Here is a 107,146-nt window from a genome sequence, read left to right as displayed (position 1 = left end):
GAAATTCGTCCGTCCGTTTCAGTCCCATAGTTCGTCTCCTTTGCTGCAATAAATGCTATCAAAGGAGCGGCAGCAAACCGCGACACGTCCAGTTTGCCCTACCTGATCCGGTGGAACAATTCTCTGTTCCCGCGAGGAAGTTCCCTGTTCCACTTTTTAGGGAATTTGCAACATAAACCTCTGAAAAACATACAGTTCCGACAGGTGAAATAACGGAACTCAGACCTGTTTCGCGAAAATTCCCTGTAAATTGCAGGTTATCAGGGAAATCCAGCCCAAAGCGACCCCGCCAAAATGCGGCACTGAGACTGCGGCCGGAATTGCGCTCTGAATGTACAGTCCGCTCCGTCTCTGATTGAAAGCGCACGCGCCAACTCGCGGAAATTGCGACACAATTTCGGGTCAGAAAACACAACTGAAGTGAGACAGGTATGAGTGGCGGGGAGACAGGGATTCGAACCCTGGGGACGCTCTCACGCCCAACGGTTTTCAAGACCGCCGCATTCGACCACTCTGCCACCTCCCCGTCGAAGGCAGGGTCTAAGCGCAAGTTCGGTCAGAGGCAAGTCGAAATCGGGATTTCTTGCCGAAGCCCGCGCAGCGGTCTTTCCATGACTCTTCAGCCGCGTTATGATCCCCGAAATAGACCGAAACAGGCTGGCAAGCAGAACCAGCAGACCGGCAGCGGGGTTCCGAGAACGAGACCCCTTCAGGCAAGGGATAAGCAGATGAAGCGAGCGATCATGACACGCCCGGGACCGAAACGGTTGGCGTATCTGGCGTTGACTTTGACAGTTTTGAGCGGGTGTGAAGACATTCTTCAAGAGGCTGAAAAACCTGAAGAAAACTCAAACAAAACCGAACTCCTTCCCGAGGTAGCCTCGGGCTCGCAGCGTGACGTCGAAGCCCCCGAGGTTTTTCAGGTCACCGAAGCGGGGCTTTGGGATGGCAGGCCCTCGCTGGGCGGGATCTGGGTTGCCTATCCGGAAGTATCCCAGCCCGAGCGTGTCGTAATTACGAACACCGCAAACAACAAGTCTGTAACAGGGGCCCTGTTCCGACGTGAACGCAACCTGCCCGGCCCGGCGCTACAGGTCTCATCTGCGGCTGCGGAACAGCTCGGAATGCTGGCGGGCGCGCCGACAAAGGTCAGTGTGGTCGCTTTGCGCCGTGAAGCTGTAAAGGAATCACCACCCGAGGACGCGCCCAAACCGGAAGACGAGGCGGCAGATACGGCTGCGGTATCGGACACCGCGGCCACCGACGATCCATCCGCGGCAGATACCGAAAAACCGGCCAAGCCGAAATGGTGGCAAAAGAAGGCGCCAGCGGCAGCAGCCGGTTCGGCAGTGGTTGCGGCGGATGCGGCAAGTTCTGCCAACGCAGCGACCGAAGGTACGGACACGACCACAGCTGCGGCATCAGCCACTGAGGACCCAACAGAGCCCGCTGAAGAAAAACCCGCCAAGCGGAAGTGGTGGCAGAAAAAAGAGCCAGCAGCAGCAGCGGCTGCGGGAGCCACCGTGGCTGCGGCGGACGTCGCGACAGACAGTGTTGATGTGGCCGCAGATGTAGCGGTAGCCGCAGCTGCACCGGAGTTGTCGGACGCGCCGGTCGAAGCCCCCGCTGAAAAGCCTGCAAAACGGAAGTGGTGGCAAAAGAAAGACCCCACTGAGATCACCGAAACGCCACTGGATCCCATCGAAGGCGCTGCATCCGCGATTGACGCGACCGAAGCGGTTCCGGCCGCAGCGGCGGCAACAGGCGCTGCGTCTCCGCTGAGCAAACCATTTGTGCAGATCGGCACGTTCAGCGTCGAAGCAAATGCGAATGCCGCCGCCGAGAAAGTGCGCCGGAATGGCATGTCGACTGTTGTGCGGGAACTGAAAACCGAAAACAAAACAGTATGGCGGGTCCTGGTTGGCCCTGCCGCAACCCGGGCCGAACGCAAGGCCATTCAAAAAGATGTAAAGGACCTTGGTTTCAAAGATGCGTTCACCGTGTCCGACTGATACAAGGAGGCATAACATGCTATCCTCATTGCGAACTTCTGTTCTGGCCATTGGGCTTGCCGTTCTGGCAATCCCGGCTCAGGCTTTTGATACATCTGCCCGCGCGGCTTATGTGATCGATCAGACCACCGGTACGGTGCTTTTGGCGAAAGACGCCGATCAGCCCTTGCCTCCTGCATCCATGTCCAAGCTCATGACGCTGTATGTTGCTTTCGAAGCGCTGCGTGACGGAAGACTGACGCTGGACGAAACCCTGCCCGTGTCCGAACACGCGATGAGCTATGGCGGCTCGACCATGTTTCTGAACACGCAGGACCGGGTTCGGGTCGAGGACCTGCTGCGCGGCATCATCGTTCTGTCAGGCAACGACGCCTGCGTGGTCCTGGCCGAGGCGCTAAGCCCTGACGGGACAGAGGCCGGGTTTGCCCGCTATATGACCCAGCGCGCAAAGCAGATCGGTATGAACAACTCGAATTTCGCGAACTCGAACGGTTGGCCTGCCGCCGGACATATGATGTCGGTTCATGATCTTGCGGTTCTGGCCGACAGGCTGATTACCGACTTTCCCGAATACTACCCCCTGTTTTCAGAAGAGGTATTCGAATTCGATGGCCGTGCGCCATCGAATGCCCGTAACCGCAATCCATTGCTGAAACTGAGCATTGGCGCGGATGGCCTGAAAACCGGCCACACGCAGGAGGCCGGATACGGCCTGGTCGGGTCTGCCAAACAAGGCGATCGCCGTGTCATCTTTGTCCTCAGCGGGCTGGACAGCACCGGTCAACGGGCAGAGGAGGCTGAGGCCGTGGTTAACTGGTCGTTTCGAAATTTTGTCGAGAGGACAGTTGCCAACGCGGAAACGCCGATAGCCGAAGCCAAGCTGTGGATGGGCGAGAAAAAGACTGTTGGTCTTGTACCTGACGGCGATCTGACGGTTCTGTTTCCGGTTCTGGGCACACAAAACGTCAAGGCCGAAGTTGTGTATCAGGGTCCCGTCAATGCACCGGTCAAGAAAGGCCAGCAACTGGCCGAACTTGTCATCAAGCCTGAAGGATTGCCGGAAATTCGACGTCCACTGGTGGCAGCGGAAGACGTTGCAATTGGTGGATTTGTCGTCCGTATGCTGACCGTTGGCGGCATAGTTCTGAAAGACGTGATCAATAACCCACTGGAGTCGATGTGACCAAGGCGGGGTTATTTCTGACTTTCGAAGGCATTGACGGATCAGGCAAGTCAACTCAGGCGCGGATGCTGGCGGATCAACTGCGGGCGCAGGGTCATGAGGTCGTTTTGACGCGTGAACCGGGCGGCTCACCCGGCGCGGAGGAAATCCGCAGCCTGGTATTGGAAGGTGATCCCGACCGCTGGTCGGCCGAAACGGAAATCCTGCTTTTCACGGCCGCCCGCCGCGACCATCTGGAACGTACGATCGAACCCGCACTTGCCGCAGGGCAAGTGGTGATCTGCGACCGCTTTGCCGACAGCACACGTATGTATCAGGGCCTGTCGCGGGGCGATCTGCGCGGCCTTGTTGATCAGCTGCACAGCCTGATGATCAAGCGCGAGCCGGACTTGACGCTGCTGATCGACATGGACCCCGATACCGGTCTGTCCCGCGCCAAAGGGCGGCAAGGCGCGGAAGAGCGGTTCGAAGATTTCGGCCCGGACCTACAAAGGAAAATGCGGGCGGGCTTTCTGGCACTGGCCCATGAGTTTTCCGACCGTTTCCGCGTGGTGGACGGTAACCGGGACATGGACAGCGTTGCGCAGGATGTGACAGAAATCGTCCAGGCTGCTTTGCGATAGACGATGAATGACGAAATCCCCTCTCCGGATCAGGTGCCCGGTGCGCCGCATCCCCGCGAGACTGTCCGGCTTTTTGGTCAGGATGCGGCGGAACAGGCGTTTCTGACCGCCTACAACTCGGACCGGCTGCACCACGGCTGGTTGCTGACCGGGCCGCGTGGCGTCGGCAAGGCAACGTTGGCCTGGCGGATTGCGCGGTTCTTGCTGGCTACACCTTTGGCAAACGACGGTGGGCTGTTTGGCGCGCCGCCACCGCCAGAGACGCTCGACATTGATCGCGACCACCCGGTGTCACGTCGCATTCTGGCCGGGGCCGAGCCGGGATTGGCCGCGATAGCCCGGTCGCTGAATGATCAGGGGCGGCTGCGCAACGAAATCGTTGTGGACGACATCCGAAAGCTGGGAAAGTTCTTTGGCCTGTCCTCTGCCGATGGTGGGCGCCGGGTCGTAATCGTGGATTCGGCGGATGAGATGAATGTCAGCGCCGCCAATGCTTTGCTGAAGATGCTGGAAGAGCCTCCGGCGCGTACAACTCTTTTGCTGGTATCGCACCAACCCTCGCGCTTGTTGCCGACCATCCGCTCTCGGTGCCGGACCTTGCGTCTTGGGCCCCTGAGTGCCGGGGATATGCAGGACGCGCTGTCGCAAACCGGGACGTCCTTACCGACGCATCCCGAATATCTCGCCGCATTGGCCGCTGGCTCGGTCGGGGACGCCGTTCGCCTGATCAATCTGGGCGGGCTTGAAATCTATGCCGAACTGATTGCCATTCTGGGCACCCTGCCCCGCCTGGACCGGCAGCGCGCGCTGGCCCTGGCCGAGGCTGCGGCACAACGTGGCGCGGCCGAGCGCTTTGATCTGCTGCTGACACTGATCGATATCGCCTTGTCTCGGCTGGCCCTGACTGGGGCAACCGGAGCACCGCCGACCTCTGAGGCCGCCCCGAACGAAGCTGAAACGCTGGCCAGACTGTCAGATTCTTCGGATCAGGCCCGTCGCTGGGCCGAAGTCGCAGCGACAATCACAGCCCGCACGCGACATGGTCAGGCGGTGAACCTTGACCCTGCCGCTCTGGTCCTAGATACGGTGTTCAAGATACAGGAAACCGCCGGCCAGGTCAGATGAGCGACACCCCCCAGATCACCGACAGTCACTGCCATCTGGACTTCCCGGATTTTGACGGTCAGTTGGACGACATCATCTCGCGCGCGGCCGAGGCTGGCGTGACCCGGATGGTGACGATTTGCACCAAACTGCGCAATGAACCCGCAGTCCGTGCAATTGCCGAAGCCCATGCACCGGTATTCTACGCCGCAGGCACCCACCCGATGAGCGCCGCTGACGAGCCTATGGTCTCGGTCGATGAATTGGTTGCGCTGGCACAACATCCCAAATTTGTGGGCATCGGCGAATCCGGTCTGGATTACCACTATACCGCCGACAGCGCTGAGCTTCAGAAGCAATCTCTGCGCTTTCATATCGAAGCCGCCCAGCGCACAGGGTTGCCTTTGATCATTCATGCCCGCGCGGCAGACGACGATATGGCCCAAATTCTGGCCGAAGAGTATCGCAACGCGCCCTATTCCTGCGTGATGCACTGTTTCTCGTCCTCGGCCGAGTTGGCCAAAGCCGCGCTGGATCTTGGGTTTTATCTGTCCATGTCCGGCATTGCGGCCTTTCCCAAAAGCCAGGAGTTGCGCGACATTTTCGCAAGCGCACCGCTGGATCGCATTCTGGTGGAAACCGATGCGCCCTATCTTGCGCCGCCCCCTTATCGTGGCAAGCGAAACGAACCGGCCTATACCGCACATACAGCCCGAAAAGGGGCTGAAGTGTTCGGTCTGGAGTATCCGGCTTTTGCCGCCCAAACTCAGGCAAACTTTGACCGGCTGTTCAGCAAGGCGGCAAAGAACAGGGCCGCTGCATGACCGAATTGCGATTTACCATTCTGGGCTGCGGATCGTCAGGCGGCGTACCCCGGTTGGGTGGCCACTGGGGTGCTTGCGATCCTGCTAACCCCAAGAACATTCGCCGGCGCTGTTCCCTGCTTGTCGAGCGTAACGGCCCCGGCGGCACAACCTCAGTGTTGATTGATACGACCCCGGACATGCGCAGCCAGTTGCTGGACACGGGCACCGGGCGGCTTGATGGTGTAGTCTATACACACTCTCACGCGGATCATGTCCATGGAATCGACGACCTGCGCATGATCGTGTTCAACATGAAAACCCGTGTACCGGTCTGGGCTGATGGTGATACCCAGAACGCCCTGCTGGGGCGGTTTGGATACGCCTTCATTCAACCCGAAGGGTCACCTTATCCTCCGATCCTCGACCTCAAGTCCATCGACGGACCGTTCGAAATTGATGGACCCGGCGGGCCCATTCCGTTTCGTCCATTCAAGGTCAATCACGGCTCGATAGATTCTCTAGGTTTTCGCATGGGACGGCTCGCCTATTTGCCGGATGTTGCCGAAATATACGACGACGCATGGCCTGAAATGGAAGGGTTGGAATATCTTATAATCGACGCCCTGCGCCGAAGCCCTCATCCCACACATGCACATCTGGAAAAAACGCTTGAGTGGATTGAGAAGCTGCAACCAAAACAGGCGATTCTAACCAACATGCATATCGATCTGGATTATATGACCCTCGATGCAGAAACTCCGGACAATATCACCCCCGCCTATGACGGGATGGTGATACATCACGCGTTTCAGGCCCCTGTTCCTTTTGCATAAGATATCGCAACCTGGCCGTTGCACGGGGGCCAAATGCTGCAAAGTCTGATTGACGTCATTCTTCCTGTCTTTCTTGTGATCGGTGCCGGCTACACGGCAACACGAACAGGATATTTCAAAGAAGACCATGTCGACGGGCTGATGAGATTTACGCAAGGGTTCGCGATCCCATGCCTGTTGTTTCTTGCCATCGCGCATCTGGACCTCAGCGCCAGTTTCGATCCCCGGCTTTTGGCCAGTTTCTATTCCGCCGCCGCCTTGTGTTTCATCGCTGGTCTTTTTGGTGCGCGCATCATTTTCGGCCGCGAATGGGAAGACTGCGTGGCAATCGGGTTTTGTTGCCTGTTCTCTAACTCGGTTCTGCTGGGATTGCCGATTACCGAACGCGCTTATGGTCCCGAGAACCTGACAGGCAACTATGCGATTATCGCCTTCCATTCCCCGTTTTGTTACGGCGTAGGGATCACGGTGATGGAGGTTGTCCGCAATCGCGGAAACGGTGGCGTACGCATGGCGCGTTCTGTTCTGTCGGCAATGTTCAAGAACGCGCTGATCCTTGGTATTGCACTGGGATTCGTGGTTAATCTATCCGGTTTGGACATCCCGGCTGTGGTGGACGAAGCCCTTGGTCTGATCACGCGGGCCGCCCTGCCTGGCGCCCTGTTTGCACTGGGCGGGGTACTGGTCAAATACAAACCCGAAGGCGATCTGCGCACCATCGCTTTTGTTTGCTGTATCTCGTTGATGCTGCATCCCAGCCTTGTGTGGATATTCGGCAAATCCACAGGGCTGCCTCAGGACCTGTTCCGCTCGGGCGTGTTGAACGCAGCCATGGCGCCGGGGTTCAACGCCTATATCTTTGCTAACATGTATGGCCGCGCCAAGCGGGTGGCAGCTTCGGCTGTTCTCATTGGGACAGCCACATCTATCCTGACTGTCTGGCTTTGGCTAACGGTTCTGGGCTAACAGTAGTGTTGACTTCGGTTCGCACAGAGGCACCTAACGCATTTCGTGTCAGGAGATCCAAATGCCACATGCCATCATCGTCGCACATGGTCAGCCGTCCGATCCAGAACCGGCCGAGGCTGCTTTGGCTGCGTTCGCGGCTACGGTCGACGCCCTGACCGAGCATGTAACGGTGCATGCCGCAACTCTGGCCGCGCCCGGCGCGTTCGAGGCTAAGCTGAGCAGCCTGCCGGAAAACACGGTCATTTATCCGCTTTTCATGGCAAATGGATGGTTTGTCACCAGCGCTTTGCCCAAACGATTAGGGGATCACAAAGCGCGCATTCTAGACCCGTTGGGTGTTGACCCAGAGCTACCGGAATTGACCGCACGCGCCCTGCAATCCGAATTGTCCGAAAGGAATTGGGCAGCTGCGTCGACCGACCTAGTCATTGCAGCACATGGGTCAGGGCGTAGCCGAAACCCCTCGGTCGTGGCTCTGAACTTCGCATCGCAACTTCAAGAAATGCTGGCTTTCAAATCTGTCCGCGTTGGGTTTGTTGAAGAACCGCCATACATTTCCGAAGCCGCAACCGGCACGGGGGCTCAGGCGCTGTGCCTTCCGTTCTTTGCCTGCACCGGGGGGCACGCAGTGGACGACGTGCCCGCCGGATTGAGCCAAGCAGGGTTCAAAGGCGTTCTGCTGCCAGTGGTAGGGGAACTGCCACCCATCCGGCACCAGATTGCCAAGCAGTTAACAAAGGCCGTTCAGCTCGCTTGAAAATTCGCCTGAAATCTCCGACCCGGAAACAGGAAAAACTCAGGTTTGCGCTTTGATCAGCGTGGAATACAGGCGGTGACAGGACCGGCCGTCTCGCTTGGCCTGATAAAGGGCGACGTCGGCGGCGTGAAGGATGTCGGCGGCTTTGGGAACCTTGAACTGGGTGGACAAGGCCGTTCCGATACTTGCAGAGATACAGCACGGTTGGTCCTGAAACATCATGGGTTCATTCAACCTTGCGATCAGACGGCCGGCGATGGACTCCAGAGTTTCTTCCCGCGTCAGGCCCTTGAAAATTATGACAAACTCATCCCCTCCAACCCGCGCAACCGTATCGTCTCCACGCGTCTCTTCAAGCATGATGCGGGCCGCCTGTTGCAGAACGTAATCCCCAGCGGCATGGCCCAGCCGATCATTCACGGATTTAAAGAAGTCTAAATCCAGATGCATAAGGGCAAATGTAGAATTTGCCAGGATCAGATGCCCCAACAAATGATCCATCGCGCGGCGGTTCTTCAATCCTGTCAATGTATCGGTATATGCCTGCTCTTCCGCGGCTAGCATTGCCCCCTGAAGCCTGAGATTAAGTGAACGAGACGCTTCCATCGCGGCGGATTTGGCTTCGACCAGATACAACAGCTCGATCGCCAGGTCAGTGCCGGAAAAATCAGCGCTTGTCAGGGCGTAATCCCGAACCGCATCCAAAATCGAAATACCGAATGACAGATTGATGACTGCACCGCCCGAGTCGGGCAAGGGCGCGACCAGGCCTTTCAGGGTCGTACGCGGTTCATCGCGAAATCTCAGATGCAGTTTGGCACCGGCCATCGACATCAACGCGGGAAGGGTGGTGACTGTTCTGGGGCGGATCAGCTCGAACACGTCCAGAACACCCAGCCCAACCAAAGGCAATTCGGGCCGCAGCTTTTGCAGTGTCGGACCCGCTTGTTGAATGCATCCGCTTCGGTCCACCAACAGGAACATCGGGCAAAGCGTTTCCAGAAGATCTGCCAGTTCCTGAGTATGTGTCATCTGTTCCGAGCCCCCAGATCAAAATGGCGCCCCTCGGCAAAGGCGCTTTCGACCAAAATGATTGAAATGATTTCACAACACTCCTGACGACCCTCATGCGACAGCATCACCAGCGCACCATAATCATCGGCCATCGCGCGCAGGACCCCGACCATAACACTGGAAAATCCTGGTAAGTCCGGAAGGCAGCACAACTGGTATTCCGTGGCTGAAAGCTCTCTCAACTCAAGCGCAGGCAAATTCAGATCAGAGACAGCCAGTCTTACACGATCCGCAAGATCATCAAGGGAATGAAGGAACTCAACATAGGTGACACCCCCAAACCTGAGCAGTCGGCGCAGCCCTTCCATGTTCGGATGGGACACCAGATATGTTCCCAGATCTTCGAGGATTTCCGCCTGTGGTCGATTGAGGTCAATACTCAGGGCCTCAAGCAACCGCGTCGTCATGTCATCATCATAGATGAGCATGGCTTCAAATTCGACAAACCCTAGCCGCGCACCTTCGGTCACGCGAACCCAGCAGGATTGCCCGTAGGTCGCGCCGACAAAGGACTGTATCGCCCGATTGATCAGACCATGCATCGGATGCCTCAGTTTGGTGTCCTTGGCACTGTGGTCTGAGAAACCTTAACAAATAGCCAAAATTCGCCCCGAGTTGCTGTGAAAGCAACGGAGTATCAAGTCGACACTACCCGCCCAGTCAGAAGTCCGTCGGCGCGCCGCCTTCAGCCTTGCGGCGTTCAACGAACTCGGCCAGTTCCTCGCGGATACCATCGTCCATCGGAGGTGCCTCAAAGCTCGAGATGATCTCTTTGAACATGTGATGCGCACGCTCAGCCGTCCAGATGCCTCCGGCGGCCTCCCAGCCCTCATAGTTCTTCCAGTCGCTCAGGAAGGGCTGGTAGAAGGCCGTGGTGTAGCGATCCTGTGTGTGTTGGATTCCAAAAAAGTGACCGTCATTGCCAACCGCGCGGATGGCATCCAAAGCAATCTCATCCGGTCCGGTCGCGGTTAGATCAGGGTTCATATAACGCTGAATTTGCTGCAAAACCTCGCAATCCATAATGAATTTTTCCGGGCTTGCGATCAGGCCGCCTTCCAACCAACCGGCGGCGTGGTACACCATGTTGGTGCCCGACTGCACGGCCGCCCAGAGCGAATTCGAGGTTTCCCACACGGATTGCCCGTCTGGCACATTGGCCGCACACACACCGGATGAACGCAGCGGCAGCCCATAATATCGCGCCATCTGCCCGGTCATCTGGGTCGAGCGCATGTATTCCGGCGTCCCGAAAGCGGGCGCGCCTGATTTCATGTCCACGTTCGACGTGAACGTTCCGATTACGCAGGGAATACCGGGGCGCACATATTGGAACAAAGCGATAGCGCATAAGGCTTCGGCCAGGGACTGGGCGACCGCCCCCGCCATTGTTACGGGCGCCATTGCTCCCGCCAGCGTAAAGGGGGTTACGACAATCGCCTGCCCGCGCCGCGCCAATCTCAGGCAGCCATCAATCATCGGATGGTCATGCTTCAGCGGCGAGGTCGAGTTGATGTTGGTGTACATCCGCGGCGAGGCTTCGAATTCCTCATGGCTGAGACCGCCCGCGATGCGCACCATTTCCATCACATCTTCGACACGTTCCTTACCCAACGAATAAGCGTGCATCGCCTTGTCGGTCAGGGTCAGCTTGTCATACAGCACATCCAGATGCCGGACGCTGGCATGAATATCGACGGGTTCTACAGGATATCCGCCTGCGAAGTGAATACAGTTGAAGTACTGCGTCAGTTTCAGAAGATTCTGGCACATCTCGCGATTGCCGGGCACTTTCTTTCCAATCTCCATGTCCCAGTAATTAGGCGGCGACGAAACGTTGCCGAACAGGATGTTCTTTCCACCGATCTCGATCCTGTGGTCAACATTGCGTGGCGTGATGGAAAACTGGCTGGGCGCCTTGGCGATCATCTCCATGACGAAATCGCGCCCCATGCGGACGTTGTCACCATTGATCGTGCACCCCGCCTCGCGCAGGATGCCGATTGCCTCTTCGTTGTAGAATTCGATCCCGATTTCTTCCAGAATTCGCATGGCCCCTTCATGGATCGCTTCGATCCCGGCCTGATCCAGCGGTTCAGTCGGGCGATCTATATTGATGGGTGGGTCCCACGGCATCTGGTCAATCACCGCGCTGCCCCTGCGTGCTGCCGCACCTGCGCGTCCTCCGCCGCGGCGTTTGCGTGTGTTGGTCTCGGCCATGGTTGCCTCCGTTCTGGCTTGATACAAGCAAGACCCGAAGACGCATTTCTGGCCGCTCCATCTGCGACAGAGCTTGTCGGTTTTCTATAATTGTGCGTCGATTTTCCGGATCAACGCATCATTTTTCGGCCAGCCATGCAGGAATGTGACCGATATCCGGCAGGACCACATCCGCCATCGGTGCCAGCGCATCTGCTTCTGCCAATCCGGTCAAAACGCCAATGGTGATCATCCCGGCTGCGCGCCCCGCTTGCAGGTCATGAACACTGTCACCCACCATTGCAATGCGCGACGGCTCGACCCCGACCTGTGCGGCAAAGGCCAGCAACTGACCTGGCCCCGGTTTGAACCCATGACCACTGTCATACCCAGCGATAAAATCGAAGTGTTCGCGTATTCCAGCAGATTCCAGATGCTGCAATGCCGGGTGCTCACTGTCATTTGTCGCAACGCCCAGTTTGATCCCGGATTGCTGCAACCCTTTCAGGAATGGGCCCAACGGCACGGCAGGGGATTGAGGAGCGGCTGCGGCCTCGGCATTCATCATGTCCACAACTTCCTGCAATGTCACATCGTCAACATGCGCAATAAGCACCTCGGCGATTTCTTCGACCGTTGCGGCGATCACAATGCTATCTGTGGCATACCGCTCTTGCTCGTAGTCAAACCCGATGACGCTCCCGAGTTCCACCGCCCGGTCTACATCCCCCTTTGTCAGACGCATCAGCAACGAGCGCCCGAAGGTTCCCCAGGTTTTGGCAAAATCGAACAAAGTGCCATCCTTGTCGAAGACGATTGCTTCTATTGGCATCGCGTGCTCCTGCGGAAAAGGTGTTCAGGTCCAGTGTACATCGCCACCGCCTGACAGAACGGCCCGCGCTTGGGCCGGGTGATCATAGGCGATCGAGTTGGCGTCACAAAACGCCATGACCCACGAATCGTCAAGCACCAGAAAATCGAGAACCGAAGCCAGAAAGTCCCGATCACCGGCCCGATTGCGAACATCCCCGATCGAAGCACCTGTCGAGCCAAGAAATACAGGCAAAAGCTCGTCATTGCTGACCAGCCACCCCAGGGCTGTCAGAGCAAGAGTCTCGGCTAAATCGGGCGATAGGGGCATAAACTGCGCTCAGAAAATGGTGCTGGAAAGAGTTTGTTAACCAGACTCATAAACAATTTGTTCACGCATGCAATCAACGGTGAACGACTATGTCTGTGCAAGGCACCATCCTTGTCCTCGACGGGGTATCAACCAACCGCATAATGCTGAAGGTTCAACTGACTGCTGCCTGGTATCACGTGGTACAGGGTGGAAAACTTGAAGGGCTACAAGCCCTTGCACGTCGCGTGCAGCCGGACCTAGTTCTGACGGCCCAAACATTGCCCGATGGAACAGCCGCAGATGTCAAGAAAGCCCTCGCCGAAGTATCAGGCCTTGATGACGTGCCCGTTGTCGTACTGGCAGCACAGAATGACAAAAACGCGCGTCTGCGTGCCCTGAAAGACGGGCTGGACGATGTGTTGACGCACCCTTTCAAAGATACGTTGCTACTGGCACGCATTCGCAGCCTTTTGCGCGTGCGCGCAGCTACTCAAGATTTGCAGGTCAGCAACGGATCGCAACCTATTGGATTTGGGGAACCCGCCCCTGTGATGGTCAGCCCCCCGAACGCGGCCCGGGTTGATATCTTGGCCGATACTGTCCAAACCGGTGCCCTTTGGTACAAGGCCCTGCAAGGCCAGCACCGTTTCGATCTGTCCTGGCACCTTCAATCGAACTTACAAGGCGTTTTGTCCGGACCGATTCCGGACGCGATTGTCGTCGAATTGGGCTCGCACCCGTCCGCGCTGAATATCCTTGCGGATCTCAGGTCACGCGCAGCAACCCGGAATACCGTCCTGATTGGCGTCTTGCAGAACAACGATGCCGTGCAGGCCTCGGAAGCGCTGGACAGAGGAGCGGACGCCGTATGCCTTGGGGGGTTCTGCGCGCAAGAGATTCTGTTGCGGCTGAATAATCAGATTGCGCGCAAGGCACGGCTTGATCATCTGCGCGTATCACTGAGAAAAGGGATCGCCGAGTCCTGTATTGATCCGCTCACCGGGCTGCACAATCGTCGTTACGCCATGCGGGCATTGGATCAGATCGCCCGCCAGTCTGCCCGTACCGGGCGTGGCTTTGCCGTCATGCTGGCGGATCTGGATCACTTCAAGACCATCAATGACTGCCATGGCCATGGTGCCGGTGATTGTGTTCTGACGCAGGCCGCAAAACGCATGCAAAGCGCTCTTGGATCCAAAGGTTTTGTCGCCCGTATCGGCGGTGAAGAGTTCATGTTCGCGGTGCCCGATGTGTCACAAAAGCAAGCCAGAAAACTGGCTGAGACCATCTGTGACAGCATTTGTCGCGCGCCGTTCCTGCTAACGGATCAAGGTTTGCAGGTTAACGTCACGATCAGCATTGGGCTGGAGATGCCGCAATCGGGTCAGCCGGGAAAAGAACGCACACCCGTTCCTGTGGAAGATATCCTGAAAGCCGCCGACAAAGCCCTTTATGCGGCAAAAAAAGCGGGGCGCAATCAGGTGAGTATCAGGCAAAGCGCAGCCTGAACCTGTCAGTCCTTTTTCTTGTGCCCATGCGGCCCGCGTTCGACGATCTTTTGCAACCTGTCCGCATAAGATTGCCGCTCTGCGTCGCTCATGGCGGTGACGCGAGCCAGCCATTGTGTCTGCAATGCTAGTTGCAGTTCTGCCGTCGCCTGCGACTGTTGCTGCAACAACACTTCAACGGCGACCGGATCGAAGGGCACCCTGCGCAGCGCCAGGCTCAGGGCTTGAAAGTCCTGTCTGCGCCCCCTTAAGTCTTTTTCGCGCAGCGCAGACAGTTCCCCTCGCATCGCTTTGCGGTCATCTTTCGGCAAAGCGCGATACAGCGCAGGACCGAATCCCGGCGGTGCCTCGGTGTGATCTCCATCCTTCAGGCGCAGCACGGTTCCGACTGCAACACCGACAACCAACAGGTTCAGTGCCAATGACGAAACCAGCAAAACCGTCATCCACCGGCGTTTCGGTTTAGGGGCAGCATTCATTCAGTGCTCTCCAGAAAGCTCGTGTCATATCCAAGGTCCGCCACAAAAAGGACCGTCTCCTGCGATGCCAGCAGATTGGCGGGATCAGGCAGGAACCCCGGCGCGGAAAAGCCGATCCAGAGCCCCGCCGCACTGGCGGCGATCAAACCGCCCAACCCCTGCCAGCCACCTACGTTGTCCATCATTCGATGCCAGATCGAAGATTGAGGACGCGGTTCAGGCCTTAAGCGACTCAGGCGTAGTTTTTCAGCATCAATCTGAATGCGCACGGCCAGATCGTCGGGCAGCGCCGGTCGGTTTTGCCGAGCCTGCGCAAACAAATGATCCAGTTCCAGGTTTTCATCCGTCATCGTCATACCCCAGTTCTTCACGTCGCCCGGCCAGTATCGCGGTCAGACTTCGTTTGCCCCGCGCGGTCAAGCTTTCGACCGCTTCTACTGAAATTCCCATGATCCCGGCAATTTCAGGGTTGGGCAACTCTTCGATGTGGCGCAGAATCACTGCCTGCCTCTGCCTTTCGGGCAGCTGAGACAGGGCAAGCTGCAACGCATCCACGCGGGCCTCATTCTGCAGTCGGTCGGCTACGCTGGCTTTGCCATCTTCTGGCTCAGGAATATCCGACAACCTGCCGGGGGACTTCCTGCGCCGAATGTCCACACACAGGTTCAACGTCACGCGATACAGCCATGTCGACACTTTGGCCTGACCCGGCACCCATTCCGGCGCCATCTGCCACATCCGCATCATCGCCTCCTGCGTTACGTCTTCTGCCTCGGCCCGATTGCCCAACATACGCAACGCGACGGAATAACAAAGCGGCCCAAGGCGATCTGTTAAGATCCGCGCAGCCTGTGCGTCACCCTCAGCAAATTGGCTCAGCAACACATCGTCGCTGAGAGAGCTCGCGGTGCAACCCGCACCGCGAACATCGTGTAGGTGGGAGGTCAGGTCCTCCACCCTGCATCAGTTGTCGATTGCACCCGACTTGTGGTGCTTTTTCTTATGGTGCCGTCCCATCCGGTCATTGGCATCGGCAAATTCCTGTTCCGATATTCCACCACTGTTATCTGTATCCATCCGGTCAAACATCTTGTCACCCCGGCGCGGTTTCGACAACTCGTCCTGGCTTAGGAACCCGTCTTTGTTCGCATCGTTGTTTTCGAACATTTTGGTGACGCGGTCGTTTGCTTTTTTCTGAGCGGCGGCCTGCATCTCCTCAAGGCTGAGCTGGCCGTCCCCATCAGTATCCGCGGCCGAGAAACGCTCGGTGCGATGTGCTTCCATTTCCTGCTGAGTCACTTGACCGTCGCCATTGGCATCCAATTCCTGAAAGGACACTGGCTCACGACCACCCGGGCCAGCCGCCAGAACAGACGTGCCGGTGATTGCAACACCCGACAGGACAATCGCCGTGATGAACTTTGCGTTTTTCATTTCGGTTTTCCCTTGTTGACGCGGCCTGAGTGCCGCTGCTCATATCCATTCAAACGCGCGAGGCAGGGAATTCCGTCGCAATGCCGGCAACTTTTTTTGAACCATCTCGGTATTTCACGACGTGGTTCACCTTAGGTGCGTTGCAAAGCGACGCACCCCCCTTTAAAAACCACCCGTTCAGGCGCATTATCCGCCAACGATTACTGCGCGAGTTATATTATGACGGATCAGACGATCGACACCACAACCCAGAGCGAGCGTGAAACCTGGCCCGCTTTGGTCAAAGGGTTTCGGTGCAAGTGCCCTAGTTGCGGCGAAGGCAAGCTGTTGCACAGCTACCTGAAAGTGAATGACACCTGCTCGAACTGTGGACAGGAACTGTTTCATCATCGCGCCGATGATGGGCCCGCCTATCTGACGATCCTGCTGGTCGGGCATTTGTTGGCCCCGGCCCTGCACGTCTCGTATGTGAACTGGCGCCCGGACCCATGGGTAATGGCCATCGGGTTTTCCATTGCTTGCATTGCACTGTCGCTGTTTTTGCTCCCCCGTTTGAAAGGCGCTGTGGTCGCCTATCAGTGGGCGCGTCGTATGCACGGTTTTGGCAACGATTCATGAGCCGGAAGAAGCGATTGTTCTGGGCATGATGACCGACAAGACCGCCATCCGCGACGCCGCAACCGTCATCGTTTTGCGGAACAGGTGGACCAATCCGTCGATCCTGATGGGTCAACGTGGGTCCAAGGCTGTGTTCATGCCCAACAAATTCGTGTTCCCCGGTGGAGCGGTCGATCCGGCGGATGCGGATGTACCGCTTGCGACCGCACTGCCTGACCTGTGTTCTGAGCGGTTGGCGGAACAGGCGGAATCCGGAAAACAACACGCCCTTGCCGCCGCAGCAATTCGCGAGCTTTGGGAAGAGACAGGACTTGTCCTTGGCCAGACAGGACACTGGCCGGGCAGCATTCCCGACGACTGGCAGAGCTTTTCCGCCATGGGTTACGTGCCGTCGGCAGCTGCGCTACAATTTGTTTTTCGCGCAGTCACACCGCCCGGTCGCCCCCGCCGGTTCGATGCGCGGTTTTTTCTGGTCGATGCCGATGCGCTGCAGGGCGATCTGGATGATTTCAGCCATGCCTCGGACGAGCTGTCGCATCTGCAATGGGTGGAACTGGATCGGGCGCGCGACCTAGATTTGCCGTTTATCACCGAGGTTGTTCTGGCCGAGGTCGCGGCCCGGGTGACCTCACCCGAGCCGCCAGTATCGGTTCCGTTCTATCAGAACAACGAAGAAGCCAATCTGTTCCTGCGGCTCAGAGGCTATCCGATGCCCGAGCACGACTGACCGATCAGTTTCACCGCATCCGGCTGACAACCACCGTCACTTCGGGTTTTTTGCCGATTTCCGCTTTTGCCGTCTGACGCACAATCCGGCGCATTTCGTCTTCCAGCTTGTCGTCATCCCGTAGGGTCTTGGCTGCCGCCCGCATCAGGAACTGGTTCAGGTCTTCTTCCAACACCTCGACCAATCCGGCCCGGGACGTTCCAACCTCGGGCAGACCCATCGTATCGCACCACGGTTCGCCCAGCGGCTCGTCTTCTTCGTCCAGAACGACTGTCACAGTTACGTGGCCGTTCAGCGCCATGCGAATACGGTCCCGTACCACACCGTCCATCGCACCGATTTTCACTGTACCGTCCAGATAGGTACGCCCGGTTTCGACATAGTCGATCACCACGGGTGCATTGCCGCTGAGATCCAGCATGGTGCCGTTCACGGCCAGCACACCCGTTCTGCCACCCTGCTCAGCCAGTTTGACATGTTCGCGCAGGTGCCGGTGCTCTCCATGCATTGGGATCACAACTTGCGGATCGATCAGCGCGTGCACCTTCTCAAGATCGGGCCGGTTCGCATGGCCAGAGACATGATAGAGGCCCGAGCTGTCATCCACCACATCCACGCCCTTTTCACTGAGCTGGTTCATGATGAAAATCACGCCACGTTCATTTCCGGGAATGGTTTTTGACGAGAACAGGAACAGGTCGCCTTCGGACAGTTCCAGACCACGGTACTTGCCGCGGGCCAGTTGCGCGCTTGCCGCACGGCGCTCGCCCTGGCTGCCGGTCACGATCAGCATCAGGTTCTGGCGCGGCAGGTCCAGCGCCTCTTCCGCGCTGATCACCTTGGGGAAGTCCGACAGGATACCGGTTTCAGTCGCGGCCTCGATCATCCGCCGCATTGCGCGCCCCAGCAACACAACTGAACGCCCCGCGCGTGCGCCCGCCTCGGCCAATGTTTTAACCCGTGCCACGTTCGACGCGAAGGTGGTAGCCACAACCATACCCTCGGCGTTTTCGACTAGCTTTGTAATCTCTGGCCCAACCTCGGATTCCGAACGGCCCGGATGCGCCGAGAAAACATTCGTGCTGTCGCAAACCAACGCCTTGACACCCGGCTTGGAAATCTCGGCCCATAGATCGGGGTCAAAGGCTTCGCCCACGACCGGGTTTGCATCCAGCTTGAAATCACCCGAATGCACCACGCGCCCTGCGGGCGTGTCGATGACCAACGCAGCACTTTCCGGGATCGAGTGTGAAACCGGAAGGAAACCCACCGTAAACGGTCCGACTGAGACCTTTTCGGGCCATGCGGACACGGTTGTTACCGCGTCGGTCGGGTGCACATATTCTTCCATCTTGCGACGCGCGATATTGGCCGTGAAAGCCCGGGCATAGATCGGAGCTCCCAGAGCCTCATAGCAATGAGCCACCGCGCCGACATGATCTTCATGCGCATGGGTGATGAAAACGCCATCCAGCCGGTCGGCCCGTTCTTTCAACCATGAAATATCCGCATAGATCAGGTCGACGCCCGGAGTTGTGTCCATATCGGGAAAGGTGACGCCCAGATCCACCAGGATCAGGCGTTCCTGCCCGGGCTGACCATATCCGTACACATAGGCATTCATGCCAATTTCGCCCGCGCCACCCAGCGGCAGGTAGATCAATCTTTCACTGCTCATATCGAGCCATTTTCCTTGTTGTAGCGATGAATCACGGTCAAGCCGTGCATCGTCAAATCATCTTCGATTACGTCGAACCCCACGTCGGCCTGATCGAACAAGGGGGCCAACCCTCCGGTTCCCACGACTTTCATCGGCATTCCATATTCGGCCTTGATCCGCGCGATCAGCCCCTCGATCAGGCCGGAGTATCCCCAATACACGCCCGACTGGATACAACCAACCGTATTTGTACCGATCACCTTCTCGGGTCGCGTGATGTCGATATGCGGCAGTGCGGCTGCGCCCTGATGCAAAGCCTCAAGGCTGAGGTTAACACCCGGAGCGATGACGCCCCCTACATAGGCACCGTCCGCGGCGACAACGTCGAAATTTGTTGCGGTACCAAAGTCCACCACGACGACATTGCCGCCATGACGGTCAAATGCGCCAACCGCGTTGGCCAGTCGATCCGGGCCCGGCACAGTTCCTTGATCCACACGCGGAGGCACGGGCAACAGGCAGTCCGGCCTACCCACCACCAGCGGCCTGCACCCAAAAAAGCGATCAGCAAAGATGCGCAGGTTGAACACGACGCGCGGCACAGTCGAGGCAATGATGACATCCGAGATATTCGCCTCGATCCCGTAATGTTTCACCAGCGTCGAATACCAAGTGAAATAGGCGTCCGCCGTGCGTGCGTGATGGGTCGAGGTACGCAGGGTGCACAGAAATTCCTGACCGTCCCAGATTGAAAAGACTGTATTGGTATTGCCGCAATCAATGGCCAGAAGCATTTGCGCCCCTTTCAGAAATAGACATCCGCCGCAGGAATGCTCACGCGGCCTTTGGCGGTGTTTAAGACAAGGTTACCGCTTGCGTCTACCGTTTCGAAGGTCCCAACCGTCTCGGACGTTCCGGTACGGGCCGTGATAACCTCGCCCAGCCGGGCAGCACGGGACAGCCACGCAGTGCGAATGGGTTCGAACCCGTAGGTAACAAACTGAGTTTCATATTTGGCATAGGCCGAGGCAAGCTCGGTCAGAAAATCCTCGGGCGTGACGTTTGCACCGGTTTCCGACAACAGCGAGACGGGACGGACCGCGCCCGGTTCTACCACGTCGGCGTCTGGGGCGCTGGCCAAATTCACGCCAATACCGATCGACAGATGCGTTACACCGCGCCCCTGACCGGCGCTTTCCAGCAAAATACCAGCAAGCTTACCACCGTTCAGCAGTACGTCATTGGGCCATTTCAACGACAGCCCCGCCGCACGCCCTGTCACAGAGACGCAAGCGTCAAACAGAGCCAGTGCCGCAACAAAACTGCGCAGTGCCGCCTGTTCTGGTGCACCTTCGGGGCGCATCAAAAGTGTCGCGGCAAGGTTGCCCATGGGGTTGGCCCATGGCCGTCCGCGTCGCCCACGCGCAGCCGTCTGATGATGCGCCATGATCCAGACAGGACCACGGGCATTGGGGGCAATCCGCGCCGCTTCGTTGAGTGTGCTATCGACTTCCTGCACCTCGTGCAGGCCATAGCCTTGTGGCCACTTGGTCATATCAAAAAGGCCCGGTCACGCGACCGAGCCCCTCTCTCAGATTGTGCAAAACGTTCAGTTGACAAGAGTCGCCGCCGCGGCAGCGGCCGCGCCCTCGATCCCGAACTGATAGAAGACCCCGATCAGCATCAGCGCCGCGGACCCCATCAGGGCGACCCATAGAACGGGTGTCGACCGCGTTTCGATCGGGTCCTCGTTCTCGGCCCCGAAATACATGTAGAACACGATCCGCAGGTAATAGAAGGCGCCAATTACCGATGCGATGGCTGAGACCACAACAAGGCCTGTCAAATCGGCACTTACACCAGCCCGCCAAACACCAAACTTCGCAAAGAAACCCAGCATCGGTGGGACACCGGCAAGCGAGAACATCAGGATCAGAACAGCAAGGGCCTTGCCCGGATCACGTTTGGAATACTGGCGCAGCGCATCAATGTCAGTGACGGGTTTGCCGTCGCGTTCCATCATCAGGATAAACGCAAACGTGCCAATGTTCATGGTCACGTAAATCGCCAGATACATCAGCATCGCCTGAATACCCAACTCGGTGCCAGCCGCCAAACCGATCAGCGCATAGCCCATATGGGCAATCGACGAGAACGCCATCAGTCGCTTGATGTCGCGCTGACCAATTGCGGCAACCGCCCCCAGCAGCATTGACAGCACCGACAGCAGAACAATCACTTGCTGCCAGTCTTTGACCACGCCTCCGAAAGCGTCATGCAGAAGACGTGCAAACAAGGCCATTGCCGCGACTTTCGGCGCGGTGGCAAAGAAGGCCGTAATTGGCGTCGGCGACCCTTCATAGACATCCGGTGTCCACATATGGAACGGAACCGCCGAGACCTTGAATGCCAGACCCGAGATCAGGAAGATCAGGCCAAACAACAGACCAACCGAGACGTCCCCATGATGGACCGTCTGAATAATGCCCGAGAACAGTGTCGTGCCGGTGAACCCATAGACCAGCGACGCACCATACAGCAGCAGACCTGAACTGAGAGCGCCCAGAACAAAGTATTTCAGCCCTGCTTCGGTTGATTTCGCACTGTCACGACGCAGCGCGGCAACAACATACAGCGCAAGGGATTGCAGCTCGAGCCCCATGTAAAGAGACATCAGATCGCCCGCGCTGACCATCATCATCATACCAACGGCAGCAAGCGCCACCAGCAGCGGATATTCAAAGCGCAGCAGACCCCGGCGTGCCATGTATTCCTGGCTCATCACCAGAACGGCACCTGCCGACAAAAGGATGGCAACTTTGGCAAAACGCGCGAACCCGTCATCTACGAACATGCCGTTGAAGGCCACGTTGGTGCCACTGCCCTGGGTGGCGATCCAGATCGCCAGGAACGCCATCAGGCCCGCCGTGGTCCAGACCAGAACCGAAGCCAGCCCGTCTCTCGAGGTGTAGACAGCCCCCAACAGAGCCACCATCGCATAGATCGCCAGAACGATTTCCGGCAGGATAATTGTCAGATCAGCCTGGATCATGTCTCCAAAGCTCCCTTAATGCGAAGCGGCAGTCTGGGTCGCAGCCTCAGCCGCGGCCAGAGCCGTGTCATAGTTCGAAATGAGTGCCGTCGTGGATTGGCCGATCACATCGGTCACCAGCGACGGGTAAACGCCCAGAAGGATCGTCATCACGATCAGCGGGGCAAAAATCAACCGCTCGCGAGAGCTCATGTCGGTCATCGCCTTCAGGCTTTCCTTGATCAGGTCCCCAAACACGACCCGGCGATAGAGCCACAGCGCGTAGGCTGCCGAAAAGATCACACCGGTCGCCGCAACGGCAGTCACCCAGGTGTTGACCTGGAATGTACCCATGAGTGTCAGGAACTCACCAATAAACCCGCTGGTGCCCGGCAGGCCGACATTGGCCATGGTGAACAGCATGAAGACCAGCGCATAGGCCGGCATCCGGATGACCAGACCGCCATAAGCCTCGATATCGCGGGTGTGCATCCGGTCATAGATCACACCGACACACAGGAAGAGCGCGGCAGAGATGAACCCGTGGCTCAGCATCTGGAAAATCGCGCCGTCAATGCCTTGCTGGTTCGCAGCAAAGATGCCCATCGTGACAAAGCCCATATGCGCCACCGAGGAATACGCGATCAGCTTTTTCATGTCTTCCTGCACCAGTGCCACCAGCGAGGTGTAGACAACCGCTATGGCTGACATCCAAAGCACAAGATCAGTCATCACCGCCGTGCCAACCGGGAACATCGGCAGGCTGAACCGCAGGAAGCCGTAGCCGCCCATCTTCAACAGGATCGCCGCCAGCACAACCGAGCCCGCCGTCGGCGCCTGAACGTGCGCATCGGGCAACCAGGTGTGCACCGGCCACATCGGCATTTTCACCGCAAAAGATGCGAAGAAGGCCAGGAACATCAGCGTCTGCATACCGCCGGTGATATAGATGCCCAACACGCTGAAACTCTCGGATGCGAACTGATGGGCCATCAGCGCTTCAATATCCGTAGTGCCTGCGTCAGCATACATTGCAACCATGGCTACCAGCATCAGCACCGAGCCGAGGAAGGTGTAAAGGAAGAACTTGAAGCTGGCATAGATACGGTCCTTGCCGCCCCAGATCCCGATGATCAGGAACATCGGGATCAGACCCGCCTCAAAGAACAGGTAGAACAGCACCAGGTCCAGCGCCATGAACACGCCCAGCATCAGCGTTTCCAGCAGCAAGAAGGCAATCATGTATTCCTTGACGCGGTCTGTCACATTCCAGCTGGCCAGAATAGTCAGCGGCATGATGAAGGTGGTCAGCAACACGAACAGAACGCTGATGCCATCCACACCCATCTTGTATCTCAGACCCATCAGCCATGCGCCCTCTTCCACCATCTGGAAGCCGGTGTTCGAAGGATCAAAGCCTGTGTAGATGCCAATAGACACCAGAAACGTCACAGTTGTCGCCAGCAATGCAATCCACTTGGCGTTGCGCTGCGCTGCGACGTCGCTCCCGTGCAGGAACAGCGCCAGAATGCCTGCTGCGATGGCGGGGATAAAGGTGACAATAGATAGGATATTGTCCATTAGTGTGCGCCTCCGCCGATCGACATCCAGGTGACAAGGGCCGCAATGCCCAATACCATCCAGAAGGCGTAAGTAAAGATGTACCCGGTCTGCGCCTTGCCTGCGAGGCGGGTGAAGAAGGGAACAACGCCCATTGCAACCCCATTCAGGAAGCCGTCGATTGTATTGCCGTCACCGCGTTTCCACAGGAACCGGCCAAGGGCGACAGTGGGTTTGACAAAGATCGCGTCGTAGATTTCGTCGAAATACCATTTGTTCAGCAGGAACAGGTACAGCGGGCGCTGATTTGCGGCCAGACGCGCGGGTAGCGACGTGTTCACGATGTAGAACCAATAGGCCACGATAAAGCCAAGCACCATCGCAACAAATGGCGAAACCTTGACCCATTTCGGAGCCGCATGCGCATCGTCCAGAATGTGGTTGTCCGGCGCCATGTAAAGCGCACCTTCACCCGGCTCACCCGCAAACATATAATGGTGGTCCCCGCCCACTGCGGCATTCTCACCACTCGCGGCCTCGTCAGCATGGCTGTCAGCCGCATGGCTTTCATCGGCATGGCTGTCTTGGCCGTGCGACGCATCCGCTGCCGCGTGATCACCGGCCTCGGCATGCTCTGAAGCTTCTGCAACCGGAATACCGTAGAATTTGCCGACCTTGTCGGCATGGCCAAAGAAGTTTCCGTACCAGATCATGCCCGCGAATACCGCACCCAGCGACAAAACTCCCAGCGGCACCAGCATGACCATCGGGCTTTCATGTGCGTGATCATGCGTATGCTTGTCCCCACGCGGCTCTCCATAGAAGGTCAGGAAGATCAGACGCCAGCTGTAGAACGAGGTGAACGCCGCAGCGACAACCAGCAACCAGAAGCCATAGCTTGACCCGCCCGCATAGGCGCTTTCGATAATTGCGTCCTTTGACAGGAAACCGGCAAACCCAAAGGTGGTCAGCGGGATGCCAACACCGGTAATCGCCAGGGTACCGATCATCATCGCCCAGAAGGTATAGGGGATCTTTTTGCGCAGACCGCCATATTCGGTCATCTCCTGTTCGTGATGCATCGCGTGGATCACGGAACCGGCCCCAAGGAACAACAGCGCCTTGAAGAAGGCATGCGTGAACAAGTGGAACATCGCTGCCGAATACATGCCGACGCCCGCCGCCACAAACATGTAACCCAACTGGGAACAGGTCGAATACGCGATGACACGTTTGATATCGGTCTGAACCAGACCAACAGTGGCCGCAAAGAACGCAGTCGAGGCCCCAAGAACAGTGATGAACCCTGTCGCGCCCGGTGCGAACTCCATCAGCGGGGACATGCGGCAGACCAAAAAGACGCCTGCGGTCACCATGGTCGCAGCGTGGATCAGCGCTGACACAGGCGTCGGGCCTTCCATCGCGTCCGGCAACCATGTGTGCAGGATCAACTGCGCCGATTTACCCATCGCGCCGATGAAGAGCAGAACGCAGATCACTTCGATCGCGGTCCATTCCCCCCACAGGAAATGCAGCTTTTCTTCGGCCAAGGCAGGGGCAGAGGCAAAGATATCCGAGAAGTTGATACTGTCGGTCAGGAAGAACAGCGCGAAGATGCCCAGAGCAAAACCAAAGTCGCCGACCCGGTTGACTACAAAGGCCTTGATCGCCGCCGCGTTGGCCGAAGGCTTGCGATAATAGAACCCGATCAGCAGGTATGAAGCGACGCCGACGCCCTCCCAGCCAAAGAACATCTGCACCAGATTATCCGCCGTCACCAGCATCAGCATGGCAAAGGTGAAGAAGGACAGATAGGCAAAGAAGCGCGGTTTATAGCTTTCGCCTTCGCGCCATTGCGGATCGTGATCCATGTAGCCGAAGCTGTACAGGTGCACGAGCGCCGAGACCGTCGTCACCACGATCAGCATGATTGCCGTCAGTCGGTCCAGACGGATGGCCCAGCTTGTCGAAAGCGAACCGCTTTCGATCCAGCGCATGATCTCGATCTGCTGCGTGTGGCCGTCGAAGGTGAAGAACACGATCCAGGACAGCAGACAAGCCAGAAACAGCAGGCCCGTGGCCGTCCACATGGCGGCCTTCTCGCCAATGAATCTCCAGCCAAACCCGCAGAGCAGCGCGCCCACCAGCGGGGCAAAGAGGATGGTGGTTTCCATGTTCTCTTACCCCTTCATCATATTGACGTCTTCAACCGCGATGGTGCCGCGGTTGCGGAAGAAGCAGACCAGAATGGCCAGACCAATCGCCGCCTCGGCCGCCGCAACGGTCAGCACGAACAGCGTGAACACCTGCCCGACCAGATCGCCAAGGAAGCTGGAAAACGCCACGAGGTTGATATTCACCGCCAGCAGCATCAGCTCGATGCTCATCAGCAGGATGATGACGTTCTTGCGGTTCAGGAAGAGACCGAAGATGCCGATGACGAACAGCGTCGCCGCGACCGTAAGATAGTGTTCAAGTCCGATCATCGTCTTAGAGTCCCTCGAATTTCTCTTTCCCGTTGCGAAGCTCGGGAAACGCCATTGCACAGGCGCAGTTTTCTTTCGATTCAATGTAGTCGTCGATCTGGAATGCCTTTCGCTCAAAGGCTTTTGTTGCCGAAGTCCACGAATAACTTGTTTCAGCAGATGCTAGTACTTGGACAACTTCATTTGCTTCATCGACGCGATCCAAATGAGTACCGTCGAAGTCCCGTTCAAGTTTCGCTACGACGCGCATCGTTTGACCGCTTTCACAAGCCGCAAACAAAACAAACTCAGTATGTGTGCATCCCAATTCGTCGGTGCAGATAGAGCCAATCTCAGAGTAAGAGACAACGCCGTTGCCAACGATTCTGTGGTTCGTCTCGAACACGTGATGCGACATAATCGGAAGAGCTTCGCAAGCTTCGATACCCGCTGCGAAAACAGTCGCGGGGAAAAAAGCGAAACTTAGCCCAGGTATCACGGCTTTGAACCTCACAACCCCTGCCCCGGTTTCACGTCCTTCAATTCCATCGCCTTGGCCGGGTCGCGCATCATCTGGCCGATGATGTCCTGACGCTTGATGTCCTTGCGGTGGCGCAGCGTCAGAACGATGGCTCCGATCATGGCCACCAGCAGGATCAGGCCCGCCAGTTGGAACAGAAGGAAATATTGATCGTAAAGGATGAGGCCAAGCGCCTCGGTGTTGTGGCGGTCTGTCGGGACCGGCTGGGCCAGATTGGCCGCCGCACCCTGTGCGCTGTCCCATGCCCCGAAGGCCATGACAAACTGCATCAGGATGATCAGACCAATCAACAGGGCCAGCGGCATATAGCGCGCCATTTCGGCCTTGAGCTCTGCAAAGTCCACGTCCAGCATCATCACCACGAAGAGGAACAGAACCGCGACCGCGCCGACATAGACGATGACCAGCAGCATCGCCACGAACTCGGCCCCCAGCAGCACGAACAGCCCTGCCGAGGACAGAAACGCCAGGATCAGCCACAGGACCGAGTGCACCGGTTGGCGGCTGATCACCGTAAACAGCCCGCCGGTGATGGCGCTGATGGCAAACAGGTAGAAGGCAAAGACGGTCATTGATCCTCATCCTCGTTGTCGCCCATGACCTCTTGCGCCAGATCCAGCGCGCGGGTCATGGCCGGGATGCCGGCAAAGACCGACATCTGACCGATCGTTTCCACGATCTCTTGTTTCTTTGCGCCCGCCTCAAGCGCATGACGCACGGTCTGGCGAACGGCCGAATCCGCCTGCGCACCCTGGCAGGTCAGCCCGGCCAGCGTCAGCAGCAGGCGGGTCTTGGCATCCAGCCCGTCCTTGTTGACGGTGTTGCCGAACATCATCTCCATGACCTCTTTGGGCATGGTTGGCCACAGCGCCTCGAACCCTTTGGGCGAGAAGCTTTCCATCGCCGGGTTCATCGCCTTGGCCATGTCCTGAGCCTGCTTCATCATCAGCTCGAACGGATTTGTCGGGCTGTCAGTCATCGGTACGGTGCGTCCAGTTCCAGATTGCGCGCGATCTCGGCTTCCCAGCGTTCGCCATTCGACAGGAGTTTTTCCTTGTCGTAGAACAGCTCTTCCCGGGTTTCCGTGGCGAACTCAAAGTTCGGGCCTTCGACGATGGCATCAACCGGGCAGGCCTCTTGGCAGAAGCCGCAATAGATGCACTTGGTCATGTCGATGTCATAGCGCGTGGTGCGGCGGCTGCCGTCTTCTCGCGGTTCGGCGTCGATGGTGATGGCCTGCGCCGGGCAGACCGCCTCGCACAGTTTACAGGCGATGCAGCGCTCTTCGCCATTCGGATAGCGGCGAAGTGCGTGTTCACCGCGGAAACGCGGGGACAGAGGGCCCTTTTCGTGCGGGTAGTTCACGGTGGCTTTGGGAGCGAAGAAATACTTCAGACCCAGTTTCATTCCGACCCAGAAATCCTGCAGTAGGAAGTATTTGGCAGCGCGGGTGTAATTGATGTTTGCCATATCAGCCTCCTACGCTCCAACGGGCAAATGCGCCCCAGAACCAGTCGAATTTCGCCGCAAAGGCCACGAACACCACCCAGACCAGCGAGAATGGCAGGAACACTTTCCAGCCCAGCCGCATCAGCTGGTCATAGCGGTAGCGGGGCGTGATGGCCTTGACCATCGCGAAGATGAAGAAGAAGAACGCCATCTTGGCGACCATCCACAAAACACCATCGGGCAGGCCCGGGATCGGCGACAGCCAGCCGCCGAAGAACAGCAGCGAGGTCAGCGCGCACATCAGGAAAATTGCAATGTATTCACCCGCCATGAACAGCAGGAAGGGCGTGGCCGAGTATTCGACCTGATAACCCGCCACAAGTTCCGATTCCGCTTCGGGCAAGTCAAACGGTGGCCGGTTTGTCTCAGCCAGCGCCGAGATGAAGAACAGAAAGACCATCGGGAAGTGCGGCAGCCAGTACCAGCTGAAGAACCCGAACGACCCATCCTGCGCCCGCACAATGTCACCAAAGTTCATCGACCCGGTCGAGATGATCACACCGATGATGATCAGGCCGATGGAGACCTCGTATGAAATCATCTGCGCGGCAGAGCGCAACGAGCCGAGGAACGGGTACTTTGAGTTCGACGCCCAACCGCCCATGATCACGCCATAAACCTCAAGCGAGGATACGGCGAAGACATAGAGGATTGCGACGTTGATATCCGACAGGACCCAGCCATCGTTGAATGGGATCACCGCCCAGGCGATCATCGCCAGCACGAAAGAGGTGAGCGGCGCGAGTATGAAAACCGTGCGGTCGGCTCCTGCGGGGATAACGACCTCTTTGACGACGTATTTCAACGCATCCGCCACCGATTGCAGCAGACCGTAGACGCCGACCACGTTAGGGCCGCGGCGCATCTGGACAGCGGCCCAGATTTTGCGGTCGCCATAAACAAGGAACAACAGCGAGATCATCACAAAGGCAACAACAGCAAGCACTTGCGCCAGAATGATGATGGCTATTCCGCCGGGGGTGTTAAAGAATTCAGCCATTGGTCCTCACACCGTGGGTATTCCGTTTTTCGCGCGCGATGCAAAGGCCAGATGCCTGCGCAAACTGCGGCTGGGTCGGCGCGTTGGTGTAAACAGCATCTGCCGCCATAGCGCCACCCTTTTTCTTTCGTTTCCCGCACATTTCCGGCGCAGTCAGGTGCGACCCAACCGCAGCACTGGCTTGCGATATGAAACTGCTATGGTTCATTCCGCCGCAATCTTCTCGGCTTTGCGGACCTGCGCCTGCGCCGACAACTCGGCCATCAGTTGCGAGGCCCGTGCGATCGGGTTGGTCAGATAGAAATCCTTGATCGCGTTGCGGAAGGTCGCTTGGCCCAAAGATCCGGCCTCAAGCGCTTGAACCTCGTTCTCGATCACCTCGTCGATGCGGGCCAGATGGGGGACCGCCTCGATCAAGGCTGTGCGCAACTGCGCCAGCGAGTCATAGGGGAGCGTCGCCCCCAGTTCAGCCGACAGCGCACGAAGGATGGCCCAGTTTTCCTTGGCCTCACCCGGCGCAAACCCGGCGCGCATCGCCAGTTGCGGACGGCCTTCCGTATTCACGAACAGACCGTTTTCCTCAGTATAGGCCGCACCCGGCAGGATCACATCTGCGCGGTGTGCGCCCCGATCTCCGTGGCTGCCCTGGTAGATCACAAACGCGCCTTCGCCGATTTCGACCTCATCCGCACCAAGGTTATAGATCACATCCGCAGCATTGATCGCTTCCATGCCGCCTGCGTTTGTGGCGTCCACATCCATCGCGCCCACGCGCGACGCCGCAGTGTGCAGAATGATCAGGCCGCTTTCCGTATTTGCGGCAATTGTTTGCGCGGCAGCCAGAACAGCGGCTCCATCCGCCTCCTGCAGCGCTCCCTGCCCGATGATGACCAGCGAGCGTTTGCCCCTGATTTCATCGTCGCCCCCCATGTCGACAACCTTTTGCAGCGCCGCGCGGTCATCGCCCACATGATGGTACGCATAAGTCAGATCGACCGCTGGACCTACCAAAGCGACTTCGGCCCCGTGCGCCCACGCCTTGCGGATACGCGCGTTCAAAACCGGTGCTTCATCGCGCGGGTTGGTGCCAATCAGAAGAATACGCTCGGCCGTATCGATGTCTTCAATCGCGGCGGTCCCGGCATATGCGCCACGGTTCCCGACCGGAAGCTTGGCTCCATCGGTGCGGCATTCGACAACACCGCCCTGTCCTTCGATCATCTGTTTCAATGCGAACGCAGCCTCGACCGGTGCCAGATCACCGACGATACCGGCTGGCTTCTCAGCGCTTTTCAGCGCCTCTGCGGCCTTGGTCAGTGCTTCGGACCATGAGGCCGGGCGCAGCTTGCCGTTTTCACGGATGTAAGGCTTGTCCAGACGCTGACGCCGCAACCCGTCCCAGACAAAGCGGGTTTTGTCGCTGATCCACTCCTCGTTCACTCCGTCATGATTGCGAGGAAGGAATCGCATCACCTCGCGCCCTTTGGTATCGACACGAATGTTCGATCCCAGCGCGTCCATGACGTCGATGCTTTCGGTCTTGGTCAATTCCCACGGGCGGGCGGTAAACGCATAAGGTTTCGAGGTCAGTGCCCCAACCGGGCACAGGTCGATAATGTTGCCCTGCAGGTTCGAATCCAGCGTCTGATTCAGATACGAGGTAATCTCGGCATCCTCACCGCGCCCTGTCTGACCCATCTGAGTGATCCCGGCGACTTCGGTGGTGAAGCGCACGCAGCGGGTGCAACTGATACAGCGGGTCATTGCGGTGCCCACAAGCGGTCCCAGATCCAGATCATCAACCGCGCGTTTGGCTTCCTTGAACCGCGAACCGGACAGGCCATAAGCCATCGCCTGGTCCTGAAGATCGCACTCTCCGCCCTGATCACAGATCGGGCAATCCAATGGATGGTTGATCAGCAGGAACTCCATCACCCCTTCGCGGGCCTTCTTGACCATGGGAGAGTTCGTCTTGACTACCGGCGGCTGCCCTTCCGGCCCCGGGCGCAGATCGCGCACCTGCATCGCGCACGAGGCAGCCGGTTTCGGCGGACCGCCCACTACCTCAACCAGACACATCCGGCAGTTTCCCGCAATCGACAGACGCTCGTGATAGCAGAAACGCGGTACCTCGACCCCGGCTTGTTCACAAGCCTGTATCAAGGTCATCGCACCATCGACTTCGATTTCCTGCCCGTCGATATTGATCTTGCGGAGGTCAGACATGGCTCTCAATTCGCTCTCAAATAAACGCCAATGGCGCTGTTTCTTTGGATTTCTTTCTGCCCCAGAGAGCAGAATGTTTTGGGGTTGTCGTAGGACACGCCGTTTTTCGCCAGATAAGCCTCGCCCTTGGCCCGCATCCGATCCTTTTCAGCATCCGACTCGACATAGGAGCGGATTTCCGTGTCCGAGTACCCCAGATTATTCGCTTTGGACCGCAGTCCCCACATCACACTGATCGCTTTCAATCGCCGCCCGCTGATCGACGGGCAGAACTCGGAAATCTCATTTGCAATGGCGATGTAGTAGAGTTCGTTGTCGATCTCTTTGACATCCCTCAAGGGCGGCTTTGCTTCTGTCACCGTCGGCAAGGCCATCAGCGATGCGAGGGCAACTAGTTTTACAACAGACATGGGTTTTCCTTTCGTCTTGGACTGTCCAAGACGAAGCGGTTTGCCGCTGCTAGGCAATAACACCCTGCCCGCCCACCGAAGATATGGAAAAACACCGGTCATGGCCGCTGGCAGGTTCCTGCAAATGTCAGTTGATCATTGCTGACGCTGAGGTTCTGCGGGTCAGTATCCGGACCCACCTTCCAAGCAATCCGAGACGATCCGAAGTTCTGGATGCAGAATTTGGTACCTTCATGACGTCCGGCCTCGCGCGCACCATCGAGTGAAGCAGAGACGCCTTTGACGACAACCGTAAAGTCCGCGGGCGAGGTTTTCTTGTTGACCACCTTCGCCTTGGCCCTGAACGACTTGCCGTCGAACAAAAGCCGGTCTGCCGACGGCTTCACCAGACCGCATGCAGAAACACCAGCCAGCGCCAACACAACAATAAGGGCTTTGGGGGCCTTCATACTTTCCCTCTTTGTTTTCTGTTCCGCTGCGTCGCCATCAAAACGCCGCCACCAATGCCATAAGCCCGATCACGACCATGCACACCCAGCCGATCACATACAGAATTGTCCGCGGACCGCTGCTTGGCTTGCCAATCCCTTTCAGGTGCACAACCAGCATCGCCAAGCGCGCAACCAACGCCACTGAGGCCAGCAGGTTTACCCAGAACGGGCTGACGCCCAGCAAAATCGCCGCTGTTATGACAGTCACAAACGCAGGAAGTGTTTCCGTTCCATTCAGATAGGCCCGGTTCAGACGATACGCCTTGTCGGCATAGTCCTGCTCGGGTGTCGCACCGGGTGCCAGCCCTTTGGCTTGTTTGGCCAGTGCCGAAAACGGCGCCAGAAACAATACAACCAGCGTGAATAGCACAACCGACGCAATCGCGTGGCTATATTCAGCAAACACTTCCATTTTCGTTCACTCCGCTGCCATCGCACCCATACGGCCCGATTTCTGAGCCTTGATGCGGTCTTCGATCTCTTCCCGGAAATTGCGGATCAGGCCTTGGATCGGCCAGGCGGCCGCATCGCCCAAAGCGCAGATAGTGTGTCCTTCGACCTGTTTGGTCACGTCAAACAACATGTCGATCTCTTCCAGTTCAGCCTCGCCGCGCACCAGACGATCCATCACACGCATCATCCAGCCGGTGCCTTCGCGACACGGCGTACACTGGCCACAGCTTTCATGCTTGTAAAACTTCGACAGGCGCCAGATCGCCTTGATGATGTCGGTGGATTTGTCCATCACAATCACCGCTGCCGTACCCAGACCCGACCCCAGGTCGTTGCGCAGGTAATCGAAATCCATGATCGCGTCGCGCATGTTTTCACCGCGCACGCAGGGAACCGAGGATCCACCAGGGATAACCGCCAGAAGATTATCCCACCCGCCGCGAATGCCGCCGCAATGGGTTTCGATCAGCTGTTCGAACGGGATCGACATCGCCTCTTCGACGACACATGGGTTGTTCACGTGGCCCGAGATCGCAAACAGCTTGGTACCGGCGTTGTTCTGGCGACCAAATCCAGCGAACCAATCCGCACCCCGACGCAGAATGGTCGGCACCACCGCGATGGATTCCACGTTGTTCACAGTGGTCGGACATCCGTACAGCCCGGCACCCGCCGGGAACGGAGGTTTCATCCGCGGCATGCCCTTTTTGCCCTCAAGGCTTTCAATCAGGGCGGTTTCCTCGCCACAAATATAGGCCCCAGCCCCGTGATGAAGGAAAAGATCGAAATCCCAGCCCGAACCAGCGGCATTTTTGCCAAGAAGCCCCGCGTCATAGGCGTCATCAATCGCAGCCTGCAATGCCTCACGCTCGCGGATGTATTCGCCGCGCAGGTAGATATAGCAGGTATGTGCGTTCATCGCGAAAGAGGCGATCAGACACCCTTCAATCAACGTGTGGGGATCATGGCGCATGATCTCACGGTCTTTGCAGGTGCCGGGCTCGGATTCATCGGCATTCACAACCAGATAGGAAGGGCGACCGTCGCTTTCCTTTGGCATAAACGACCATTTCAGGCCTGTTGGGAAGCCCGCACCGCCGCGTCCGCGCAGCCCGGAATCCTTCATTGTCTGAATGATCCAGTCCCGGCCCTTTTCAATCAGGCCAGCTGTGCCGTCCCAATGCCCGCGGGCTTGCGCGCCTTTCAGCGTGCGTTCGTGCATCCCGTAGATGTTGGTAAAGATCCGGTCCTGATCCTTCAGCATCATTCGTTACCTTCAGCTGTCCTGACGCATGCGCCAGAGTTGAAAAATGTTCACACCCGCATAAATGAATGCCGCCAGAGCAGCAAAATCAAACAGCAGCGCGTGCCGGGCTGTCAAACCCAGCGCGGGGCCAATGAACAGGTTCATGGCAAGCCAGATCACCATCGTCACGGCAATGACGATGCCGATATGTCTGCCCTTTCGGGCTATGGCCTGATCCTTATCCTTGTCCATCATCCCCCGATGCCCGGATGGGGCACCCGTTTAGTCTTTGTAGGTGCCATCTTCCTTGGCACGTTTGGCAAATTCGGTTTCCTCACCCGCCGCAAGCTTAGCTGCCTGTTCAATCCAACCATCGCGTTCGATCCGGCCCTTGAACTTTAACCGCGCATCGACCCAGGCGACCTGTTCCGGTGTCCAGGCTGCGATCTGATCAAAGTGGAAGAATCCCAGCTCGTTCAGCGTCTGCTCCAGCTTGGGGCCTACGCCTTTCAACAGTTTCAGGTTATCTGCCTTGCCGTCGCGCGCGCCTGTGAGTGTTTCGGGCTGGTCCTCTTTCGCTGCCTTCGCCTCAGCGGCCTGTTTCACAGCGGGTTTCGCCGGGGCTGGCGCTTTGGGCGGCTTCGGTGCAGCTTTGGTCGCAGCCGCTTGGCCATCCTTGCCCAACCAAGGGGTCAGGATCGGAACCTCGGTCCCATCGATACGCTTGACCGTATCGCCAATATCGGTGGCCAGTTCGACGCTGGCGTTGTACCGCGTTTTGCCGCTGTCATACTCCGTCAGGCTGGTCAGCCCCTTGAGCGGTTCAGCCGCATAGCGACCATTCTGCGGGCCCGGCGTCGGAACTTTGCCTGCCACCAGATCATCAAGAATCTTGCCAAAGCTCTCAGCGGTCAGGTCTTCGTAGTAATCCTTGCCGATCTGCGCCATCGGCGCATTGGTGCAGGAGCCAAGGCATTCGACCTCTTCCCAGCTCAGCTTGCCATCGGCGGACAGCACGTGTGGCTTGGCCGCGATCTTCTCCTTGCAGACAGCGATCAGATCCTCGGCCCCGCAGATCATGCAAGAGGTCGTGCCACAAACCTGAATATGCGCAACCGTTCCAACCGGTTGCAGCTGGAACATGAAGTAGAACGAGGCCACCTCAAGCACACGGATATAGGCCATACCAAGCATGTCGGCGACGGATTCAATCGCCGGACGGCTCAGCCAGCCCTCCTGCTCCTGCGCACGCCACAGAAGCGGAATGACCGCACTGGCCTGACGGCCTTCGGGGTATTTGGTGATCTGCGCTTCGGCCCATTGCTGGTTGGCAGCAGTGAAGGCAAAGCTTTCGGGTTGTTCGGGATGAAGACGGCGGAGCATTAGCGGTCAATCTCTCCAAATACGACGTCCATGGTGCCGATGATGGCGGCGACGTCGGCCAGTTGGTGGCCTTTGGCAACGTGGTCCATGGCTTGCAGGTGCAGGAAGCCCGGTGCGCGCAGTTTGGCGCGGTAGGGTTTGTTGGTGCCGTCGGCGACCAGATAGACGCCGAACTCGCCCTTGGGGGCTTCGACGGCAGCATAGACCTCACCGGCAGGCACGTGGAAGCCTTCGGTATACAGCTTGAAGTGATGGATCAGGCTCTCCATCGAGGTCTTCATGTCCGAGCGTTTCGGTGGAGTGATCTTGCCGCGTGCCAGAACGTCACCGGGGCACTCGCGGATTTTGGCGATGGCCTGACGGATGATCAGCAGCGACTGGCGCATTTCCTCCATGCGGACAAGGTAGCGGTCATAGCAATCGCCGTTCTTGCCGACGGGAATCTGGAATTCAAACTCATCATAGCACTCGTAGGGCTGCGCGCGACGCAGGTCCCAGGCCAGACCCGATCCACGCACCATCACGCCCGAGAAGCCGTATTTCTGGATGTCATCCTCGGTCACCACGCCGATATCGGCGTTGCGCTGCTTGAAGATGCGGTTTTCGGTCAGCAGCCCATCAATGTCATCAAGGACGCTTGGGAATTCGTGACTCCAGGCCTCGATATCGTCCAGCAGTTCGGGCGGCAGGTCCTGATGGACACCACCGGGGCGGAAATAAGCGGCGTGCAGGCGGGCGCCACAGGCACGCTCATAAAACACCATCAGCTTTTCGCGTTCTTCAAAACCCCACAGCGGCGGGGTCAGAGCGCCCACATCCATCGCCTGCGTGGTCACGTTCAACAGGTGATTCAGGATGCGTCCGATTTCGGAATACAGCACCCGGATCAGCGAGCCCCGGCGCGGCACCTCGACCCCGGTCAGCTTTTCGATGGCCAGACACCAGGCATGTTCCTGGTTCATCGGTGCCACATAGTCCAGACGGTCGAAATACGGCAGGTTTTGCAGATACGTCCGGCTTTCCATCAGCTTTTCGGTGCCACGATGCAGCAGGCCGATATGCGGGTCGCAACGTTCGACAATCTCGCCGTCCAACTCGAGCACCAGACGCAAAACTCCGTGCGCCGCGGGGTGTTGCGGGCCGAAGTTGATGTTGAAGTTGCGGATCTTCTGCTCGCCGCTCAGCGCGTCCGTGCTGCCGTCATCATATCTTGAGCCGTCCATCAACGCCCTCGTTTCTTCTTTGCTTCGGCCCGAACCCGGACCTTTTCGGCCTCGACCGCCTTGACCGCAGACCCGGCCAGTAGAACCCCAAACGCGCCCAGAATGATCAACTCACCTATCATCTCAGCGGCGCTCCAACTCTTGCAGTTTCAGCCCGACCCACCACAGCAATGCGATCGTGCCAAAGGGAACCAGACACAGCAGGCACCAGTATTTGTTGATCCCGAAGAACGGCAAAATCTTCACCATCGGAATGATGGTCAGCGCAGACAGGATCAGCCACCAGATGCCACCCATTATTCGGTCTCCTGTTTCTCATCCCCTGGCAGAATGTAATTCGCACCTTCCCATGGGGACATGAAATCAAACTGACGGTACTCCTGCACCAGACTGACCGGCTCGTAGACGACGCGTTTCTGCGCCTCGTCATAACGCACCTCGGTGTAGCCCGTGGTCGGGAAATCTTTGCGCAGCGGATGGCCACGGAAGCCATAATCCGTCAGGATGCGCCGCAAGTCTGGATGGCCCGAGAACAGGATGCCGAACATGTCGAACACCTCACGCTCGAACCAGTTGGCCGAGGGGTGGATATCGACTATCGAAGGCACCATGTCATCTTCGCGGATCGAAACCCGCAGACGGATGCGCTGGTTCTGGTACATCGACAGGAAGTGATACACCACGTCGAACCGCTTGGCGCGTTCGGGGTAATCGACGCCGGTGATATCCACCAGTGTCGAGAACTTGCAATTTTGGTCCGACCGCAGGAATTCTACGAATTCCACGAGGTTCGACGGCGCCACATCGACGTTCAGCTCACCATGGGTCACATCCCAGGACAGAACACAATCGGCTCGTTTCAGTTCAAGCTGGGTGCCGAGTTCTTTGAGTGCTTCGCTCATCTACCCTTCCCCTCAGCGTACAATTGTGCCGGTGCGGCGGATTTTGCGTTGTAGCTGTAGCAGACCGTAAAGCAGCGCCTCGGCGGTCGGAGGGCAGCCGGGCACATAGATATCCACCGGAACTACCCGGTCACAGCCACGCACGACAGAATAGGAATAGTGGTAGTAACCACCGCCATTCGCGCAGGACCCCATCGAGATCACATAGCGCGGCTCGGGCATCTGGTCGTAAACCTTGCGCAACGCAGGGGCCATCTTGTTGGTCAGCGTGCCGGCCACGATCATCACGTCAGATTGGCGCGGAGAGGCGCGCGGGGCGATGCCGAAACGTTCCGCATCATAGCGCGGCATCGAGGTGTGCATCATTTCAACCGCGCAGCAGGCCAGACCAAAAGTCATCCAGTGCAGCGAACCGGTACGAGCCCAGTTGATGATATCCTCGCTCGAGGTCAGCAGAAAACCTTTGTCCTGCAACTCGGCATTCAGGGCCTGGGTGGCGACTTCCTTGTCGACGCCAGCGGTGTTTGCACCGGTCATCACTCCCATTCCAGGGCCCCTTTCTTCCACTCATAGGCAAAGCCGATGGTCAGCACGGCCAGAAACACCATCATCGACCAGAAGCCGACATCGCTGATATCGCGGAACCCGACGGCCCAGGGAAACAGGAATGCGATCTCAAGATCGAAGATGATGAAGAGAATCGAGACCAGATAGAATCGGACGTCAAATTTCATTCGCGCATCGTCGAAGGCGTTGAAGCCACATTCATATGCGCTGACCTTTTCGGGGTCGGGATTGCGGACAGCCAGTACAACGGCGGCAAGAATCAGGACGATTCCAAGGCCTACGGCAACGGCCAGAAACACCAGAATCGGGAGGTACTCCCGCAGCAGGTCTTCCACGAATAGCTCCTTTCTTGCGCACGCATCTTGTCGGGTGCGCCGTCAATTGGCGTGTTGACTGGACATTCTCTATCCCCGCCGGGTCAGAGGGTCAACCGAACACAGCCCCGTTCACCATCAAACATACGCTTGACAGCGCGGCATAGAATCGCATTTCGCGCGTTTTGCATTGGCTTGCGGAAACTCGGTAAACTTACTTATTCCATGCAGGTTTACGTTTTTCGAAGAACGCCGCGATCCCTTCACGCGCCTCTTCCGTTTCCCAGCGTTCGACCAGTTCGTTGATGGTCTGGTCGATTGTGGCATCATCAATACGAGGTCCCAGAGTTCGAACCAGCGCCTTGGCAGATGCAACCGCCCCCGGCGCGCACGAAAGATAGGGCCGAACTTCCTCTTCTATCGCGGCCGCAAGCTGCTCGGAGGGCACAGCCTTTGCCAGCAATCCCAGATCAACCGCTTCGGGCGCATCGAACAACCGGGCCGACATGAACACACGCCGTGCCCGCGCCTCACCCATACGAGCGATAACATAAGGGCCGATTGTCGCCGGAATCAGCCCCAGCCGGGTCTCGGTCAGTCCCATCTTCAGACTATCTACACCGATGGCAACATCGCACACGGCGGCCATCCCAACGCCTCCGCCAAAGGCGTTGCCTTGTAGTGCCCCGATCAGGGGTTTGGGCATCGTGTTCAACGCATGCAACATCTCGGCCAGCTTGCGCGCTTCGACAAATCGCGTCGCCTTGTCGGCCGACATCTGGTCCTGCATCCATCCCAAATCACCACCGGCGCAAAACGTCTTTCCCGCAGCAGCCAGAACGACCGCTCGGACAGCGCCATCCTGGCCCAATTGCGACGCGGCCTGTGTCAGCTCGGTAATCATCTGACCCGACAGCGCGTTGTGCTTATCTGCCCGGTCCAGAGTTAACGTGGCAACACCGCGTTCGTCTGCTGAAATCGAGATTGTTTCGAACATGTTAGCCCCTCAACGCCTTGGCCATCTGTGCGGCCTCTTCGACCACATCGATATCCAGACCGGTTTGATAGCCCAACCGTTGCAAATGCGCTGCAACGGTTTCAGTCGCGACATTGCCTGCGGCCCCCGGAGCATACGGGCAACCGCCAAGCCCACCCACGGCCGCGTCGAACACGCGCACCCCCAGCGAAAGTGCCGCATCGATATTGTCGATTGCACGCCCATTGGTGTCATGAAAATGCCCGGCAAGCCGCGTCACAGGAACTCTTTCCCTAACCGCCAGAAGCATATGAGCGATCTTGTCTGGTGTGCCCTGCCCGATTGTGTCCCCCAATGACACCTCGTAACAGCCTAACGCAAATAGGCGATCGGCAACTTCGGCCACTTTCTCGGGCGGGGTCGGGCCGTCATAAGGGCAATCGGTCACGCAAGAGACATAGCCGCGAACCGGAAGGTCGATATGGCGCGCCGCTTCGAGTATCGGCGTGAACCGTTCGATTGACTCGGCGATCGAGGCATTGATGTTTGCTTTGGAAAACCCCTCGGAGGCCGACGCAAAAATGGCAATCTCATCCGCTTTGGCGGCCAGCGCATCCTCGTACCCGCGCATATTCGGCGTCAACGCCGCGTACCGCACTCCGTCCGCCCGGGTTATGCCGGCCAGAACCTGCGCCGATCCAGCCATTTGGGGCACCCATTTGGGAGAGACAAAGCTTGCAACTTCGATTCGACGGAACCCGGCGCGGCTAAGGCAGTCGATCAGCGCCACTTTGTCGGCAACCGGTATCTCACGGGTTTCGTTTTGCAGCCCGTCGCGCGGTCCAACTTCGTAGATTTCGACCAGATCACCCATGTCAGAACCCCTTATGGCTTGCTCTCATTCCAAATACGGATAGCGCGACCGTGGCACGTCGAGCCGTGCGGGTACAGATCACTCTTCTTCCAAACGCACCAAAGCTGCCCCAGCCTCGACCTGCGCGCCATCTTCGACCAGCACCTCGGCCACCACACCATCCCGCGCGGCGAGCAACGAATGCTCCATTTTCATCGCTTCGAGAATAGCCAAACGGTCGCCTTCCTGAACGGTCTGCCCCGCAGTGGCAAAGACTGCCTTGACCAGACCCGGCATCGGCGCTTCGATCACATTGGTGTCACCCGTCGCGCTGGCATCCCGGTCAAGCGGATCGATAACGTCGAAACTGCGACCGTAGTCAGTAAATACGGTCAAAGTAGTTCCGCTGACAGCCACCCGGGGCATCGGTGCGCCGCTCAGCGCCCACCGCCCCGAGATCCGCTCGGCCACGACACGGTGTTCGCCCAGCTGCCAAAGCTGGCGATCCGGCCCGTCGACCTGCACGTCCAGATCAAGAATCTCTCCCTGATCGGACAGCTGCACCGCTCGATGCAGCGGAGCCCAGAGCGAAAACCCGGTGTCAGGCGTGACATCCACCAGATTCAGTGCGGTCATCGCAGCCGCAACAGCGGTCGCGGCCGAAGTCGGAGATTCCTGCACCAACCCGTTAAGATCGCGCCCGATCAGGCCCGTATCCACATCGCCCGAGGCAAATCCATCATGGCGGGTCAGCGCGCCCAGAAAGGCGAGATTCGTAACGGTGCCCGCCACTTCGGTTTCCCGCAGCACTCGGTGCAACGTCTCAAGCGCGACGGCGCGGGTCGGACCGTGCACCACCACTTTGGCAATCATCGGATCATACCACGGGCTGATGGTGTCACCTGTGCGAACACCACTATCCGCACGGCAATTGGCCGGGAAAACCAGATGAGTGAGCGTTCCCGTCGCGGGTAAAAACCCTTTTGGCACATCTTCGGCATAAAGCCGGGCCTCGAAGGCGTGACCCGAGATCGACAGATCATCCTGTTGCCTGGGAAGGCTCTCTCCTGCCGCAACGCGCAACTGCCATTCGACCAGATCGACGCCGGTGATGGCTTCTGTCACCGGATGCTCCACCTGTAGACGCGTGTTCATCTCCATGAACCAGAATCTGTCGGGGCGCAGCCCGTCCGAGGCATCGACGATGAACTCCACCGTGCCTGCACCCTTATAACCTATCGCCTCGGCTGCGCGCACGCCCGCCTGCCCCATCGCCTCCCGCATCTCAGAAGTCATGCCCGGGGCTGGTGCCTCTTCGATCACTTTCTGATGGCGGCGTTGCAACGAGCAATCGCGTTCGAACAAATGCACCGCATGGGTACCGTCACCAAATACCTGCACTTCGATATGGCGGGGTTTGGCCACGAATTTCTCTACCAGCACAGCGTCATTGCCAAAAGCGGTTCTGGCTTCGCCCCGTGCGCTGTCCAATGCGGAACGGAAATCCTCGGGGCGTTCGACCAGACGCATACCTTTACCGCCACCGCCTGCAACGGCCTTGATCAGCACCGGATACCCAATCGCATCAGCCGCACCTGCCAGGTGTTCGGGATCCTGATTGTCGCCATGGTAGCCGGGCACCACAGGCACGTCAGCCTGTTCCATCAACACCTTGGCCGCATCCTTGAGACCCATCTTGCGGATCGCATCCGCTGATGGGCCGATAAAGGTCAAACCCGCGGCCTCGACCGCGTCGACAAAATCGGGGTTCTCTGACAGGAATCCATAGCCGGGATGAATCGCCTGTGCGCCGGTATCCAGCGCAGCCTGAATAATCACATCGCCCTTCAGATAGCTTTCCGCTGGCGCGGGACCGCCGATATGAATGGCCTCATCCGCCATCTGCACATGCTTGGCCGCCGTGTCCGCATCGGAATAAACAGCCACACAGGACACGCCCATCTTCTGAGCGGTTTCCATAACCCGGCAAGCAATCTCGCCCCGGTTGGCAATCAGGATTTTGTTGAACATAGCTTACCCCTCAACCGCCAGATCTTCGACAAGTCGAAATCGCTCGCATAGCAGCTCCATCTCCGGATCAAATCCGCCATTGCGTTCGAAATACTGGCGATGACCCTCTCTCCATCCCTCAAGCGTTTCATTTTCGCCCTCTGCCAACGCGAAATCCTCGGTTACGTCGCAGTATCGGCAGGTCGAGACCTCGACCGTTTCGATCACCAAGGCCGGACGATCATCCCATTCCATCGCAATATCCCTCCGACCGACCACAGGAGTGTCAGGGCTGCCTTCGGGATAGTCGCGCAACGCACCACAGGTTGCCGTTTTCCGCCCTGATCGTACCAATGCCAGCAGCTCAGCACTCAGCCGGGCATTGTCACCAAACTTGAAAGTCTGGGCACCCGGATAGCGTGCCATGACGTCATTCAATGAAACGTTCATCTTACATCCTGAACACGCCGAAACGTGTCTCCTCTATCGGGGCGTTCAGTGCGGCGCTCAGAGACAAGGCGAGCACATCGCGACTTTTGCGCGGGTCGATGATGCCGTCATCCCAGAGACGGGCCGAGGCATAAAGCGGGTGCGATTGCTCTTCGAACATCTCCAGCGTCGGACGTTTGAATTCGGCCTCTTCCTCGGCCGACCAGGTGCCGCCCTGTCGTTCGATCCCATCGCGCCTGACGGTGGCCAGAACACCGGCTGCCTGCTCACCCCCCATCACAGAGATGCGCGAGTTGGGCCATGTCCACAGGAACCGTGGCTGATAGGCGCGTCCAGCCATGCCATAGTTTCCGGCCCCGAACGAGCCGCCGACCAGCATGGTGATCTTGGGCACGTTGGTGGTGGCCACGGCGGTCACCATCTTGGCCCCATGCCGCGCGATGCCTTCGTTTTCGTATTTGCGACCAACCATGAAGCCGGTGATGTTCTGCAAAAACACCAGCGGGGTTTTGCGCTGCGAACACAGTTCAACGAAATGCGCGCCCTTTTGCGCAGCCTCCGAGAACAGAACGCCATTGTTGGCAATGATCCCGACGGGACACCCTTTGACATGGGCAAAGCCGGTGACCAGTGTCTCGCCAAACCGGGGTTTGAACTCATCAAACCGTGACCCATCGACAAGCCGCGCAATCACTTCACGAATGTCATAAGGTGTCCGCAAATCGGCGGGAACGACTCCCAGAATTTCCTCCGGATCATAAGCTGGCTCCTCGGGTGCTTCGAACCGTAGGCCGGGCTTCAGCCCGGCACCCCCCAATGACCCGACAGCCCGCCGCGCCAATGCCAGCGCATGTGCATCATCTTCGGCCAGATAGTCTGCCACCCCCGACAGGCGCGTGTGCACATCGCCGCCACCCAGATCCTCGGCGCTGACAACCTCACCCGTCGCAGCCTTGACCAGCGGCGGCCCGGCCAGAAAGATCGTGCCCTGTTCCTTTACGATGATCGTCACATCGGACATCGCAGGAACATAAGCCCCACCCGCCGTGCATGATCCCATGACAACGGCGATCTGAGGGATACCCTTCGCGCTCATCCGCGCCTGATTGTAGAAGATACGCCCAAAGTGGTCGCGGTCTGGGAACACCTCATCCTGATTGGGCAGGTTCGCGCCGCCACTGTCGACCAGATAGATGCAGGGCAGATGGTTTTCCTCGGCAATCTCCTGCGCACGCAGGTGCTTCTTGACGGTCATCGGATAATAGGTGCCGCCCTTCACGGTGGCATCATTGCACACCACCATAACCTCGCGCCCCTGCACCCGGCCAATCCCCGCGATGACCCCGGCACAAGGTGCTGCATCGCCATACATCCCATGTGCCGCTGTCGCCCCGATTTCAAGGAACGGCGACCCCGGATCAAGCAGGTTCGCCACCCGCCTGCGCGGCAACATCTTGCCTCGGGATTCATGCCGCGCGCGGGATTTCTCGCCCCCGCCCATGCGGGCTGCTTCGGCAGCAGCAGAGATTTGCGCCAGCGCATCGAGATGAGCGGTGCGGTTTGTCTTGAAGCCCTCGGAGCCGGGCATGGCTTTGGATGTGAGTTTCATTTGTAGATATCCACCTTCAATGCCCGATTACTTATGGGCAAGACCACCACTGCGAAGTAAATTATGTAGAAGATTACGCTCTTTGCAGAAGACGAGAGGGGCCAATTGAACAGCCCTTCAGGGTTGTTCAAATTGATACTAATCTCATCCAGTGCCAAGAATGGCAAAGGCAGCGTCATCAGAAAAAGCAATAGTAAGAAATGAAAAACCCCATTCTTGGACTTAACGCGCAGCCAAGCTTCGCAGTTACCACACCTTACAGCTGGCACGTACTCCTCACTGCCAACCATAGTGTTCAAAACACTCAAGGGCTGCGGCACCCCACATTTAGGGCACTTTAACCCTGACAGACGCCGCAGAATCTTATTCATTTCAATTCCCCCGCCGCCCGCGCCTTCAGTTCCTTTCGGATCACCTTCCCCGTCACCGTCATCGGCAGCTCCTCCAGAAACGCCACCTCGCGCGGATACGAATAATGCGCCAGACGGTCTTTGACCCAGTCCTGCAACTCGCGCTCCGAAGCCTCAGCCCCCGGCTTCAACACCACATAGGCCTTCACGATCTCGGTCCGCAGCGGGTCGGGTTTGCCGACCACGCCAACCGTCGCCACTGCCGGGTGGGTCAGCAGGCAATCCTCGATCTCAGCTGGGCCAATGCGATACCCGGCTGAGGTGATCACATCATCATCGCGGCCGACAAAGCGCAGATAGTCGCCCTCCCACGCGCCGCGATCACCGGTGATCAGCCAGTCGCCCCGGAACTTCTCAGCCGTCGCCTTGGGTCGGTTCCAGTATTCCAGCAGCATCGAGGCCGAGCCGCGCCGGATGGCCACGTCGCCCTCTTCGCCGGTCGGGTTTCCGTCCTCATCAATCACCGCAACCTCATGCCCCGGCACCGGTTGGCCGATACAGCCGGGGCGCACAGGGAAATCTTCGGCGCAGGAGGATACGACCATGTTGCATTCAGTCTGGCCGTAAAATTCGTTGATCGTCAGGCCGAACGCCTTCTGACCCCATGCCAGCATTTCGGCCCCCAGCGGTTCACCCCCGGACGCGAACGAGCGCAGACCGGGGATCACCTGATCTGCTGCCTTGAGCATTCGCAGCGCCGTTGGTGGGAAAAAGACGTTCCGTACCCCGCCACGCGCGATGATGTCAGCGCAGGCCTCGGGGGTGAATTTCTCAAGCCGTGCCGCGACAACAGGAATGCCCAGCGCAAGACCCGGCATCAGCACGTCGAACAACCCGCCGATCCACGCCCAATCCGCCGGGGTCCAAAGACAATCGCCTTCGCGCAAGTGATTATGGCTGATCGAAACCCCTGGCAAATGACCGGTCAGAACCCGGTGCCCATGCAGCGCGCCCTTCGGGCTGCCGGTTGTGCCCGAGGTATAGATCAACACAGCCGGATCGTCAGGGCCGGTCGCGGCAAATGGTACAGCGGGACCGTCTTCGCCAATTTCCGCTGCAATCAAGGGCGTGGCCAGATCACCCAACAGATCAGCCCCTTCGGCGTCGGTCAGTACAATCCCGGCACCTGCGTCACTGACCCGCGACCGCAGCGCGTCCTGCTTGAACAGTTTGAACAAAGGGACCGACACAGCCCCGATCTTCCAGATCGCCAGATGGGCCGCCGCACACCATGGCGACTGGCTCAGCAACACTCCGACGCGATCACCGGGCTTCACATGGCGCAATAATGCGCGGGCTATTCCGTCTGTCATTTGCGACAGCTGCGCAAAGCTGATGTGCTGCGGGTCCGGTCCGGTCAAATCGATCAGCGCGACCCGGTCCCCCGCATGCCGCAGGCACTGCTGCGCCATGTTCAGCCTGTCCGGCAGATCCCAGCCTCCATCCGGGCGCAAACCCGGTATGCGCTCAGCGGTTAGCACGGCGAATTTTCCCTATATTTCCTGCACTTCTCGGTTCAACTGCACCCAACTCCTTCACATAAACTTGATGCAGATCAGAGTGGGCAGTTCCAATCGCTGCAACACCAAGGTCATCAACAGAACCAAAGGCAAGACAATGACCAAGAAACTCGCCGCATTGACCCTTTCCACCGCGTTGGTGGCTCTGGCTGCTCCTGCGTTTGCCCAATCTCAGGGGGATTGGACGCTCGGCATCGGTGTGGGGTACCTGGACCCGAAATCCAACAACGGAACACTGGCCGGCCTGAGCGCCGATATCGACTCGGATACGCGCCCGATCTTCACCGCCGAGTATTTCATCCAGGACAATCTGGGGATCGAGCTGCTGGCCGCGACCCCGTTCAAACATAACGTCACCTTGGGCGGAAGCGTGGACGCTGGCAGCGTCAAGCATCTGCCGCCCACCTTGTCGCTGAACTATCACTTCCCGACCAATAGCGCCTGGAAGCCCTATGTCGGCGCCGGTCTGAACTATACCATCTTCTTTGACGAGCAATCTGCCCTTGGCAACCTCAAGGTCGATGATTCCTTCGGCGTTTCGCTGCAAGCCGGTCTCGACTACATGATCACCGACAAAGGTGCGGTCCGTCTGAATGTACGCTGGTTCGACATCGACTCGGACGTCACTCTGAACGGAGCCGATATTGGCACTGCGAACATCGACCCTTGGCTGGTCGGTATTTCCTACGTTCATCGCTTCTGATCCTTTGATCGAAACGCCCCGCTGTAACCTCGTCTGCGGGGCGTCTTCATTCAGCGCATTTCGTTCATCATTTCCCGGCCGATCAGCATCCGTCGAATCTCGCTGGTACCTGCGCCGATCTCCATCAGCTTGGCGTCCCGGAAGATTCGGCTGACCGGTGCATCCGACAGAAACCCTGCCCCGCCCAGCGCCTGAACCGCCTGATGCGCCTGAACCATCGCCTGTTCGGATGCATAAAGACAGCACGCCGCTGCATCCTGCCGGGTGACGTCCCCACGATCACAGGCCTTAGCCACCTCATAGACATAGGCCCGCGCCGAGTTCATCGCGGTATACATGTCGGCAATCTTGCCCTGCATCAGTTGGAAGCTGCCAATCGGTTTGCCGAATTGCTTGCGCTCGGCCAGATACGGCATCACCTCATCCAGACAGGCGGCCATGATGCCGGTGCCGATTCCGGCCAGAACCACGCGCTCATAGTCCAGACCTGACATGAGCACGGCTACGCCCTTGCCCTCTTCTCCCAACACGTTCTCGAACGGCACTTCAACATCTTCAAAGATCAGTTCGGCTGTGTTCGACCCGCGCATCCCCAACTTGTCGAAATGGGGCGAGGTCGAAAAACCCTTCATCTCTTTTTCAATCAGAAATGCGGTAATGCCTTTTGATCCGGCATCGGGGTCCGTCTTGGCATAAACCACCAGTGTATCCGCGTCCGGCCCGTTTGTGATCCAGTACTTGTTGCCGTTCAGGCGGTAATGGTCGTTGCGTTTTTCCGCCCGCAGCTTCATCGACACCACGTCTGAACCTGCGGAAGGTTCCGACATTGCCAGCGCGCCTACATGTTCGCCCGAGACCAGGCGCGGCAGGTATTTCTGTTTTTGCTCTTTCGTACCGTTCAGCTTGATCTGGTTCACACACAGATTGGAATGCGCCCCATAAGACAGCGAAACCGAGGCCGAGGCGCGCGCGACCTCTTCGACAGCAATTGTATGCGCCAAATAGGACATGCCCGCACCGCCGTATTCTTCTGGCACGGTGACACCCAAAAGACCAAGCTCTCCCATTTCTTTCCACAGTTCATTCGGAAAGCTGTTCTTGGCATCAATCTCAGCCGCCATCGGCTTGACGCGCTCCTGCGCCCACCGATGTACCATCTCGCGCAGGGCGTTCACATCCTCACCCAGATCAAACTTCATCGTGGCCATGAACATCTGTGTCCTCCCTCCGCATTAATGAACAAGTGTTCAATAAATCTCTAACAGCGAATCTGTCTCCGGTCAATCTTTGTGAAAGCCTGGACCAAAACACAAAACGCCGCCCGGACCGGGCGGCGCTCTCAAGGGTCGAGCGTGCGCTGAAAGCGCACTCTGTTTGGCTAGGATTGATAAACTGCGCCCACTTCGGCTCGGATGATGCGCGCGATCACTCGGCAATCCTCCAGCGAAAAGGTCAGCGGCACACGCATATCCATGATGCCTGCCAGAACACGGTCACTTTCCGGCATCCGTTCGCTTTCGAAATATCTCCAGCTGTCATAGCGCGACGTGAACCCTGTTGGCTCAGCCCCGCCAAACCATTTGATCTCGACCCCACGCGCGGCGCAGCGGCTGGTAACGTCCGCTATCCGCTCAGGCGACCAATCCAGCAGCAGGAACTGGATCGAAGACCCGACATAGGTTTCCTCTTCGGGTCGCTCGACTATCGTCAGGCCCGGAGTGCCGCGCAGCCCGGTCTCGATCTCGCGATAGCGCTCGTTCCACCGTTTCACCTGCCGGTCCAGATCCCGCAACTGAGGGCGCAGGATGGCGGCACGCAAATTGTCCATGCGACCGGACACATTGGGTGTGGTGTACTTTATCCGCTCGAACACTTCAGGTCCCGGCGCCGCCAGATGGCGTTCATACAGCATGTATGAGCCCGACAGCATTGTAGCCTTGGCCGCCAGTTCCGCGTCATCAGTAACCAGCAAACCGCCCTCGCCCGAGTTTACGTGCTTATAGGTCTGGCATGAATAACACCCGATCGCCCCCTGCCGCCCCGACAACTGACCGCGCCAAGCCGCGCCCATCGTGTGTGCGCAATCCTCGATCACGATAACGCCTGCCGCGTCACACATCTGCATCAGACGATCCATGTCGCACAGATGCCCGCGCATATGGCTGAGCATCAGGACACGGGCCTGATCCAGTTTGCCCTCAAGATCCTCCAGATCGATGGTCAGGTTTTCGGAGACGCCGACAAAGATCGCACGCGCCCCGACCGAGGCAATTGATCCCGGCACCGGGGCCAGAGTGAACGCGTTGGTCAGAACCGGGTCGCCCGGCTGCACACCGACGGCCCGCAACGCGGTGGCAAGCGCATAACCGCCAGAGGAAACCGCCAGACAATACTTGGACCCCATCTGTGCCGCAAATTCCTGCTCTAGCAGGGCCGTTTCCCCCAACTCACCGGGGACCACGTTATAGCGATGCAGCCGCCCGTGACGCAGAACAGCCAGTGCTGCCTCAATTGCGTCGTCTGGAAGGGGTTCCTGCTGTGTGAAATTACCAGTGAATGTTTCCGTCATGGTCTTTTTCTGGACCTCCGACAGGGTCCGGTCAAGGTTTCAGGCTGCCGCACCGATCAGATCAGGCACAAGATCGGGCAAGTCGTCAAAGTGATGCAGCAGGGCTTCGGGCTCCAGCGCTGCCATGTCCTCTCCTGACGGTCCGAAAGTCACCAAAACCGATGGGACCCCTGCCGCTCGGGCGGTATTGCGGTCGGTATCCGAGTCTCCGATCAGCACGCACCAGGCCGGATCCCCCCCGGCCCGTCGCGCAGCCTCGCGCAGAGGGGCCGGGTCCGGCTTGCGCACTGGCAGCGTATCCGCCCCGACCAACGAGGCAAAACGATCCCGCACTCCCATGCGTGTCAGTAACAATTCGGCCAGATGTTCCGGCTTGTTGGTGCAAATGCCGACACCGTAGCCCGCGTTACTCAGCATCTCGACGGCCTGCAACGCTCCCGGATAGAAACTTGTGTGGGTGTCGATATCCTGCGCATAAGCCTCAAGCAGAACCGGGTAATAGGCCTGAACGGTGTCCTCATCGTAAGCTCCGACGCGTTTCAGCCCTTGGGTTAACATCATGCGACCGCCACGCAGCGCGATGCCTGCATCCTGCCCATGAACCAGGACATCACCATACCCCATTTCGCGAAAACAATGGTTCGCCGCTGTCAGCAAATCGCCCGATGTATCCGCCAATGTGCCGTCCAGATCGAAGATGACGGTCCGCATGTTGCCTCCTGTTTCGGCAGGTTTTCGCCGTGCCCTGTTTCAATCGGCAATCTTGTTTGATGGCCGAACAGCTTGCGCCTTTGCCCTCAGCGGATAAAACGGTCGGCAACAAAACACAAAGAGAAAACGATTTCATGACCATTGCCCTTGTCATCCTTGCCGCCGGAAAAGGCACCAGGATGAATTCGGATCTTCCCAAAGTCCTGCATCCCATCGCTCAGGCTCCGATGCTTGTTCACGCGATGCGCGCCGGGTCTGTCCTGTCGCCCGAACGTACGGTGATCGTTACCGGCCACGGGTCCGATGCTGTAGCAAAGGTTGCTCAGGACGAAGACGAAGATGCCCGGATAACCGTTCAGGAAGAACAGTTGGGTACGGCCCACGCGGTCGGTCAGGCTAGGACGGCACTGGACGGGTTCGACGGTGATATCGTGGTTCTTTACGGCGACACCCCGTTTTTACAACACGACACGCTGGAACGGATGGTCGAGGCTCGATCTGGGAACGACCTGGTCATCCTTGGGTTCGAAGCGGCTGATCCGGCCCGCTATGGCCGGTTGGTCATGAATGGCGACACGTTGGAACGCATTGTCGAATTCAAAGACGCATCAGATGAAGAGCGCACCATAACATTTTGCAACTCGGGCCTTTTAGCTTGTAATGCCCAGTTGCTTTTTTCGCTGATTGACGCCGTTGAAAACAACAATGCCTCAGGCGAATACTACCTGACAGACGTAGTTGAGATCGCCCGCAAACGCGGTCTGAACGTAACCGCCGTCGCCTGTGACGAGGCCCAGACGCTGGGCGTGAACTCACGCGCTGATCTGGCTGCCGCCGACGCGGTGTTTCAGGCGCGCGCGCGGGCAGAACTGCTGGATATGGGTGTCACATTGATGGCACCGGATACGGTATACTTGTCCGCAGACACTGTGATTGGGCGTGACACAGTAATCGAACCCAACGTGGTCTTCGGCCCCGGAGTGACCGTCGAAAGCGGTGCAACCATCCGGGCCTTTTCCCATCTGGAAGGGTGCCATGTCAGTCGCGGCGCCATTGTCGGCCCCTACGCGCGGCTGCGCCCCGGCGCGGAACTGGCCGAAAACACGCGGGTTGGCAATTTCGTCGAGATCAAGAATGCAGAAATTGCCGAAGGCGCGAAGGTCAACCACCTCAGCTATATCGGGGACGCATCAGTGGGTGCTGCGACGAATATCGGCGCGGGAACAATCACCTGCAACTATGATGGCGTGATGAAGCACAAGACCACCATTGGTGCGAATGTCTTTATCGGCTCCAATACCATGCTCGTGGCCCCGGTCACTGTGGGCGATGGCGCAATGACAGCGACAGGCACCGTGGTGACCAAAGACGTGGCGCCCGAGGCGTTGGCCGTGGCGCGTGCCAAGCAGGAAAACAAACCCGGCTACGCGAGAAAACTGTTTGATATGTTGAAGGCGAAGAAGGCTCGCCGCGATAACGAGGCCTGAGATATGTGTGGAATTGTAGGTGTCTTGGGGCAGCATGAAGCGGCTCCTATACTGGTAGAAGCCCTGAAACGGCTGGAATATCGCGGCTATGACAGCGCCGGGATTGCAACCGTTAATGACGGTGTCCTGGGTCGTCGCCGTGCGGTCGGCAAACTGGTCAACCTCAGCGATCTGTTGGTGCATGATCCGCTGCCCGGTAAATCCGGCATTGGTCACACCCGATGGGCCACACATGGTGCGCCTTCCGTCAACAACGCGCATCCCCACAAGGCGGGCCCGGTGGCCGTGGTTCACAACGGAATTGTCGAAAACTACCGCGACCTGAGGGCGGAACTGGCCAAACACGGCGTGGCCTTCAAGACCGAAACCGACACTGAAACCGTCGCGCTGATGACGGAACATCACCTCAACACAGGCATGTCCCCGGTCGAGGCCGCTTTCAAGACCATCGACAAGTTGGAAGGTGCCTTCGCCCTTGCATTCCTTTTCGATGGTGAGGATGACCTGATTGTAGCGGCCCGCAAAGGATCACCCCTGGCCATCGGCCACGGGGATGGTGAGATGTATGTGGGTTCGGACGCCATTGCCCTTGCGCCGCTGACCAACCAGATCACTTATCTTGAGGAAGGCGACCGCGCGGTTCTGACCCGAACATCGCTGGAAATCCGCAACGAAGCCGGTGAACTGGCCAACCGGGAAAAGCGCAAGATCAAGCTGGATCATGCGCGCGCCGACAAGGGCGAGCACAAGCATTTCATGGCCAAGGAAATCGCTGAGCAGCCTATCGTCGTGGCCGAGGCCATCCGATCCTACCTGCCCACGGGCGGTGATCGAGTGGTGTTCCCCAACGCCGAGCTGGATTTCAGCAAGCTGGACCGCCTGACCATGGTCGCCTGCGGCACCGCGTTTTACGCCTGCCTGACCGCGAAATACTGGTTCGAACAACTGGCCAAGATGCCGGTCGAGGTCGATATCGCCAGCGAGTTTCGCTATCGCGAACCTCCGATCACGGGTCGCACACTGGCGCTGTTTGTCAGCCAGTCAGGAGAAACCGCGGACACCCTGGCCGCGCTGCGCTATTGCGAGGGCAAGGCGGACAAGATCGTTTCTGTCGTCAATGTCCCTGAAAGCTCGATTGCTCGGGAAAGCGATATCGCCCTGCCGATCCATGCTGGCGTTGAAATCGGTGTGGCTTCGACCAAGGCCTTCACCTGTCAACTAAGTGTTCTACTGATGCTGGCGCTCAAGGCAGCGGCCGACCGCGGCACTCTGACCGATGAGGAAATCGCCGATCACACCGCTGCGCTGCGTGGGTTACCGACCGTGCTGAACACGGCACTGGATCAGAACCGGGCGATCCGCAAAGCAGCCCAACGCCTGTCCGAAGCGCGCGACGTTCTGTTCCTGGGCCGTGGCCTGATGTATCCTCTGGCAATGGAAGGGGCGCTGAAGCTCAAGGAAATCAGCTATATACACGCCGAAGGGTATGCATCGGGCGAGTTGAAACACGGACCCATCGCCCTGATCGACAAGCATATGCCTGTTGTCGTCATGGCACCCCGTGACACAGTGTTCGACAAGACCGTGTCAAACATGCAGGAAGTGATGGCGCGCAAAGGCAAAGTGATCCTAGTGTCTGATGATGATGGAATTGACGAGGCCGGAGACGGAGTCTGGAGCACGATCCGGATGCCACATATTCACACCAGTCTTGCGCCGATCCTCTATTCGGTTCCCGCACAGTTGCTGGCCTACCACACGGCGGTGGCCAAGGGCACGGATGTGGATCAGCCGCGCAATTTGGCAAAGTCGGTAACGGTGGAGTGAATTATGGCCAAGCAGTTTCCCCGGCTTGATGACGCGCATCAAAAGTTCATCGAAGATCAGCATATGTTCTTCGTCGGCACCGCCGGGTCCGAGGGAAAGGTCAATATCTCACCCAAAGGTATGGACTCGCTGCGGGTGGTCGGACCAAACCGCATCGTCTGGATGAACCTGACCGGCAGCGGCAACGAAACTGCGGGGCATCTTTTGCAGGTCAACAGGATGACACTGATGTGGTGCGCCTTCACCACGCGCCCACTGATCCTGCGCACATATGGAACGGCCCGCACTCTGCACGTCGGAGATGAGGGCTGGGCCGAACTGGCCAATCTCTTCCCCAACCACCGCAGCGCCCGGCAGATCTACGACCAGACGATTGAAATGGTTCAGACCTCTTGCGGGTATGCAGTGCCGTTCATGGAATTCCAGTCCGACCGCGACACGATGCAGAAGTGGGTCGATGGCAAGACGGACGGCGACATCCGGTCTTATTGGGCCGAAAAAAACAGCCAGACGATTGACGGCAAGCCAACAGGCGTTCCGGTCTGACCCCAATGCTGACCCCTTTTCTTGATCAGATCAAAGCCCATGCCGACCCGGAACGTGCGGGTCAGATGGCCAGTTATCACAAGGCGGATCGCGTCTATCTGGGTGTCGCCAATCCGGTTCTCAACGATCTGACCAAAGCATGGCGGCAAGAGCTGGATGTGAACAAACGCGTCGCGCTGGCCCAGGCGCTGTGGCAAACCGATATCCACGAAGGGCGCCTTGCCGCGGCCAAGCTTCTAACCCAGGCCCGTATCAGGCCCGACGATCAGGTTTGGGACCTACTTCAAAGCTGGCTACCGGATTTTGACGCCTGGGCCGTCGCCGATCATGCCTGCATGGCGATGCAAAAACGACTGATGGCCAACCCCGAGAGGCTGAATGCCATCGAACAGTGGACACAGTCCGATCACATGTGGACCCGGCGCGCGGCTCTTGTAGCAACCCTGCCCTGGACCAAACAGAACCACCCCAAGCCCGAAGACCTGCAACGCCGCGACCGTATCCTCGGCTGGGCCGCCGGATATGTCCCGGATCGCGACTGGTTCATTCAGAAATCAATCGCCTGGTGGCTGCGGGAACTGTCCAAACACGACCCCGAACGCGTGATCGCTTTTTTGGACAAACACGGTGATGGAATGAAACCGTTTGCCCGCCGCGAAGCAGCCAAATACCTGAAAAGTCAGTCGGCATAAACCGCGACTTCGACCAGTTCGTCTAATGGCACCAGAAGGGCCCGCATGGCATCCAGCGACAAGCGACTGCCGCTACTTTCCGGGCCTGCGGCAGGAACCAGAGTGATATAGGCCTGCGCGCCGGTTCTGGGCACAACAACCCGCGCCGTTACCTCGCTATCGACCAGCGGCGTCTGCATCCAGCGTCCTGGCGTGGTCGGATCACCAAGCCCGGCAATGGTTGTTTTGGCCCCGACCCAACTGGGGCGTGCCGCAACAGGCTCGGGCTGAAGAACTTCCTCAGCGACAACTGGCGCAGTTTCGACATCCGATGCGGCCACAGCCGCCTCGTCCCCCGACCCGAACACACGTTCCTTCGTTGCCCGGACAGTGTCGCACCCGGTCAAAACAACGCATAGAAAAACAAATGCCTTTTTCATGCCCGGAAACTACAACCCCATGCGGGTGTGATCCAGTGCAAAGCGCAGTTCGCACTTGTCGCAGGCAGGTTACAGCTTTACCTATGTCGCATGTCTGCTCCGCTCATCGACCCGTTTGCCCGCGCTATCACGTATCTCCGCGTCTCCGTCACGGACCGCTGTGATTTTCGTTGCGTCTACTGCATGTCCGAAAACATGACCTTTCTGCCCAAGAAAGACCTTCTGACGCTGGAAGAGCTGGATCGCATGTGCTCGACCTTTGTAAGAATGGGCGTCGAGAAACTGCGCATTACCGGCGGTGAGCCATTGGTTCGTCGCAATATCATGACTTTCTTCAACGCCATGACTCGCCACTTGGACAGCGGCGCGTTGAAAGAGCTGACGCTGACGACAAACGGTTCGCAATTGCATCGCTTTTCCGAAGATCTTTATGCCGCCGGTGTGCGCCGTGTGAATGTATCCCTGGACACTCTGGATGACGACAAATTTGCCAAGGTCACACGCTGGGGCCGCCTCAAACAGGTACTGAACGGCATCGACGCGGCGCAAAAGGCTGGGCTGCGGATCAAGATCAATGCTGTTGCGCTCAAGGGGTTCAACGAACCCGAATTGCCCAAGATCACTGAATGGTGCGCCGAGCGCGACATGGACCTGACCTGGATCGAGGTCATGCCGATGGGCGATATCGGCAACGAGGATCGCCTGGATCAGTACTGGTCGCTCAAGGATGTGCGCAAAGAGTACGAAAACCATTACTCGATCACGGATCTGGCTGAACGCACTGGCGGTCCGGCCCGCTATATCAGGCTGGAAGAAACCGGTCAGAAGATCGGCTTCATTACGCCCCTGTCTCACAATTTCTGCGAAAGCTGCAACCGCGTGCGCCTGACCTGCACCGGCGAACTCTATATGTGTCTTGGGCAGGAGGACATGGCGGATCTGCGCGGCGCATTGCGGGATTATCCCGACACCGAACAGCCGCTTGAAGATGCCATCCGCGCGGCGGTCAACCTGAAACCAAAAGGTCACGACTTCGACTATTCCCGCCAGTCAGTCGATGGCCGGATGAGCCGCCATATGAGCCATACAGGCGGCTGATACATGCCGGATCACAAAGACCGCCCCACAGCGCTGTACCATCTGTACTGCGCCCTGATCTCTCTGGCCGCACCTCTGGTCTGGAGAACCGTCCGAAAGAAACTTGAGGCTGCCGGTGTACCAGCCAATCGCCAACAGGAGCGTCTTGGCCATGCCAGTATGCCCCGCCCCGCAGGGCAGTTGATCTGGTTCCACGCCGCCAGTGTCGGCGAAAGCCTGTCGGTCCTCACTCTTATCAATCGGCTGGCCGACCGCCTTCCCAAAACCGAGTTTCTGATCACCTCAGGAACGCCAACCTCAGCGGCCCTGATCGAAAAGCGCTTGCCGCCCCGCACCCGGCACCAGTACCCGCCGCTTGACACAGCCAACTCGGTCCAACGTTTTCTGGACCATTGGCAACCCGATGCCGGGATCTTCGTCGAAAGCGAGATCTGGCCGCGGTTGATTGTCGAAAGCGCAGGGCGCGACATTCCACTGGCTCTGCTGAATGCTCGATTGTCGGACAAATCTGTCGCCGGATGGAAGAAGCGCCCTAAAACGGCAAGGTTTATTCTGAATAAGTTTCGCCTGTTCCTGACGCAAAACGACAAAACAGCTGCCGACCTGATTGCCATGGGTGCCCCTGCCCAACGCGTGCAGCCCGGCACCAACCTCAAGGCCATGTCCGATCCTCTGCCTGTGGACCAGAACACGCTGGATGACATTCGCGCGCAATTAGCCGCCAGACCGGTCTGGATCGCCAGTTCCACCCATGCCGGAGAAGAAGACAGCGTTCTGGCAGCCCACAAAGCATTGTTGCAGCATTGGCCCGACCTTCTGCTGCTACTGATCCCACGCCACCCCGAACGACGCGGTGAGGTTGCAGAACTTCTGAACAACGCGGGGCTCAAGGCGTCCTTCCGGTCAAAAAACGCACCGATCACAGATACGACGCAGGTGTATGTTGCCGACACACTGGGCGAAACCGGAACCTGGTACGCGCTTTGCCCGATCGTTTTCCTTGGGGGGTCACTGAAAGAAATTGGCGGACACAACCCATTTGAACCGGCACAGGCCGGGGCCGCCGTGATCACCGGCCCGGGGTATTTCAACTTTGCAGAAACCTTTGCCCCGCTGATCGACGCCAAGGGCGCTGTCGAGGTCCAGACATCCGCTGACCTCTCTGAGGCCGTTTCACATTGGTTGTCGGACCAGAATGCCCTTCAAGCGGCCCGAAGGGCTGCACAATCCTGCGTCAATACGCAGTCGACCGCCTTGGATGCCGTCGTCGAAACCCTCTGCACGGTGCTTGATCTGCAAGCAGAGGATCCCGCTTCATCTGGCTAGAAATATCCCGGGGGCGTGGGGGCAGCGCCCCCACCCTCTCCATCAGGCGGCTGGCATCCGCTGTTCGACAATCTCCGCCCACCAGCTGCATCCGGCCGGAATGGCTTCGTCGTTGAAATTGTATTCCGGGTGATGAACCATTGCGGTGTCACCGTTGCCCACAAGAATGTAGGCGCCAGGACGTTCCTCCAGCATAAAGGCAAAATCTTCGCCCCCCATGACCAAAGGTGCCTCGTCGCAATCACCGGACACCGACCGGGCCACGTCCGCCGCAAACTCTGTTTGCTCGTCGCTGTTCACCATCACCGGATATCCACGAATGTAGGTCACGTCAGCGGTGCCGCCAAACGTGGCCGCAACACCGTTGCAAATCTCGTTGATCCGCTTTTCAGCCAGATCCCGCATGCCCTTGCTCATGGTGCGCACCGTGCCTTTGATCTGCACGGTCTGAGGGATCACATTGAAAGCCTTTGATGACGTCTCGAACGACGTCACCGAAACCACGACCTGATCGATCGGGTCGGCATTGCGCGAAGAAATCGTTTGCAGCGTTAGGACAGCCTGCGCTGCCAGAACTGTGGTATCCACGGTCTCATGCGGTTTGGCCGCATGTCCGCCGCGACCCTCAAACGTGATGTCGAACTGATCGGTTGCCGCAAAGAACGACCCCGGTCGGATTGCGAACTTGCCGACAGGCTGTCCCGGCCAGTTATGCATGCCGTAGACTTCCTGAATGTTCCAGCGGTCCATCATGCCGTCTTCGCACATTTCGCGGCCCCCGCCGCCCCCTTCCTCAGCAGGTTGGAAGATCACGACAACGGTGCCGTCAAAGTTGCGGGTTTCCGACAGGTACTTTGCCGCCCCCAGCAACATCGCGGTGTGCCCGTCATGACCACAGGCATGCATCGCACCCGGCGTTTTCGAGGCATAGTCCAACCCCGTTGCCTCATGTATCGGCAACGCATCCATATCTGCGCGCAGGCCGATCACCTTTCCCTTGCTGTCCGACTTGCCTTTGATCACCCCCACAACGCCGGTACGTCCGATACCGGTCACAACCTCATCGCATCCGAACTCCTTCAGCTTCTCGGCCACCTTCGCGCTGGTGCGGTGGGTCTCAAACAGGATCTCTGGATTTTCGTGCAAATCCCTTCGCCATTCCGTGATTTCATTCTGCAATTCGGCAAAGCGGTTCTTGACTGGCATGTCTTTTCTCTCTCCTGATTCAGGTCAAGCCGCCGGCATCCGGCGCTCGACCATTTCCGCAAACCACGAACACCCAATGGGGATGATCTCGTCATTGAAATTGTATTCGGGGTGGTGCAGCCCGGCACTGTCACCGTTGCCCAAAACGATGAATGCACCGGGCCTCTCTTCCAGCATGAACGAGAAATCCTCGCCGCCCATCACCATCGGCGCTTCAATGCAACTGCCCCCGACCGACACCGCAGCCTCTGCTGCATATCCCGTCTGGGCTTCGGCATTGATCGTCACCGGAACACCGCGCGTATAGGTGACGTTCACGGACCCGCCAAATGTTGCAGCGGTCCCTTCCGAGACTTCCTTCAGCCGTTGTTCGATCAGGTCGCGCAACTCGTTGGAATGGGTCCGAACGGTGCCGCGTATCCGCGCCGATTGCGGGATCACGTTGAACGCTTTCGAAGATGTCTCGACCGAGGTCACAGACAGCACGGCCTGCAAAATCGGATCCGCGTTGCGCGACACGATCGTCTGCAACGCCACGATCAGCTGCGACAGCATCACCGTTGTATCAATCGTCTGATGAGGTTTTGCCGCGTGGCCGCCGCGCCCTTCAAGTTGGATGTCAAACTCGTCCGCCGCTGCCAGCAACGGGCCCGAACGAATGGCAAACTGCCCGGTGGGAACACCCGGCACATTGTGCATCGCATAGATTTCCTGAATGCCGAACCGATCCATCAGACCGTCCTTGCACATGGCCTCGGCGCCATTCCCACCCTCTTCGGCAGGCTGAAAGATCACAATTGCCGTGCCATCAAAGTTGCGGGTTTCCGCCAGATACTTGGCGGCCCCCAAAACCATCGCAGTATGCCCGTCATGACCGCAGGCATGCATCGCATTCGGTATTTCTGAGGCATAGTCCAACCCGGTCTGTTCCTGCATCGGCAGGGCATCCATATCGGCGCGCAAGCCAATCACACGGCCCCGCGTGTCGCTTTTGCCGCGAATGACCCCGACGACTCCGGTGCGACCGATGCCGGTCACGACCTCGTCGCAACCAAACTCGTTCAGCTTTTCCGCAACCAGCGCACTGGTGCGGTGGGTGTCGTACAGAATTTCCGGGTGTTGGTGAATGTCACGCCGCCAACCGGTGATCTCATCATGCATCTCTGCGAGACGGTTCTTGATCGGCATGTCATTCTCCCTGTTTCATGCGACAGGCAATCGTCGTTCCACAAGCTCGGCAAACCAGCTGCAACCGGCGGGGATCGCGTCGTCGTCAAAGTTGTATTGCGGGTGGTGGCACATGGCCGTATCCCCGTTCCCGATAAAGATGTACGCGCCGGGGCGTTCTTCAAGCATATAGGCAAAATCTTCGGACGGCATGATCGGGTCCGTGCTGTCATTGACCTTGCCCGCAACCGCTGCTGCCGCCTCGGCCGCATAGCCCGTCTCAGCCTCGGAATTCACTGTCACCGGGTATCCCGGTGTCCAGATAACCTCCGCCTTCGCGCCAAAGGCCGAGGCCGTATCCTCGGCGATCCGGCGCACGCGTTCTTCGGCGATTGTGCGATATTCGGGGTCAAGTGTCCGCACGGTTCCCTGCAAACGAACCGTATGAGCTATCACGTTTGACGCTACGCTGTCCGTCACAAACGTCCCAACGGTGAGGACAACTCGCTTGATCGGGTCAACGGTCCGGGACACCACCGATTGCAAGGCTACAACGATGTGCGAGGCCACCAGCGTTGTATCCACTGCCTCGTGCGGTGCAGCGGCGTGTCCGCCCTTGCCAGTGACGGTGATTTCAAACTCATCGGACGAGGCCAGCAACGCACCGGGTCGAATTGCGAACTCTCCCACCGGAAGACCGGGCATATTGTGCATGCCATAGACCTCGTGAATGCCCCAGCGGTCCATCAACCCGTCCTGACACATGGCCAGACCGCCGGCCCCGCCTTCCTCGGCAGGCTGAAAGATCAGAACTACGGTGCCATCGAAATTGCGCGTTTCGGAAAGGTACTGCGCGGCCCCAAGCAGCATCGAAGTATGCCCGTCATGTCCACAGGCGTGCATCTTGCCCGACACGGTCGAGGCATAGTCCAGCCCTGTCGCCTCTTCAATCGGAAGCGCGTCCATGTCTGCACGCAGGCCGATGACGCGCCCCTGCGTATCCGTGCGCCCTTTGATCACCCCGACAACGCCCGTTTTGCCAACGCCCGGAGTGATCTCGTCCACTCCGAATTCTTTCAGACGGGCAGCGACAAACGCCGCAGTTTCATGGACGTCATACATCAACTCCGGATGGGCGTGCAGGTGGCGACGCCATTCGGTGATCTCGCCATGCATTTCCGCAAGTCTGTTTTTCACGGGCATCTCAAGACCTTTCTCTCAACCGCTGGCACCGTATTACACCGGGCTAGACGCATAGTTTTTCAACCAATCGCTGCATGAATTTATGACCGGCTTCGAATTGTTCAATCGTAATGAACTCATTCGGCTGATGGGCCTGTGCTATGTCTCCGGGTCCGCATATCACGGCAGAATACCCGGCCTCCTGAAATTGGCCTGCCTCGGTCCCGTAACTGACCACATGGCTTGCGTTGTCTCCGGTCAGGGCGCGTGCCAGAGCTTCGGCTTCACCATCCTCTTCCGGGATCAACCCCGGAATCGCGAAGTTTTCAGTCAGTTCGATGCGGGTATCCGGGTGAACGGCCTGCATCTGAGCCTCAATGTGCCGAACCTGTTCGAAATAGGCATCGCGCCATTGGGCCTGCGTTTCATCGGGCACAGTCCGGAAATCCATCATGAACCGGCAGTCTTTGGCGGTAATGTTATGGGCTGTTCCGCCTTCAATCATACCGACGTGGCAGGTTGTCCAGGGTGGATCGAACACGGCAGCAACGGTACTGGGTTGCGCCGCCATGTTTCGCGCGTTCTGTTGGTTGGCCCAGTCGATCAACGGGGCCGCCGCCATGATGGCGTTGACGCCTGTGTGCATGATCGAGCTGTGAACTTCGAACCCGACGATATGGGTGTCAAAGCCGAACCCACCCTTGTGACCCGTCACCGCCTGCATCATCGATGGCTCGCCCACGATCACCGTGGAGCCTTTGGGGAGAACGCCCTGCATCGCCTCGATCATCGGCGGCGCCCCGGTACACCCGACTTCCTCATCAAAACTCAGCGCAAGTTGGAGCGGTCGTTTCACACGTGCGTAATGCGCCTCGACCAGCGCCCAGATGGCAAGCGCATCAAATCCCTTCATGTCACAGGTGCCGCGCCCGAAATATTTGCCGTCCTCCTCGGTCACGGTGAAGGGGTCGGTGTCCCAGGGTTGCCCGTCAACCGGTACGACATCCGTGTGCCCGGACAGCACAACTGCGCCTTCTTCCAAAGGGCCAACATGCGCAAAGATCGCCGCCTTATGCGGCTGATCCGGATCAGGCCAGCGGTGCGACGTGATCCCATGGCTTTGCAGGTATTCTTCCACCCAGTCGACCAACGGCAGGTTGGTGTCACGACTCACGGTTGGGAATGAGATCAGCTTGGTCATGATCTCAAGCGGCGTCAGGCGCTTGGCCATCGTGTCAGTACCCACTGTCTGTGGTCAGGATAAAGTGACCCGGTTCAACCTCTTGATATTGCGAGGGTTCCGGTTTGTAGTCGACAGGGTGGATCGGTGACGGGATCGGTTTGAAGTTCAGGTCTTTTTCAGTCTTTCGCTTGTTTGGGTCAGCAATTGGAACTGCCTTCATCAACGCCTGCGTATAGGGGTGTTGCGGGTTTTCAAACACACGTGCACGCGGGCCCAGTTCCACAATGCGGCCCAGATACATAACGCCGACATAGTGGCTGACACGTTCAACCACGGCCATGTCATGGCTGATGAACAGATAGGACAGCCCCAGATCGGACTGCAGCTCCATCATCAGGTTCAGAACCTGTGCCTGAACCGACACGTCGAGGGCCGAGACCGCCTCATCCGCGATGATCAGCTTGGGGTTCAGGGCCAGTGCGCGGGCAATCGCGATCCGCTGACGCTGTCCCCCGGACATTTCATGAGGGAAACGACGCATGAAGCTGCGCGGCAGCTGCACCTTGTCGAACAACTGCGCCACGCGGTCCTGCAATTCGGATCCCGACGCCACGCCATAGTTGCGCATCGGCTCGGCAACCTGATCGACCAGCTGCATCTGTGGGTTCAGCGAGGCGAACGGGTCCTGAAAGATCATCTGCATGTCCAGCCGCGCCTTGCGCAGGCCGGACGGGTCCAGCTTCATGATATCGACACCGTCCAGATTGACCTCGCCCGCCATCGGCTCGACCAGCCGCAGGATCGAACGCCCGGCCGAGGACTTTCCGCACCCGGATTCGCCCACAAGGCTGAGTGTCTGACCTTTGTTCAGTGTGAATGACACATCCTCGACCGCATGAACGTTCGAGATCGTGCGCCGCAGAAGGCCACCTTTGACCGGAAACCGCGTGGTCAGGTTCTTTACGGTCAACAAAACTTCTTCGGTTCCGGGGATGGGCGCAATTTTCTGCCCCTCGACACCCAGCAACTTCATCGGTTCAGGTGCCGACTTGCCCTGCATTTCACCCAGCTTCGGTACTGCGGCCAAAAGGGCCTTGGTGTAATCATGCTGCGGGTTTTCAAAGATTTCCTTGACGGTCCCCTCTTCGACCTTGTTGCCGCGATACATAACGACAACACGGTCAGCCATCTGGGCAACCACAGCCATGTCGTGGGTGATGAACATCACCGCAGTTCCGGTTTCGCGCTTGAGGCGATCCATCAGGGCCAGGATCTCGGCCTGAATGGTCACGTCCAGCGCTGTGGTGGGTTCATCGGCGATCAGCAGGCGGGGCTCGCAGGCCATGGCCATCGCGATGACGACACGCTGGCGCATCCCGCCCGACAGCTCGTGCGGGTACTGTTTCAGACGACGCTCGGGCTCGGGGATGCGAACCTGGCGCAGCAACTCAAGCGCCCGGTCCTCGGCCTGTACCTTTGACATCTGCTTGTGGATGCGCAGACCTTCGGTCAACTGGCGACCAACGGTAAAAACCGGATTAAGCGCCGTCATCGGCTCCTGAAAAATCATCCCGATCTCGTTGCCGCGAATCTGTTTCATCAGATCCGGATCGGCTTTGGACAGGTCCATCTCTCCCCCATCGCGGCGATCAAACAGAAGTTCACCACCCGCGATTTCACCCCCACCGAACTCGACCAGCCGCATCAGCGACAGCGACGAAACCGATTTTCCAGACCCCGATTCGCCAACGATACAAACGGTTTCACCCGGTTTGACCTCGAACGAGACATCCTCAACACCGACAACGGGGCCATCCTTCGTCTGAAACTCCACCCGCAGTTTTTTAATCTGTGCAATAGGCTGATCCAGCACGCGCGCGCTCCCTTGACGACGGTATTCTTTTTCTGAATTCCGAACGCTAAGGCGGGCCGCCGGGAAAAGTCAAACCCATTACACATTTTCGCGACGGCACTACTTGCATTTTTCTCAGGTTCTGTTTCGATACGCCATGTAACCGACCTGGGGAGGCGGCGCAGACCGAAATCGTTAGCGCTATTATCTTTGTTGATCAGAACCTTACCTTGGGGCGGCAACGCCAAACCCGCAGGCCTTGCGGAGATAATCGAGACACGAACGTGTCCAACTTGGGAGTAACTTATGAAAATCAAAACCCTTTTGCTTGGTGCGATTGCAAGCACGGCGATGGCCCCTGTGGCTATGGCCGAGCGTGGATCGGACGGCAATGTCAGCATCATTTACTGGCAGGCTCCGTCGATCCTGAACCCGTACCTGTCCTCGGGCACCAAAGATATCGAATCGGCTTCGTTGGTGATTGAGCCGCTCGGTCGCTATGACCAAGACGGGAACCTTGTAGCCTATCTCGCCGAGGATATCCCGACCGTGGAAAACGGTGGTGTTTCGTCGGATCTGAAATCGATCACGTGGAAACTGAAATCCGGTTTGGTCTGGTCCGATGGATCGCCCGTGACGTCGGCCGACGTGAAATTCACCGCCGACTATTGCATGCATCCGGAAGGTGGTTGCGCCCAGCTTGCCAAGTTTGAAGGCGTCGAAAGCGTCGAGGCAATCGACGATCTGACCATCAAGGTCAACTTTGCCGAACCAAAGCCGAACCCCTATGGCCCATTCATGGGTGGCCAGTCGCCAATTATCCAGATGGCCCAGTTTCAGAACTGCATGGGCTCTAAGGCGCCCGAATGTACAGATCAGAACTTTGGCCCGATCGGAACCGGCCCGTTTGTGGTGGACGAATTCAAGCCAAACGACGTGATCACCATGTCGGCCAACCCGAACTATCGTGACCCGAACAAGCCCGCTTTTGCCACGCTGACCTTCAAAGGTGGCGGTGATGCGACAGCGGCTGGCCGTGCTGTGATGGAAACCGGCGAATTCGACTATGCGTGGAACCTGCAGCTGGCGCCCGAAGTCATCGAGCAGATGAAAGAAGGCGGCAAGGGTACTCCGATCGCGGCGTTCGGGACCTTGGTTGAACGGATCGAAATGAACATGACGGATCCGTCCCCCAGCCTGCCTGAAGGTGAACGTTCAACCGCAAAACATCCGCACCCGGCCTTGTCGGAACTGGCTGTTCGCAAGGCACTGTCGATGGCAATCGACCGTGATCTGCTGGTTGAGATTGGCTACGGCCAAGCCGGTCGCCCGACCTGCAACCTGGTACCGGCCCCGGCATTGTACGCAAGCGACAACACCGAGTGTCTGACGCAGGACATTGACGGCGCGAACCAGATGCTGGATGAAGCCGGCTGGGTGAAAGGCGCTGACGGCGTCCGCGCCAAGGATGGTGTAAGACTGTCGCTGGTCTATCAAACCTCGACCAACGCTGTTCGTCAGGACTTCCAGGCGCTGATCAAGGAATGGTGGAGCCAAATCGGTGTTGAAACCGAGCTGCGCAACATCAACGCGTCGGTCTTTTTCGGCGGTGACCCGGGCAGCCCGGACACATTCCAGCGTTTCTATGCAGACGTTGAAATGTACGCCAACAACTTCGATGGCACCGATCCGGAAAGCTATCTTGCGCAGCACACCTGTGACAAGGCACCCAAACCGGAAAGCCAGTGGCAGGGTGAGAACATCAACCGCTACTGTGATGCCGAGTACGACAAGCTGGTGGCCGAACTGGGCCGCACCGGCGAGCTTGAAAAACGTGGCGAAATTGCCCGTAAACTCAACGATATGCTGACCAAGGACAGCTATGTCGTGGTTCCGCTGGTTGATCGTGGACGGGTCTCTGCACATTCCAACACATTGGGTGGCGTGATCCTGAACACTTGGGACAGCGAACTTTGGAACGTTGCGGACTGGTACCGCAAGACCGGGTCCTAAGCGTTAAACCTGCCAAGCCGCGCCCCGATCTTCGGGGCGCGGTCATTTGCAGGCCGCTCCAACAAGAAGACGCATCAACAAAGGCGCCTTTGAATGCTCAACTTTACAATCAGACGACTGGTGTTGGCGGTGCCCACATTGCTGTTCATCAGCCTCGTCATCTTCCTGCTGCTCGAGCTTGCCCCTGGCGACCCGATGGCACAGGTTCCACTCACCGTTCCCCCGGAAGTCAAAGAGAAGATGCGCGAGGCGCTTGGCCTCGGCCAGCCGATGCATATCCGGTTTTGGAAATGGATCGTGCAGTTCTTCTGGATCGAACCGCAGGTATTGGTCGATTCTGTATTCGGTACAACCTTCTCCGAAGGCGACCTGCGCGTGATTTCATGGCAGACACGCTCGCCGGTCATGGACATCGTCGTTCAGCGTATCCCGCAGACCCTGTGGGTTGTCGGCACCGCCTATGTGGTCGCCATCCTGATCGCGCTGCCCATCGGCATCTATTCGGCCTACCGTCAGTATTCCTGGTTCGACCAGATGGGTACTTTCGTGTCGATGGTCGGCTTTTCCGTTCCACCCTTCTTTTCGGGCGTGCTGGTAATCGTGATCTTTTCAGTCCAGCTGGGCTGGTTCCCGTCGATCTATGACACCACGCTGGTGGTCAACAGCTGGGACAGCTTTGTTGTGCAGCTCAAACAGATGATCATGCCGGTCATGGTTCTGGCCTTGCAGATCACCGCACAACTCAGCCGGTTCATGCGCGCGTCCATGCTGGATAACCTCAATCAGGATTACGTTCGCACCGCCCGCGCCAAGGGTCTCAGCGAATATACCGTGGTCATGGTTCACGTCCTGCGAAACTCGATGATCCCGGTGGTCACCGTGATCGCGCTGGGTATTCCGTCCATCTTTGGTGGCGCCATCATCACCGAGCAGGTGTTCAAGGTGAACGGAATCGGGCAGTTGCTGATCGGCGCGATTCAGGCCAATGATCTGCCGATGGTGCAAACCCTGACCTTTATTTTCGCCGTACTGATCGTGTTGTTCAACCTGATCGCTGACGTACTTTATGGCATTCTGGACCCGAGGATTCGATATGACTGATCATGATCGTACCGATACGCTGGTCCCGGACGAAGGACTTGCACCAGCTTCAACCGCCTTGCCGACAGCCGACGTGATGGAAGAACTGGCCACCCCTCCCCGCAGCCAATGGCGCGATGTTTGGGATCAGTTCAAGACCCACAAAGGCGCAATGGTCGGGGCGATCCTGTTTATCATCATCGTTGCCGGTGTCTATCTGGGCCCGTATCTGTGGAGCATTGATCCAACCCAGATCGATATCCGGTCGCGCAATCAGGGGCCCAGTTGGGCGCATCCCTTTGGCACCGACCAATTGGGTCGCGACATTCTTGCGCGCATGATGTCGGGTGGTCAAACCTCAGTCTCGGTTGGCATAACCGCAATGTTGCTGGCGCTGTTTCTGGGTTCGTTCATCGGCGTTCTGGCGGGATTCTTCAGGCGGCTCGATGGGCCGCTGATGCGCCTGACCGACCTGTTTCTGGCCCTGCCCCTGCTGCCTTTGCTGCTGGTCATGATGCTTCTGTTCCGCGAGCCCCTGTCAGCGGCTTTCGGGCTGGAGCGCGGGATCTTCATCCTGATCGTCTGCGCCATAGGCATCACCTCATGGATGCCGACTGCACGGATCGTGCGCGGTGACGTCCTGGCCATCAAGGAACGTGAATTCGTTCTGGCCGCACGCTCCATCGGCACCAGCAACAGCCAGATCATCACGCGGCATATCCTGCCGAACGTTCTTTCGCCGATCATGGTGTCGGCAACACTGGGGATTGCCACAGCGATCATCACCGAAAGCGCGCTGTCCTTCCTTGGGCTGGGCTTCCCGCCCGACTTCCCGACATGGGGCCGCCTGTTGTTTGATGGTGTCGACTATCTTCAGCAATACCCCGAGCGTGTATTCTGGCCCGGTCTGGCAATCTCGCTGACTGTTCTGAGCGTCAACTATCTGGGTGATGGTCTGCGCGACGCGCTAGATCCCCGCATTCGCGGACGCTGAAACAAGTTAGTCGGCGCGCTTCAGCGCGCCGGCCAACAGCACGATCAGAACGGCCAATGGCAACAGCACGGCGAACGCCAGACGCAGGCCGAACAGTTCCGCCAAAAATCCGATCAGCGGCGGCCCAATCAACAGCCCGCCATATCCCAGCGTAGCTACACTCGCGATGGCTTGCCCCGGCGGCACATGCGGATCGCTGGCTGCACGGCTGAACGCCAGCGGCATGATCACCGCATACCCTATACCCATCAGCGCAAACCCCGCCAATGCGGGCAAGGGCACGACCGAAGAAACCACAACGAAAACGCCCAGTGCCGCGCAGATCCCGCCAAACCGAGCCGTGGCGGCAGGACCAAACCAAGTGATGACAACAGCACCTGCAAGTCGAAACGCAACCATCGCCACGGAAAACACGGCATAGCCCAATGCGGCAACACTTTCGGGCGCACCGGACACGTCTCGCAGGAAAATCGCGCTCCAGTCCGCGACGGCGCCTTCACCCAATGCACCACACATGGCGGCGAATCCGACCAGTATCAGCGCGCCCGAGGGCAAAGCAAAAACCGAGCTTTGCGGCCGATCGGACCGTTTCGACGTCCAGCGCACCCACGACAAGGCCAGCGCGAAGGCGACAACCGCGCCACCCGCCACTAGGAAGTGCACCAGAACCGTCAGCCCCATCTGAACAGCCACATATCCGCTGAGCGCGCCAAGACCGGCCCCAAGGCTCCACATGGCGTGGAATGATGACATTACGGGTTTGTCATAAGCCTGCTCGACTTCGGCGGCCCAGGCATTCATTGCCACATCCATCGATCCGTGGAACGCGCCGAAAACAAACAAACAAAACGCCAGCGCCCAAAACCCGCCAGCCACAGCAAGCAGAACCAGCGACAGCGTGTACAGAACGGCCACAATCCGGGTAATCGCAACAGCGCCATTCCGATCCGTCAACCGCCCTGTGACCGGAAAGGAACAGACGGCCCCGGCCGCCATGAACAACAACCCGTACCCCAACGCGTCATGAGACAAGTCCAACCGGTCGCGCACGGCCGGAATGCGCGAGGCCCAGATGCCAAACAAGGCCCCGTTCAGGATGAACATGGCCGCAACTGCCCGCCATGCCGAGAAAACGCCAATCAACAGAGAACCTCGTGCTGTCTGCCCGCCCCACCCGTTCTACAGGTTGGGCGCAAATTGGCAATTGCAGCTTAACCCAGGCGTTTGCGGATACGCCGAACGGCGAACCATACGCCCGCTACAACCGGGATCGTCGCCGCCGCCGTCAGCATTCCCTTGCTTATCCCTGTGGCCGTCAACGGATACAGAAGATAGCCAACAAGTGAGACCGCGTAATAACTGATGGCCACTACAGAAAGCCCCTCGACCGTGTGTTGTAAGCGCAAGGCAAGATCAGCCCGACGATCCATGCTTTCCAACAGGGCCTGATTTTGTGCACTCCGCTCGACGTCCACCCTTGTGCGCAGCAACTCACCCGCACGGATCGCCCGGTCAGACAGCGCCTGCAGGCGGCGTTCGGTTGATTTCACGGTACGGATCGCAGGGTCATAACGGCGCATCATGAAATCGGCAAAGCTTTGGCCGCCTTCGAACCTTTCCTCGCGCAGGACGTCGATCCGTTGATTCACCAGCGCCTCGTAAGCGCCGGTTGCCCCAAATCGGAACGAACTGCGGGCCGAAATGGTCTCGAGCTCGGTCGATGTGGCCAGCAATTGAGGTAACAGCGCTTCTGGTGGTGTGGTGTCATCCGTCATTTCAACCATCAGCTTCGCCAACTGGGCGTCCAGTTCCTCGATCCGGGGGGCCAATTGTTTGACGCGGGCAAAGCCAAGCATCGACATCGCCTTGTATGTCTCGATCTCGCACAGCCGCTGTATAATACGCCCTGTGCGGCGCGTGCCCGTGCCTTCGGTCACGAACAGGGCAAAACGCATGTGACCAGCCGGGTCGATGCGGAAATCACTGGCGCAAATCGCCGAAGCATCCAACACCCGCGACACCGCCAGACTTTCAGGTTCGAACCAATCAGCCAGAGCGACCTTTACAGCTGCATCTTCCGGGCGCGGTACCACCCGCATTAGCAGCGAAGTGATCCTCTGGCCCGGGCTGGCCATCAGCCAATCCGGGGGAAACACTTCGAAATCAGCCGGGTTGAAGGGGCGGCCGCTGACGTTCGGCACAATCGCCGTATAGGTGACAAACTCTGTGTGCTGCTCCCATTTCAGCCAATGGCGTCCTATCTGCCCGGCATAATGCGTGGCCCCCGGCTGCGGATGTTGCGCCCCATGCCGGTCAAGCAGATCGATCAGATGCGCAATATCCTGATTGCGGTCCCGAGCGACGGCTGCTTCAGGCTTCTTGATCGCAATAAATGCGACCGTGCACGGCGTATCGGCGGCCGGAAACGGGCGGGCATGAAGTTCATTGGCCAGCGCATAGCGCAGCGGGTGATCATCGATTGGCGTCATTCAGAGGCTCCGATAGCGGTGTCCGCACTATACGTCACAACTCGGATACATCAATTCTTATTTTATTTCATATACTTACACGAATACAAAGGTATACAAACCGACTATCTCATTGATTTGGCTGCCACAGCTCGATCGGATTACCTTCCGGATCGTGAAGCCGCGCGAACTTTCCGATCTCACTGTCCCAGTCGGGGCGGGTCTCAACAGCGATTCCGGCAGCTTCAAGCTGCTGTATCATCGCGCCCAGATCGTCGACCCGAAAATTGATCATCCATTGCTGATCCGGGTTTCCGAAATACTCGGTGTCTTTCGCGAACGGCGCAAACACCGTATACCCTTCGCGTTGCTTCCAGGGCACCGGATCATAGTGGTTTACGCCCAGATGTTCTTCGTACCAGCGGCTTAATGCCTCGGGATCACTGGCCCGAAAAAATACGCCCCCTATACCGTTCACTTTCTCCATGCTTCGCTCCAACAATACGCATGTCTATTATACCACAACCCGCCCGCTTCATCTGGCCATAAATATCCTGGGGGTTTGGGGGCAAAGCCCCCAATAGTACAAGTAAAGAAAAGGGCGCCCAAAGGCGCCCTTTGCAATTGGATCAGACCGGTGGATCAATCGATCATCGGCAGCAGCTTGTCCAGCGATGCTTTGGCGTCGCCATAGAACATGCGGGTATTTTCCTTAAAGAACAGCGGGTTTTCGATTCCCGAATACCCTGTACCCTGACCGCGTTTGGACACGAAGACCTGCTTGGCCTTCCAGCATTCCAGAACCGGCATACCGGCAATCGGGCTGTTGGGATCTTCCTGCGCCGCAGGGTTCACGATGTCATTCGAGCCGATGACGATGGCCACATCCGTATCCGGGAAGTCGTCATTGATCTCGTCCATTTCCAGAACGATATCATAGGGCACCTTCGCCTCGGCCAGCAGCACGTTCATATGGCCCGGCAAACGGCCCGCGACCGGGTGGATCGCAAAACGCACCTCTTTACCCTTGGCGCGCAGCTTACGGACCAGTTCACTGACCGATTGCTGTGCCTGCGCCACCGCCATACCATAACCAGGAATGATGATAACGCTGTCGGCATCGTTCAGGGCTGCAGCAACGCCATCCGCCTCGATGGCCACCTGCTCGCCCTCAACGGCCATCTGTTCACCCTGCGGGCCACCAAAGCCGCCCAGAATCACGCTGACAAAGTGACGGTTCATCGCCTTGCACATGATGTAGGACAGGATTGCACCGCTTGAGCCCACCAGCGCACCGACCACGATCAGCAAGTCATTGCCCAGCGAGAAACCAATAGCCGCCGCGGCCCAGCCCGAATAGCTGTTCAGCATCGACACAACCACCGGCATGTCCGCGCCACCGATGCCCATGATCAGGTGATAACCAATGAACAGCGCGGCCAGGGTCATCAGGATCAGCGGCAGCAGCCCACCGGACGAGGTATACCAGATCAAGCAGATCAGCGAGAGACCCGCAGCCGCTGCGTTCAGCGCATGACCACCGGGCAGCTTTGTCGCCGCCGAGGTCACTTTGCCCGCCAGCTTGCCATAGGCCACGACCGAACCGGTAAAGGTGATCGCACCGATAAAGATGCCCAGGAACAGCTCTACATGAAGGATTGCCAGCTCGGCCGGTGTCTTCTTGGCGATCAGTTTGGCAAAGGTGCCCAGATCATGCAGATCCGCCTCTTTTGCCGTATCCGCAATCGCCAGGACCTGCGCCACGTTGCCGATTTCAAAATGCGCGTTGAAGCCGACGAACACAGCCGCCAGACCGACCAGTGAATGCATCGCGGCCACAAGTTGCGGCATCTCGGTCATCTGGACGCGCTGCGCCACGTATTGACCGATCAGACCGCCGCCAATGATCAGCAGGATCGACAAAAGCCACAGGCCAGACCCGGGGCCAACCAGCGTGGCAAAGACCGCCAACGCCATACCGACGATGCCGTACCAGACCGCGCGCTTGGCGCTTTCCTGGTTCGACAACCCGCCAAGGGAAAGGATGAACAAAACAGCCGCAACAACATAGGCGGCAGTGGTGAAGCCAAATTCCATGTGCCCGGCCTCCTTAAGATTTCTGGAACATGGCGAGCATGCGCCGGGTTACGAGGAAGCCGCCGAAGATGTTGATCCCGGCCATGAAGACAGACAGTGCCGCCAGCAGAATGACCAGGAACGACCCCGATCCGATCTGCATCAAGGCCCCAACGATGATGATCGACGAGATCGCGTTGGTGATCGCCATCAGCGGCGTATGCAGGCTGTGCGAGACATTCCAGATCACCTGGAAGCCCACGAAAATGGCCAGCACGAAGACGATGAAATGCTGCATGAAGCTGGCCGGGGCAACCAGCCCCACCAGCAGCATCAGCGCACCGCCGACACCCAACAATGTAAACTGCTGCCTGGTCTGCGCCTTGAAGGCCGCAATCTCCTGCGCCTTTTTCTCTTCCGGGGTCAGTTCCTTGACCTCGGGCTTTTTCTGTGCGGCGATCGCCTGAATCTTGGGCGGCGGTGGCGGGAAGGTGATTTCACCTTCATGCGTCACGGTCGCGCCGCGGATCACATCGTCTTCCATGTTGTGATTGATCTGACCGTCCTTTTCGGGCGTCAGATCGGTCATCATGTGACGGATGTTGGTGGCATAAAGCGACGAGGATTGCGCCGCCATCCGGCTGGGGAAGTCGGTATAACCGATTATGGTCACGCCATTGTTGGTGACAACTTTCTCATCCGGCACGGTGCCTTCGACGTTACCGCCACGCTCGGCTGCAAGGTCGATGATGACCGAACCCGGCTTCATCGCCTTGACCATATCCTCTAGCCACAGCTTGGGCGCCGGACGGTTGGGGATCAGGGCGGTGGTGATAACGATGTCCATCTCGGGCGCAAGTTCGCGGAACTTGGCCAGCTGGGCGTTGCGGAATTCTTCCGACTGGACCGAGGCATACCCGCCTGTGGCCGCGCCGTCCTGCTGCTCTTCTTCGAAGTCCAGATAGACGAACTCAGCCCCCATCGATTCGACCTGTTCGGCCACTTCAGGGCGCACGTCGAACGCGTAGGTGATCGCGCCCAGCGACGTGGACGTCCCGATTGCGGCCAGACCGGCCACACCGGCCCCAACGATCAGCACCTTGGCAGGAGGAACTTTACCGGCGGCGGTCACCTGGCCGGTGAAGAAACGGCCAAAGTTGTTGCCTGCCTCGATCACGGCGCGATAGCCTGCGATATTTGCCATCGACGACAGCGCGTCCATCTTCTGCGCGCGCGAGATGCGTGGCACCATCTCCATGGCGATCACGTTGGCGCCCTTGGATTTGGCCAGCTCCATTCCTTCTTCGTTGCCCGCAGGATTGAAGAACGAAATCAGGGTCTTGCCCTTGGTCAACCGTTTCAGTTCGGCCTCAGTCGGGATCCGAACCTTGGCAATGATATCCGCAGTCTTCCACAGCGACGCTGCGGTCTTGACCACCTCAACGCCTACGGCCTCGTATGCGGCATCCGAAAAACCGGCAGCCGCGCCCGCGCCTTTCTCGATCAGGCACTCATAGCCCAGTTTCTGCAATTGCACGGCCGAGTCGGGCGTCATTGCAACCCGGTTCTCACCGTCCAGTATTTCCTTTGGCGTGCCTATCTTCACTGGCAGTCCCCCTAATTTTTACTCTGTCCGAGCGGGTGGTCGGTATTCTTTGTTAAGCAAAGATGTATCCTGCGCAACATTATTTCGCAAGTGCAGCATTTTTTACGTGACATCACGAAATCAGCCACCTTAGATCCAACGCCGCGTCTTGCGTTCGTAGCGTGCGAAATCCGTGCGGAACTGCCGGCGCAGGCGGTCTTCTTCCGGCAGGATAAACCGGCGCTCCAGCACCCAGACGAAGACCGGAACCAAAACCAGTGACAACACGGCGTCGAACCGCAGAATCAAACCCGCAAGAATCAGAACGTCACCGACGTAGATCGGGTTTCGACTGCGTTTGTAGATGCCCGATTGCACCATCGCGGTCGGTGTCTCATGGGGAATGACGGTTGTTTTGTGGCGGCGAAACTCGACAATGGCCAGAACGGCCATCAGAACGCCACCGCCGATCAGAACTCCACTGAGAAGGTCGGTCAGGCCGCTCTCAAGTGACAGGCCCAGCGCCATGTATCTGGCTTGTGCCCATGCCAGCACCGCAAAAGCGATCAACCAAACTGGCGGTACATCTATCCAGCGCATTCTAAGCCCTCATGAACGACGACAGTGTCGGGTATATGTCGCTTCTGACCGACGTCCTACCGTTTTTCGGCCAGATTAGCAAAAGACCAGTATGTCGCATCGATAGACAGACATGTCAGGATCGGCTACCCCAAATGCAACAAAAGACGACCACACAAGTGAGTGAGCCTTCATGACCGATTTTGCAGCAACCAAAGCCATGTTCGACCTGCCCGAGGGCGTGATTTATCTGGACGGCAACTCTTTGGGCCCGCTGCCTAAAACGGCTGCGTCTCGTGTGCAGAACATGCTGACCGAGGAATGGGGGCAAATGCTGATCACCGGCTGGAACAAAGCCGGTTGGATGGGCCTTCCCATGGGGCTTGGAGATCGAATTGGCCGCCTGATCGGAGCCGAGCCAGGCAGCGTCGTGACCGGCGACACCCTGTCGATCAAGGTTTATCAGGCCGTGTCCTCAGCCCTTGAACTGAACCCGACCCGCAAGGTTGTGCTTTCCGACAATGGGAACTTTCCGTCAGACCTGTACATGGTCGATGGCCTGCTGCGATCCCTTGGGAGCCCATACGAACTGCGCGTCGTCGACCCGCAGGACGTCGCAGATGCAATCACCGAAGAGGTCGCGGTCCTGATGCTGACCGAAGTGGATTACCGCACGGGCCGGATGCACGACATGAAGGCGCTGACGGAACTGGCCCACGCCAACGGTGTCGTGACGGTTTGGGATCTGGCGCATTCCGCAGGGGCCATCCCCGTCGACCTTGCAGGGTGCAATGCAGATTTCGCAGTCGGGTGTACCTATAAATACCTCAATGGCGGCCCCGGTGCGCCCGCGTTCATTTATGTTGCGCCCCGACTTGCAGATAGTGTGCGCCCGGCCCTGTCCGGCTGGCTGGGGCACGAAGCGCCCTTTGCCTTTGACCTGGACTATCGCCCCGGAAGCGGGATTGAGCGTATGCGCGTTGGAACACCTCCGATCATCCAAATGACCGCACTTTCGGCGGCCATGGACATCTGGGATATGGCCGACATGGCGGATGTGCGCGCCAAGTCCATTGAATTGACCGAGCTTTTCATTCGTCAGGTCGAGGCGACCTGCCCAGACTTGCAATTGGACAGTCCGCGCGCGCCCGAGCAGCGTGGCAGTCAGGTTTCATTCCGCTTCAAGGAAGGCTACGCCGCGATGCAAGCGCTGATCGCGCGTGGTGTCGTCGGAGATTTCCGCGCACCTGACACAATGCGGTTTGGTTTCACGCCGCTGTATATCGATGAAAGCGATGTCGAGCGTGCAGTCGGGATTCTGGCGGATGTCATGCAGAACAAGCTTTGGGACACGCCCGAGTACAAAACCCGGCAGCGCGTTACCTGATTTCCAGCCCGGCCCCGATCAGGGCCGCCAACTGGTTGGTGCGCCTTTCAAATTCCTCGGCGTCTGACGCAGTCAGCTTGATCCCCTTCAGCGTGACCGTAAGTGTTTTCGCCGTTTCTTCAGGCGTGTCGAACAGACGAACGCGGCCAGCACCCTGCTCTCGCCTCAGCCATTCGGCATAAAGCGCGGCAAGTTCCCCTTCGCCCCGTTCGACAATGTCGATGGCCATGGATTTGGTCGTGTCCAGCATCTCAAGCCCATGCGGCGACGCCAAAATCGCAGCCATGCCCTCGGTCTGGGCGTGGATCGCCTTTCTGGCAATGTCCGAAACCGAGCCTTCACCGTTCAGCGCCTCGGCCACCGCTGCGGTCTTTTCCTCGTAATGCCGTTCGGTCAGTTTGCGAACGATCGCTTCCTTGTTCCTGTAATACAGATAAACCGCTGGCCGTGACATCCCCGCACCGCGCGCAATGTCATCCATCGAGGTCTTGCGGAACCCGTATGCGGAAAAGGCCTGAAAAGCAGATGCTAGGATCGCTTTCTGCCGGGATTCGTCACTCGTATCTTTCATGCGCAGATCTCTGACATTTTTTGTTTAATTTGTCAATTGACATACTGACACTTTGCAATCATTATGTCAGAACCTGCCACAGTTACAAAAGGTGCGCCATGGCGACGGCCCTGAAGATTAACGGAACTCCTCATCAGATCGACCTGCCGGATGACGTCCCCCTGCTTTGGGTTCTGAGGGATGAGGTTGGCCTGACCGGCACCAAGTTTGGCTGTGGCGTCGCCGCTTGCGGCGCCTGTACGGTTCATATCAATGGCGAGGCGGTACGTTCGTGCCAAGTGGCGCTGTCGGATGTCTGGGGTGACGTGACCACAATCGAAGGCGTTGGCACGCCAGATGCACTGGCTACTATCCAGCAATCCTGGGCTGACCATCAGGTGGCGCAATGTGGCTATTGCCAGTCGGGCCAGATCATGCAGGCCGCTGCCCTGCTTGCGGAAAACCCTGCGCCCACGGACGCAGAGATCGATGAGGCGTTGCAGGGAAACCTGTGCCGCTGTGGCACCTACCCCCGCATCCGGGCCGCGATCCACGACGCAGCCTCCAAGTTGAAGGAGGCGTAAGAGATGGCTTCTGTTGGCAAAATTATCCGCCGCACGTTCCTGATCGGCTCAGCCGCAATTGTCAGCGGCGTCGCCTTTGGCGCGTATTATGTCACCCGCCCTGCCCCCAACCCGCTGAAACCGAAAGAAGGTGAAGCGGCCCTGAACCCCTTCGTACTGATCGATCAGAATGGCATCACCCTGTTCGCGCCCCGTGCCGAGATGGGACAGGGCGTGAAAACCACGTGGGCCGCGCTGATCGCAGAAGAACTGGATGTCGATCTGGATCAGATCACCGTTCTGCACGGTCCGGCAGCCGCCGCCTATTACAACTCAGCCATGATGGGCGAGGGACTGCCAAACAAGGGCTACGACATCTCGGACTTCCAACACAACTTAGGTGAAGCACTGGGGGTTCTTGGCAAGGCCCTTAGCCTGCAAGTCACAGGCGGCTCCACCTCGATGAAGGACGGGTTCGAGAGGATGCGGCAAGCCGGTGCTTCGGCCCGTGAAACGCTGAAACGCGCCGCCGCTGATCGGTTGGGTATCGACCCCTCGGATCTGAAAACAGCTTCAGGCCATGTCATCACGCCAAACGGTGACAAGATCGCTTATACCGATCTTGCAGTGGAAGCGGCCGGACTGGAACCCGTCGAGGTACCTTTGCGAGACCCGTCCGAATGGCGTTATCTGGGACGGACACAACCGCGACTGGACATGGTGGGCAAAGTGACAGGCACTGCCGAGTTCGGTATCGATGTTCGCCTGCCCGGTATGAAATTTGCTGCCGTGCGCATGAACCCCAAACTGGGCGGCGCGATGAACAGCTTTGACGACAGTGGTGCAATATCCATGCCCGGGGTCGAAAAGGTTGTTGATCTGGGCACAGGTGTTGCCGTGATCGCGAACAACACATGGCTGGCCAATCAGGCGGTTGAGGCTGTTGAGATCGACTGGGGCGATGCGCCATATCCACCTGATACCGATGGTATTTTCTCAAAGATTGCAGAGGCGTTTGACGGCGCGCCGAACTCGACCATGCGCGATGATGGCGATGTCAGCGTGACGCCGGATGGCGCAACCGAGGTCACTGCCGAATACCAAGTGCCTTATCTGGCGCACGCCACGATGGAGCCGATGAATGCCACCGCGCTCTATACCGGAAACGCTCTGGAACTGTGGTGCGGCAATCAGGCCCCGACGCTGATCCGTTTTCGCGCTGCGAATACCGCAAATCTGGACACTGAGGCTGTTCAGATTCACACCACCTATCTGGGGGGTGGGTTTGGCCGCCGGGGCGAACTGGATTTCGGAGAAATCGCCACCAAGGTCGCCATGGCCATGCCTGGCACACCGGTCCAGACAACCTGGAGCCGCGAAGAAGACATGCGCCATGACTACTTCCGCCCCGGCGCCATCGCCCGGATGCGCGGCGCTGTTCAGGACGGCAAGGCCGTTCTTATTGACGGCAAGGTTGCAGCGCAGTCCTGCACGCAACAGGCGGTCGAGCGTTACACCGGCTTCCCCGGAGGCGGACCCGACAAAGTGCTGGTCGAAGGGTTCTTCAACCAGCCATATGCCGTGCCAAACTACCGGATGAGCGGCCACGTCGCTGATCTGGCTGTCCCGGTGGGCTTCTGGCGTTCAGTCGGCAACAGCCACAACGGCTTTTTCCACGAGACCTTCATGGACGAATTGGCCCATGCCGCAGGGCGCGACCCGCTGGACTTCCGGCTAGAAATGATGAGAACCGAACATGCCCCATCTGCAGGATGTCTGGAGGCGGTCAGGGAAATGTCCAACTGGACCGGAAAAACACCTGACGGTGTAGGCCGTGGCGTGGCCTTCACCTACAGCTTCGGCACTCCGGTGGCTCAGGTTATCGAAGTGGTCGACGAAAACGGTGCCATCCGCATCCACAAGGCCTGGATCGCCTGTGACATGGGGCTGGCGCTGGACCCTGAAAACGTCAAGGCACAGATGTTTGGCGGCATGATGTATGGCCTGTCGGCCGCGTGTTTCGGCGAGATTACCTTCGCCGACGGGGAAGTCGAGCAGTTCAATTTCCCCGACTATGACGCCCTTCGTATGCATACTGCGCCACAAGTCGAGGTGCGCGTTCTGGAAACCAACCGCCATATGGGCGGCGCTGGTGAGCCCGGCACGCCCCCCTCGATGCCCGCACTGGGCAACGCCCTGTTTGATTTGACGGGAAAACGCGCGCGCAGCCTGCCGCTGATCAATCAGTTCAACCTGCTGGTCTGATTGCCATTTACTTTCCCCTGCACCGGTCCGTCGCGCGCCCGCACGGTCCGGTGCCCAAGTCAGGCTGTTTTCTGAACTGCCTGACAGGCAATCCCCGCCGCCCATCCCCGCACAGCCATGCCGAAGGCTTCGAACAAGGGGCGTGAAACCGGGTCGTTGATCGCATCCCATTCGGGATGCCATTGCACGGACAGCGTGAAACCGGGCGCATCCTTGACATAAATTGCCTCGGGCGTTCCGTCCGGCGCATGCCCATCGATCACCACACGCTGTCCGATGCACTTGATCCCCTGCCCGTGCAACGTGTTGGTCATGACCTCCTGCGCACCAAACAAGTCGTGGAACACACCGTTTTCCGTCAGTTTCACCACGTGGCGCAGCGCAAATTTTTCCTCAAGTGTACCATCGGGCGGCATCCGGTGATTCATCCGCCCCGGCAGATCGCGAATTTCCGGATAGAGCGTTCCGCCCATGGCCACGTTGACCTCTTGAAATCCGCGGCATATGCCCAGAAACGGCTGACCCCGTTCCACACAGGCCCGAACCAGCGGCAGGGTGATCGCGTCACGCGCGCGGTCAAACTCTCCATGCGCCTCGGTTGCAGGTTCACCATATTCTTCGGGATGCACATTGGGACGACCGCCGGTCAGAAGAAAGCCGTCGCAAACCTCCAGCAACTCCTCAACAGACACATAACGGGGATCGGCGGGGATCAGCAGCGGCAAACATCCCGATACGTTCGCCACAGCGTCCGAATTCATCGTCCCCCCTGCATGGGTCGGGTATTGATCGTTCATGAGGTATGAGTTGCCGATAATACCAACAACGGGTCGAGACATTCCGCTTTCCTTGTTATTCATCCCCTTGGAAAGGAAGCTAACCGCAGCTTCACAGTCGTGCAAGAATACACCTCCTGCGTGACAGCGCAGGGACGTGTTCAGGGGTGCACAAATTTTCTCCCGACAATCAGCCCAGTCTCGGCACGCTTTCCCCGCCTAAAACTTCAAGTCGGAAACATGCGCCAAGTCATTGCTTTGACGGAGCTGCTCTCAATGGTCGGACTTAAATCTCGCCGTCCAACCCGGCGGCCTCAATTCCCGCCATCGCAACGGCAGCATCGTTTTCTGACGTGTCGCCGGTCACCCCTACGGCACCGATCACGTCCCCTTTTCGACCCCGCAGCAAGACCCCGCCCGGAACTGGTACGACCTGCCCGCCATACACTCCGTTTACCGCCGCCATAAAGTAGGCTTGCGCCTCGGCCCGTTGCATCTGTGCCGTGCCCGCCATGCCCAGCATGACAGAGCCATATGCCTTGCCATGCGCGATCGCAAAGCGGCCCGGTGCTGCATCATCCTCACGCTCGAACGCGATGACGTGGCCGCCTGCGTCCAGAACAACCACCGAAAGTGGCTTCAGCTCCATCTCGCGGCCTTTCTCAAGCGCTTTGCGGATAATGGTGCGGGCTTTGCGAAGGGAAACTTCCATGTGCATTCCTGTGTCTGCATGTCGAAAGAAGAAAGGGGGCGGATCGCCCCCTTTGTATTACGCTGTGGCTGCCTTCAATTCCAGACGGCGCGCGTGCAGGACCGGCTCGGTGTAGCCCGAGGGCTGCACACGGCCTTTGAACACAAGGTCACAAGCCGCCTGAAAAGCAATTCCGTTAAAGCCCGGCGCCATAGGGGCATAACCCGGATCATTTGCATTCTGGCGGTCCACAACAGCCGCCATTTTCTGCATCGCAGCCATCACCTGTGCCTCGTCGACAATGCCATGATGCAGCCAGTTGGCCAGCGCCTGAGACGAAATCCGGCAGGTCGCACGGTCTTCCATCAACCCGATGTCGTTGATGTCGGGCACTTTGGAGCATCCCACGCCCTGATCGACCCAACGCACGACATAGCCCAGAATGCCTTGTGCATTATTCTCGACCTCGCGCGAGATTTCCGCGTCACCAAGATTGCGGCCCCCCAGCAGAGGAATGGTCAGCAAATCGTAAAGCGTTCCTCGGGCACCCGCCGCTGCGATCTCGTCCTGACGGGCCAATACGTTGACCTTGTGGTAATGTGTGGCGTGCAAAGTCGCGGCGGTCGGCGACGGCACCCAGGCGCAGGTGGCGCCAGATTGCGGATGGCTAATCTTTTGCTCCAGCATATCGCCCATCCGGTCCGGTATCGCCCACATGCCTTTGCCGATCTGCGCCTTGCCTTTCAGGCCACAGGCCAAACCGATATCGACATTGCGGTCTTCATAAGACGCAATCCAGGGCGTGTTCTTGATGTCGCCCTTGGGCAGCATCGGGCCAGCCTCCATCGAAGTGTGAATCTCATCCCCCGTGCGATCCAAGAAACCGGTATTGATGAAAGCCACGCGCGATTTCGCGGCGCGGATACATTCTTTGAGGTTGACCGACGTGCGGCGTTCCTCATCCATGATGCCCAGCTTCACGGTGTTGCGCGGCAAGCCAAGGATGTCTTCGACCATGTCGAAAATCTCAACCGCAAAGGCAACCTCTTCCGGCCCGTGCATCTTGGGCTTTACCACGTAGACCGACCCTTCGACTGAGTTACCCCCATCCCGTTGCAGGTCATGCATTGCGATCAGAGTGGTGCAGAGCGCGTCCATCAGCCCTTCGCCAATCTCGCGCCCTTCGGCGTCCAGAACGGCCGGGTTCGTCATCAAGTGGCCGACATTCCGCACCAGCATCAGCGAACGACCTTTCAGGGTCGCCTGCTCACCTGTCGGTGTGGTGAAGGTCAGATCTTCTGCCAGTTTGCGGGTAAATGTGGTGTCGCCCTTGGTGACGTCTTCGGTCAGATCACCCTTCATCAGGCCCAGCCAGTTGCCATAGGCCACGACCTTGTCTGCCGCATCAACACAAGCGACCGAGTCTTCGCAGTCCATAATCGTTGAAAGGGCGGATTCCAGCCGGACATCGGCGATACCTGCGCGATCAGTGGCACCGATAGCGCCAGTCGGATCGATCATGATCTGAATATGCAGGCCATTGTTTTTCAGAAGCACAAAATCCGGCTTGTCTGCCGCGCCACCGAAACCAACAAATTGAGCAAGGTTTGCCAGTGCTGGGGAAAGAACACCTTCTTCGACATGCAGTCCCGACACGTCGACCCAAGACCCACCAGCCAGAGGAACAGCGTCATCCAGAAAAGCTTTCGCCCATGCAATCACCCGTGCACCGCGCGCCGCATCATACCCACCGCCTGTTGGCAGATCGCCTATCGCATCGGTGCCATAAAGCGCATCATACAGGCTGCCCCATCGCGCATTCGCCGCGTTCAGCGCAAAGCGCGCGTTGGTTATCGGCACAACCAGCTGCGGACCCGGCGTCAGCGCAATCTCGGGGTCGACATGCGTCGTGTCGATCTGAAACCCGTCGCCTTCCTCGACCAGATAACCAATTTCCTTTAGAAAAGCCTGATAGTCAGTGGGATCAATGCTCTGACCCTCGCGCGCAATATGCCAGCTGTCGATGCGCCCTTGAATCTCGGCGCGCTTGGCCAGAAGCGCGCGGTTCTTCGGCCCCAGTTCAGACACCAGTCGCGCCAGACCCGCCCAGAAATCCTGCGCCGACACACCCGTACCCGGCAATGCCCGCGTCTCGATAAACTCTGCCAGTATTGGATCGATCTGCAGCCCGCTCAGGGTTTGTCTGCCACTCATCTTCCTGCTCTCCCGCGATTGTGTGCCATTGTATGCGTAAGTGACTTAGGCCGAAAGTTTCCGATAGGCAACTTTCGACTTTGCGTTAGGGTTATTCGGATCGAAGGGAAGCTGTTTCAAAAACAACAAGGGAATGGCGGGGGCCAGTTGCAGCTCTGGAACGATGCCCCTAACGTCGCGCCAGACACGAACCGATGCGAGGCCCCCATGCGCGACGCTGCCCCCACCACGATCTTCCTGAAAGACTACACTCCGTTTGGTTATCTGCTGGACAGCGTACACCTGACCTTCGATCTGTCCGCACATGCAACACGGGTCACGTCGCGTATCGCGTTTCGTCCAAATCCCGACGCGACCGATCGCACCTTTTTCCTGCACGGCGAAGATCTGAACCTGATCCGCGCGTCCATCAACGGATCCGAAGTTTCGCCTGACGTCACGGACAAGGGCCTGACCGCCGGTGTTCCCGACGCCCCGTTCCTCTGGGAAGCCGAGGTTGAGATCGATCCGGGCAACAACACGGCGTTGGAGGGGCTTTATATGTCGAACGGCATGTATTGCACCCAGTGCGAGGCGGAAGGTTTCCGCAAGATCACATATTATCCGGATCGCCCCGATGTCATGTCCACCTTTACCGTGCGCATCAATGGCGACCTGCCGGTTCTTCTGTCGAACGGCAACCCCTCGGGCAAGGGCGAAGGATGGGCCGAATGGACCGACCCGTGGCCCAAGCCTGCCTATCTGTTTGCGCTTGTCGCTGGGGATCTTGTGGCCCATCCTGATCGGTTCACCACCAGATCAGGCCGGGATGTTGAGTTAAACCTGTGGGTGCGTCCGGGGGATGAAGGCAAGTGCGCCTTCGGCATGGAGGCGCTGAAGAAGTCCATGAAATGGGACGAAGATGTCTATGGCCGGGAATACGATCTGGACGTCTTCAACATCGTCGCCGTCGATGACTTCAACATGGGCGCGATGGAAAACAAGGGGCTGAACATCTTTAACTCTTCGGCTGTTCTGGCCAGTCCTGAAACCTCGACCGATGCCAATTTCGAACGGATCGAGGCGATCATCGCGCATGAGTATTTCCACAACTGGACAGGCAACCGCATCACCTGCCGCGACTGGTTCCAGCTGTGTCTGAAAGAAGGCCTGACCGTCTTCCGCGATGCACAGTTCACATCCGACATGCGCTCGGGCCCTGTGAAACGCATACACGACGCCATAGACCTGCGCGCGCGGCAATTCCCCGAGGATAACGGCCCGCTCTCGCACCCGGTACGACCCGAAAGCTTTCAGGAAATCAACAATTTCTACACGGCCACGGTTTACGAAAAAGGTGCCGAAGTCATCGGCATGTTAAAGCGGCTGGTCGGGGATGAGGCCTATGCAAAGGCGCTGGACCTCTATTTTGACCGCCATGACGGGCAGGCCTGCACGATCGAGGATTGGCTGAAAGTGTTCGAAGACACTACAGGCCGCGACCTGACCCAGTTTAAACGCTGGTACAGCCAGTCGGGCACGCCGCGTTTGACCGTATTTGAAGATTGGGCCGACGGGACCTTTACCCTGACACTGAAACAGCGCACCGATCCCACACCGGGTCAGGCAGAGAAACTGCCGCAGGTGATCCCGGTCGCCGTTGGCCTGCTGGGACCAAACGGGGATGAGGTCCGCACGACCGAAGTGCTGGAACTGACAGAGGCCGAGCAAAGTTTTCAGTTCACGGGGCTTGCGACAAGGCCCACAGCTTCGATCCTGCGCGATTTTTCGGCACCGGTCATCCTGGAACACGATCATTCAAACGCCGAACGCGCGTTTCTGCTGGCGCATGACACAGATCCGTTCAACCGCTGGCAGGCTGGCAGATCGCTGGCGCAAAACACCTTGCTGCGGATGATCTTGGACGAGGCAACCCCGGACGCCGATTACCTTGACGGGCTGCTGGCCGTGCTGCGCGACGACACGCTGGACCCGGCCTATCGCGCCTTGATGCTTGGGCTGCCGACGCAATCCGAACTGGCTGCGGCATTGCATGAACACGGTCAAACGCCCGATCCGATGGCAATCTGGTCGGCGGTCGAAACGCTGCGGCAGGCCACGGCACAGCATGTGCAGGATCTGCTGCCCCGCCTGCACAGCGAGGCGTTGGTTGATGGCCCCTACAGCCCGGATGCCCAGCAATCCGGAAAACGCGCCCTTGGCAGTGCGGCATTGGCGCTGACCTCTCGTCTGGACGGAGGGGCAATGGCGGCCGCTGTGTATACCAAAGCGGATAACATGACCCTGCAACTGACAGCCCTGTCCTGCCTGTTGCGTGCCCGCAAGGGCGAGGCCCAACTGACCGCCTTCTATGACCAATGGCATCATGACCGGCTGGTCATGGACAAATGGTTTGGCTTGCAGGTGACCATGGCCGCCCCCGAGGCGACACCGGAAACGGCGAAGGCATTGACCGGGCATCCCGATTTCAACTGGAAGAACCCGAACCGGTTCCGCGCTGTCATGGGGGCCTTGGCGATGAACCACGCAGGGTTCCACCAGCCGGATGGTGCCGGGTACAGCCTGCTGGCCGATTGGCTGATCCGCCTTGATCCTGTGAACCCGCAAACCACGGCACGGATGTGTTCAGCTTTTCAGACCTGGAAACGGTACGACACCGGGCGTCAGGGCCAGATGCGCGCGCAGCTTTCTCGCATTGCAGAAACACCGAACCTGTCGCGCGACACGACGGAAATGGTATCCCGCATCCTCGGCGCATGACACCCTACAGCTTTACCCGCCGCAACCGGAACACACGAACACTGGTCATTCTGGCCAGTGTCTACGCGACCCTGCTGGCGCTGGTCATCCTGTTCGACGCGGCTTGGTGGGTTGTCGGCCTGCTGTCTCTTGCCACTCTCCCCGCAATCTGGGACGTGATCCAGAATACCAGCGCTGGCGTGCATCTGGACCGGGATGCGGTGCGCTGGTTCACGGGCAATCGTAAGGGAGATATCCCGATGCGGGATATCGACCATTTCCGATTTGACACCCGGTGGGACTTTTCCGTTCGCCTATCCATCGTCCTGAAATCCGGGAAACGAATCCGGCTGCCAGATGAGTCTCTGCCGCCGCATCGGGATCTGGAAACCATTCTGAAACAGGCAGGTTTTCGCGTAAACCGTCATCATTTCACTGTTTTCTGAAACACTGCGTGATCTAAGGGCGCATTGGACACAAAAAACAAAGTTTATTAAGCAAATTACTTGAATTGAGCCTGATACCTCGCCAGACTTCAGACTCAGTTAAGTGTTTTTACAGTTTTGAGTTTTACCATGTTTCGGTCGTTAAGGGCGCTGTTTGCCCAGCCCATATCCAATCCCACGGACGCCTCAGAAGATCTGTGCGCAACGAAATCTGCGCTGGCCGCTGCCCTGCCTGAACATGGGCAGCTCAACATTCCTGTTGCAACGTCGAATTGCGACAATCTGATTGGACATTCTACAATCGAACATGGGCGCTATCTGGCCAGACAGGATCGCTGGACCGAGTTGTCCGATGAAATGCGTGCAGCGGATCAGGATCGTGCTGCCGTGTCGGATGGTATGCCGATTGCCGATCTTTTGGCGTTCGGGGCCCGATCTGACGTGGTTCTGGCTGCGGAACATGCGCTGTCGGACGGCAAGGCCATATCTGACTACGATTTGCTGGGTGGTATTTCGGAACTGGAAGGCGAGTTGTCAGACAATCCCGGCGATCCGATGATCGCTGCTGTTGTGGCGCTGGCCCATATCGATCTGGCCTGGGCTTGGCGCGGGAACGCCACGGACACGGCCTTGCCGCCCTTGCACCGCTCGCGATGCGCCGCTCATTTCGACCGGGCCGCTGCGATCCTTCCCAAATGCAAGGCGGATGCACCGGACAGCCCTCTGATTGCGGCCGCCGGTTGTGCCCTGTTGGCCGGGCAGCGCAAGTCAAACGCCCGCGTTGCCGATGAGTACGAGCGCCTGATCACACTGGACCCGCGCAATCAGCGTCACATGCGCGCGATGGGCAGCCACCTTTTGCCCCGGTGGTTCGGCAGCTACGCAGAACTGGAATTGCAAGCCTTGCGCAATGCCGTCCGGACACAGGATGTCTGGGGCGCAGGTGGATATACGTGGGTGCAATTCGATGCCATCGCTTTGGACGAAGAGGCCTGCGCGCAGGTCGATGTCGAATATTTCCTTGAAGGATTGCGCGATATCGTAGGTTTGCGCCCTGACCAACAGATGATCAATATGTTGTCGGCCTATTGTGCAATCACCATTCAGAATGGTCGCGGGCTGAACGAAAAGGCAGACAATGTCCGTGCCCATATGCGCGACACCGCAAACTGGCTGATCCGCGATCACCTGACCGAGCTTCACCCCCTGATCTGGGCCCATGCCGCCAACGGGTTCAACAACTCTGTCCGCATCAACTCGCCCGAGCGGTTTGCTGCGCGCGGTCAGCGCGACGCGCTGCGCGCCATCTCGGATTTGTTCCGGGATGAACTGCGCAGCGGCAAGGATGTAACCTTCACACCGTCCGGTCTGCAGTTTTCCAAGAACTGAACGCGTCAGGATTCCCCCTTGCCCCTAGGCCCTGCCGGGCCTAATACGCAGGCTTAGACTTCTGCGGAAATGAGGCGCGCCATGCTCGACCTGACACACGAAATGCCCAAACCCAAAACCATTGCCGGGGCCAAGCACGATTGGGAACTGGTGATCGGGATGGAGGTGCATGCGCAGGTCTCATCCAATGCCAAGCTGTTCTCGGGCGCGTCCACCAAATTCGGGGCCGAGCCGAATTCGAACGTGGCTTTCGTGGATGCGGCAATGCCGGGAATGCTGCCGGTAATCAACGAGTTCTGCGTGGAACAGGCAGTGCGCACCGGGCTGGGCCTGAAAGCGGATATCAACCTGAAATCGGCCTTTGACCGCAAGAACTATTTCTATCCTGACCTGCCGCAAGGTTACCAGATTTCCCAGCTTTATCATCCCATTGTGGGCGAAGGCGAGGTTCTGGTCGAGATGGGGGACGGCACTGCGCGCATGGTGCGGATCGAACGCATTCACATGGAGCAGGACGCCGGCAAATCGATCCACGACATGGACCCGCACATGTCTTTTGTCGATCTGAACCGGACCGGTGTCTGCCTGATGGAGATCGTCAGCCGCCCTGATATTCGCGGCCCGGAAGAGGCCGCAGCCTATATCGCCAAGCTGCGTCAGATCATGCGCTATCTGGGCACCTGCGACGGCAACATGCAGAACGGCAACCTGCGGGCGGACGTGAACGTCTCGATCTGTTTGCCAGGTGCTTATGAGAAGTATCAGGAAACACAGGACTTTTCGCATCTGGGCACCCGTTGCGAGATCAAGAACATGAACTCGATGCGGTTCATCCAGCAGGCCATTGAGGTCGAGGCCCGCCGCCAGATCGCCATCGTCGAAGCCGGTGGCAAGGTCGAGCAGGAAACCCGCCTGTATGATCCGGACAAGGGCGAAACCCGGTCGATGCGGTCCAAGGAAGAAGCGCATGATTACCGCTATTTCCCCGATCCCGACCTGCTGCCGCTGGAGATCGAACAGGCATGGGTGGACGATATCGCCGCCCATCTGCCAGAGCTGCCTGACGACAAAAAAGCGCGCTTTATCAGTGAGTTCGGCCTGACCGACTATGACGCTTCGGTGCTGACTGCCGAAGTGGAATCGGCGGCCTATTTCGAAGAGGTCGCGCAGGGCCGCAATGGCAAACTGGCCGCGAACTGGGTGATCAACGAGCTGTTCGGACGTCTGAAAAAAGAAGACCACGACATCACGGAGTCGCCGGTTTCTCCGGTGCAGCTGGGTGGGATCATCGACCTGATTTCCTCTGATGCCATCTCGGGCAAGATCGCCAAGGACCTGTTTGAAATCGTCTATACCGAAGGCGGTGACCCGGCGCAGATCGTCGAGGATCGCGGAATGAAACAGGTCACCGACACCGGTGCGATCGAGGCCGCACTGGACGAGATCATCGCGGCCAATCCGGCCCAGGTCGAGAAGGCCAAGGTGAACCCGAAACTGGCGGGTTGGTTCGTGGGTCAGGTGATGAAAGCGACCGGCGGCAAGGCCAACCCGAAGGCCGTTAACGATTTGGTCAGCAAGAAGCTGAGTTCCTGAACCTTACATTTTGTACAAGCCTGCCAGTGGCAATTGTCAGGTTTGTACAATCAGATTTCCACGATTTCTTAAGAAATGGGGTCAGCTCATCGGCTTGACTTCGCCTGTGATTGCACCCTTTCTTCCGACCCAGAGAGGTGAGGTATCATGCAGAACAGATTTGATCAGGAACTCGAAGATCGGCTGGTGCGTTACGCGGCGATCGACAGTCAGAGCGACGAGACCTCGGCGACCACGCCGAGCACACAGATACAGTTCGACATGCTGAACCTGCTGAAGCAGGAACTGACCGATATCGGCGCCAGCGATGTGACGCTGACAGGTGACAGCGTGGTCGTCGCGACCATCCCCGGCACCGCACCCGGCCCGACGGTAGGCTTTCTTGCGCATGTGGATACGGCCCCCCAGTTCAATGCAACGGGCGTCAAGCCGCGGGTGATCAAGGGGTATAACGGTGGCGACATTTCCTTTCCGGACGACCCGGATCTGGTGCTGTCTCCGGACGAGAACCCCTATCTGGCCGAAAAGATCGGACATGATCTGATCACGGCATCGGGCACCACCCTGCTGGGCGCGGATGACAAGGCCGGGGTGTCGATCCTGATGACTATGGCCCGGCATCTGATCGAAAACCCGGATATCCCGCACGGGCCTATCCGCATTGCCTTTACCCCGGATGAAGAGATCGGGCGCGGCGTTACCGAACAGCTGCCCAAGGATCTGGGGGCGGATTTCGCCTATACTCTGGACGGTGCCGAAGTGGGCGAGATCGAATATGAAAGCTTTTCGGCCGACCGTGCCGTGATCCGGATCGAGGGGGTATCGATCCACCCCGGACTGGCCAAGGACAAGATGGTGAACGCAGCCCATCTGGCGGCGAAGATCGTGCAGACCTTGCCGCAGGCCACCATGACACCCGAAACAACCGATGGCCGCGACGGGTTTATTCATGTCACCGACATGAGCGGTGGATCGTCCGAGATGGAAATCAAGCTGATCCTGCGCGATTTCGAAATGGAGGGCCTTGAGGCCCAACGTGACATCGTACGGCAGGTCTGTGCCGCCGTGCAGGCCACGGAACCGCGCGCGACCATCACCTGCGATATCAGCCACCAATACCGGAACATGCGCTATTGGCTGGAAAACGACATGACACCGGTTGATCTGGCGCGCGACGCCTGCCGCGAGCTGGGGATCGAGCCGCTGTCGGTCCCGATCCGCGGCGGCACCGACGGGTCGCGCCTGACCGAGTTCGGTACCCCCTGCCCCAACCTGTTCACCGGAATGCAGTGCATTCACGGGCCGCTGGAGTGGATTTCGGTACAGGACATGGCAGTGGCGACCGAGCTGTGTCTGTCGGTTGTGACCAAGGCGGCACAGGCTGGCGGCAATAATCAGGGCTGATAACCGCCGGTCGGGCGACGGCTCTTTCACCCGGGGGTCAGCGTGGTAAGTTGGCGCGAACAGGTATTTAGGAACACTTGATGCAGCTTTTTGAATACAAGGTCGTCCCCGCGCCGCAAAAGGGCGTGAAAGCCAAGGGCGTGAAAACGGCCGAGGGCCGCTTTGCGGTCTCGGTCGAACAGGTTCTGAACCAGATGGCGCAGGACGGCTGGGAATACCAGCGCGCCGAGCTGCTGCCCAGCGAGGAACGCTCGGGCCTGACCGGATCGACCACAAACTGGCGCAATGTGCTGGTGTTCCGGCGGGTCGTGGCCGAGGAAGTCGATGCGTCGGTGATCGGAGACGTACCCGAGTTTGACGACACCCCATTGGCCCAACCGATCCCCGGCCCCGGTGTGGTGGCCGCGCCGAAACCAATTTCGGAAGACGCGAATGAGCCGCCCTTGTCGTTGAAAAGCCGGGAACAGGTTGACCAGGATACGGATACCGCGGGCGACAAGAAAGACGCCTGAGACGGATCAAGGTTTGACCCGCGGTCACACCTGAAACACGCTGTCGACCGGAGATTGAGCAGCTGTCCTGCGGGCAGGTTTGGCGCTGCGGGCGCGATATGTGCTTATCAACCCAGCGAAATCTGTGGCATGTTAGCCGGACAACCGGGAGGGACTTTGAAATGGGTATTCGGCAGACACAGGGGCGGGCACGCCTGTATGACAGCATCCTTGATACAGTCGGCGACACGCCCTGTATCCGGATCAACCGGATCGCGCCGGAGCATGTGACCGTTTATGTGAAGTTCGAAGCGTTCAATCCGGCGGGGTCGGTCAAGGACAGGCTGGCGCTGAATATCATTGAGGCGGCAGAACGGGATGGGCGGCTGAAACCCGGCCAGACGGTTGTCGAGGCGACATCGGGCAATACCGGGATCGGGCTTGCCATGGTCTGTGCGGCCAAGGGATATCCGCTGGTTGTGACGATGGCGGAAAGCTTTTCGGTCGAGCGGCGCAAGCTGATGCGCTTTCTGGGCGCGAAGGTTGTTCTGACCCCCAAGGCACAAAAGGGGTTCGGCATGTATACCAAGGCCAAGGAACTGGCCGAGGAAAACGGGTGGTTTCTGGCCAGCCAGTTCGAGACTGCCGCCAATGCCGATATTCACGAGAATACGACCGCGCGGGAAATCCTTGCGGATTTCGAAGGCAAGCAGCTGGATTACTGGGTGACGGGCTATGGCACCGGTGGCACGGTCGCCGGAGTATCACGGGTGTTGCGCAAGGAGCGGCCCGATACGAAAATCATCCTGACCGAACCGGCAAATGCCGCCATCGTGTCGTCAGGCTATGTGAATACGCGCAACGACGATCACCAGCCCACCGAAAGCCACCCCAATTTCGAGCCGCACCCGATTCAGGGTTGGACACCGGATTTCATTCCATGGGTCCTTCAGGAAGCCATCGACAATTCCTATTACGACCAGCTGATCCCTGTTCCGGGGCCGCAAGGGATTGAGTGGTCGCGCCGCCTTGCCTCGGAAGAGGGGATATTCACCGGCATCTCGGGCGGGTCGACCTTTGCGGTGGCGATGAAACTGGCCGAAATCGCAGCGCCGGGATCGGTCATGCTGGTGATGCTGCCGGATACGGGCGAGCGTTACCTGTCGACGCCTCTGTTCGAGGGGATCGAAGACGTCATGACGGATGAGGAATATGCGATCTCGGCCTCGACCCCATCCGCGCAGATGAGCGCGGAATAGGGCGCAGCGTCAGGTTCCGATATCCAGCGCCAGCGCGTGGATGCGGGGCACGATGTCGCCCAGCGCCTTGTGCACGGCCCGGTGACGGGCGACACGGGATTGACCGGCAAACGTGGCGGCGCGGATGCGGACGTTGAAATGGCTTTCGCCGCCTTCCCTGTGGCCTGCATGGCCGCGATGGCTTTCGCTGTCGTCGATCACGTCAAGTTCATGCGGGTCAAAGGCGGCTTGCAGGCGGGTTCGGATTTCGTCGGTCACGCTCATTTTTTTGCTCAGCGGCAAAATTTTTGCCGCCCCCCTCTTCTACTTTCGGCTGCTTAGACTAAACTGCTGCCTCCGAGTCGAAAAGATGCGTTCGTGAGGATAGAGCATGGCGAAATCAGACCCCTTCGGATTCGATATGTCCGTTTCCAGCGCCAAGAAAAAGAACCCGCGTGGGCGCCGGGGCATGTCGGGCGCGTCCGAGACCTCGGTCCGGATCTGCGATCACGACGGGTGTGACGAGCCGGGCAAGTTCCGCGCCCCCAAGGCACCGGATGTGCTGGATGACTATTTCTGGTTCTGCCAGCAGCACGTGCGCGAGTATAACCAGAAGTGGAATTTCTTCGACGGCACCACCGAGGCCGAGCTGAACGCGCAGCGCTCGAAGGACAAGGTTTGGGAGCGCGAAACCAAGCCGATGGGAGACCCGGAGGCGCGCGCCTGGGCCCGTCTGGGCATTGAGGACCCGCATCAGGTTCTGGGTGCCAACAGCACGCAGAACAAGGGGCGCACCTCGGGTGGTGGTGGACGTCGCCTGCCCCCTACTGAACGCCGCGCGATCGAGATTCTGGAAGCCAATGACAGCTGGTCCAAGACCGAAGTGCGCAAAGCGTACAAGAAGCTGATCAAGGTGTTGCACCCGGACATGAACGGCGGCGACCGGTCGCAGGAAGAGCAGTTGCAAGAGGTCGTCTGGGCCTGGGACCAGATCAAGGACAGCCGGAATTTCAAGTAAGGCCGCCTTCAATCGCCAGTTGTTTACACAGTTTGAAACGATTGTGAGGATGCTGTCTGGAAACCTGTTTCAATTCCCGCGATAGTGGCAGGGTATAGAACCAGAGCTTTTCCCGGAGCGTCCACTGTGCGTATGCCTTTCTTACTGTTGCTTGCCTCTCTTTTCGGGCTGGTCGTGGCGCAGTTCTATCCGACCGAGATGGACTGGCTGTTCCTTTTGTCCCTGCTTTGTGTGTTCGCCAGTACGATCCTTTTGATCCGGGCTTGGTTCGACTGGCGCAGGGCCAACACATGGATCATCGTGGACGGGTCAAACGTGATGCACTGGAAAGACGGCGCCCCGGATCTGGCGACGTTGCGGCAGGTTCTGGCCAGTCTGAAGCAAGCCGGGTTCAAACCGGGCGTCGTGTTCGATGCGAATGTCGGGTACAAGGTTGAAGGGGAATACATGAACGACCGGGCGCTGAGCCGCGCCCTGGGCTTGCGGGCCAAGCGGGTCATGGTCGCGCCCAAAGGCACGCCGGCAGATCCGCTGATCTTGCAGGCCGCGCGGGACAGCAGGGCGCGTATCGTGACAAATGACAGGTTCCGCGACTGGGAGGACGAGTTTCCGGATGTGTTGAAAGCGGATCGCCTTGTGAAAGGTGGTTTTCGCAAGGACGAGCTTTGGTTTTCGCTTTGACCACGCGACCACAGCTTTACGCAACGATCCGGGTTTCGTAGCGTTCAGGAGTGATACCGACGGGCCCCTGCCCCGAAATAACCGTGTTGGATGCAAGCACCGTGGCACGCAAAGAGCAGAAACCGCCAAAAGCCAAGATCCCGCCGGATCATCCGTTTTCTGACATCGTCAGCGAAGCCTACAGGGTTTTCGCCTATCCAAAGCCGAGCAGTATCGAGGTTTGCGAAGGCTGCTGCATGGACGCCGATATTGAGGCGGATTTCTTTACATCGCCCATTTCCGAGCTTCCCCTGCATTACGTTCAGGACTGGTTCTTTGCCGCTTGTGATCCTGCGGGGATAGCCCGCGACACATGGGGGTACCTGCTGCCCCGGATCCTTGAGATTCTGGCCGTGGACGAAGACCCCGCCAGCGTTGGGCTGGAGGTGAGCCTGAACCGGTTTGAAACCGGCAACCCGAAGAACTGGTCGCCCGAGGAATGGCAGGTTCTGGACCGGTTCCAGCGTGCATATCTGAAACGCGAAATGGAACGGGAACGCGGCTGCCTGGACGATACGCTTTGCATGTTCGCCCTCGCAGGATGGCCGCTGGAGTCGCTGTTCGAACAGGTCGCCGCAAGCCCGGATACCGAATTGGTGCTGCGTCTGTGGCGCGATTGGTGTGCATATTGTATTCCGGGGCGGGACTCGATCTGGATTACCGCATTCTGGAACAGCCCCGGCAATACGCGGGCCTTTGAGTTTTACACCTCGGAAGCGATGCACGACAGGATGACCCGCATCGCGTTCGCCGAGGTCACACCGGAGGATATCGCGGAAAAGGCGCTGGCCGTAGCCAGTGTTATCGAGACCCATGCCGATTGGGCAATGGGTGGGTTGAGCGGGTCTTGAAACCTGTGCCATGCCGGTGTGATCCCCGGCGGATGAAGACGTCAATCCATGTTTGATTGGTCCCTGATTAGCAACTACTGCGCCATAGCGTCCAACAGCGAGGTATTGTCGGGGTACGCGCGCCTATCAGTGGCGCCACGATTTCCGCAACGCGGGACTAATCTGCGAACACGTCTCGCAACGCGCGCGCCTCGCGCCCGGTCAGGCAGCTTAGGTGCGTTTGGGAGGGCGGTCCTGCGTCTGAAAGCAACCCCGGAAAGAGCGCGCGCAGTTCCTCGACATCGTCGCGGTGCAGTGATTTCAGCGCCATGTCGCCCGGAAACAGGCTTTCGCTTTGCAGACCGTGCGAGGTGAGGATCACATGTTCGGCGCAGGCGATATGGTAGTATGTCACCGCCTCGTCCGTCGTCACCTGCCGGATGGTATCATCGTTGACCAGATGAATGGCCGCGCAGAACACGCTTGGCGCGCCAAAATAAAGCTCGGCCCGCCAGCCCCCCAGAACGACGCGGTGTTGCGGAGAAAGGTAAAGATTCCTGTCGGGAAGACCCTTGCCCAACGCATCGCGCCGGATGCAAACCGGGTTGTATTGGGGCCGGATGCGCAGGATTTGCGCACTGAGTGTTCGTTTGCCGATCCATTCGATGGGCAGCGTGGTCCCACCGGCCACGCAAACCCGGTCGCCCACAGCCAAATCCTCGACCGGGCGCGGGCCGCAATCCGTTTCGATCAGGGTGCCCGAAACAAAACAGGGCGGATCGGTCGGGTTCAGATCATTCGGGGTGATCTTCCAGTTGCCCGTGGTCATCGGACCGGTTGGGTTATTGGCATCCCAGGCGTAAATCTGTCCGCCTACCTGAATGAACTCTCCGGTTTGTCCGGTTCCGCGATAGTTTCCCTGCCCCAGATAGGTGTAAGGCTGGAAAGTCGCGCCCCCGTCAAACGACACCATCGACCCGCTGATGATCGCGGATTGTGTCGTGTCCTGGACGATGAGATCGTTCTGGCCCGTTGTTCTGGCCGTATGGAGAAGAACGTTAAATGCCACCGGGCGTCACCAAGGCCATGCTGGCAGATATCGACGCGTGCTGATCACTCGACCCAGAGCAACATAGCAGACGGAGCCGCACCCGGCATTCCCGTTTCACCAACACCCGATCACTTATAAAACGCCCCATAAGACCATTTTATATGTCTGATAAGGTCACTTTCCACAACATATAGTTTGCCGAATGCCCACCTGCATGCAGCATTTCGGACACATGGTTCGGCATCTGCATCCGATCAGGCCGCGCTGTCATTGAGGAACGCGGCGTGATCTTCGTCTTGTACCTGTCGCGACCACGGATCACCCGCGCGTCAATAGGGCCAGTTTGAAAGAAAAACCTGCTCACCTTTCCGAGCGGGCGGCTTTCCCTTGCCCTTGCCCGCAATATGTTGCACCACACACGGGTTCAAACCCGGCAATGCGGGCCAAAGGATAAGGACAAGGCGAATGGCTGACGGATCGATCGATGTAAACGCAAAACCCACCGAAGATATCTCGGTCCGTGACGTATTTGGCATTGAGACGGATATGAAGGTCAAAGGGTTTGCCGAAGCCACCGACCGAGTGCCCGTCATCGACCCGACCTACAAGTTTGACCCCGAGACGACATTGGCGATCCTGGCGGGTTTTGCCCATAATCGCCGGGTGATGATTCAGGGTTATCACGGCACCGGCAAATCGACCCATATCGAGCAGGTCGCCGCCCGTCTGAACTGGCCCGCCGTGCGCGTGAACCTGGACAGCCATATCAGCCGGATCGACCTGATCGGCAAGGACGCGATCAAACTGCGCGATGGCAAGCAGGTGACCGAATTCCACGAGGGCATCCTGCCCTGGGCCCTGCGCAACCCCGTCGCCATCGTATTCGACGAATATGACGCGGGCCGTGCCGACGTGATGTTCGTGATCCAGCGCGTGCTGGAACATGACGGCAAGCTGACTCTGCTGGACCAGAACGAGATCATCACGCCGAACCCGTGTTTCCGCCTGTTTGCCACTGCAAACACCGTGGGTCTGGGCGATACCACGGGTCTGTATCACGGCACCCAGCAGATCAACCAGGCGCAGATGGACCGCTGGTCGCTGGTCTCAACCCTGAACTATCTGAGCCATGATGCCGAGACGATGATCGTGCTGTCGAAGGCGCCGCATTACAACACCGCCGAGGGCCGCAAGACCGTCAGCCAGATGGTCACCGTGGCCGACCTGACCCGGACCGCCTTCATGAATGGCGACCTGTCCACTGTCATGAGCCCGCGGACCGTGATCAACTGGGCGCAGAATGCCGAGATCTTCCGCAACGTGGGCTATGCGTTCCGCCTGTCGTTCCTGAACAAGTGCGACGAGTTGGAACGTCAGACCGTGGCCGAGTTCTATCAGCGCTGCTTTGACGAGGAACTGCCGGAGAGCGCCGCGAGCGCGAGCCTTGGTTAAGGCAAGCATCACCTCTGCGCTCATTGCGACCGTATGCGCTGGCTGTACACCGGTCAGATTTGAAAACCGTTACCCAAATGCCTATTTGGAAGAGGACTTCATATCTTCTCATGACGGTGGAGACGCGTTCGGCGCTCTCAGTTGTGGGTCAGTTTTTCACTATTGGGCAGCGTACAATAGCAAGAACGGTCTCCAATCCGCAAACGAAACCAAAGCGTCAAATGCGTTTCACACGTTACTCGCAAAAATGAACTATCGTTCTGGATGGAAAGACCTACAAAGCCTGTGGAAACGACCTGTATCCAGCGAGGAGCTTGAGCAGTTTGGCCCCCGTGAGGATCCTGTAACTGGTCGGATCTCGCACTCACTTTTTGACAAGTGCAAGAGACTGGCTTCAAGATACCCAGAAACGCAAAACCTAGCAGTTTTTTGAATGAGTAAACCAAACGACAACCCTGCCGATCCGTTCAAGAAGGCCTTGGCCGAGGCCACCAAGGTCATGGCTGATGATCCTGAGCTGTCGGTAACTTATACCGTCGATCCATCGGGCCTGTCGGGCGAGTCGATGCGGCTGCCGCAGGTGTCTCGGCGTATGACGCGGGAAGAGGTTCTGCTGGCTCGCGGCACGGCGGACGCTTTGGCGTTGCAGCGCCGGTATCATGATGACGCAACCCATGCGCGCTATGCGCCTCCGGGGGATATGGCGCGGGACCTGTACGAGGCGATGGAAACGGCGCGCTGCGAGGCGATGGGCGCGCGGGATATGCCCGGCACCGCCAGCAATATCGACGTCAAGATCGGGCATGAGGCGATCCGGCGCGGATATGACCAGTGCAAGCAGCCTGCCGACGCGCCCTTGTCGGTGGCGGCGGGATATCTGATCCGGCATCTGGCCACCGGGCGCGATCTGCCGCCTGCGGCCGAGAATATCATGAACCTGTGGCGCGGGTTCATCGAGGAACAGGCCGGTGGCGTGTTGGAAAACCTTGATGACGTGCTGTCGGATCAGGCGGAGTTCGCCAAGTTCGCGCGCCAGATGATCAAGGATCTGGGCTATGGCGACCAGCTGGGTGATGACCCCGACGAGTTGGACGACGAGCAGGAAGACCAGGCCGAGGACGACGCCGAGGAACAGCCCGATCCCGACAGCACCGGTCAGGATGATCAGGACGATCAGGACGCGGATGCGACGCCTGAGCAGACGCAGGAAGAGCAGCAGGATCAATCTCAGGCGCAGGTCTCGATGGACGAGATGGCCGAGGATGAGCTGGGTGACGAGGCCGAGATGCCTGATGGCGAAGCGCCGCTGGAGCCGCCTGCCCCGCCGCCCGCATCCGAAGCGGACCCGGATTACAAGGTCTATCTGAGCACGCATGATGAAGAGATTGCGGCCGAAGATCTGGCCGAGCCTGCGGAACTGGAACGGCTGCGGGCCTATTTGGATCAGCAGCTTGAACCGCTGAAAGGCGCGGTGAGCCGTTTGGCCAACAAGCTGCAACGTCGGCTGCAGGCGCAGCAGAACCGCAGCTGGGAGTTCGACCGCGAGGAAGGCATTCTGGACGCGGGCCGATTGGCACGAGTGGTCGCGAACCCCACCACTCCGCTGAGTTTCAAGGTCGAGAAGGATACCGAGTTCCGCGATACGGTTGTCACGCTGCTGCTGGACAATTCGGGGTCGATGCGGGGGCGTCCGATTTCGATCGCCGCCATCTGCGCCGATGTTCTGGCGCGGACGCTGGAACGCTGCAATGTGAAGGTCGAGATATTGGGCTTTACCACGCGGGCGTGGAAAGGCGGACAGGCGCGCGAGGCATGGCTGAACGATGGCCGCCCGCAGCAGCCTGGCCGTCTGAACGACCTGCGCCACATCATCTACAAGGGCGCCGATGCGCCGTGGCGGCGGGCGCGGCCCAATCTGGGCCTGATGATGAAAGAGGGCCTGCTGAAGGAAAACATCGACGGTGAGGCGCTGGAATGGGCGCATCGCCGGATGATCGCGCGGCGCGAGCAGCGCAAGATTCTGATGGTGATTTCGGATGGAGCTCCGGTTGATGATTCAACCCTGAGCGTGAACCCCGCCAACTATCTGGAAAAGCACCTGCGCGATGTGATTGCCATGGTGGAAAAGCGCAAGATGGTCGAGTTGCTGGCGATTGGCATCGGTCATGATGTGACCCGGTATTACGACCGTGCGGTGACAATCACCGATGTGGAACAGCTGGCCGGTGCGATGACGGAACAACTGGCGGCCCTGTTCGACAGTGATCCGCGCGCGCGGGCGCGGGTGATGGGGATGAAGAAGGTCAGCTAGGCTGGCCTTGCCTCCGGCGGGAGTATTTCCCAAAAGATGAAAAGGCGGCGATTTCGACCGCCCGGCTGAGGGAGGAGTAGTATGTTCCAGTCCTTTGAGGTGACCGCGCGGCCCGAGCAGGGGCCGCCGCGTCTGGCTGCGTTGCGCGCGGAGCTGGCGCGCGAAGGGTTGGACGGGTTTTTGATCCCGCGTGCGGATGCGCATCAGGGCGAGTATGTGGCCCCGCGGGATGAGCGTCTGGCCTGGTTGACCGGGTTTACGGGATCGGCCGGGTTCTGTGCTGCGCTGACCGGCATGGCCGGTGTGTTCATCGACGGGCGGTATCGCACGCAGGTCAAGGCGCAGGTCGCGGATGTGTTCACGCCGGTGCCGTGGCCTGATATCAGCCTGAGTACATGGCTGAAAGCGCAGTTGCCCGGTGGTGGTAAGGTGGGCTTTGATCCGTGGTTGCACGCGGCAGGGCAGATCTCGTCCACGCTGGGCGAGCTTGAGGGCGCAGGCATCGAACTGGTGCGCTGCGGCAATCTGGTGGACCGCATTTGGGCGGATCAGCCTGAACCGCCGATGCAGGCCGTCAAGGCGCATCCGATCGAGTTTGCGGGCGAAACCGCTGACAGCAAGATTGCCAGACTGGCCGCAGACCTGCGGCAGGCCGGGCGAAAGGCCGCGGTGATCACGTTGCCGGATTCGATCATGTGGCTGCTGAACGTTCGGGGGTCGGATATCGCTTACAACCCCGTGGCCCACGGGTTTGCGATCCTGCATGACGACGGCCGGGTCGATCTGTTCATGGCTACGGCAAAACTGTTGGACGTGCAGGATCATCTGGACCCGAAGGTGACGGTGCACAACCCCGCGGAGTTTCTGGAGGCGGTGAAAGCGCTGGACGGTGCGGTACAGGTGGACCTGAGCACGGTGCCGCAGATCGTGGCGGACGCGTTGGGCGATGCCATGGTGGATGGCGGCGACCCCTGTGCCCTGCCCAAGGCCTGCAAGAACCCGGCCGAAATCGCGGGCAGCGCCGAGGCGCATTTGCGCGATGCGGTGGCGGTGGTCGAGACCCTGTGCTGGCTGGACGCACAGCTCCCCGGCAGCCTGTCCGAGACGCAGGTGGTCACGCGGCTGGAAGAAAACCGCCGCAGGGACAATGTGTTGCAGGATATCTCGTTCGATACCATTGCCGGGACGGGTCCGAACGGCGCGATCATGCATTACCGCGTGACGGACGAGACCGACAGCCGGTTGCAGGACGGTCATCTGCTGGTGCTGGACAGCGGCGGGCAATATCTGGATGGCACCACCGATATCACGCGGACGCTTGCCATTGGCACTGTCGGGGCGGAGGAAAAGACCTGCTTCACCCGCGTGCTGAAGGGCATGATTGCCATGTCGATGCTGCGCTGGCCCGCAGGGCTAGCCGGGCGCGATATCGAATGCGTGGCCCGCACGCCGCTATGGGCGGCGGGGCAGGATTTCAACCATGGCGTCGGACACGGCGTCGGGGCCTATCTGAGCGTGCATGAGGGGCCGCAGCGCCTGTCGAAGGTCAGCCATGTCCCCTTGCTACCCGGCATGATCCTGTCGAATGAGCCGGGATATTACCGCGAAGGCGCCTTTGGCATCCGCATTGAAAACCTTGTGGTGGTGGAAGAGGCCCCGGCCCTGCCCGGTGGCGATGCGGAACGCGCGATGCTGTGCTGGCGCACCCTGACATTTGTGCCAATTGACCGCAGGCTGATCATGGTGGATATGTTGACGCCTGACGAACGCGGCTGGCTGAACGCCTATCATCGCGACGTCGCGGAAAAAATCCGCCCAAGGCTGGGACATGACGCGCAACTGTGGTTGGATGCCGCAACTGCGCCGATCTGACACCCGCCTGTTACATAGAACGGGCAGAGGAGAGGCCCCAATACGTCGACGGAAGGACCAGAGATGACTGAGATCACGATCCAAAAAGCGCCGGGCAAATGGACTGTCCGTTCGGGCGGTGCGATTCTGGGCGAAACGAGCAACGCGCTGGAATTGCACGAAGGCGACAAAGCTCCGGTGATTTACTTTCCGCGTGGCGATGTTGCGATGGCGTTTCTGGACCAGACCGACAAGGTGACGCATTGCGCCCGCATGGGTGATGCGACGCATTTTTCCATCGTCAACAAATCCTCGGTGACCGAAAACGCGGTCTGGAGTTATGAAGACCCGGTTTCCGCCGTGGCCGAGATCAAGGGATACCTGGCGTTTTATCCGGTGGACTCGGTGAAGGTGGAACAGATTTAAAGGCACCGGACAGGGTTTCAACGGAGGCTTTGGGAACGCTTGTCCCGGTCGCGGGAGCCTTATGAATGTTCCTCGGCTGCGGTGGCTGCAAGGGCCCGGTTGTACGCCTTGAGCGCGTCGACATGGTAGAGCGCGCCGACGGGTGTCTCGGACCCGTCCTGTTCCAGAACGATAACCGGAATGCAGGGTATGTCGTCACGGTCGAAATAGGGCATCGCGGCCTCAAGCGTGGCGCTGGCCTGAATACACAGGCCCTGTTCGATCAGGGCGTGCGCCTCGTCCGCAGTGATTGAACGGTCATCCCCGATGGGGCGCATCACCGCCCCGGCGCGCAGCATCGCCAGCAGATAGGCCTGCGGTCCGGCGGCTAGGTGGACATCGCGGCGTTCCAACTGGGTCAGGAAAAATGACCGGTCCACAAGGCGCGACGCCAATGCGGTGGATATGGATACAGTCACCATCACGGCAAGGCCGATCTGCCAGTCTCCGGTCAGTTCAAACACGATCAGAGTGGTCGAGATGGGCGCGCCCAGAACGGCAGCAGCCACCGCGCCCATTCCGGCAAAGGCATAAAGCGTATGCGTGCCGGACACATCCGGCAGCAGCCCAGTGGCGATCAGTCCGAACGCCAGCCCGGTCAATGCGCCGATCATCAGGGACGGTGAAAACACCCCGCCCCCCATGCGCCCGCCCATGGTGATCGCCACAGCCACTGTCTTGGTCACCGCAAACAGGATCGCGGTAGTCAGCAGCAGATCACCGGTCAGGGCGCGGATCGTGGTCTGATAGCCGACACCGATGATATGCGGGAACCAGATCGCCATCAGCCCCAGCATCGCGCCGGACACGGCCGGGCGCAGCCAGCCCGGAATGGACAGGCGGTTCTGGATATGGCTGCCGATATCTTCAGCAAAGAAGATCGATCGCATCAGCAGCAGCGCGACAAAGCCGCAGATCAGGCCGAGGATCAGGAAGGCGGGAAGTTCGACATAGAATTGCAGCGATCCGGGCGTTTCCAGCGTGAACTCGGTAACGTCGCCATATTCGAGGCGGTTGATCACCGTTCCGGCGACCGAGGCGATGACGATCGGGGCAAAGGCATGCACGGCGAAGTGGCGCAGCACGACCTCGAGCGCGAACAGGGCCCCGGCGATGGGGGCGTTGAAGCTGGCTGAAACGGCGGCGGCGACAGCACAGCCCAGCAGGTCACGGCCCGTGATCCCGTCGGCATGGATGCGGTTGCTGACCCAGGTGGAAATCACCCCGGCCATATGCACCACGGGGCCTTCGCGGCCCGTTGACCCGCCCGAACTGAGCGTGATCAGCGAGGCAAAGAACGAGGCGATGCCGGCCTTGACCTCGACCCGCCCGTCGGTGATGGCGGACCCTTCGATCACATCAGCGACAGACCTGACGCGCCCGTCATTGGTGAACCGGTTCAGGATCAGGCCCACGACCAGCCCACCGATGATCGGGATGATCAGGATCATGAACCACGGCAGTTTCTCGGCATGGCTGTGCAGCAGCAGGACGTCATCGGTGTCATAGAGATAGGCCTGCAACGCGCGGATGGCCTTGCGGAACCCAAGCGCCATGAATCCGGCAGCGATACCAATGACCAGCGCGATGAACCAGAACTGGATCTGGCTTGGCCCCCGGCGCAGCATCACCCGCCACGCATCCCTGATCGCGGCCAGAGCCTGATTGAGCTGGTTGCGCAGAACGGTGCGGGTCGACTGGGTCATTGGCTCTCGGGGATCATCACGTAACCCTTAGTAAGCCACGGAGCACCCTAATAAAAGTGAGATAGCGACAGTGTGAGGCCAATTCGTGCCACGGGCGCATCAGGCCTGCAGCAGAGCCCGGGCGGCGGCGCGGGCCTCGTCCGTGATGGTGTCGCCCGCCACCATGCGCGCAATCTCGTCCACCCGGTCGGGTTGGGCCAGAGGGATGACGGTGGACAGGGTTTGTCCGTCCGTGACCTGTTTCTGCACCCGCCAGTGATGCGCCGCACGGGCAGCGACCTGCGGGGAATGGGTGACAACCAGCACCTGCCCGCCCTGTGCCAATGACGCCAGCCTGCGCCCGACCGCGTCGGCAGTGGCCCCGCCGACGCCGCGGTCAATCTCGTCAAAGATCATCGTGCGAGCGCTGTCATCGCCCGACAGGCACACTTTGAGCGCCAGCAGGAAGCGGCTGAGTTCACCCCCCGAGGCGATCTTGTTCAGCGGCCCCGCAGGCGCGCCCGGATTGGTGGCCACGGTAAAGGCCACCGCGTCGGTCCCTTCGGGGCCGGGTTCCGTCGGGGTGAGTTCGGTCCGGAACACCGCGCGTTCCATCTTGAGCGGGGCCAGTTCCGCCATGACGGCGGCATCCAGCCGCCCTGCAGCAGCTGCGCGGGCCGCGCTGAGGTCGGCGGCGGCATTGTCATAAGCCTTTTGTGCCGCGTCCAAAGCGGCGCGTCTGTCCGCCAGGTCGGCGTCGCCTGCTTCCAACTGGTTGAGGCGGGTGCGCAGAGTGTCGGCAAACGCGCCCAGATCATCCGGGGCCACGTCGTGTTTGCGAGCCAGTGCGCGGATGGCAAACAGGCGTTCCTCGGCCTGTTCCAGTTCCGACGGGTCGAAGTCCAGCGCCTGAAGGCAGGCGTTCACGCCATCCTGCGCCTCGCCCAGTTCAATCATGGCGCGGCCCAGCGCGGCAATCGGTTCGTCCAGCTGACCACCCGCGTTGCCGGACACACCTTCCAGCCAGCGGATAGCGTCGGACATCGCCCCTTCGGCACCGTCCCCGGACAGCAGGGCGTAGGCGCGGGCGACATCATCGCGGATACGCTCGGCCCCCTGCATCATGCGGCGGCGGGCATCAAGTTCGGCATCCTCACCGGGCTGAGGATCAAGCTGATCCAGCTCGGCAACCGCGTGGCGCAGGAAATCTTCCTCACTTCGGACGGCAGCCAGAGCGGCCTCGGTCTCGGCCAGCACCTTGCGGGCGCGTGACATGTCGGTCCAGGCCGCACGAACGGATGTCAGCCGGTCCGAAACCCCGGCGAAATCGTCCAGCATGGCCCGGTGGCCACGCGGGTTCAGCAGCCCGCGGTCATCGTGCTGGCCGTGCAGTTCGATCAGGGTTTCCGACAGCGCCCGCAGCACATCGCCCGAGCAGCGGCGGTCATTGACCCAGGCGGTCTTGCGCCCCTCGGCGGTGTTGATCCGGCGCAGGATCAGCTCATCCCCGCCCGGCAAGCCCGCTTCGGCCAGTATCGCATGTGCGGGATGATCGGCGGAAAGCTCGAACTCGGCCACAACCTCGCCCTGCGCCGCACCCTGCCGCACCAGTTCGGCCCGCCCGCGCCAGCCCAGAACAAACCCCAGCGAATCCAGAAGGATCGACTTGCCCGCGCCGGTTTCGCCGGTCAACGCATTCAGGCCCGGCTGAAAACTGAGTTCCAGCCGGTCGATGATCAGCATGTCGCGGATATCAAGGGCGCGCAGCATCGGGTCTTCAGCGTCCCAAGCCTAATGCCATGGCGATTACAACCACTCACCCTTGATGGTCTGACGATAGATCGTGCTGAGCCAGTTGTTGCCACGGCTCTTGAGCTGGAGCCCGCGTGAGGTCAGCAGCTTGTAGGCATCGTCATACCATTCCGAGGATTGGTAGTTGTAGCCAAGGATGGCACCTGCGGTTTGCGCCTCATCCAGAAGGCCGAGGGACAGATAAGCCTCGACCAGACGATAGAGCGCTTCGGCGGTGTGGGATGTGGTCTGGAAATCCTCGACCACGACGCGGAAGCGGTTGATGGCGGCAACAAAGTGATCCTGACGCAGGTAGTAGCGCCCGATCTCCATCTCTTTGCCTGCCAGATGGTCAAAGGCCAGATCGAATTTCAACACTGCCGAGGTGGCATATTCGCTGTCGGGATAAACCTCGATCACGGTGCGCAGCGATTGCAGCGCCTGAAAGGTCAGCCCCTGATCGCGCCCGACCTCGTCAATCTGGTCATAATAGCTGAGCGCCAGCAAATACTGGGCATAGGCCGCATCTTCGTCCGTTGGATAGAAGTCGATATACCGCTGGGCCGCGGCCCGGCTTTCTTCGTAGTTCTTGTCGGAATGGAACGAGAACGCCTGCATGATCAGCGCACGCTTGGCCCAGTCGGAATAGGGATACAGACGCTCGACCTCGGAGAAATACCAGGCCGCGTCATCCGAGCGATTCTGCGACAGTTCGTATTCGCCACGGGTATAGATCTGTTCCGGTGTGAACCCTTCCAGATTCTGATCCCGGTCCGCGCCCTTGTTGCCAAAAAGGCCGCCTGCGTTTCCACATGCCGTCAAAACTGCTGCCAGAAGAACCGCACCTGCGAATCTGACTGCCGCCTTGCTGCCAACCATACCGCCCATCCTTGTCGTCTTACTTAAGGGGGTTCGCCCCGAATTGAGCCATGGTCTAGCACAGAAAATTCCGGTGCAAAACGCCTTATGCAACATCTGGCGCAAATGTCGTCAGAGTTGATCTGATCAGGCGACTTCGGGAATTTCGTTTACGATCAGGCCCTGCCCCGGCAGGCGTGCGGCCTGTTCCGGCGTGCACAGAACCGGACGCACCGCGCCGGGTGTTTCAAACAGATTGCGCAGCAATGTGTTGGTCAGCGAATGACCCGACTTGTCGCCCGTGAAATGGCCCAGAATCGGCCCGCCTGCCAGATAGAGATCACCCA

At 58.8% G+C, this 107,146-nt stretch carries 104 protein-coding genes and 1 tRNA gene (1 of these 105 running past the window's edge); 38 read left to right on the top strand and 67 right to left on the bottom strand.

Annotated features, from left to right (window positions below):
* Positions 1-436: 436 nt before the first annotated feature.
* Positions 437-526, bottom strand: a tRNA-Ser gene (locus tag ACR0ES_RS05945).
* A gap of 202 nt (positions 527-728) precedes the next feature.
* Here ACR0ES_RS05945 and ACR0ES_RS05940 point away from each other — a divergent pair.
* From ACR0ES_RS05940 to ACR0ES_RS05905, 8 genes are all read left to right on the top strand, one after another.
* A complete protein-coding gene (locus ACR0ES_RS05940) occupies positions 729-2,012 on the top strand; it encodes an SPOR domain-containing protein (RefSeq protein WP_480869861.1) in 1,284 nt (427 codons plus the stop codon).
* A gap of 16 nt (positions 2,013-2,028) precedes the next feature.
* Positions 2,029-3,195, top strand: coding sequence for a D-alanyl-D-alanine carboxypeptidase family protein (locus ACR0ES_RS05935; protein WP_480481762.1), 1,167 nt, complete (start codon positions 2,029-2,031; stop codon positions 3,193-3,195).
* A complete protein-coding gene (tmk, locus tag ACR0ES_RS05930; RefSeq protein ID WP_267362759.1) occupies positions 3,192-3,818 on the top strand; it encodes a dTMP kinase in 627 nt (208 codons plus the stop codon). The genes ACR0ES_RS05935 and tmk overlap by 4 nt, the downstream gene beginning before the upstream one ends.
* Before the next feature lie 3 nt (positions 3,819-3,821).
* On the top strand, positions 3,822-4,943 hold the full coding sequence (locus tag ACR0ES_RS05925) for a DNA polymerase III subunit delta' (RefSeq protein ID WP_480869859.1): 1,122 nt from the start codon (positions 3,822-3,824) through the stop codon (positions 4,941-4,943).
* The gene (locus ACR0ES_RS05920; protein WP_480869858.1) at positions 4,940-5,746 is read left to right on the top strand and encodes a TatD family hydrolase; all 807 of its coding nucleotides are present in this window, start codon (positions 4,940-4,942) and stop codon (positions 5,744-5,746) included. The genes ACR0ES_RS05925 and ACR0ES_RS05920 overlap by 4 nt, the downstream gene beginning before the upstream one ends.
* A complete protein-coding gene (locus ACR0ES_RS05915) occupies positions 5,743-6,561 on the top strand; it encodes an MBL fold metallo-hydrolase (protein WP_480773252.1) in 819 nt (272 codons plus the stop codon). The genes ACR0ES_RS05920 and ACR0ES_RS05915 overlap by 4 nt, the downstream gene beginning before the upstream one ends.
* A gap of 33 nt (positions 6,562-6,594) precedes the next feature.
* A complete protein-coding gene (locus tag ACR0ES_RS05910; protein ID WP_480486182.1) occupies positions 6,595-7,527 on the top strand; it encodes an AEC family transporter in 933 nt (310 codons plus the stop codon).
* Between the two features lie 61 nt (positions 7,528-7,588).
* Positions 7,589-8,287, top strand: a complete 699-nt coding sequence (locus tag ACR0ES_RS05905; protein ID WP_480486183.1) for a CbiX/SirB N-terminal domain-containing protein — start codon at positions 7,589-7,591, stop codon at positions 8,285-8,287.
* Between the two features lie 39 nt (positions 8,288-8,326).
* On the opposite strand, the gene ACR0ES_RS05900 is transcribed toward ACR0ES_RS05905, so the two are convergent.
* The 5 genes from ACR0ES_RS05900 to ACR0ES_RS05880 all read right to left on the bottom strand — a co-directional run bounded on the left by ACR0ES_RS05900 (position 8,327) and on the right by ACR0ES_RS05880 (position 12,701).
* Entirely contained in the window at positions 8,327-9,319 is a 993-nt protein-coding gene (locus tag ACR0ES_RS05900) for a diguanylate cyclase domain-containing protein (protein WP_480583226.1), read from the bottom strand.
* On the bottom strand, positions 9,316-9,903 hold the full coding sequence (locus ACR0ES_RS05895; protein WP_480481768.1) for a heme NO-binding domain-containing protein: 588 nt from the start codon (positions 9,901-9,903) through the stop codon (positions 9,316-9,318). Before ACR0ES_RS05895 ends, ACR0ES_RS05900 begins: the two co-directional genes overlap by 4 nt.
* 118 nt (positions 9,904-10,021) lie before the next feature.
* On the bottom strand, positions 10,022-11,581 hold the full coding sequence (locus tag ACR0ES_RS05890) for a trimethylamine methyltransferase family protein (RefSeq protein WP_480506327.1): 1,560 nt from the start codon (positions 11,579-11,581) through the stop codon (positions 10,022-10,024).
* Between the two features lie 118 nt (positions 11,582-11,699).
* Positions 11,700-12,392, bottom strand: a complete 693-nt coding sequence (locus ACR0ES_RS05885) for an HAD family hydrolase (protein ID WP_480481770.1) — start codon at positions 12,390-12,392, stop codon at positions 11,700-11,702.
* A gap of 24 nt (positions 12,393-12,416) precedes the next feature.
* Positions 12,417-12,701 carry a DUF3572 domain-containing protein gene (locus ACR0ES_RS05880; RefSeq protein ID WP_267362783.1) on the bottom strand — a complete coding sequence of 95 codons (285 nt, stop codon included), beginning with the start codon at positions 12,699-12,701 and terminating at the stop codon, positions 12,417-12,419.
* 89 nt (positions 12,702-12,790) lie between these two features.
* Here ACR0ES_RS05880 and ACR0ES_RS05875 point away from each other — a divergent pair, with 89 nt between their 5' ends.
* Positions 12,791-14,191, top strand: coding sequence for a diguanylate cyclase domain-containing protein (locus tag ACR0ES_RS05875; RefSeq protein WP_480869856.1), 1,401 nt, complete (start codon positions 12,791-12,793; stop codon positions 14,189-14,191).
* 5 nt (positions 14,192-14,196) lie between these two features.
* On the opposite strand, the gene ACR0ES_RS05870 is transcribed toward ACR0ES_RS05875, so the two are convergent.
* From ACR0ES_RS05870 to ACR0ES_RS05855, 4 genes are read right to left on the bottom strand one after another with little or no spacing between them, the layout of a single operon-like run.
* Positions 14,197-14,670, bottom strand: a complete 474-nt coding sequence (locus ACR0ES_RS05870; protein WP_267362788.1) for a periplasmic heavy metal sensor — start codon at positions 14,668-14,670, stop codon at positions 14,197-14,199.
* Positions 14,667-15,020: a hypothetical protein gene (locus ACR0ES_RS05865; RefSeq protein WP_480869854.1), complete on the bottom strand. Its 354-nt coding sequence runs from the start codon at positions 15,018-15,020 to the stop codon at positions 14,667-14,669. The genes ACR0ES_RS05870 and ACR0ES_RS05865 overlap by 4 nt, the downstream gene beginning before the upstream one ends.
* Positions 15,010-15,627: an RNA polymerase sigma factor gene (locus ACR0ES_RS05860; RefSeq protein ID WP_480869852.1), complete on the bottom strand. Its 618-nt coding sequence runs from the start codon at positions 15,625-15,627 to the stop codon at positions 15,010-15,012. The genes ACR0ES_RS05865 and ACR0ES_RS05860 overlap by 11 nt, the downstream gene beginning before the upstream one ends.
* A gap of 6 nt (positions 15,628-15,633) precedes the next feature.
* Entirely contained in the window at positions 15,634-16,104 is a 471-nt protein-coding gene (locus ACR0ES_RS05855) for an EF-hand domain-containing protein (RefSeq protein WP_480869850.1), read from the bottom strand.
* Positions 16,105-16,323: 219 nt separating this feature from the next.
* Between ACR0ES_RS05855 and ACR0ES_RS05850 the strand changes: the two genes are divergently transcribed.
* Together ACR0ES_RS05850 and ACR0ES_RS05845 are read left to right on the top strand one after the other, a co-directional pair.
* Positions 16,324-16,722 (top strand): DUF983 domain-containing protein, encoded by a 399-nt coding sequence (locus ACR0ES_RS05850; RefSeq protein ID WP_480476112.1) that lies wholly within the window; start codon positions 16,324-16,326, stop codon positions 16,720-16,722.
* Between the two features lie 25 nt (positions 16,723-16,747).
* Complete coding sequence (locus tag ACR0ES_RS05845) at positions 16,748-17,449, top strand: NUDIX hydrolase (RefSeq protein ID WP_480476934.1); 702 nt, start codon at positions 16,748-16,750, stop codon at positions 17,447-17,449.
* A gap of 10 nt (positions 17,450-17,459) precedes the next feature.
* On the opposite strand, the gene ACR0ES_RS05840 is transcribed toward ACR0ES_RS05845, so the two are convergent.
* The 32 genes from ACR0ES_RS05840 to ACR0ES_RS05685 form a co-directional block, all read right to left on the bottom strand.
* On the bottom strand, positions 17,460-19,127 hold the full coding sequence (locus tag ACR0ES_RS05840; protein ID WP_480773246.1) for a ribonuclease J: 1,668 nt from the start codon (positions 19,125-19,127) through the stop codon (positions 17,460-17,462).
* A complete protein-coding gene (locus tag ACR0ES_RS05835) occupies positions 19,124-19,903 on the bottom strand; it encodes a type III pantothenate kinase (RefSeq protein WP_209504438.1) in 780 nt (259 codons plus the stop codon). The genes ACR0ES_RS05840 and ACR0ES_RS05835 overlap by 4 nt, the downstream gene beginning before the upstream one ends.
* An 11-nt stretch (positions 19,904-19,914) precedes the next feature.
* A complete protein-coding gene (locus tag ACR0ES_RS05830) occupies positions 19,915-20,664 on the bottom strand; it encodes a biotin--[acetyl-CoA-carboxylase] ligase (protein WP_480773245.1) in 750 nt (249 codons plus the stop codon).
* Positions 20,665-20,718: 54 nt separating this feature from the next.
* On the bottom strand, positions 20,719-22,161 hold the full coding sequence (nuoN, locus tag ACR0ES_RS05825; RefSeq protein WP_480773244.1) for an NADH-quinone oxidoreductase subunit NuoN: 1,443 nt from the start codon (positions 22,159-22,161) through the stop codon (positions 20,719-20,721).
* Between the two features lie 15 nt (positions 22,162-22,176).
* Complete coding sequence (locus ACR0ES_RS05820) at positions 22,177-23,721, bottom strand: NADH-quinone oxidoreductase subunit M (RefSeq protein WP_480773243.1); 1,545 nt, start codon at positions 23,719-23,721, stop codon at positions 22,177-22,179.
* Positions 23,721-25,874, bottom strand: coding sequence for an NADH-quinone oxidoreductase subunit L (nuoL, locus tag ACR0ES_RS05815; protein ID WP_480773242.1), 2,154 nt, complete (start codon positions 25,872-25,874; stop codon positions 23,721-23,723). The genes ACR0ES_RS05820 and nuoL overlap by 1 nt, the downstream gene beginning before the upstream one ends.
* A 6-nt stretch (positions 25,875-25,880) precedes the next feature.
* Positions 25,881-26,186 (bottom strand): NADH-quinone oxidoreductase subunit NuoK, encoded by a 306-nt coding sequence (gene nuoK / locus ACR0ES_RS05810; protein ID WP_005984024.1) that lies wholly within the window; start codon positions 26,184-26,186, stop codon positions 25,881-25,883.
* A gap of 4 nt (positions 26,187-26,190) precedes the next feature.
* Positions 26,191-26,679: a hypothetical protein gene (locus ACR0ES_RS05805; RefSeq protein WP_480683968.1), complete on the bottom strand. Its 489-nt coding sequence runs from the start codon at positions 26,677-26,679 to the stop codon at positions 26,191-26,193.
* Positions 26,676-27,278 (bottom strand): NADH-quinone oxidoreductase subunit J, encoded by a 603-nt coding sequence (locus ACR0ES_RS05800; protein ID WP_480516396.1) that lies wholly within the window; start codon positions 27,276-27,278, stop codon positions 26,676-26,678. Before ACR0ES_RS05800 ends, ACR0ES_RS05805 begins: the two co-directional genes overlap by 4 nt.
* Complete coding sequence (locus tag ACR0ES_RS05795) at positions 27,275-27,685, bottom strand: carboxymuconolactone decarboxylase family protein (RefSeq protein ID WP_152458579.1); 411 nt, start codon at positions 27,683-27,685, stop codon at positions 27,275-27,277. Before ACR0ES_RS05795 ends, ACR0ES_RS05800 begins: the two co-directional genes overlap by 4 nt.
* Positions 27,682-28,176 carry an NADH-quinone oxidoreductase subunit NuoI gene (nuoI, locus tag ACR0ES_RS05790; protein WP_480481782.1) on the bottom strand — a complete coding sequence of 165 codons (495 nt, stop codon included), beginning with the start codon at positions 28,174-28,176 and terminating at the stop codon, positions 27,682-27,684. Before nuoI ends, ACR0ES_RS05795 begins: the two co-directional genes overlap by 4 nt.
* Before the next feature lies 1 nt (position 28,177).
* Positions 28,178-29,215, bottom strand: a complete 1,038-nt coding sequence (gene nuoH, locus ACR0ES_RS05785) for an NADH-quinone oxidoreductase subunit NuoH (RefSeq protein ID WP_117868407.1) — start codon at positions 29,213-29,215, stop codon at positions 28,178-28,180.
* Between the two features lie 204 nt (positions 29,216-29,419).
* Positions 29,420-31,441 carry an NADH-quinone oxidoreductase subunit NuoG gene (gene nuoG, locus ACR0ES_RS05780; RefSeq protein WP_480869848.1) on the bottom strand — a complete coding sequence of 674 codons (2,022 nt, stop codon included), beginning with the start codon at positions 31,439-31,441 and terminating at the stop codon, positions 29,420-29,422.
* Between the two features lie 5 nt (positions 31,442-31,446).
* The gene (locus tag ACR0ES_RS05775) at positions 31,447-31,851 is read right to left on the bottom strand and encodes a DUF5333 domain-containing protein (RefSeq protein WP_480616670.1); all 405 of its coding nucleotides are present in this window, start codon (positions 31,849-31,851) and stop codon (positions 31,447-31,449) included.
* A 98-nt stretch (positions 31,852-31,949) separates the two neighbouring features.
* The gene (locus ACR0ES_RS05770; protein ID WP_267362834.1) at positions 31,950-32,300 is read right to left on the bottom strand and encodes a hypothetical protein; all 351 of its coding nucleotides are present in this window, start codon (positions 32,298-32,300) and stop codon (positions 31,950-31,952) included.
* 37 nt (positions 32,301-32,337) lie between these two features.
* On the bottom strand, positions 32,338-32,754 hold the full coding sequence (locus ACR0ES_RS05765) for an MAPEG family protein (protein ID WP_480481785.1): 417 nt from the start codon (positions 32,752-32,754) through the stop codon (positions 32,338-32,340).
* Positions 32,755-32,760: 6 nt separating this feature from the next.
* Complete coding sequence (gene nuoF, locus ACR0ES_RS05760; RefSeq protein ID WP_480869863.1) at positions 32,761-34,059, bottom strand: NADH-quinone oxidoreductase subunit NuoF; 1,299 nt, start codon at positions 34,057-34,059, stop codon at positions 32,761-32,763.
* 12 nt (positions 34,060-34,071) lie between these two features.
* The gene (locus tag ACR0ES_RS05755; RefSeq protein WP_209598087.1) at positions 34,072-34,293 is read right to left on the bottom strand and encodes a DUF5337 domain-containing protein; all 222 of its coding nucleotides are present in this window, start codon (positions 34,291-34,293) and stop codon (positions 34,072-34,074) included.
* A 30-nt stretch (positions 34,294-34,323) separates the two neighbouring features.
* Positions 34,324-35,424, bottom strand: coding sequence for an NADH-quinone oxidoreductase subunit NuoE (gene nuoE, locus ACR0ES_RS05750; RefSeq protein ID WP_480869846.1), 1,101 nt, complete (start codon positions 35,422-35,424; stop codon positions 34,324-34,326).
* Positions 35,424-36,647 (bottom strand): NADH-quinone oxidoreductase subunit D, encoded by a 1,224-nt coding sequence (locus ACR0ES_RS05745; RefSeq protein WP_171631140.1) that lies wholly within the window; start codon positions 36,645-36,647, stop codon positions 35,424-35,426. Before ACR0ES_RS05745 ends, nuoE begins: the two co-directional genes overlap by 1 nt.
* Positions 36,647-36,769 (bottom strand): hypothetical protein, encoded by a 123-nt coding sequence (locus tag ACR0ES_RS05740; RefSeq protein WP_267362849.1) that lies wholly within the window; start codon positions 36,767-36,769, stop codon positions 36,647-36,649. Before ACR0ES_RS05740 ends, ACR0ES_RS05745 begins: the two co-directional genes overlap by 1 nt.
* A 1-nt stretch (position 36,770) precedes the next feature.
* Complete coding sequence (locus ACR0ES_RS05735; RefSeq protein ID WP_010442775.1) at positions 36,771-36,944, bottom strand: hypothetical protein; 174 nt, start codon at positions 36,942-36,944, stop codon at positions 36,771-36,773.
* On the bottom strand, positions 36,944-37,549 hold the full coding sequence (locus ACR0ES_RS05730; RefSeq protein WP_267362853.1) for an NADH-quinone oxidoreductase subunit C: 606 nt from the start codon (positions 37,547-37,549) through the stop codon (positions 36,944-36,946). Before ACR0ES_RS05730 ends, ACR0ES_RS05735 begins: the two co-directional genes overlap by 1 nt.
* 12 nt (positions 37,550-37,561) lie before the next feature.
* Positions 37,562-38,095 (bottom strand): NuoB/complex I 20 kDa subunit family protein, encoded by a 534-nt coding sequence (locus tag ACR0ES_RS05725; RefSeq protein ID WP_209504454.1) that lies wholly within the window; start codon positions 38,093-38,095, stop codon positions 37,562-37,564.
* Positions 38,086-38,451, bottom strand: a complete 366-nt coding sequence (locus ACR0ES_RS05720) for an NADH-quinone oxidoreductase subunit A (protein WP_209504455.1) — start codon at positions 38,449-38,451, stop codon at positions 38,086-38,088. Before ACR0ES_RS05720 ends, ACR0ES_RS05725 begins: the two co-directional genes overlap by 10 nt.
* A 193-nt stretch (positions 38,452-38,644) precedes the next feature.
* Entirely contained in the window at positions 38,645-39,427 is a 783-nt protein-coding gene (locus ACR0ES_RS05715) for a crotonase/enoyl-CoA hydratase family protein (protein ID WP_480773237.1), read from the bottom strand.
* 1 nt (position 39,428) lies between these two features.
* Positions 39,429-40,280: a hydroxymethylglutaryl-CoA lyase gene (locus ACR0ES_RS05710; protein WP_480869844.1), complete on the bottom strand. Its 852-nt coding sequence runs from the start codon at positions 40,278-40,280 to the stop codon at positions 39,429-39,431.
* 78 nt (positions 40,281-40,358) lie between these two features.
* Positions 40,359-42,290 (bottom strand): acetyl/propionyl/methylcrotonyl-CoA carboxylase subunit alpha, encoded by a 1,932-nt coding sequence (locus ACR0ES_RS05705; protein WP_480869841.1) that lies wholly within the window; start codon positions 42,288-42,290, stop codon positions 40,359-40,361.
* A gap of 3 nt (positions 42,291-42,293) precedes the next feature.
* On the bottom strand, positions 42,294-42,719 hold the full coding sequence (locus ACR0ES_RS05700) for an ASCH domain-containing protein (protein WP_480583170.1): 426 nt from the start codon (positions 42,717-42,719) through the stop codon (positions 42,294-42,296).
* A gap of 1 nt (position 42,720) precedes the next feature.
* Positions 42,721-44,328 carry a carboxyl transferase domain-containing protein gene (locus ACR0ES_RS05695; protein ID WP_480869839.1) on the bottom strand — a complete coding sequence of 536 codons (1,608 nt, stop codon included), beginning with the start codon at positions 44,326-44,328 and terminating at the stop codon, positions 42,721-42,723.
* The gene (locus ACR0ES_RS05690; protein ID WP_480481792.1) at positions 44,325-44,699 is read right to left on the bottom strand and encodes a hypothetical protein; all 375 of its coding nucleotides are present in this window, start codon (positions 44,697-44,699) and stop codon (positions 44,325-44,327) included. Before ACR0ES_RS05690 ends, ACR0ES_RS05695 begins: the two co-directional genes overlap by 4 nt.
* Positions 44,696-46,219, bottom strand: a complete 1,524-nt coding sequence (locus ACR0ES_RS05685; RefSeq protein ID WP_480869837.1) for an AMP-binding protein — start codon at positions 46,217-46,219, stop codon at positions 44,696-44,698. Before ACR0ES_RS05685 ends, ACR0ES_RS05690 begins: the two co-directional genes overlap by 4 nt.
* Before the next feature lie 136 nt (positions 46,220-46,355).
* Between ACR0ES_RS05685 and ACR0ES_RS05680 the strand changes: the two genes are divergently transcribed.
* Positions 46,356-46,961 carry an OmpW/AlkL family protein gene (locus ACR0ES_RS05680; RefSeq protein ID WP_209504463.1) on the top strand — a complete coding sequence of 202 codons (606 nt, stop codon included), beginning with the start codon at positions 46,356-46,358 and terminating at the stop codon, positions 46,959-46,961.
* A gap of 50 nt (positions 46,962-47,011) precedes the next feature.
* On the opposite strand, the gene ACR0ES_RS05675 is transcribed toward ACR0ES_RS05680, so the two are convergent.
* From ACR0ES_RS05675 to ACR0ES_RS05665, 3 genes are all read right to left on the bottom strand, one after another.
* Entirely contained in the window at positions 47,012-48,175 is a 1,164-nt protein-coding gene (locus ACR0ES_RS05675) for an isovaleryl-CoA dehydrogenase (RefSeq protein WP_480537446.1), read from the bottom strand.
* Positions 48,176-48,339: 164 nt separating this feature from the next.
* Positions 48,340-49,530 carry a DegT/DnrJ/EryC1/StrS family aminotransferase gene (locus tag ACR0ES_RS05670; protein ID WP_480481795.1) on the bottom strand — a complete coding sequence of 397 codons (1,191 nt, stop codon included), beginning with the start codon at positions 49,528-49,530 and terminating at the stop codon, positions 48,340-48,342.
* 39 nt (positions 49,531-49,569) lie between these two features.
* On the bottom strand, positions 49,570-50,241 hold the full coding sequence (locus ACR0ES_RS05665; RefSeq protein WP_480486227.1) for an HAD-IA family hydrolase: 672 nt from the start codon (positions 50,239-50,241) through the stop codon (positions 49,570-49,572).
* A 134-nt stretch (positions 50,242-50,375) separates the two neighbouring features.
* Here ACR0ES_RS05665 and glmU point away from each other — a divergent pair, with 134 nt between their 5' ends.
* From glmU to ACR0ES_RS05645, 4 genes are read left to right on the top strand one after another with little or no spacing between them, the layout of a single operon-like run.
* Positions 50,376-51,728: a bifunctional UDP-N-acetylglucosamine diphosphorylase/glucosamine-1-phosphate N-acetyltransferase GlmU gene (gene glmU / locus ACR0ES_RS05660; RefSeq protein WP_480773229.1), complete on the top strand. Its 1,353-nt coding sequence runs from the start codon at positions 50,376-50,378 to the stop codon at positions 51,726-51,728.
* A 3-nt stretch (positions 51,729-51,731) separates the two neighbouring features.
* Complete coding sequence (gene glmS / locus ACR0ES_RS05655) at positions 51,732-53,555, top strand: glutamine--fructose-6-phosphate transaminase (isomerizing) (protein WP_480869835.1); 1,824 nt, start codon at positions 51,732-51,734, stop codon at positions 53,553-53,555.
* A 3-nt stretch (positions 53,556-53,558) separates the two neighbouring features.
* Positions 53,559-54,101 (top strand): pyridoxamine 5'-phosphate oxidase family protein, encoded by a 543-nt coding sequence (locus tag ACR0ES_RS05650; RefSeq protein WP_209597707.1) that lies wholly within the window; start codon positions 53,559-53,561, stop codon positions 54,099-54,101.
* Between the two features lie 5 nt (positions 54,102-54,106).
* Positions 54,107-54,793: a DNA alkylation repair protein gene (locus tag ACR0ES_RS05645; protein WP_480869833.1), complete on the top strand. Its 687-nt coding sequence runs from the start codon at positions 54,107-54,109 to the stop codon at positions 54,791-54,793.
* Here the strand turns inward: ACR0ES_RS05645 and ACR0ES_RS05640 are convergent.
* Positions 54,781-55,212, bottom strand: a complete 432-nt coding sequence (locus ACR0ES_RS05640; protein WP_480557497.1) for a hypothetical protein — start codon at positions 55,210-55,212, stop codon at positions 54,781-54,783. The two genes, ACR0ES_RS05645 and ACR0ES_RS05640, sit on opposite strands and share 13 nt — an antisense overlap.
* Positions 55,213-55,302: 90 nt before the next feature.
* Here ACR0ES_RS05640 and moaA point away from each other — a divergent pair, with 90 nt between their 5' ends.
* Positions 55,303-56,310, top strand: a complete 1,008-nt coding sequence (gene moaA, locus ACR0ES_RS05635; protein ID WP_480869832.1) for a GTP 3',8-cyclase MoaA — start codon at positions 55,303-55,305, stop codon at positions 56,308-56,310.
* Positions 56,311-56,313: 3 nt separating this feature from the next.
* A complete protein-coding gene (locus tag ACR0ES_RS05630) occupies positions 56,314-57,636 on the top strand; it encodes a 3-deoxy-D-manno-octulosonic acid transferase (protein ID WP_480869830.1) in 1,323 nt (440 codons plus the stop codon).
* Between the two features lie 42 nt (positions 57,637-57,678).
* On the opposite strand, the gene ACR0ES_RS05625 is transcribed toward ACR0ES_RS05630, so the two are convergent.
* The 5 genes from ACR0ES_RS05625 to ACR0ES_RS05605 are packed head-to-tail and all read right to left on the bottom strand — an operon-like array spanning position 57,679 to position 64,247.
* Positions 57,679-58,842: a M20 aminoacylase family protein gene (locus ACR0ES_RS05625; RefSeq protein WP_267362899.1), complete on the bottom strand. Its 1,164-nt coding sequence runs from the start codon at positions 58,840-58,842 to the stop codon at positions 57,679-57,681.
* A gap of 24 nt (positions 58,843-58,866) precedes the next feature.
* Positions 58,867-60,030, bottom strand: a complete 1,164-nt coding sequence (locus ACR0ES_RS05620; protein ID WP_480557501.1) for a M20 aminoacylase family protein — start codon at positions 60,028-60,030, stop codon at positions 58,867-58,869.
* Between the two features lie 15 nt (positions 60,031-60,045).
* Positions 60,046-61,212: a M20 aminoacylase family protein gene (locus ACR0ES_RS05615; RefSeq protein ID WP_267362903.1), complete on the bottom strand. Its 1,167-nt coding sequence runs from the start codon at positions 61,210-61,212 to the stop codon at positions 60,046-60,048.
* A 43-nt stretch (positions 61,213-61,255) separates the two neighbouring features.
* Entirely contained in the window at positions 61,256-62,422 is a 1,167-nt protein-coding gene (gene argE, locus ACR0ES_RS05610; protein ID WP_480869828.1) for an acetylornithine deacetylase, read from the bottom strand.
* Positions 62,423-62,426: 4 nt separating this feature from the next.
* On the bottom strand, positions 62,427-64,247 hold the full coding sequence (locus tag ACR0ES_RS05605; RefSeq protein WP_480869826.1) for an ABC transporter ATP-binding protein: 1,821 nt from the start codon (positions 64,245-64,247) through the stop codon (positions 62,427-62,429).
* A gap of 285 nt (positions 64,248-64,532) precedes the next feature.
* Between ACR0ES_RS05605 and ACR0ES_RS05600 the strand changes: the two genes are divergently transcribed.
* The 3 genes from ACR0ES_RS05600 (at position 64,533) to ACR0ES_RS05590 (ending at position 68,313) form a co-directional block, all read left to right on the top strand.
* A complete protein-coding gene (locus ACR0ES_RS05600) occupies positions 64,533-66,239 on the top strand; it encodes a peptide ABC transporter substrate-binding protein (RefSeq protein WP_209504479.1) in 1,707 nt (568 codons plus the stop codon).
* A gap of 93 nt (positions 66,240-66,332) precedes the next feature.
* Complete coding sequence (locus ACR0ES_RS05595) at positions 66,333-67,340, top strand: ABC transporter permease (protein WP_209504480.1); 1,008 nt, start codon at positions 66,333-66,335, stop codon at positions 67,338-67,340.
* The gene (locus ACR0ES_RS05590) at positions 67,333-68,313 is read left to right on the top strand and encodes an ABC transporter permease (RefSeq protein WP_267366742.1); all 981 of its coding nucleotides are present in this window, start codon (positions 67,333-67,335) and stop codon (positions 68,311-68,313) included. Before ACR0ES_RS05595 ends, ACR0ES_RS05590 begins: the two co-directional genes overlap by 8 nt.
* A gap of 6 nt (positions 68,314-68,319) precedes the next feature.
* Here the strand turns inward: ACR0ES_RS05590 and ACR0ES_RS05585 are convergent, their stop codons facing one another.
* From ACR0ES_RS05585 to ACR0ES_RS05560, 6 genes are all read right to left on the bottom strand, one after another.
* Positions 68,320-69,456: an MFS transporter gene (locus tag ACR0ES_RS05585; RefSeq protein WP_480481808.1), complete on the bottom strand. Its 1,137-nt coding sequence runs from the start codon at positions 69,454-69,456 to the stop codon at positions 68,320-68,322.
* 68 nt (positions 69,457-69,524) lie between these two features.
* Positions 69,525-70,802, bottom strand: a complete 1,278-nt coding sequence (locus ACR0ES_RS05580; protein WP_480869825.1) for a DUF3422 family protein — start codon at positions 70,800-70,802, stop codon at positions 69,525-69,527.
* 109 nt (positions 70,803-70,911) lie between these two features.
* The gene (locus tag ACR0ES_RS05575) at positions 70,912-71,268 is read right to left on the bottom strand and encodes a VOC family protein (protein WP_209504483.1); all 357 of its coding nucleotides are present in this window, start codon (positions 71,266-71,268) and stop codon (positions 70,912-70,914) included.
* Between the two features lie 155 nt (positions 71,269-71,423).
* Complete coding sequence (locus ACR0ES_RS05570) at positions 71,424-72,878, bottom strand: NAD(P)(+) transhydrogenase (Re/Si-specific) subunit beta (RefSeq protein ID WP_209504484.1); 1,455 nt, start codon at positions 72,876-72,878, stop codon at positions 71,424-71,426.
* 13 nt (positions 72,879-72,891) lie between these two features.
* Positions 72,892-74,463: a Re/Si-specific NAD(P)(+) transhydrogenase subunit alpha gene (locus ACR0ES_RS05565; RefSeq protein ID WP_480481810.1), complete on the bottom strand. Its 1,572-nt coding sequence runs from the start codon at positions 74,461-74,463 to the stop codon at positions 72,892-72,894.
* A gap of 129 nt (positions 74,464-74,592) precedes the next feature.
* Positions 74,593-75,042 carry a methyltransferase family protein gene (locus ACR0ES_RS05560; RefSeq protein WP_480773219.1) on the bottom strand — a complete coding sequence of 150 codons (450 nt, stop codon included), beginning with the start codon at positions 75,040-75,042 and terminating at the stop codon, positions 74,593-74,595.
* 172 nt (positions 75,043-75,214) lie between these two features.
* Here ACR0ES_RS05560 and kynU point away from each other — a divergent pair, with 172 nt between their 5' ends.
* A complete protein-coding gene (kynU, locus tag ACR0ES_RS05555; RefSeq protein WP_480773218.1) occupies positions 75,215-76,408 on the top strand; it encodes a kynureninase in 1,194 nt (397 codons plus the stop codon).
* On the opposite strand, the gene ACR0ES_RS05550 is transcribed toward kynU, so the two are convergent.
* Positions 76,401-76,979 carry a TetR/AcrR family transcriptional regulator gene (locus tag ACR0ES_RS05550; RefSeq protein WP_480481812.1) on the bottom strand — a complete coding sequence of 193 codons (579 nt, stop codon included), beginning with the start codon at positions 76,977-76,979 and terminating at the stop codon, positions 76,401-76,403. The genes kynU and ACR0ES_RS05550 overlap by 8 nt on opposite strands.
* Before the next feature lie 98 nt (positions 76,980-77,077).
* Here ACR0ES_RS05550 and ACR0ES_RS05545 point away from each other — a divergent pair, with 98 nt between their 5' ends.
* Positions 77,078-77,542, top strand: coding sequence for a (2Fe-2S)-binding protein (locus ACR0ES_RS05545; protein WP_480773217.1), 465 nt, complete (start codon positions 77,078-77,080; stop codon positions 77,540-77,542).
* 3 nt (positions 77,543-77,545) lie between these two features.
* Positions 77,546-79,786, top strand: a complete 2,241-nt coding sequence (locus tag ACR0ES_RS05540) for a xanthine dehydrogenase family protein molybdopterin-binding subunit (protein WP_480869824.1) — start codon at positions 77,546-77,548, stop codon at positions 79,784-79,786.
* A gap of 59 nt (positions 79,787-79,845) precedes the next feature.
* On the opposite strand, the gene ACR0ES_RS05535 is transcribed toward ACR0ES_RS05540, so the two are convergent.
* The 3 genes from ACR0ES_RS05535 to ACR0ES_RS05525 form a co-directional block, all read right to left on the bottom strand.
* Positions 79,846-80,625 carry a gamma-glutamyl-gamma-aminobutyrate hydrolase family protein gene (locus ACR0ES_RS05535; RefSeq protein ID WP_480773215.1) on the bottom strand — a complete coding sequence of 260 codons (780 nt, stop codon included), beginning with the start codon at positions 80,623-80,625 and terminating at the stop codon, positions 79,846-79,848.
* Between the two features lie 223 nt (positions 80,626-80,848).
* Positions 80,849-81,274: a GlcG/HbpS family heme-binding protein gene (locus tag ACR0ES_RS05530; RefSeq protein ID WP_480481817.1), complete on the bottom strand. Its 426-nt coding sequence runs from the start codon at positions 81,272-81,274 to the stop codon at positions 80,849-80,851.
* 57 nt (positions 81,275-81,331) lie between these two features.
* The gene (locus tag ACR0ES_RS05525) at positions 81,332-83,467 is read right to left on the bottom strand and encodes a malate synthase G (RefSeq protein ID WP_480773214.1); all 2,136 of its coding nucleotides are present in this window, start codon (positions 83,465-83,467) and stop codon (positions 81,332-81,334) included.
* 207 nt (positions 83,468-83,674) lie between these two features.
* Between ACR0ES_RS05525 and pepN the strand changes: the two genes are divergently transcribed.
* The 7 genes from pepN to ACR0ES_RS05490 all read left to right on the top strand — a co-directional run bounded on the left by pepN (position 83,675) and on the right by ACR0ES_RS05490 (position 92,788).
* Positions 83,675-86,227 (top strand): aminopeptidase N, encoded by a 2,553-nt coding sequence (pepN, locus tag ACR0ES_RS05520; protein ID WP_480486257.1) that lies wholly within the window; start codon positions 83,675-83,677, stop codon positions 86,225-86,227.
* The gene (locus ACR0ES_RS05515; protein ID WP_480773213.1) at positions 86,224-86,652 is read left to right on the top strand and encodes a hypothetical protein; all 429 of its coding nucleotides are present in this window, start codon (positions 86,224-86,226) and stop codon (positions 86,650-86,652) included. The genes pepN and ACR0ES_RS05515 overlap by 4 nt, the downstream gene beginning before the upstream one ends.
* Before the next feature lie 129 nt (positions 86,653-86,781).
* Positions 86,782-88,041, top strand: coding sequence for a hypothetical protein (locus ACR0ES_RS05510; RefSeq protein ID WP_480869822.1), 1,260 nt, complete (start codon positions 86,782-86,784; stop codon positions 88,039-88,041).
* An 81-nt stretch (positions 88,042-88,122) separates the two neighbouring features.
* Positions 88,123-89,634 carry an Asp-tRNA(Asn)/Glu-tRNA(Gln) amidotransferase subunit GatB gene (gene gatB / locus ACR0ES_RS05505; RefSeq protein ID WP_480869820.1) on the top strand — a complete coding sequence of 504 codons (1,512 nt, stop codon included), beginning with the start codon at positions 88,123-88,125 and terminating at the stop codon, positions 89,632-89,634.
* 147 nt (positions 89,635-89,781) lie between these two features.
* Positions 89,782-91,038 carry a peptidase T gene (gene pepT / locus ACR0ES_RS05500; RefSeq protein WP_480869818.1) on the top strand — a complete coding sequence of 419 codons (1,257 nt, stop codon included), beginning with the start codon at positions 89,782-89,784 and terminating at the stop codon, positions 91,036-91,038.
* Between the two features lie 80 nt (positions 91,039-91,118).
* Positions 91,119-91,550 (top strand): DUF4177 domain-containing protein, encoded by a 432-nt coding sequence (locus tag ACR0ES_RS05495; RefSeq protein ID WP_480486266.1) that lies wholly within the window; start codon positions 91,119-91,121, stop codon positions 91,548-91,550.
* A gap of 161 nt (positions 91,551-91,711) precedes the next feature.
* The gene (locus ACR0ES_RS05490) at positions 91,712-92,788 is read left to right on the top strand and encodes a PLP-dependent cysteine synthase family protein (RefSeq protein WP_480869817.1); all 1,077 of its coding nucleotides are present in this window, start codon (positions 91,712-91,714) and stop codon (positions 92,786-92,788) included.
* A gap of 9 nt (positions 92,789-92,797) precedes the next feature.
* Here the strand turns inward: ACR0ES_RS05490 and ACR0ES_RS05485 are convergent, their stop codons facing one another.
* On the bottom strand, positions 92,798-93,052 hold the full coding sequence (locus ACR0ES_RS05485; RefSeq protein WP_480869815.1) for a BolA family protein: 255 nt from the start codon (positions 93,050-93,052) through the stop codon (positions 92,798-92,800).
* Between the two features lie 106 nt (positions 93,053-93,158).
* Here ACR0ES_RS05485 and ACR0ES_RS05480 point away from each other — a divergent pair, with 106 nt between their 5' ends.
* The 3 genes from ACR0ES_RS05480 (at position 93,159) to ACR0ES_RS05470 (ending at position 95,356) form a co-directional block, all read left to right on the top strand.
* Positions 93,159-93,785 (top strand): DnaJ domain-containing protein, encoded by a 627-nt coding sequence (locus ACR0ES_RS05480; protein WP_267365905.1) that lies wholly within the window; start codon positions 93,159-93,161, stop codon positions 93,783-93,785.
* Positions 93,786-93,917: 132 nt separating this feature from the next.
* Positions 93,918-94,466: an NYN domain-containing protein gene (locus ACR0ES_RS05475; RefSeq protein ID WP_480506273.1), complete on the top strand. Its 549-nt coding sequence runs from the start codon at positions 93,918-93,920 to the stop codon at positions 94,464-94,466.
* Positions 94,467-94,567: 101 nt separating this feature from the next.
* The gene (locus ACR0ES_RS05470) at positions 94,568-95,356 is read left to right on the top strand and encodes a hypothetical protein (RefSeq protein ID WP_480869813.1); all 789 of its coding nucleotides are present in this window, start codon (positions 94,568-94,570) and stop codon (positions 95,354-95,356) included.
* 157 nt (positions 95,357-95,513) lie between these two features.
* On the opposite strand, the gene ACR0ES_RS05465 is transcribed toward ACR0ES_RS05470, so the two are convergent.
* Positions 95,514-96,404, bottom strand: a complete 891-nt coding sequence (locus ACR0ES_RS05465; protein ID WP_480869811.1) for a Hint domain-containing protein — start codon at positions 96,402-96,404, stop codon at positions 95,514-95,516.
* A 447-nt stretch (positions 96,405-96,851) separates the two neighbouring features.
* Between ACR0ES_RS05465 and cobS the strand changes: the two genes are divergently transcribed.
* The 4 genes from cobS (at position 96,852) to ACR0ES_RS05445 (ending at position 102,426) form a co-directional block, all read left to right on the top strand.
* On the top strand, positions 96,852-97,838 hold the full coding sequence (gene cobS, locus ACR0ES_RS05460) for a cobaltochelatase subunit CobS (RefSeq protein WP_209504507.1): 987 nt from the start codon (positions 96,852-96,854) through the stop codon (positions 97,836-97,838).
* Positions 97,839-98,271: 433 nt separating this feature from the next.
* Positions 98,272-100,149, top strand: coding sequence for a cobaltochelatase subunit CobT (cobT, locus tag ACR0ES_RS05455; protein ID WP_480481834.1), 1,878 nt, complete (start codon positions 98,272-98,274; stop codon positions 100,147-100,149).
* An 81-nt stretch (positions 100,150-100,230) separates the two neighbouring features.
* Positions 100,231-102,021: an aminopeptidase P family protein gene (locus ACR0ES_RS05450; protein WP_480869809.1), complete on the top strand. Its 1,791-nt coding sequence runs from the start codon at positions 100,231-100,233 to the stop codon at positions 102,019-102,021.
* 63 nt (positions 102,022-102,084) lie between these two features.
* Entirely contained in the window at positions 102,085-102,426 is a 342-nt protein-coding gene (locus tag ACR0ES_RS05445) for a DUF427 domain-containing protein (RefSeq protein ID WP_209504510.1), read from the top strand.
* Positions 102,427-102,485: 59 nt separating this feature from the next.
* Here ACR0ES_RS05445 and ACR0ES_RS05440 read toward each other — a convergent pair whose 3' ends face one another.
* The 4 genes from ACR0ES_RS05440 to lpxC form a co-directional block, all read right to left on the bottom strand.
* Positions 102,486-104,171, bottom strand: a complete 1,686-nt coding sequence (locus ACR0ES_RS05440) for a chloride channel protein (RefSeq protein WP_480869807.1) — start codon at positions 104,169-104,171, stop codon at positions 102,486-102,488.
* Positions 104,172-104,270: 99 nt separating this feature from the next.
* Entirely contained in the window at positions 104,271-105,920 is a 1,650-nt protein-coding gene (recN, locus tag ACR0ES_RS05435) for a DNA repair protein RecN (RefSeq protein ID WP_480869805.1), read from the bottom strand.
* A 36-nt stretch (positions 105,921-105,956) separates the two neighbouring features.
* Positions 105,957-106,820, bottom strand: a complete 864-nt coding sequence (locus ACR0ES_RS05430; RefSeq protein ID WP_267363885.1) for an outer membrane protein assembly factor BamD — start codon at positions 106,818-106,820, stop codon at positions 105,957-105,959.
* Positions 106,821-106,946: 126 nt separating this feature from the next.
* Positions 106,947-107,146, bottom strand: the 3' end of a protein-coding gene (gene lpxC / locus ACR0ES_RS05425; RefSeq protein WP_480869803.1) for a UDP-3-O-acyl-N-acetylglucosamine deacetylase. The gene runs 721 nt beyond the window's last position; only the last 200 of its 921 coding nucleotides appear in the window; its start codon lies off the right edge, out of view; it ends in the stop codon at positions 106,947-106,949.

Source organism: Ruegeria sp. N7 (genome assembly GCF_056531345.1).
The sequence above is the reverse complement of the archived record's forward strand: the minus strand, read 5'-3'. Positions and strand labels throughout refer to the sequence as shown.

Bases quoted from the DNA above. Each gene is read 5' to 3' on its own strand.
- ACR0ES_RS05940 (WP_480869861.1), top strand. From the start codon at position 729: ATGAAGCGAGCGATCATGACACGCCCGGGACCGAAACGGTTGGCGTAT.
- ACR0ES_RS05935 (WP_480481762.1), top strand. From the start codon at position 2,029: ATGCTATCCTCATTGCGAACTTCTGTTCTGGCCATTGGGCTTGCCGTT.
- ACR0ES_RS05925 (WP_480869859.1), top strand. From the start codon at position 3,822: ATGAATGACGAAATCCCCTCTCCGGATCAGGTGCCCGGTGCGCCGCAT.
- ACR0ES_RS05920 (WP_480869858.1), top strand. From the start codon at position 4,940: ATGAGCGACACCCCCCAGATCACCGACAGTCACTGCCATCTGGACTTC.
- ACR0ES_RS05915 (WP_480773252.1), top strand. From the start codon at position 5,743: ATGACCGAATTGCGATTTACCATTCTGGGCTGCGGATCGTCAGGCGGC.
- ACR0ES_RS05910 (WP_480486182.1), top strand. From the start codon at position 6,595: ATGCTGCAAAGTCTGATTGACGTCATTCTTCCTGTCTTTCTTGTGATC.
- ACR0ES_RS05905 (WP_480486183.1), top strand. From the start codon at position 7,589: ATGCCACATGCCATCATCGTCGCACATGGTCAGCCGTCCGATCCAGAA.
- ACR0ES_RS05900 (WP_480583226.1), bottom strand. From the start codon at position 9,319: ATGACACATACTCAGGAACTGGCAGATCTTCTGGAAACGCTTTGCCCG.
- ACR0ES_RS05895 (WP_480481768.1), bottom strand. From the start codon at position 9,903: ATGCATGGTCTGATCAATCGGGCGATACAGTCCTTTGTCGGCGCGACC.
- ACR0ES_RS05890 (WP_480506327.1), bottom strand. From the start codon at position 11,581: ATGGCCGAGACCAACACACGCAAACGCCGCGGCGGAGGACGCGCAGGT.
- ACR0ES_RS05885 (WP_480481770.1), bottom strand. From the start codon at position 12,392: ATGCCAATAGAAGCAATCGTCTTCGACAAGGATGGCACTTTGTTCGAT.
- ACR0ES_RS05880 (WP_267362783.1), bottom strand. From the start codon at position 12,701: ATGCCCCTATCGCCCGATTTAGCCGAGACTCTTGCTCTGACAGCCCTG.
- ACR0ES_RS05875 (WP_480869856.1), top strand. From the start codon at position 12,791: ATGTCTGTGCAAGGCACCATCCTTGTCCTCGACGGGGTATCAACCAAC.
- ACR0ES_RS05870 (WP_267362788.1), bottom strand. From the start codon at position 14,670: ATGAATGCTGCCCCTAAACCGAAACGCCGGTGGATGACGGTTTTGCTG.
- ACR0ES_RS05865 (WP_480869854.1), bottom strand. From the start codon at position 15,020: ATGACGGATGAAAACCTGGAACTGGATCATTTGTTTGCGCAGGCTCGG.
- ACR0ES_RS05855 (WP_480869850.1), bottom strand. From the start codon at position 16,104: ATGAAAAACGCAAAGTTCATCACGGCGATTGTCCTGTCGGGTGTTGCA.
- ACR0ES_RS05850 (WP_480476112.1), top strand. From the start codon at position 16,324: ATGACGGATCAGACGATCGACACCACAACCCAGAGCGAGCGTGAAACC.
- ACR0ES_RS05845 (WP_480476934.1), top strand. From the start codon at position 16,748: ATGATGACCGACAAGACCGCCATCCGCGACGCCGCAACCGTCATCGTT.
- ACR0ES_RS05840 (WP_480773246.1), bottom strand. From the start codon at position 19,127: ATGAGCAGTGAAAGATTGATCTACCTGCCGCTGGGTGGCGCGGGCGAA.
- ACR0ES_RS05835 (WP_209504438.1), bottom strand. From the start codon at position 19,903: ATGCTTCTGGCCATTGATTGCGGCAATACCAATACAGTCTTTTCAATC.
- ACR0ES_RS05830 (WP_480773245.1), bottom strand. From the start codon at position 20,664: ATGACCAAGTGGCCACAAGGCTATGGCCTGCACGAGGTGCAGGAAGTC.
- nuoN (WP_480773244.1), bottom strand. From the start codon at position 22,161: ATGATCCAGGCTGATCTGACAATTATCCTGCCGGAAATCGTTCTGGCG.
- ACR0ES_RS05820 (WP_480773243.1), bottom strand. From the start codon at position 23,721: ATGGACAATATCCTATCTATTGTCACCTTTATCCCCGCCATCGCAGCA.
- nuoL (WP_480773242.1), bottom strand. From the start codon at position 25,874: ATGGAAACCACCATCCTCTTTGCCCCGCTGGTGGGCGCGCTGCTCTGC.
- nuoK (WP_005984024.1), bottom strand. From the start codon at position 26,186: ATGATCGGACTTGAACACTATCTTACGGTCGCGGCGACGCTGTTCGTC.
- ACR0ES_RS05800 (WP_480516396.1), bottom strand. From the start codon at position 27,278: ATGACCGTCTTTGCCTTCTACCTGTTTGCCATCAGCGCCATCACCGGC.
- ACR0ES_RS05795 (WP_152458579.1), bottom strand. From the start codon at position 27,685: ATGACTGACAGCCCGACAAATCCGTTCGAGCTGATGATGAAGCAGGCT.
- nuoI (WP_480481782.1), bottom strand. From the start codon at position 28,176: ATGGCAAACATCAATTACACCCGCGCTGCCAAATACTTCCTACTGCAG.
- nuoH (WP_117868407.1), bottom strand. From the start codon at position 29,215: ATGGCTGAATTCTTTAACACCCCCGGCGGAATAGCCATCATCATTCTG.
- nuoG (WP_480869848.1), bottom strand. From the start codon at position 31,441: ATGTCTGACCTCCGCAAGATCAATATCGACGGGCAGGAAATCGAAGTC.
- ACR0ES_RS05775 (WP_480616670.1), bottom strand. From the start codon at position 31,851: ATGTCTGTTGTAAAACTAGTTGCCCTCGCATCGCTGATGGCCTTGCCG.
- ACR0ES_RS05770 (WP_267362834.1), bottom strand. From the start codon at position 32,300: ATGAAGGCCCCCAAAGCCCTTATTGTTGTGTTGGCGCTGGCTGGTGTT.
- ACR0ES_RS05765 (WP_480481785.1), bottom strand. From the start codon at position 32,754: ATGGAAGTGTTTGCTGAATATAGCCACGCGATTGCGTCGGTTGTGCTA.
- nuoF (WP_480869863.1), bottom strand. From the start codon at position 34,059: ATGCTGAAGGATCAGGACCGGATCTTTACCAACATCTACGGGATGCAC.
- ACR0ES_RS05755 (WP_209598087.1), bottom strand. From the start codon at position 34,293: ATGGACAAGGATAAGGATCAGGCCATAGCCCGAAAGGGCAGACATATC.
- nuoE (WP_480869846.1), bottom strand. From the start codon at position 35,424: ATGCTCCGCCGTCTTCATCCCGAACAACCCGAAAGCTTTGCCTTCACT.
- ACR0ES_RS05745 (WP_171631140.1), bottom strand. From the start codon at position 36,647: ATGGACGGCTCAAGATATGATGACGGCAGCACGGACGCGCTGAGCGGC.
- ACR0ES_RS05740 (WP_267362849.1), bottom strand. From the start codon at position 36,769: ATGATAGGTGAGTTGATCATTCTGGGCGCGTTTGGGGTTCTACTGGCC.
- ACR0ES_RS05735 (WP_010442775.1), bottom strand. From the start codon at position 36,944: ATGGGTGGCATCTGGTGGCTGATCCTGTCTGCGCTGACCATCATTCCG.
- ACR0ES_RS05730 (WP_267362853.1), bottom strand. From the start codon at position 37,549: ATGAGCGAAGCACTCAAAGAACTCGGCACCCAGCTTGAACTGAAACGA.
- ACR0ES_RS05725 (WP_209504454.1), bottom strand. From the start codon at position 38,095: ATGGGAGTGATGACCGGTGCAAACACCGCTGGCGTCGACAAGGAAGTC.
- ACR0ES_RS05715 (WP_480773237.1), bottom strand. From the start codon at position 39,427: ATGTTCGAAACAATCTCGATTTCAGCAGACGAACGCGGTGTTGCCACG.
- ACR0ES_RS05710 (WP_480869844.1), bottom strand. From the start codon at position 40,280: ATGGGTGATCTGGTCGAAATCTACGAAGTTGGACCGCGCGACGGGCTG.
- ACR0ES_RS05705 (WP_480869841.1), bottom strand. From the start codon at position 42,290: ATGTTCAACAAAATCCTGATTGCCAACCGGGGCGAGATTGCTTGCCGG.
- ACR0ES_RS05700 (WP_480583170.1), bottom strand. From the start codon at position 42,719: ATGAACGTTTCATTGAATGACGTCATGGCACGCTATCCGGGTGCCCAG.
- ACR0ES_RS05695 (WP_480869839.1), bottom strand. From the start codon at position 44,328: ATGAAACTCACATCCAAAGCCATGCCCGGCTCCGAGGGCTTCAAGACA.
- ACR0ES_RS05690 (WP_480481792.1), bottom strand. From the start codon at position 44,699: ATGAATAAGATTCTGCGGCGTCTGTCAGGGTTAAAGTGCCCTAAATGT.
- ACR0ES_RS05680 (WP_209504463.1), top strand. From the start codon at position 46,356: ATGACCAAGAAACTCGCCGCATTGACCCTTTCCACCGCGTTGGTGGCT.
- ACR0ES_RS05675 (WP_480537446.1), bottom strand. From the start codon at position 48,175: ATGTTCATGGCCACGATGAAGTTTGATCTGGGTGAGGATGTGAACGCC.
- ACR0ES_RS05670 (WP_480481795.1), bottom strand. From the start codon at position 49,530: ATGACGGAAACATTCACTGGTAATTTCACACAGCAGGAACCCCTTCCA.
- ACR0ES_RS05665 (WP_480486227.1), bottom strand. From the start codon at position 50,241: ATGCGGACCGTCATCTTCGATCTGGACGGCACATTGGCGGATACATCG.
- glmU (WP_480773229.1), top strand. From the start codon at position 50,376: ATGACCATTGCCCTTGTCATCCTTGCCGCCGGAAAAGGCACCAGGATG.
- glmS (WP_480869835.1), top strand. From the start codon at position 51,732: ATGTGTGGAATTGTAGGTGTCTTGGGGCAGCATGAAGCGGCTCCTATA.
- ACR0ES_RS05650 (WP_209597707.1), top strand. From the start codon at position 53,559: ATGGCCAAGCAGTTTCCCCGGCTTGATGACGCGCATCAAAAGTTCATC.
- ACR0ES_RS05645 (WP_480869833.1), top strand. From the start codon at position 54,107: ATGCTGACCCCTTTTCTTGATCAGATCAAAGCCCATGCCGACCCGGAA.
- ACR0ES_RS05640 (WP_480557497.1), bottom strand. From the start codon at position 55,212: ATGAAAAAGGCATTTGTTTTTCTATGCGTTGTTTTGACCGGGTGCGAC.
- moaA (WP_480869832.1), top strand. From the start codon at position 55,303: ATGTCTGCTCCGCTCATCGACCCGTTTGCCCGCGCTATCACGTATCTC.
- ACR0ES_RS05630 (WP_480869830.1), top strand. From the start codon at position 56,314: ATGCCGGATCACAAAGACCGCCCCACAGCGCTGTACCATCTGTACTGC.
- ACR0ES_RS05625 (WP_267362899.1), bottom strand. From the start codon at position 58,842: ATGCCAGTCAAGAACCGCTTTGCCGAATTGCAGAATGAAATCACGGAA.
- ACR0ES_RS05620 (WP_480557501.1), bottom strand. From the start codon at position 60,030: ATGCCGATCAAGAACCGTCTCGCAGAGATGCATGATGAGATCACCGGT.
- ACR0ES_RS05615 (WP_267362903.1), bottom strand. From the start codon at position 61,212: ATGCCCGTGAAAAACAGACTTGCGGAAATGCATGGCGAGATCACCGAA.
- argE (WP_480869828.1), bottom strand. From the start codon at position 62,422: ATGGCCAAGCGCCTGACGCCGCTTGAGATCATGACCAAGCTGATCTCA.
- ACR0ES_RS05600 (WP_209504479.1), top strand. From the start codon at position 64,533: ATGAAAATCAAAACCCTTTTGCTTGGTGCGATTGCAAGCACGGCGATG.
- ACR0ES_RS05595 (WP_209504480.1), top strand. From the start codon at position 66,333: ATGCTCAACTTTACAATCAGACGACTGGTGTTGGCGGTGCCCACATTG.
- ACR0ES_RS05590 (WP_267366742.1), top strand. From the start codon at position 67,333: ATGACTGATCATGATCGTACCGATACGCTGGTCCCGGACGAAGGACTT.
- ACR0ES_RS05580 (WP_480869825.1), bottom strand. From the start codon at position 70,802: ATGACGCCAATCGATGATCACCCGCTGCGCTATGCGCTGGCCAATGAA.
- ACR0ES_RS05575 (WP_209504483.1), bottom strand. From the start codon at position 71,268: ATGGAGAAAGTGAACGGTATAGGGGGCGTATTTTTTCGGGCCAGTGAT.
- ACR0ES_RS05570 (WP_209504484.1), bottom strand. From the start codon at position 72,878: ATGGAATTTGGCTTCACCACTGCCGCCTATGTTGTTGCGGCTGTTTTG.
- ACR0ES_RS05560 (WP_480773219.1), bottom strand. From the start codon at position 75,042: ATGCGCTGGATAGATGTACCGCCAGTTTGGTTGATCGCTTTTGCGGTG.
- kynU (WP_480773218.1), top strand. From the start codon at position 75,215: ATGACCGATTTTGCAGCAACCAAAGCCATGTTCGACCTGCCCGAGGGC.
- ACR0ES_RS05550 (WP_480481812.1), bottom strand. From the start codon at position 76,979: ATGAAAGATACGAGTGACGAATCCCGGCAGAAAGCGATCCTAGCATCT.
- ACR0ES_RS05545 (WP_480773217.1), top strand. From the start codon at position 77,078: ATGGCGACGGCCCTGAAGATTAACGGAACTCCTCATCAGATCGACCTG.
- ACR0ES_RS05540 (WP_480869824.1), top strand. From the start codon at position 77,546: ATGGCTTCTGTTGGCAAAATTATCCGCCGCACGTTCCTGATCGGCTCA.
- ACR0ES_RS05535 (WP_480773215.1), bottom strand. From the start codon at position 80,625: ATGTCTCGACCCGTTGTTGGTATTATCGGCAACTCATACCTCATGAAC.
- ACR0ES_RS05530 (WP_480481817.1), bottom strand. From the start codon at position 81,274: ATGGAAGTTTCCCTTCGCAAAGCCCGCACCATTATCCGCAAAGCGCTT.
- ACR0ES_RS05525 (WP_480773214.1), bottom strand. From the start codon at position 83,467: ATGAGTGGCAGACAAACCCTGAGCGGGCTGCAGATCGATCCAATACTG.
- pepN (WP_480486257.1), top strand. From the start codon at position 83,675: ATGCGCGACGCTGCCCCCACCACGATCTTCCTGAAAGACTACACTCCG.
- ACR0ES_RS05515 (WP_480773213.1), top strand. From the start codon at position 86,224: ATGACACCCTACAGCTTTACCCGCCGCAACCGGAACACACGAACACTG.
- ACR0ES_RS05510 (WP_480869822.1), top strand. From the start codon at position 86,782: ATGTTTCGGTCGTTAAGGGCGCTGTTTGCCCAGCCCATATCCAATCCC.
- gatB (WP_480869820.1), top strand. From the start codon at position 88,123: ATGCTCGACCTGACACACGAAATGCCCAAACCCAAAACCATTGCCGGG.
- pepT (WP_480869818.1), top strand. From the start codon at position 89,782: ATGCAGAACAGATTTGATCAGGAACTCGAAGATCGGCTGGTGCGTTAC.
- ACR0ES_RS05495 (WP_480486266.1), top strand. From the start codon at position 91,119: ATGCAGCTTTTTGAATACAAGGTCGTCCCCGCGCCGCAAAAGGGCGTG.
- ACR0ES_RS05490 (WP_480869817.1), top strand. From the start codon at position 91,712: ATGGGTATTCGGCAGACACAGGGGCGGGCACGCCTGTATGACAGCATC.
- ACR0ES_RS05485 (WP_480869815.1), bottom strand. From the start codon at position 93,052: ATGAGCGTGACCGACGAAATCCGAACCCGCCTGCAAGCCGCCTTTGAC.
- ACR0ES_RS05480 (WP_267365905.1), top strand. From the start codon at position 93,159: ATGGCGAAATCAGACCCCTTCGGATTCGATATGTCCGTTTCCAGCGCC.
- ACR0ES_RS05475 (WP_480506273.1), top strand. From the start codon at position 93,918: ATGCCTTTCTTACTGTTGCTTGCCTCTCTTTTCGGGCTGGTCGTGGCG.
- cobS (WP_209504507.1), top strand. From the start codon at position 96,852: ATGGCTGACGGATCGATCGATGTAAACGCAAAACCCACCGAAGATATC.
- cobT (WP_480481834.1), top strand. From the start codon at position 98,272: ATGAGTAAACCAAACGACAACCCTGCCGATCCGTTCAAGAAGGCCTTG.
- ACR0ES_RS05450 (WP_480869809.1), top strand. From the start codon at position 100,231: ATGTTCCAGTCCTTTGAGGTGACCGCGCGGCCCGAGCAGGGGCCGCCG.
- ACR0ES_RS05445 (WP_209504510.1), top strand. From the start codon at position 102,085: ATGACTGAGATCACGATCCAAAAAGCGCCGGGCAAATGGACTGTCCGT.
- ACR0ES_RS05440 (WP_480869807.1), bottom strand. From the start codon at position 104,171: ATGACCCAGTCGACCCGCACCGTTCTGCGCAACCAGCTCAATCAGGCT.
- recN (WP_480869805.1), bottom strand. From the start codon at position 105,920: ATGCTGCGCGCCCTTGATATCCGCGACATGCTGATCATCGACCGGCTG.
- ACR0ES_RS05430 (WP_267363885.1), bottom strand. From the start codon at position 106,820: ATGGTTGGCAGCAAGGCGGCAGTCAGATTCGCAGGTGCGGTTCTTCTG.